The 113508-nt window shown below is 62.6% G+C and carries 105 protein-coding genes and 2 pseudogenes (2 of these 107 cut by a window edge); 39 read left to right on the forward strand and 68 right to left on the reverse strand.

Translation table 11 applies throughout. The features are described 5' to 3' along the window. Together AAFG13_RS24325 and recQ are read left to right on the forward strand one after the other, a co-directional pair. Positions 1 to 539, forward strand: partial view of a DUF2235 domain-containing protein gene (locus tag AAFG13_RS24325; RefSeq protein WP_342708463.1) — the 3' portion only. 682 nt of this gene lie to the left of the window's left edge; 539 of the gene's 1221 nt are visible here — the last part of the coding sequence; the start codon falls outside the window, past its left edge; the stop codon is at positions 537 to 539. A 244-nt stretch (positions 540 to 783) separates the two neighbouring features. Then, the gene (recQ, locus tag AAFG13_RS24330; protein ID WP_342708464.1) at positions 784 to 2652 is read left to right on the forward strand and encodes a DNA helicase RecQ; all 1869 of its coding nucleotides are present in this window, start codon (positions 784 to 786) and stop codon (positions 2650 to 2652) included. A gap of 7 nt (positions 2653 to 2659) precedes the next feature. Here recQ and AAFG13_RS24335 read toward each other — a convergent pair whose 3' ends face one another. Then, on the reverse strand, positions 2660 to 4366 hold the full coding sequence (locus tag AAFG13_RS24335; protein ID WP_342708466.1) for a DUF6880 family protein: 1707 nt from the start codon (positions 4364 to 4366) through the stop codon (positions 2660 to 2662). Positions 4367 to 4749: 383 nt separating this feature from the next. Here AAFG13_RS24335 and AAFG13_RS24340 point away from each other — a divergent pair, with 383 nt between their 5' ends. Together AAFG13_RS24340 and AAFG13_RS24345 are read left to right on the forward strand one after the other, a co-directional pair. Continuing rightward, positions 4750 to 6498 (forward strand): NAD(P)/FAD-dependent oxidoreductase, encoded by a 1749-nt coding sequence (locus tag AAFG13_RS24340; protein ID WP_342708467.1) that lies wholly within the window; start codon positions 4750 to 4752, stop codon positions 6496 to 6498. 83 nt (positions 6499 to 6581) lie between these two features. After that, positions 6582 to 7523, forward strand: a complete 942-nt coding sequence (locus AAFG13_RS24345; RefSeq protein ID WP_342708468.1) for a metallophosphoesterase — start codon at positions 6582 to 6584, stop codon at positions 7521 to 7523. A gap of 160 nt (positions 7524 to 7683) precedes the next feature. On the opposite strand, the gene AAFG13_RS24350 is transcribed toward AAFG13_RS24345, so the two are convergent. After that, the gene (locus AAFG13_RS24350) at positions 7684 to 8949 is read right to left on the reverse strand and encodes a trypsin-like peptidase domain-containing protein (RefSeq protein ID WP_342708469.1); all 1266 of its coding nucleotides are present in this window, start codon (positions 8947 to 8949) and stop codon (positions 7684 to 7686) included. Positions 8950 to 9226: 277 nt separating this feature from the next. Between AAFG13_RS24350 and AAFG13_RS24355 the strand changes: the two genes are divergently transcribed. Further along, positions 9227 to 9436, forward strand: a complete 210-nt coding sequence (locus tag AAFG13_RS24355; protein WP_342708470.1) for a hypothetical protein — start codon at positions 9227 to 9229, stop codon at positions 9434 to 9436. 125 nt (positions 9437 to 9561) lie between these two features. Here AAFG13_RS24355 and AAFG13_RS24360 read toward each other — a convergent pair whose 3' ends face one another. Continuing rightward, complete coding sequence (locus AAFG13_RS24360; protein ID WP_342708471.1) at positions 9562 to 10575, reverse strand: 1-aminocyclopropane-1-carboxylate deaminase; 1014 nt, start codon at positions 10573 to 10575, stop codon at positions 9562 to 9564. A gap of 161 nt (positions 10576 to 10736) precedes the next feature. Between AAFG13_RS24360 and AAFG13_RS24365 the strand changes: the two genes are divergently transcribed. Beyond that, the gene (locus AAFG13_RS24365) at positions 10737 to 11201 is read left to right on the forward strand and encodes an Lrp/AsnC family transcriptional regulator (RefSeq protein ID WP_342708472.1); all 465 of its coding nucleotides are present in this window, start codon (positions 10737 to 10739) and stop codon (positions 11199 to 11201) included. Positions 11202 to 11221: 20 nt separating this feature from the next. Here the strand turns inward: AAFG13_RS24365 and AAFG13_RS24370 are convergent, their stop codons facing one another. Beyond that, complete coding sequence (locus tag AAFG13_RS24370) at positions 11222 to 11464, reverse strand: hypothetical protein (RefSeq protein WP_092122334.1); 243 nt, start codon at positions 11462 to 11464, stop codon at positions 11222 to 11224. Between the two features lie 294 nt (positions 11465 to 11758). On the opposite strand from AAFG13_RS24370, the gene AAFG13_RS24375 reads away from it, so the two are divergent. Next, a complete protein-coding gene (locus tag AAFG13_RS24375) occupies positions 11759 to 11965 on the forward strand; it encodes a hypothetical protein (RefSeq protein WP_092122331.1) in 207 nt (68 codons plus the stop codon). 195 nt (positions 11966 to 12160) lie between these two features. Then, positions 12161 to 13294, forward strand: coding sequence for a LysM peptidoglycan-binding domain-containing protein (locus tag AAFG13_RS24380; RefSeq protein ID WP_342708473.1), 1134 nt, complete (start codon positions 12161 to 12163; stop codon positions 13292 to 13294). Between the two features lie 20 nt (positions 13295 to 13314). Here AAFG13_RS24380 and AAFG13_RS24385 read toward each other — a convergent pair whose 3' ends face one another. Further along, complete coding sequence (locus tag AAFG13_RS24385; protein WP_342708474.1) at positions 13315 to 13695, reverse strand: c-type cytochrome; 381 nt, start codon at positions 13693 to 13695, stop codon at positions 13315 to 13317. Positions 13696 to 13756: 61 nt separating this feature from the next. Between AAFG13_RS24385 and AAFG13_RS24390 the strand changes: the two genes are divergently transcribed. Then, complete coding sequence (locus AAFG13_RS24390; RefSeq protein ID WP_342713385.1) at positions 13757 to 14650, forward strand: NAD-dependent protein deacetylase; 894 nt, start codon at positions 13757 to 13759, stop codon at positions 14648 to 14650. A 23-nt stretch (positions 14651 to 14673) separates the two neighbouring features. Here AAFG13_RS24390 and AAFG13_RS24395 read toward each other — a convergent pair whose 3' ends face one another. The 8 genes from AAFG13_RS24395 to AAFG13_RS24430 all read right to left on the reverse strand — a co-directional run bounded on the left by AAFG13_RS24395 (position 14674) and on the right by AAFG13_RS24430 (position 20369). After that, complete coding sequence (locus AAFG13_RS24395) at positions 14674 to 14970, reverse strand: hypothetical protein (RefSeq protein ID WP_092122321.1); 297 nt, start codon at positions 14968 to 14970, stop codon at positions 14674 to 14676. Then, positions 14967 to 15245 (reverse strand): cell division topological specificity factor MinE, encoded by a 279-nt coding sequence (gene minE, locus AAFG13_RS24400; protein ID WP_171948207.1) that lies wholly within the window; start codon positions 15243 to 15245, stop codon positions 14967 to 14969. Before minE ends, AAFG13_RS24395 begins: the two co-directional genes overlap by 4 nt. Further along, positions 15245 to 16060, reverse strand: coding sequence for a septum site-determining protein MinD (gene minD, locus AAFG13_RS24405; protein WP_092122315.1), 816 nt, complete (start codon positions 16058 to 16060; stop codon positions 15245 to 15247). Before minD ends, minE begins: the two co-directional genes overlap by 1 nt. Positions 16061 to 16081: 21 nt before the next feature. Further along, positions 16082 to 16798, reverse strand: coding sequence for a septum site-determining protein MinC (gene minC, locus AAFG13_RS24410; protein ID WP_092122312.1), 717 nt, complete (start codon positions 16796 to 16798; stop codon positions 16082 to 16084). Between the two features lie 169 nt (positions 16799 to 16967). Further along, positions 16968 to 17216 (reverse strand): hypothetical protein, encoded by a 249-nt coding sequence (locus AAFG13_RS24415; protein WP_212316731.1) that lies wholly within the window; start codon positions 17214 to 17216, stop codon positions 16968 to 16970. A 47-nt stretch (positions 17217 to 17263) separates the two neighbouring features. Further along, complete coding sequence (locus AAFG13_RS24420; RefSeq protein WP_342708475.1) at positions 17264 to 17980, reverse strand: TetR/AcrR family transcriptional regulator; 717 nt, start codon at positions 17978 to 17980, stop codon at positions 17264 to 17266. A 199-nt stretch (positions 17981 to 18179) separates the two neighbouring features. Further along, the gene (gene pstS / locus AAFG13_RS24425) at positions 18180 to 19190 is read right to left on the reverse strand and encodes a phosphate ABC transporter substrate-binding protein PstS (RefSeq protein ID WP_342708476.1); all 1011 of its coding nucleotides are present in this window, start codon (positions 19188 to 19190) and stop codon (positions 18180 to 18182) included. A gap of 192 nt (positions 19191 to 19382) precedes the next feature. Then, positions 19383 to 20369 (reverse strand): tripartite tricarboxylate transporter substrate-binding protein, encoded by a 987-nt coding sequence (locus AAFG13_RS24430; protein ID WP_342708477.1) that lies wholly within the window; start codon positions 20367 to 20369, stop codon positions 19383 to 19385. A gap of 273 nt (positions 20370 to 20642) precedes the next feature. Between AAFG13_RS24430 and AAFG13_RS24435 the strand changes: the two genes are divergently transcribed. Further along, positions 20643 to 22301 carry an alkaline phosphatase family protein gene (locus tag AAFG13_RS24435; RefSeq protein WP_342708478.1) on the forward strand — a complete coding sequence of 553 codons (1659 nt, stop codon included), beginning with the start codon at positions 20643 to 20645 and terminating at the stop codon, positions 22299 to 22301. Positions 22302 to 22443: 142 nt separating this feature from the next. On the opposite strand, the gene AAFG13_RS24440 is transcribed toward AAFG13_RS24435, so the two are convergent. From AAFG13_RS24440 to AAFG13_RS24465, 6 genes are all read right to left on the reverse strand, one after another. Further along, positions 22444 to 24708, reverse strand: coding sequence for a fused MFS/spermidine synthase (locus AAFG13_RS24440; protein ID WP_342708479.1), 2265 nt, complete (start codon positions 24706 to 24708; stop codon positions 22444 to 22446). 129 nt (positions 24709 to 24837) lie between these two features. Continuing rightward, positions 24838 to 26085, reverse strand: coding sequence for an ABC transporter substrate-binding protein (locus AAFG13_RS24445; RefSeq protein ID WP_342708480.1), 1248 nt, complete (start codon positions 26083 to 26085; stop codon positions 24838 to 24840). 45 nt (positions 26086 to 26130) lie between these two features. Continuing rightward, on the reverse strand, positions 26131 to 27006 hold the full coding sequence (locus tag AAFG13_RS24450) for a VOC family protein (protein WP_342708481.1): 876 nt from the start codon (positions 27004 to 27006) through the stop codon (positions 26131 to 26133). Then, a complete protein-coding gene (locus AAFG13_RS24455) occupies positions 27003 to 28184 on the reverse strand; it encodes an FAD-dependent monooxygenase (protein ID WP_342708482.1) in 1182 nt (393 codons plus the stop codon). Before AAFG13_RS24455 ends, AAFG13_RS24450 begins: the two co-directional genes overlap by 4 nt. A 17-nt stretch (positions 28185 to 28201) precedes the next feature. Further along, positions 28202 to 29824, reverse strand: a complete 1623-nt coding sequence (locus AAFG13_RS24460; RefSeq protein ID WP_342708483.1) for an FAD-dependent monooxygenase — start codon at positions 29822 to 29824, stop codon at positions 28202 to 28204. Between the two features lie 190 nt (positions 29825 to 30014). Further along, positions 30015 to 30893 (reverse strand): fumarylacetoacetate hydrolase family protein, encoded by an 879-nt coding sequence (locus tag AAFG13_RS24465; RefSeq protein WP_342708484.1) that lies wholly within the window; start codon positions 30891 to 30893, stop codon positions 30015 to 30017. Between the two features lie 125 nt (positions 30894 to 31018). Here AAFG13_RS24465 and AAFG13_RS24470 point away from each other — a divergent pair, with 125 nt between their 5' ends. Then, the gene (locus tag AAFG13_RS24470) at positions 31019 to 31771 is read left to right on the forward strand and encodes an FCD domain-containing protein (protein ID WP_342708485.1); all 753 of its coding nucleotides are present in this window, start codon (positions 31019 to 31021) and stop codon (positions 31769 to 31771) included. Positions 31772 to 31805: 34 nt separating this feature from the next. On the opposite strand, the gene AAFG13_RS24475 is transcribed toward AAFG13_RS24470, so the two are convergent. The 3 genes from AAFG13_RS24475 to AAFG13_RS24485 form a co-directional block, all read right to left on the reverse strand. After that, complete coding sequence (locus AAFG13_RS24475) at positions 31806 to 32498, reverse strand: TetR/AcrR family transcriptional regulator (RefSeq protein ID WP_342708486.1); 693 nt, start codon at positions 32496 to 32498, stop codon at positions 31806 to 31808. A gap of 108 nt (positions 32499 to 32606) precedes the next feature. Next, positions 32607 to 33395, reverse strand: coding sequence for an enoyl-CoA hydratase/isomerase family protein (locus AAFG13_RS24480; protein ID WP_342708487.1), 789 nt, complete (start codon positions 33393 to 33395; stop codon positions 32607 to 32609). 24 nt (positions 33396 to 33419) lie between these two features. Continuing rightward, the gene (locus AAFG13_RS24485; protein WP_342708488.1) at positions 33420 to 35165 is read right to left on the reverse strand and encodes a CocE/NonD family hydrolase; all 1746 of its coding nucleotides are present in this window, start codon (positions 35163 to 35165) and stop codon (positions 33420 to 33422) included. 671 nt (positions 35166 to 35836) lie between these two features. Between AAFG13_RS24485 and upp the strand changes: the two genes are divergently transcribed. Next, complete coding sequence (gene upp, locus AAFG13_RS24490) at positions 35837 to 36472, forward strand: uracil phosphoribosyltransferase (protein ID WP_092122268.1); 636 nt, start codon at positions 35837 to 35839, stop codon at positions 36470 to 36472. 69 nt (positions 36473 to 36541) lie between these two features. On the opposite strand, the gene AAFG13_RS24495 is transcribed toward upp, so the two are convergent. Continuing rightward, complete coding sequence (locus AAFG13_RS24495) at positions 36542 to 37675, reverse strand: ring-opening amidohydrolase (protein WP_342708489.1); 1134 nt, start codon at positions 37673 to 37675, stop codon at positions 36542 to 36544. 360 nt (positions 37676 to 38035) lie between these two features. On the opposite strand from AAFG13_RS24495, the gene AAFG13_RS24500 reads away from it, so the two are divergent. From AAFG13_RS24500 to AAFG13_RS24520, 5 genes are all read left to right on the forward strand, one after another. Continuing rightward, on the forward strand, positions 38036 to 39070 hold the full coding sequence (locus tag AAFG13_RS24500) for an ABC transporter ATP-binding protein (protein ID WP_212316724.1): 1035 nt from the start codon (positions 38036 to 38038) through the stop codon (positions 39068 to 39070). A gap of 17 nt (positions 39071 to 39087) precedes the next feature. After that, a complete protein-coding gene (locus AAFG13_RS24505) occupies positions 39088 to 40380 on the forward strand; it encodes an extracellular solute-binding protein (RefSeq protein ID WP_212316722.1) in 1293 nt (430 codons plus the stop codon). A 66-nt stretch (positions 40381 to 40446) separates the two neighbouring features. After that, entirely contained in the window at positions 40447 to 41328 is an 882-nt protein-coding gene (locus tag AAFG13_RS24510) for an ABC transporter permease (protein WP_342708490.1), read from the forward strand. Position 41329: 1 nt separating this feature from the next. Continuing rightward, on the forward strand, positions 41330 to 42208 hold the full coding sequence (locus AAFG13_RS24515) for an ABC transporter permease (protein WP_212316720.1): 879 nt from the start codon (positions 41330 to 41332) through the stop codon (positions 42206 to 42208). A 183-nt stretch (positions 42209 to 42391) separates the two neighbouring features. After that, positions 42392 to 42892, forward strand: a complete 501-nt coding sequence (locus AAFG13_RS24520; RefSeq protein ID WP_212316718.1) for a nucleoside deaminase — start codon at positions 42392 to 42394, stop codon at positions 42890 to 42892. Between the two features lie 109 nt (positions 42893 to 43001). Here AAFG13_RS24520 and AAFG13_RS24525 read toward each other — a convergent pair whose 3' ends face one another. Then, positions 43002 to 44045 carry a hypothetical protein gene (locus AAFG13_RS24525; RefSeq protein WP_249132044.1) on the reverse strand — a complete coding sequence of 348 codons (1044 nt, stop codon included), beginning with the start codon at positions 44043 to 44045 and terminating at the stop codon, positions 43002 to 43004. Positions 44046 to 44639: 594 nt separating this feature from the next. On the opposite strand from AAFG13_RS24525, the gene AAFG13_RS24530 reads away from it, so the two are divergent. The 4 genes from AAFG13_RS24530 to AAFG13_RS24545 all read left to right on the forward strand — a co-directional run bounded on the left by AAFG13_RS24530 (position 44640) and on the right by AAFG13_RS24545 (position 49337). Continuing rightward, positions 44640 to 46211: an ABC transporter ATP-binding protein gene (locus tag AAFG13_RS24530; RefSeq protein WP_342713386.1), complete on the forward strand. Its 1572-nt coding sequence runs from the start codon at positions 44640 to 44642 to the stop codon at positions 46209 to 46211. Beyond that, positions 46195 to 47286 (forward strand): ABC transporter permease, encoded by a 1092-nt coding sequence (locus AAFG13_RS24535; protein ID WP_342708491.1) that lies wholly within the window; start codon positions 46195 to 46197, stop codon positions 47284 to 47286. The genes AAFG13_RS24530 and AAFG13_RS24535 overlap by 17 nt, the downstream gene beginning before the upstream one ends. Continuing rightward, positions 47273 to 48190: an ABC transporter permease gene (locus AAFG13_RS24540; RefSeq protein WP_212316714.1), complete on the forward strand. Its 918-nt coding sequence runs from the start codon at positions 47273 to 47275 to the stop codon at positions 48188 to 48190. Before AAFG13_RS24535 ends, AAFG13_RS24540 begins: the two co-directional genes overlap by 14 nt. A 70-nt stretch (positions 48191 to 48260) precedes the next feature. Then, the gene (locus AAFG13_RS24545; protein ID WP_212316713.1) at positions 48261 to 49337 is read left to right on the forward strand and encodes a BMP family ABC transporter substrate-binding protein; all 1077 of its coding nucleotides are present in this window, start codon (positions 48261 to 48263) and stop codon (positions 49335 to 49337) included. 55 nt (positions 49338 to 49392) lie between these two features. Here AAFG13_RS24545 and AAFG13_RS24550 read toward each other — a convergent pair whose 3' ends face one another. Further along, entirely contained in the window at positions 49393 to 50742 is a 1350-nt protein-coding gene (locus AAFG13_RS24550; RefSeq protein WP_212317238.1) for an 8-oxoguanine deaminase, read from the reverse strand. A gap of 132 nt (positions 50743 to 50874) precedes the next feature. On the opposite strand from AAFG13_RS24550, the gene AAFG13_RS24555 reads away from it, so the two are divergent. Both AAFG13_RS24555 and AAFG13_RS24560 read left to right on the forward strand, forming a co-directional pair. Beyond that, positions 50875 to 51696 carry an FAD binding domain-containing protein gene (locus tag AAFG13_RS24555; RefSeq protein WP_212316712.1) on the forward strand — a complete coding sequence of 274 codons (822 nt, stop codon included), beginning with the start codon at positions 50875 to 50877 and terminating at the stop codon, positions 51694 to 51696. Next, positions 51693 to 54413, forward strand: a complete 2721-nt coding sequence (locus AAFG13_RS24560; RefSeq protein WP_342708492.1) for a molybdopterin-dependent oxidoreductase — start codon at positions 51693 to 51695, stop codon at positions 54411 to 54413. Before AAFG13_RS24555 ends, AAFG13_RS24560 begins: the two co-directional genes overlap by 4 nt. Positions 54414 to 54561: 148 nt before the next feature. Here the strand turns inward: AAFG13_RS24560 and AAFG13_RS24565 are convergent, their stop codons facing one another. Further along, positions 54562 to 55593, reverse strand: a complete 1032-nt coding sequence (locus tag AAFG13_RS24565) for a hypothetical protein (RefSeq protein WP_342708493.1) — start codon at positions 55591 to 55593, stop codon at positions 54562 to 54564. 343 nt (positions 55594 to 55936) lie between these two features. Between AAFG13_RS24565 and AAFG13_RS24570 the strand changes: the two are divergent. After that, positions 55937 to 56086 (forward strand): annotated as a pseudogene (locus AAFG13_RS24570) (transposase); the annotation flags it as partial. A gap of 301 nt (positions 56087 to 56387) precedes the next feature. Here the strand turns inward: AAFG13_RS24570 and pucL are convergent. From pucL to AAFG13_RS24590, 4 genes are all read right to left on the reverse strand, one after another. Further along, complete coding sequence (gene pucL, locus AAFG13_RS24575; protein ID WP_342708494.1) at positions 56388 to 57230, reverse strand: factor-independent urate hydroxylase; 843 nt, start codon at positions 57228 to 57230, stop codon at positions 56388 to 56390. Between the two features lie 224 nt (positions 57231 to 57454). Next, the gene (gene uraD / locus AAFG13_RS24580; protein WP_212316708.1) at positions 57455 to 58336 is read right to left on the reverse strand and encodes a 2-oxo-4-hydroxy-4-carboxy-5-ureidoimidazoline decarboxylase; all 882 of its coding nucleotides are present in this window, start codon (positions 58334 to 58336) and stop codon (positions 57455 to 57457) included. Positions 58337 to 58425: 89 nt separating this feature from the next. Continuing rightward, complete coding sequence (locus AAFG13_RS24585) at positions 58426 to 58716, reverse strand: hypothetical protein (RefSeq protein ID WP_212316706.1); 291 nt, start codon at positions 58714 to 58716, stop codon at positions 58426 to 58428. Positions 58717 to 58993: 277 nt separating this feature from the next. Next, positions 58994 to 59410: a hypothetical protein gene (locus AAFG13_RS24590; protein WP_342708495.1), complete on the reverse strand. Its 417-nt coding sequence runs from the start codon at positions 59408 to 59410 to the stop codon at positions 58994 to 58996. Positions 59411 to 59526: 116 nt separating this feature from the next. On the opposite strand from AAFG13_RS24590, the gene AAFG13_RS24595 reads away from it, so the two are divergent. Beyond that, positions 59527 to 60447: a LysR family transcriptional regulator gene (locus AAFG13_RS24595; protein ID WP_342708496.1), complete on the forward strand. Its 921-nt coding sequence runs from the start codon at positions 59527 to 59529 to the stop codon at positions 60445 to 60447. 27 nt (positions 60448 to 60474) lie between these two features. On the opposite strand, the gene AAFG13_RS24600 is transcribed toward AAFG13_RS24595, so the two are convergent. The 12 genes from AAFG13_RS24600 to AAFG13_RS24655 form a co-directional block, all read right to left on the reverse strand. Next, positions 60475 to 61374 (reverse strand): alpha/beta fold hydrolase, encoded by a 900-nt coding sequence (locus AAFG13_RS24600; RefSeq protein WP_342708497.1) that lies wholly within the window; start codon positions 61372 to 61374, stop codon positions 60475 to 60477. Next, positions 61320 to 62117, reverse strand: a complete 798-nt coding sequence (locus tag AAFG13_RS24605; protein WP_212316697.1) for an SDR family oxidoreductase — start codon at positions 62115 to 62117, stop codon at positions 61320 to 61322. The genes AAFG13_RS24600 and AAFG13_RS24605 overlap by 55 nt, the downstream gene beginning before the upstream one ends. Next, entirely contained in the window at positions 62108 to 62425 is a 318-nt protein-coding gene (locus tag AAFG13_RS24610) for a hypothetical protein (protein ID WP_212316695.1), read from the reverse strand. Before AAFG13_RS24610 ends, AAFG13_RS24605 begins: the two co-directional genes overlap by 10 nt. After that, positions 62425 to 63021 (reverse strand): adenylate kinase, encoded by a 597-nt coding sequence (locus AAFG13_RS24615; protein WP_212316693.1) that lies wholly within the window; start codon positions 63019 to 63021, stop codon positions 62425 to 62427. The genes AAFG13_RS24610 and AAFG13_RS24615 overlap by 1 nt, the downstream gene beginning before the upstream one ends. Before the next feature lie 94 nt (positions 63022 to 63115). Then, a complete protein-coding gene (locus tag AAFG13_RS24620; RefSeq protein ID WP_212316691.1) occupies positions 63116 to 64447 on the reverse strand; it encodes an MFS transporter in 1332 nt (443 codons plus the stop codon). A 99-nt stretch (positions 64448 to 64546) separates the two neighbouring features. Continuing rightward, positions 64547 to 66100 (reverse strand): wax ester/triacylglycerol synthase family O-acyltransferase, encoded by a 1554-nt coding sequence (locus AAFG13_RS24625; protein WP_342708498.1) that lies wholly within the window; start codon positions 66098 to 66100, stop codon positions 64547 to 64549. Between the two features lie 136 nt (positions 66101 to 66236). Then, a complete protein-coding gene (locus AAFG13_RS24630) occupies positions 66237 to 67946 on the reverse strand; it encodes a long-chain fatty acid--CoA ligase (protein ID WP_212316687.1) in 1710 nt (569 codons plus the stop codon). 31 nt (positions 67947 to 67977) lie between these two features. Further along, positions 67978 to 68745, reverse strand: a complete 768-nt coding sequence (locus AAFG13_RS24635) for an SDR family oxidoreductase (RefSeq protein WP_342708499.1) — start codon at positions 68743 to 68745, stop codon at positions 67978 to 67980. 38 nt (positions 68746 to 68783) lie between these two features. Further along, entirely contained in the window at positions 68784 to 69212 is a 429-nt protein-coding gene (locus tag AAFG13_RS24640) for a phasin family protein (protein ID WP_342708500.1), read from the reverse strand. 60 nt (positions 69213 to 69272) lie between these two features. Continuing rightward, positions 69273 to 70082 carry an alpha/beta hydrolase gene (locus tag AAFG13_RS24645; protein WP_212316683.1) on the reverse strand — a complete coding sequence of 270 codons (810 nt, stop codon included), beginning with the start codon at positions 70080 to 70082 and terminating at the stop codon, positions 69273 to 69275. 181 nt (positions 70083 to 70263) lie between these two features. Then, positions 70264 to 71346 carry an AraC family transcriptional regulator gene (locus AAFG13_RS24650; protein WP_312011547.1) on the reverse strand — a complete coding sequence of 361 codons (1083 nt, stop codon included), beginning with the start codon at positions 71344 to 71346 and terminating at the stop codon, positions 70264 to 70266. 299 nt (positions 71347 to 71645) lie between these two features. Beyond that, complete coding sequence (locus AAFG13_RS24655) at positions 71646 to 72833, reverse strand: AraC family transcriptional regulator (RefSeq protein ID WP_249148723.1); 1188 nt, start codon at positions 72831 to 72833, stop codon at positions 71646 to 71648. Positions 72834 to 72981: 148 nt separating this feature from the next. Between AAFG13_RS24655 and AAFG13_RS24660 the strand changes: the two genes are divergently transcribed. The 3 genes from AAFG13_RS24660 (at position 72982) to AAFG13_RS24670 (ending at position 76045) form a co-directional block, all read left to right on the forward strand. Continuing rightward, positions 72982 to 73740 carry an acetoacetate decarboxylase gene (locus tag AAFG13_RS24660; RefSeq protein WP_212316681.1) on the forward strand — a complete coding sequence of 253 codons (759 nt, stop codon included), beginning with the start codon at positions 72982 to 72984 and terminating at the stop codon, positions 73738 to 73740. 21 nt (positions 73741 to 73761) lie between these two features. Next, positions 73762 to 74736 carry a 3-hydroxyacyl-CoA dehydrogenase NAD-binding domain-containing protein gene (locus AAFG13_RS24665; RefSeq protein ID WP_342708501.1) on the forward strand — a complete coding sequence of 325 codons (975 nt, stop codon included), beginning with the start codon at positions 73762 to 73764 and terminating at the stop codon, positions 74734 to 74736. 109 nt (positions 74737 to 74845) lie between these two features. Further along, positions 74846 to 76045, forward strand: coding sequence for a CoA transferase (locus AAFG13_RS24670; protein ID WP_342708502.1), 1200 nt, complete (start codon positions 74846 to 74848; stop codon positions 76043 to 76045). A 337-nt stretch (positions 76046 to 76382) separates the two neighbouring features. On the opposite strand, the gene AAFG13_RS24675 is transcribed toward AAFG13_RS24670, so the two are convergent. The 5 genes from AAFG13_RS24675 to AAFG13_RS24695 all read right to left on the reverse strand — a co-directional run bounded on the left by AAFG13_RS24675 (position 76383) and on the right by AAFG13_RS24695 (position 82389). Further along, complete coding sequence (locus tag AAFG13_RS24675; protein ID WP_207833846.1) at positions 76383 to 77456, reverse strand: AraC family transcriptional regulator; 1074 nt, start codon at positions 77454 to 77456, stop codon at positions 76383 to 76385. A 171-nt stretch (positions 77457 to 77627) separates the two neighbouring features. Next, entirely contained in the window at positions 77628 to 79028 is a 1401-nt protein-coding gene (locus AAFG13_RS24680; protein WP_342713387.1) for an L-serine ammonia-lyase, read from the reverse strand. Beyond that, positions 79025 to 80194: a M20 aminoacylase family protein gene (locus tag AAFG13_RS24685; RefSeq protein ID WP_342708503.1), complete on the reverse strand. Its 1170-nt coding sequence runs from the start codon at positions 80192 to 80194 to the stop codon at positions 79025 to 79027. The genes AAFG13_RS24680 and AAFG13_RS24685 overlap by 4 nt, the downstream gene beginning before the upstream one ends. A gap of 22 nt (positions 80195 to 80216) precedes the next feature. Continuing rightward, positions 80217 to 81566, reverse strand: coding sequence for a DUF3100 domain-containing protein (locus AAFG13_RS24690; RefSeq protein WP_342708504.1), 1350 nt, complete (start codon positions 81564 to 81566; stop codon positions 80217 to 80219). Between the two features lie 244 nt (positions 81567 to 81810). Then, positions 81811 to 82389 carry a GNAT family N-acetyltransferase gene (locus AAFG13_RS24695; RefSeq protein WP_249132039.1) on the reverse strand — a complete coding sequence of 193 codons (579 nt, stop codon included), beginning with the start codon at positions 82387 to 82389 and terminating at the stop codon, positions 81811 to 81813. A gap of 212 nt (positions 82390 to 82601) precedes the next feature. Between AAFG13_RS24695 and AAFG13_RS24700 the strand changes: the two genes are divergently transcribed. Together AAFG13_RS24700 and AAFG13_RS24705 are read left to right on the forward strand one after the other, a co-directional pair. Continuing rightward, entirely contained in the window at positions 82602 to 84209 is a 1608-nt protein-coding gene (locus AAFG13_RS24700) for an AMP-binding protein (RefSeq protein ID WP_342708505.1), read from the forward strand. Between the two features lie 180 nt (positions 84210 to 84389). After that, positions 84390 to 84584, forward strand: a complete 195-nt coding sequence (locus AAFG13_RS24705) for a hypothetical protein (protein ID WP_342708506.1) — start codon at positions 84390 to 84392, stop codon at positions 84582 to 84584. Positions 84585 to 84695: 111 nt separating this feature from the next. On the opposite strand, the gene AAFG13_RS24710 is transcribed toward AAFG13_RS24705, so the two are convergent. The 3 genes from AAFG13_RS24710 to AAFG13_RS24720 form a co-directional block, all read right to left on the reverse strand. After that, on the reverse strand, positions 84696 to 85610 hold the full coding sequence (locus AAFG13_RS24710) for a DUF5996 family protein (protein WP_342708507.1): 915 nt from the start codon (positions 85608 to 85610) through the stop codon (positions 84696 to 84698). 98 nt (positions 85611 to 85708) lie between these two features. Then, positions 85709 to 85918, reverse strand: coding sequence for a hypothetical protein (locus AAFG13_RS24715; protein WP_212316660.1), 210 nt, complete (start codon positions 85916 to 85918; stop codon positions 85709 to 85711). 276 nt (positions 85919 to 86194) lie between these two features. Continuing rightward, positions 86195 to 86386 (reverse strand): hypothetical protein, encoded by a 192-nt coding sequence (locus AAFG13_RS24720; RefSeq protein ID WP_212316658.1) that lies wholly within the window; start codon positions 86384 to 86386, stop codon positions 86195 to 86197. Between the two features lie 492 nt (positions 86387 to 86878). On the opposite strand from AAFG13_RS24720, the gene AAFG13_RS24725 reads away from it, so the two are divergent. Continuing rightward, complete coding sequence (locus AAFG13_RS24725; protein ID WP_342708508.1) at positions 86879 to 87742, forward strand: helix-turn-helix transcriptional regulator; 864 nt, start codon at positions 86879 to 86881, stop codon at positions 87740 to 87742. A 42-nt stretch (positions 87743 to 87784) separates the two neighbouring features. On the opposite strand, the gene AAFG13_RS24730 is transcribed toward AAFG13_RS24725, so the two are convergent. The 12 genes from AAFG13_RS24730 to AAFG13_RS24785 all read right to left on the reverse strand — a co-directional run bounded on the left by AAFG13_RS24730 (position 87785) and on the right by AAFG13_RS24785 (position 99087). Further along, positions 87785 to 89017, reverse strand: coding sequence for an ABC transporter substrate-binding protein (locus tag AAFG13_RS24730; protein WP_342708509.1), 1233 nt, complete (start codon positions 89015 to 89017; stop codon positions 87785 to 87787). Positions 89018 to 89113: 96 nt separating this feature from the next. Next, positions 89114 to 90985 (reverse strand): AMP-binding protein, encoded by a 1872-nt coding sequence (locus tag AAFG13_RS24735; RefSeq protein WP_342708510.1) that lies wholly within the window; start codon positions 90983 to 90985, stop codon positions 89114 to 89116. Position 90986: 1 nt separating this feature from the next. Next, entirely contained in the window at positions 90987 to 91766 is a 780-nt protein-coding gene (locus AAFG13_RS24740; RefSeq protein ID WP_212316650.1) for an enoyl-CoA hydratase-related protein, read from the reverse strand. 29 nt (positions 91767 to 91795) lie between these two features. Beyond that, a complete protein-coding gene (locus AAFG13_RS24745; RefSeq protein WP_212316648.1) occupies positions 91796 to 92926 on the reverse strand; it encodes an LLM class flavin-dependent oxidoreductase in 1131 nt (376 codons plus the stop codon). A 195-nt stretch (positions 92927 to 93121) separates the two neighbouring features. Then, positions 93122 to 93889 carry a creatininase family protein gene (locus tag AAFG13_RS24750; protein WP_342708511.1) on the reverse strand — a complete coding sequence of 256 codons (768 nt, stop codon included), beginning with the start codon at positions 93887 to 93889 and terminating at the stop codon, positions 93122 to 93124. Next, the gene (locus AAFG13_RS24755; protein WP_342708512.1) at positions 93890 to 94657 is read right to left on the reverse strand and encodes an enoyl-CoA hydratase/isomerase family protein; all 768 of its coding nucleotides are present in this window, start codon (positions 94655 to 94657) and stop codon (positions 93890 to 93892) included. Between the two features lie 165 nt (positions 94658 to 94822). Beyond that, a complete protein-coding gene (locus AAFG13_RS24760) occupies positions 94823 to 95542 on the reverse strand; it encodes an ABC transporter ATP-binding protein (RefSeq protein WP_212316642.1) in 720 nt (239 codons plus the stop codon). After that, a complete protein-coding gene (locus AAFG13_RS24765) occupies positions 95535 to 96260 on the reverse strand; it encodes an ABC transporter ATP-binding protein (protein WP_212316640.1) in 726 nt (241 codons plus the stop codon). Before AAFG13_RS24765 ends, AAFG13_RS24760 begins: the two co-directional genes overlap by 8 nt. Then, positions 96257 to 97288, reverse strand: a complete 1032-nt coding sequence (locus tag AAFG13_RS24770) for a branched-chain amino acid ABC transporter permease (protein WP_342708513.1) — start codon at positions 97286 to 97288, stop codon at positions 96257 to 96259. Before AAFG13_RS24770 ends, AAFG13_RS24765 begins: the two co-directional genes overlap by 4 nt. Continuing rightward, positions 97272 to 98141: a branched-chain amino acid ABC transporter permease gene (locus AAFG13_RS24775; protein WP_342708514.1), complete on the reverse strand. Its 870-nt coding sequence runs from the start codon at positions 98139 to 98141 to the stop codon at positions 97272 to 97274. The genes AAFG13_RS24770 and AAFG13_RS24775 overlap by 17 nt, the downstream gene beginning before the upstream one ends. Before the next feature lie 6 nt (positions 98142 to 98147). After that, a complete protein-coding gene (locus AAFG13_RS24780) occupies positions 98148 to 98636 on the reverse strand; it encodes a flavin reductase family protein (protein WP_212316637.1) in 489 nt (162 codons plus the stop codon). A 100-nt stretch (positions 98637 to 98736) separates the two neighbouring features. After that, positions 98737 to 99087: a VOC family protein gene (locus AAFG13_RS24785; RefSeq protein WP_212316635.1), complete on the reverse strand. Its 351-nt coding sequence runs from the start codon at positions 99085 to 99087 to the stop codon at positions 98737 to 98739. A gap of 417 nt (positions 99088 to 99504) precedes the next feature. On the opposite strand from AAFG13_RS24785, the gene AAFG13_RS24790 reads away from it, so the two are divergent. After that, entirely contained in the window at positions 99505 to 100131 is a 627-nt protein-coding gene (locus AAFG13_RS24790; RefSeq protein WP_212316633.1) for an Lrp/AsnC family transcriptional regulator, read from the forward strand. A 464-nt stretch (positions 100132 to 100595) separates the two neighbouring features. Here the strand turns inward: AAFG13_RS24790 and AAFG13_RS24795 are convergent. The 4 genes and pseudogenes from AAFG13_RS24795 to AAFG13_RS24810 form a co-directional block, all read right to left on the reverse strand. Then, positions 100596 to 100688, reverse strand: a pseudogene (locus tag AAFG13_RS24795) (hydroxyquinol 1,2-dioxygenase); the annotation flags it as partial. 96 nt (positions 100689 to 100784) lie between these two features. Next, on the reverse strand, positions 100785 to 102365 hold the full coding sequence (locus AAFG13_RS24800; protein WP_249132034.1) for a 4-hydroxyphenylacetate 3-hydroxylase N-terminal domain-containing protein: 1581 nt from the start codon (positions 102363 to 102365) through the stop codon (positions 100785 to 100787). 22 nt (positions 102366 to 102387) lie between these two features. Continuing rightward, positions 102388 to 102798, reverse strand: a complete 411-nt coding sequence (locus tag AAFG13_RS24805) for a nuclear transport factor 2 family protein (RefSeq protein ID WP_342708515.1) — start codon at positions 102796 to 102798, stop codon at positions 102388 to 102390. Beyond that, a complete protein-coding gene (locus tag AAFG13_RS24810; protein WP_212316629.1) occupies positions 102795 to 103355 on the reverse strand; it encodes a flavin reductase family protein in 561 nt (186 codons plus the stop codon). Before AAFG13_RS24810 ends, AAFG13_RS24805 begins: the two co-directional genes overlap by 4 nt. 298 nt (positions 103356 to 103653) lie before the next feature. On the opposite strand from AAFG13_RS24810, the gene AAFG13_RS24815 reads away from it, so the two are divergent. Continuing rightward, positions 103654 to 104568, forward strand: coding sequence for a LysR family transcriptional regulator (locus tag AAFG13_RS24815; RefSeq protein WP_212316627.1), 915 nt, complete (start codon positions 103654 to 103656; stop codon positions 104566 to 104568). A gap of 246 nt (positions 104569 to 104814) precedes the next feature. Continuing rightward, entirely contained in the window at positions 104815 to 105741 is a 927-nt protein-coding gene (locus AAFG13_RS24820) for a catalase (protein WP_342708516.1), read from the forward strand. Positions 105742 to 105761: 20 nt separating this feature from the next. Here AAFG13_RS24820 and AAFG13_RS24825 read toward each other — a convergent pair whose 3' ends face one another. Together AAFG13_RS24825 and AAFG13_RS24830 are read right to left on the reverse strand one after the other, a co-directional pair. Further along, positions 105762 to 106700, reverse strand: coding sequence for an AraC family transcriptional regulator (locus AAFG13_RS24825; RefSeq protein WP_212316623.1), 939 nt, complete (start codon positions 106698 to 106700; stop codon positions 105762 to 105764). 217 nt (positions 106701 to 106917) lie between these two features. Next, entirely contained in the window at positions 106918 to 107847 is a 930-nt protein-coding gene (locus AAFG13_RS24830; protein ID WP_212316621.1) for an AraC family transcriptional regulator, read from the reverse strand. Positions 107848 to 108285: 438 nt separating this feature from the next. Here AAFG13_RS24830 and AAFG13_RS24835 point away from each other — a divergent pair, with 438 nt between their 5' ends. The 5 genes from AAFG13_RS24835 to AAFG13_RS24855 all read left to right on the forward strand — a co-directional run. Then, on the forward strand, positions 108286 to 109254 hold the full coding sequence (locus tag AAFG13_RS24835) for an AraC family transcriptional regulator (RefSeq protein ID WP_212316620.1): 969 nt from the start codon (positions 108286 to 108288) through the stop codon (positions 109252 to 109254). A 50-nt stretch (positions 109255 to 109304) separates the two neighbouring features. Further along, positions 109305 to 110258 carry an AraC family transcriptional regulator gene (locus tag AAFG13_RS24840; RefSeq protein ID WP_342708517.1) on the forward strand — a complete coding sequence of 318 codons (954 nt, stop codon included), beginning with the start codon at positions 109305 to 109307 and terminating at the stop codon, positions 110256 to 110258. A gap of 508 nt (positions 110259 to 110766) precedes the next feature. After that, positions 110767 to 111969, forward strand: coding sequence for an NAD(P)/FAD-dependent oxidoreductase (locus AAFG13_RS24845; protein ID WP_212316618.1), 1203 nt, complete (start codon positions 110767 to 110769; stop codon positions 111967 to 111969). 108 nt (positions 111970 to 112077) lie between these two features. After that, positions 112078 to 113004 (forward strand): MBL fold metallo-hydrolase, encoded by a 927-nt coding sequence (locus AAFG13_RS24850; protein ID WP_342713388.1) that lies wholly within the window; start codon positions 112078 to 112080, stop codon positions 113002 to 113004. A 118-nt stretch (positions 113005 to 113122) separates the two neighbouring features. After that, positions 113123 to 113508 carry the 5' end (the start) of a patatin-like phospholipase family protein gene (locus tag AAFG13_RS24855; protein ID WP_342708518.1) on the forward strand. Its footprint extends 787 nt past the window's final position, so 386 of the gene's 1173 nt are visible here — the first part of the coding sequence; the start codon lies at positions 113123 to 113125; its stop codon lies beyond the right edge, outside the window.

Genomic DNA, 113508 nt, shown 5'->3' on the forward strand with positions numbered 1-113508 from the left:
AACCGCAGAAGTTCCGCTCCGATCCATTCAATCCGGCAACGGAGGTGGAGCAGGACATTCGCCAGGTCTGGTTCGCCGGCGTGCACTCCGACGTCGGCGGTGGCTATCCCGAGGACCAGAGCGGGCCGTCAAAGTTTCCGCTGATCTGGATGCTCGAGCAGGCCAGGTCCGCCGGGCTGCACATGGATCAGGCGCTGATCGATCATCTCGCCTGGGGGATGCCGCTGCCGCCGCACAAGTACGACTACGTGCCGCCGAGCGCGACGGCTCCGCTGCACAATTCGCTGACCGCCGCCTGGGAAATCCTGGAATGGATTCCGAAGAGCGACAAATGGAAGGAATGGCCGGAACGGAAGTCCTTCCTCGGCTTCTATCTGCCGCGCGGCGAGCCGCGGCCTATACCGGAGGGGGCGACCATCCACGCCTCGGTGCTGGAGCGCATGGACAAGGATCCGGCCTACCGGCCGATCAACCTGCCGAAGACCTACAAGGTCGAGCCAATGACGCCGCCACCGGCGCCGCCCGCTCCGGCGGCCTGACAACGTCAGAGTTTCCTATCCTGAGGCGCTTTTCTTTACGCGAAGCGGCATCCACTTCGCTCGAAAGCGCTTTGCGAATCGATCGGTATCCTTGATCCGCGTGCGGCTGAGCTCAGCCGACCGTATCGGCGCGCGCGATGGCCGGCTGCCATTGCCTCAATTGAGTTTATCGCAGGACGGTGTATTAACACGTTTCGTTCCGGAATCGTTCGATCCGGGAACCCGAATCGCCCTCTCAGGGATCATGACCGCCCAACCAGCCCTCGATCATGCATCCGCTTCGCCTCGCGACGCGCGGTCCGTGCTCAGTTCCGTATTCGGCCTGTCGGGCTTCCGCGGTGCGCAGGAGAAGATCGTCCGCCATGTCACCGATGGCGGCAATTGCCTGGTGCTGATGCCGACCGGCGGCGGCAAGTCGCTGTGCTACCAGCTGCCGTCGCTGCTGCGCGACGGTTGCGGCATCGTGGTGTCGCCCTTGATCGCGCTGATGCGTGACCAGGTCGCGGGCCTTTCCGAGGCCGGCGTCAACGCCGCGGTGCTGAACTCGACGCTGTCCTATCAGGAAGCCTCCGAGGTCGAGCGGCGGCTGCTCGCGGGCGATCTCGACCTGCTCTATGTTGCGCCGGAACGGCTGCTGACGCCACGCTGCCTCAATCTGCTGGGCCAGGCGCAGATCGCGCTGTTTGCGATCGACGAGGCGCATTGCGTCTCGCAATGGGGCCATGACTTCCGCCCGGAGTATATCGGCCTGTCCGCACTCGCCGAGCGCTTCCCCAAGGTGCCGCGCATCGCGCTGACGGCGACCGCGGACGCGCTGACGCGAAAGGAGATCGCCGAGCGGCTGTCACTCACCGACGCGCCGGAGTTTGTCGCAAGCTTCGACCGCCCCAACATCCGCTACGAGATCGTCGACAAGCAAAATGCGACCACGCAGCTGAAATCCTTCATCAAGGAGCGGCACGCCGGCGACGCCGGCGTGGTCTATTGCCTGTCGCGCGCCAAGGTCGAGGACGTCGCGGCGTCGCTGAGCGAGGCCGGCATTCCCGCGCTGCCCTATCACGCCGGGCTCGATGCCAGCGTGCGTGCCCGGCATCAGGATCGCTTCCTCAATGAGGACGGCATCGTGATCGTCGCCACGATCGCGTTCGGCATGGGCATCGACAAGCCCGACGTGCGCTTCGTCGCGCATCTCGATTTGCCGAAGAGCATCGAGGCCTACTACCAGGAGACCGGACGCGCCGGGCGCGACGGCAAGCCGTCGGCCGCGTGGATGGCCTATGGCCTCTCCGACATCGTGCAGCAGCGCCGCATGATCGACGAATCGACCGGCTCCGACGCCTTCAAGCGCGTCTCGATCGGCAAGCTCGACGCGCTGGTTGCGCTCGCCGAGACCGTGCATTGCCGGCGCCAGCGCCTGCTCGGCTATTTCGGCGAGACCCGCACGGACGAAAGCTGCGGCAATTGCGACAACTGCCTGACGCCGCCGCGTGTCCGCGACGGCAAGGTGCTCGCACAGAAGCTATTGTCCTGCGTCTATCGCACCGGGCAGCGGTTTGGCGCCATGCACCTGATCGACGTGCTGGTCGGGCGGCTGACCGAACGCGTCAAGCAGTTCAATCACGACCAATTGTCGGTGTTCGGCATCGGCCGCGAGCTCAACGAGAAGCAATGGCGCGCGGTGCTGCGCCAGCTGGTGGCGATGGGCCATCTGCGCGCCGATAGCGACGCCTTTGGCGCGCTGAAGCTGACCGACAGCGCCCGCGGTGTGCTGAAAGGCGAGACCGCGGTGATGCTGCGCGAGCAGCCGGAAGGCGCGCGCAATCGCGCGGTCCGCGGCAAGTCGCGCCGCGGCGAGCTCGCGCCCGCCGCCGACAGCCTCGGCGGGATCGCCAGCCCCGCGCTGCATGCGGCCCTGCGCGCCTGGCGTTCGGAGGTCGCGCGGCAGCGCGGCGTGCCGGCCTATGTGGTGCTGCACGATTCGACCATCGACGGCATCGCCGCGATGCGGCCGGATACGCTGGACGAACTGCGCAACGTCGCCGGGATCGGCGACAAGAAGCTCGAGCATTACGGCGACGAGCTGATCCGGATCGTGAAAGGGACGGAAGGCTGAACCAACCTCAAGATACCATCTTCGACGTCAACAGCTTGATAAAATTCCGCTTCGCCTTGTGGCGCGTCATGAGGTCAGCGAGGTAGGCCGAATGTTGGATGGCTCCGTCAAGCCGCCGCATCCGTTTGATCATAGCGTGAGCGTCGCTGTAGTTGCCCTGGCCACCTAGCCGAACCTTGCGTTCGACCAGCTGAGCATAGGCCTTCAACGCCTCGGCAGGAAGATCCGTTTCGCTCGCCCTGGCGAGTTCTTCCATCAGAATTTCGCGGCATCCGTGCTTGTCGGCAGCCGCCCACGCGTCTGCCAGCAGACCCTCCGCCATGAGCACTCGAACCAGAACCTCGGCTGCTCCGAACACACTCCATTCCGATTGCGAACCAGACTTCCCCGCTCGGACGCTCAGCGCGGCGATGGCCTTGTCGCGGACGAGGATCTGGGCGTTGCAATCGCCGGCGTCGGATTTCAATCGCAGGTACAGCTCGACGCTGGGTTCCCGACTGAACAGCTTCCAGAGCCGTTCGTTGGCGTCTTCATTTCGGCCGCTGCGCTGAAGCAGACCACAGGTAAAGAGAACCAGACGCTGGTCGGGCTCATCCTCGAATTTCCACAACCCCTCTTCAGCCCATTTCAGCGCTTCCTGTTCCCGTCCGTTGTCGAGACAGAGCTGAGCAATACCGAGATAGTCATACGCAGTCGACAGATCACTCGCCCGAATGGCGATGCCCGCATCGACATCACCGTCTCGTTCAGCAAAGCGCTCCATCATAGCCCGAAGCGCATATTCTCCGCCGGTCCGGATCTCGGTTCGCCTCCCTCGCCTGGATCTTATCTTTTGCCACGCTTCGGTCGCCAGCCTGCGATACTCGGCTAGCCCCGCCGTACCCAAGACATCAGCATGGGTCTCGCTCGCGCCAAAGAAGAAGTCCCAGTCGGAATTGACTTCGCGGGCAAACAGCACGCGCGCCAATTCGATGGAATCAGGCTTTGCCTGCTCGCAGGCGGCAAGATGAATTTCGCAGGCCCGCGCGTAGCAAGCTCCCCCGCCGCCATCGGAATCATCGACCTTGGTCAGCGCCTCGTCCATTCGTCCGAAGAAATGATCGAGCAGTTCGAGGACCAGCAACGCTCTCCCGCCTCCGAGCAGAACCGAAATGCGATCAAGTGCGCCATCAATGTGACGCACCCAGTCGCGCATGTCGCGATATTCGATGTAGCCGCGGACGCGGGTCGCGTCAGTGATGGCTCTCTTGAGTTGTGCGCTCAGCGTGGCATCGTCGGCCGAGTCGAGCGCGGCCGACAGCTCCAGCTCCTCAAGCAATTTGGGAGCGCGCTCAGCGAGTCCAATAATCATTTCGACAAGACGATCGATGCCCTTCGCGCGCAGATGATCACGGATCTTGCCAAGCCGGTTCGAGGCCTGTCCCAGTTCGTCCGGCTCCAGATTGTTGACGGTCAAGGCTACCGCGGTCAGATGCTTGCAGAAGCCCCGATCGGCGAAGGCCTGACAAGTGCAAGCGCCGGAAAAGATCTCGCCTTGGCCGGTCAGCTCACAGCGATAGATTTCAGTACCTGCTACCCGCGCAACCACGCGGGCCTCGTCGATCGTGATGATCTCCACCCGCCGATCCGCCTGATAAGCGCTGCCGCGAGCAAAGGTCTTGTCACCAGCGACCTCGCGCAACGCCGCGAGATCGAATCGGTCGGTCCGTAGCATAGCCTCAATATCGGAGGCGGATCGCTTTCGGGCTTGCGCCATATGGACGGCCCATTGCTCTCGAGAGGTTCGATAGCCCGGACTATATCCGACTGCGCCGACCCCGACGAGATTCGAGGGTCTCAAGATCACAGGGATTGACGACAGTCCCCTGTTCCGTCATCTGCCGCTCTTGCTGTTCGCGGCCTCGCGCGCAAGGTTCAGCGCCTCGCCTGAAGCAGCGCCCGGATACCGCAGCCCTCCGCCCAGCGGCATAGGAGCCATACCCGGCGCGGCAACCCATGTGCTTGCGGGCCGCGTCGCCCTCGCCCTAATCTTTTGCCCAACGCGTCCACCGAGGCGCGGACAAGTCATAACGACAAGAGATAGGGAAGAGACGGGCCATGGCTCAGGAGAGCACCGCGCGCAAAGCTGCGCGCCCTGCCGAAAGTGGAACGTTCGACGCCGTCGTGATCGGTGCAGGGTTCGCCGGCATGTACATGCTGCATCGGCTGCGCGGGCTCGGCTTCACCGCGCGGGTCTATGAGGCCGGCGGCGGCGTCGGCGGCACCTGGTACTGGAATCGCTATCCCGGCGCGCGCTGCGACGTCGAGAGCCTGCAATACTCCTTCTCGTTCTCCGAGGAACTCGATCAGGACTGGAGCTGGTCGGAGAAATATTCTCCGCAGCCCGAAATTCTCGCCTACGCCAACCACGTCGCCGACCGCTTCGACCTGCGCAGCCAGATCGTGTTCGACACCCGCGTCACCGCGGCGACGTTCGACGAGAAGGCAGGCAGCTGGTTGATCGAAACCGATCGCGGCGACAAGGTCACCGCCAAATTCTGCATCATGGCGGTGGGCTGCCTGTCGGCGCCGAACCGACCCGCTTTCCCTGGGATGGCGGATTTCCGCGGACCAATCTATCACACCGGCGAATGGCCGCATGAGGGTGTCGACTTCACCGGCCTGCGCGTCGGCGTCATCGGAACCGGATCGTCCGCGATCCAGTCGATCCCGATCATCGCGCAGCAGGCGTCCGAGCTCACTGTGTTCCAGCGTACCGCGACCTGGTCGGTGCCGGCATGGAACGAGCGCCTGTCGGCGGAGTATCTGAAGGAAGCCAAGGCGCATTATCCGGAGCTGCGCGCGAAAGCACGTGCGCGCCCGACCGGCTTCTACTTTCAGTTCAACGCCCAGCCCGCCTTGCAGGCAAGCGAGCACGAACGCGAGCGGCTGTATGAGGAAGCCTGGCAGCGCGGCGGCCTGCCCTTCCTCGGCGCGTTCGGCGACCTCCTGTTCGAGAAGGCCGCCAACGACACCATCGCCGATTTCGCGCGCGAGAAGATCCGCGGCATCGTCAAGGATCCCGCCACTGCCGAGCTGCTGTGCCCTCGAAACGTGTTCGGCTGCAAGCGGCTCTGTGTCGATACCAACTATTTCGAGACCTACAATCTGCCGCACGTGAAGCTGGTCGACGTGTCGAAGACACCGATCGAGCGCTTTACCACCGAGGGCATCGTGGTCGACGGCACCGAATACAAGTTCGATGCGATCGTCTCCGCCACCGGCTTTGCCGCCATGACGGGCTCGTTCGACAAGATCGCGATCACCGGCCGCGGCGGGCAGACGCTCGCCGAAAAATGGCAGGCCGGCCCGCGCGCCTATCTTGGCCTCGCCTCGGAGGGATTTCCGAACCTGTTCATGATCACCGGGCCCGGCAGCCCGTCGGTGCTCGCGAGCATGATCCAGGCGATCGAGCAGCATGTCGACTGGCTGGCGGACTGCATCAGCCACATGCGCGACATCGGCGCAGGCACGATCGAGGCGGTCCGCGACGATGAGGACGCCTGGGTCGCCCATGTCAACGACGTCTCCACGGTATCGCTGCGCTCGACCTGCAGCTCCTGGTATGTCGGCGCCAACATCCCGGGCCGTCCCCGCGTGTTCATGCCCTATATCGGCGGCTTCCCGATCTATGTGCAGAAATGCAATGAGGTGATGAATTCGGGCTATGACGGCTTCGTGCTGCAGGGTGCGCCCAAGGCCAACACGCCGCCGCAGATCCGCTTCACCGAGCGCTGGCAGGTGCCGCTCGACATCGAGGTGATCTCGCCGGCCGCGGTCGCCGCCAAGCGCGTCCCCATGGTCTGAGCTTCCGCGGTATCCCCGCCGGGATTGCGCATGATAGTGTCGCGCCGGGTTCGCGTTTCGCATCGCGGGCCGCACGGGGGACGATGGCCGACACGGCATTGCAGGGATTGGTCGAGCGGATCGGCGCGGATCACGTCGTGCGCCGACTTGGAATCGAGGCCGCGCATGAGAAGCAACTGTTCGGCCAAGGCACACTCGTGTTCAACGTCGAGAACTGGAAGCTGGCGCCATGGGTCGTCGAAACTGCGCTCAAGCTGGCCGGCCTCCATGGCCGCGCGCGGCGCAACGCCGACCGGGTCGAGGTAAGGCGCAACCTGGTGACGTCGACGCGCCTGCCGGCGGCGTTCGACGGCTTCACCATCCTTCATCTCAGCGATCTCCACGCCGACATCAGCCAGGGAGCGATGCGGCATCTGGCTGACATCGTCCGCTATGTCGCTTGCGACATCTGCGTCCTCACCGGCGATTATCGCGGCAAGACGTTTGGCCCGTTCGAAACCAGTCTCGCGCTGATGAAGGATCTCTGCGCACTGATCAAGCTGCCGCTCTACGGCATCCTCGGCAACCACGACAGCATCCGCATGACGCCGGCGCTGGAAGCGATGGGCATCAGGATGCTGTTCAACGAGCAGGAGCCGATCACGCGCGATGGCGCGACGATCCATCTCGCCGGCATCGACGATGCGCATTTCTATCGCACCGACGACATTGCAAAATCTGCCGCGGCGATCCCGCGCGATGCGTTCTCGATCCTGCTCGCGCATACGCCGGAATCCTATCGCGAGGCGGCAGCGGCCGGCTTCGACCTGATGCTGAGCGGCCATACCCATGGCGGCCAGCTCTGCCTGCCCGGCGGCATCGCGATCAAGCTGGAGGCGCGGCTGCCGCGCCGGATGGGCAGAGGCGCCTGGCGGTTCGGTGAACTTGCCGGCTACACATCGGCCGGCGCCGGCACCAGCCTTGCGCCGGTGCGGCTGAACTGCCCGGCCGAGATCACGGTGCATACGCTGCGCCGGCTCGGCTGATACCCGCCCGTACGTCGCAGGCGCGCACGGCCAAAATATCGAAAACAACCCCATGCAAAGTAGCCGGCGGCTGCCCGGACTTTCGCAGGGAATGACGTGTGGCCGATCGCCATATGCGATCGCCCTGCCGTAAGGATGGGGAGAGGGAGTAGCAGAGGTCTCAATTGCCCTTCTTCGCGCTCGCGCTCTGCTCGTTCACCGTGCAGGTGATCAACAGGGTGTAGCCGCGCGCATCCTTGGCGATATCGGACGTCTCCTTCTTGGTCCCGTCGCGCCATTCGGCGGTCCGGTACATCACCGCGCTGTTGTCAAGGAAGTCGCGCAGCGCGCCGGTCTTGATGGCGAAGTTGATGTTTTCCGGGATCGATCCCGTAGCCCGCGCCATCCTGACCGCGTCGAGCTTCGCGGCCACCACGCCGACCACGGCGCCGCCGAGATCGAACAGCGGCCCGCCGCTGTTGCCGGGCTGTACCGCGGCGCTGATCTGCAGATGACGCGTGTCGTTGAGGATGCCGCTCAGCGAAGAAACGATGCCCGTGGTCACGGTGAAATCGGATGTCAGCAGGCCATGATAGGGGTAGCCGATCGCCACGACTCCGTCGCCAACCCGAATCGAGTTCTGCCGGATGCTCGCGACATCCTTGAACGGGGACGGCGCCTGCAGCAGCGCGAGATCGTTGGTCTCGTCGTCGGACACTAACCGCAATTTGACAACCGCCGCACCGCTCAGATTGCCCGTGATCTCGCTGCAACCATCGACGACATGATGGTTGGTGACGACGTGACCGCTATCGCTGACGACGAAGCCGGTGCCGGTGCCTGATCTCGCCTGCTTCGCGGGCGGCGCGTTGGGTGCAGCAGCCTGTTGCGGCGGCGCGGCCGCAGGCTTTGTCGCGACCGCGAACTCGCCGGCGTTGGAGACGCCGTTCTTCTTCACCGAGACCACGCAGTTGAGCAGCGCCGGCAACAGCTGCGCGGTCTGATTGAGGTTGAACTGAAACAATTGCCCCTGCGCGAACGCCGTCATCTGGCGCGCCTTGCGGAACTGGTTGATCAGCGCCGAATTCACCGGCATCTCGACATTCACGAGCTTCTCGCCGAGCGGCATGCCGTAGACATTGAACGCAGGCTGGCCGTCGAAGGTCAGCGCAAGCGGAAAGGCTTCGCCCGGCGTCAAACGCCAACTGTCATGAGCCAAGCCCAGCCGCCAGCTGCCATTCGCGGCAACCGCCACCATGAAGAAGATGCCGCTCTGGTAGGTGCTCCCCGCCGAGCAATGCGTGAACGCACCGCTCTTGTCGTCGGTGAAGGCGCCGCCCTTCCAATTGCCGACCGTGATCGAGCCGTAGGGACCGCGGGCGCTCGATGGAGTTGCGGACGCAAACAGCCACGCGGCCACGACGGCCGCCCAGATCGCAACTCTCATGACATGCACTCCCCAGCCACAACCCCTTATAGGAGGCGGAGAAATTCATCCGCAAGTGGTGCGCGGCTTGGCCTTTGGTCCAGCGGCCACGCAATACCGCCGCGGATGAGGCGATCGCCACACCCTCAGGTTACAGATGACACGTTCCTATTTTGTTCCTGAAATGTCAACCCGGACATAGTCCAGCCGCCGCGCCAGGCGGACGCTATTGCGGCTCCCGAACCGAAGACTGCGCCGGCGGATTTGGATCGCTGAACCAGCAGCGGGATGCCAGCCCATGAACGCCGACACCGATCAGGAAAATGCCGGCATAGAGTTCGACCGCGTGGTTCAGCGCCAGCAGGCGGGCGCGCAACACGGCGCCGTGGCCCGGGTAAGCCCAAAACCAATGCCCCACCGCGGCGATGGCTCGGCCGGCTGCATTCATCATCCTCACGCGAAGGTCTCCCGACTCGCCCGGCACGACGAAAATACCGGGCGAAGCTGACGCGGACCTGACGCAGGACGGACGGGACCTGTAGCCCGGATGAAGCGAAGCGAAATCCGGGGCCTCGGTTGTCCCGGATTGCGCTTCGCTCCATCCGAGCTACGAAATGAGAAGCGTCGCCTGCCTCAGCCGTTCCTGAACGCGTAGGCGTAGCCGTTGAGCGCCGGCGCGCCGCCGAGATGGGCGTAGAGCACCTTCGACCCGGCCGGGAAGAAACCCTTCTGCACCAGATCGATCATGCCCTGCATCGATTTCCCCTCGTAGACAGGGTCGGTGATCATGCCCTCGAGCCGCGCACTGAGTCGGATCGCCTGCTTCGTCTCCTCCGACGGCACGCCGTAGGCGGGATAGGCGTAGTCCTCGATCAGCACGACATCATCCTCGACGATGTCGCGGCCGAGTTCGACCAACTTCGCGGTGTTCTGCGCGATCGACAGCACCTGTGCCTTGGTCTGCGCAGGCGTGAACGAACCATCGATGCCGATCACGTTGCGCGCGCGCCCGTCGGCGGCGAAGCCGACCAGCATGCCGGCATGGGTCGAGCCGGTCACCGTGCAGACGATGATGTAGTCGAACTTGACGCCGAGCTGACGCTCCTGCGCGCGCACCTCTTCGGCGAAGCCGACATAGCCGAGCCCACCATATTTGTGCACGGAAGCGCCGGCCGGGATCGCGTAGGGCTTGCCGCCCGCCGCCTTCACTTCCTCGATCGCCTGTTCCCAGCTCTGGCGGATGCCGATGTCAAAACCTTCGTCGACCAGGCGCACATCCGCGCCCATCACGCGCGAGAGCAGGATGTTGCCGACGCGGTCATAGACTGCGTCCTCATGCGGCACCCAGCTTTCCTGCACCAGCCGGCACTTCATGCCGATCTTGGCCGCGACCGCCGCTACCATGCGGGTGTGGTTGGATTGCACGCCGCCTATCGAGACCAGCGTGTCGGCGTTGGAGGCGATCGCGTCGGGGATGATATATTCGAGCTTGCGCAGCTTGTTGCCGCCGAAGGCGAGCCCGGAATTGCAATCCTCGCGCTTGGCATAGAGCTCCACCTTGCCGCCGAGATGCTTTGACAGCCGATCGAGCTTCTCGATGGCGGTCGGCCCGAAGGTGAGCGGGTAGCGTGCGAACTTCTCCAGCATACTGGCATCCTCTTTGGTGGTCTGGAACGGCGGCCAGAACTATCACTACAGCTGCGAAAGGTGCTCTCTAAGTCAGGCCACCCGATCGCCGAAGATTGCTGAATTTGCACTGGATGATATGTTTTCTCTCACATTACTGGCTAACAATGAGAGATTCTTCCATGTCCGCCCGACTCGATCGCATCGACGTCAAGATGTTGAGATTGCTGCAAAAGAACGGCCGGCTCAGCAACGCCGAGCTGGCCGACCAGGTCGGCGTCAGCCCCGCCACCTGCCATCGCCGGACCCAGGCGCTGTTCGACGAGGGCTTTCTCAGCGGCGTCCGCGCCATGGTCGCGCCGCGCAAGGTCGGCAAGGGCGCGCTGGTGATGGTCGGCGTCGTGCTCGACCGCTCGACGCCGGAGAGCTTTGCGAGCTTCGAGCAGGCGGTGGCGAAGCTGAAGTTCGTGCTCGACTGTCACCTCGTCGCCGGCGACTTCGATTATTTCCTCAAGATCCGCGTCGGCGACATGGAGGATTTCAACCGCATCCATGGCGACCAGCTGATCGCGCTGCCCGGTGTGCGGCAGACCCGCACCTTCTTCGTGATGAAGGAGGTGGTGGACAATGCGGAGCTGGAGTTCTGAGCTGCGGTTCCGCTCAGCACCTACTTCGAAGCTTTGGCGATCTTGTGCGCGAGGTGGCCGGTCTGATGATCTCTGCGGAGTTGGCTCAGCGAGGTCTCGTTCAACGCAGCCAGGACATCGCTCAGCTTCTCGGTTTCGGGATAACCCGCCGCGAAACTTGGCCCGTAAACCTTGCGCAAGGTGCGGAGCAGCGTGTTGCCGTGCTTGCCGCTGATTTCGCCATCCTTGTTGGGATGCCGGTGGTCGAGACCTGCCTTGCTCATGTTGCTCTCCCTTGTACCATTGGCTGGCAGCATCTGCCTGCGGAGATCAAATGGCAATTGAGGCCGCAAACGGCCGGGAACCCACCCAGCGCTCTCACCCATCCTTGGTCGAAGGCGAGTATTCGGTGGCTATTTGCGGCGAATTCGGTCAATGTAACCAACGTGCTCCTGCGGACTCCGGAGAGGCCTGACGCGGCTATCGAACAGCAAGCCGCGTCCATACGGGAAGCCACAGCTCCATTGCGTCACAGCACAGTCCTGCGTGAGAGCACCCCCAACTGCAGAGGTGGACAGATGTCATATGCCTACAAGCTGAATGAAGACGTTCACCACCGGGCCCAGGGGCCGCAAGGTCGCGCCGAGGCCGATGAGCCGGCGGTCTACACCATCATTCAACGCATGCCGATTGAGGCAGACGGGCGGCTTCGATACCGAATCAGGAGCAAGGCAGGCAATATCGAGCGCGTGGTGACGGAAGAGCAGCTGACGTACTCGCAATAGGCAATGCGCCGCCGGGGTTCTGAGCCAGACGCGATCCCCTACAGCTGCGGTGTCGGCCAGCCTGCCCGAGAGGAGTAGTCCTTTCATTCGACTTGATGGGCCGTGCAAATCGGCGCAGTCTCTTTCCGGACTCCCCACAGGGCTGCAGGGTCGCGCGCGTGGATGCGCGGGTCGATTCATCCGGGGATGACCGTCATGAACGTCACGGCGATGAGACTGGCCATACCGTTGCTGGCACTTGCGGCCGGCGGCACCGCTGCGTTCATCTTCGGCATCCACCAAACCCAGCAGATCCTGGGCGTAAACACGCGCTTGATGGCGACGGCGCCATCCGCGCCCACGCAAGACCAAGACAAGACTGCGCTGGCAAAGACGCAGACCGAGACCGCGGCGCTGGCCAACGCTTTGGCAGGACCGTCGCCAACACCGGGCGGCAACGCGGTGCCGGAGTTCGACGTCGTCAGCATCGAGCCGACCGGCGAGACCGTTGTCGCCGGCCGGGCGCTCCCTGGCGCGACGGTGGAATTGCTGCGCAATGGCGAGGTGCATGATCGCGCCGTGGCGGACAAGTCCGGCCAGTTCGTCATGGTGCCGCGCCCGCTTCCGCCGGGAAACTATGACCTCACCCTGCGCATCACGCATGACGGCAAGCAGGTGACCTCCAAGCAGAGCGTGGCAGTGGCGCTCGACGCTGCGGCCAGCGAGCGGCCGATGGTGGCGCTGATGGCGCCGGACAAGCCGATCCGCGTGCTGTCGCAACCTGCGGCGGCGACGCACGGGAAGGTGGCTGTCGAGGCCGTCGAGACCGAACCGGGCGGCAAGCTCCATGTCAGCGCTCAGGCAACTCCCGGCGCGAACGTCAGGCTCTATCTCAACGACAGTCTGATCACATCCGCGACTGCCGACGCAGCGGGGCACCTCTCGGTCACGATCAACAAGGGCGTAACGACCGGCGATTATCGGATCCGGCTTGACGACGTCGACCCCGGCTCCGGCAAGGTCCGCGCGCGTGCCGAAGTGCCGTTCAACGTTCCGGACACGACGACGACCGCATCGATCCCGGCGCCTGCGGCATCGTCCGGCCGTACGGATGGGACCACGCCGCAGGTTGCGGCGGCAACCACCGCCGCATTGAGCTCACCCTCCGCCGTGATCGTGCCGAAGATCACCACGACCACCGTGGCGCGCGGCGACAGCCTGTGGCGGATCAGCCAGCGCGCATTGGGTGCCGGCCAGCGCTACGCGGTGATCTATCGGGCCAACTCGCAGCAGATCCGTAATCCCAATTTGATCTATCCCGGCCAGGTCTTTGTGCTGCCGGCACGGTGAGGCCGGCATTCCGGCAACGCTCACTTGCCGGGGGATTTCAGGAAGGCGACGATCTTGGCGCGATCCTCCGCCGAGCGCACGCCGGTATACGGCTTCATGCCGTTGCCCGACACCACGGCTTCGGGATCCTCGATGAAGCGCAGCAGCGCGCTGTCATCCCAGACAATGTCGGATGATTTCATCGCCTCCGAGTAGGGAAAGTTCGCCACGGATCCGGCCTTGCGGCCGATGATGCCGTGCAGGTTCGGGCCGACACGATTGTCGCCCTCCTTGACGGTGTGGCAGGTGCGGCAAGAATTATTGAACGCCTGCTCGCCGGACACGCCCGCATTCTCGCCATGGGACGGCGACAAAAGCAGGGACATCAGGCCGCAAACGACGACGATGAATCCTGGCCGCATCGGTCTCTCCCTCGGCAATTGCGCTAAGCAAGACAGTTTGCAACATCCCGCCCCGGCCGCCATGCGGTCAACGCAGAGGCCACGCGAAGGGTCCTCATCTGGCAGGCCCCACATCTGGCGCAGGCATGCCCGCCACACTAGATGTGCTGCCATGCAGCACCCCGCCCTTGAGGATTTCGTCGCCGGCCACCAGCGCCTGTTTGTCCTGACCGGGGCCGGCTGCAGCACCAATTCCGGCATTCCCGACTATCGCGACAGCGACGGCAACTGGAAGCGGACGCGGCCGGTGACGATCCAGGCATTCCTGGGTGAGGCGGCGACGCGCCAGCGCTACTGGGCGCGCAGCATGGTCGGCTGGCGGCGGTTCGGCCGCGCGATGCCGAATGGTGCGCATCGCGCCCTGGCGAAGCTCGAACAACAAGGCCGCTGCGAGCTGCTGCTGACGCAAAATGTCGACCGCCTGCATCAGGCCGCGGGCAGCCAGCGCGTGATCGACCTGCACGGCCGGCTCGATGTGGTGCGCTGCCTCGGCTGCGGCGCGACGACGCCCCGCGAGCAGTTTCAGGGCGAGCTGGCGCGGCTGAATCCCGCCTGGCTCGCGCTCGATGCCGTCGATGCCCCTGACGGCGATGCCGATCTCGAGCAGGATTTTTCGTCGTTCGTGGTGCCGGCCTGCGAGGCCTGCGGCGGCGTGCTGAAACCCGACGTGGTGTTCTTCGGCGAGAACGTGCCGCGCGACACCGTTGCGTCGGCGCAGGCGCATCTCGAGCAGGCCGACGCTCTCCTGGTCGTCGGCTCCTCGCTGATGGTCTATTCCGGGTTTCGCTTCGTCCGGATGGCGGAGCAGCGCGGCTTGCCGATCGCCGCGGTCAATCTCGGCCGCACCCGCGCCGACGAGCTGCTCACGCTCAAGATCGAGGACCAGTGCGAGACGGCGCTGGCGTTTTTGCTATAGGCCAGCGCCGTTCGCCCGCGCTCTCACGCGCGATGGCGCTGCGACTTGGCCATCGGCATGTTGGCGTTCCAGTGCGTCCAGCTGACGCTGGCGAGGCTGCCGCGGTCCGTTGCCAACGGACGACGCGTGCGGCGCTCGTACTCGGCGATGCAGCGGCCTGATTCGCCGATCTTGCGCTGCAATTCGTCGATCGTCATCTGCGTCGCGCGGCCGCAATTGGCCTTGCCGAGCTGATCGACCTCGATCGCCTTCAATGCCGCGCGCAGCTTCTTCAGCTGCGCGCGCTGCCAGGCGATGTGACTGTTGCTGTCTGCTGTCATGTGGCCGCCACCATCTTTGATCGTTGCACGCCGTTGGGTACCTCGATGTCGACTTCGAGCATCGAAACGAACTTGCCCCGGTCCATCCGGACCACGACCTTGTCGGGATCGACATCGATATGCTTGGAGACCACACCCAGGATTTCCGAGCGGAGCATCTCCAGAAGGTCCGGCGTGCCGGTCCGGCCGCGCTCATGCGAAAGCAGGATCTGCAACCGCTCCCGCGCGACGGGCGCCGATGCAGAGCGGCCGCCGAACAGCCGCATTACGTTCATCATGCCGCCCTCCGTCGCAGCAGCCGGTCCATCAGCCCCTTGCGCTCGACCGGCACGGTCATCTCCACCGCTTCGCCCATCAGGCGCCGCACCGCGTCGGTATAGGCCCGCGCCGGCGCGCTGCTCGCAGCGTTCAGCGTGACCGGGCAGCCGACATTGGAGGCGCGCAACACGTCCTGGCTTTCCGGGACGATGCCGAGCAGCGGTGTGGCAAGGATTTCCAGGATATCGTCGATCGACAGCATCTCGCCGCGCGCGGCACGCGCGCTGTCGTAGCGGGTGACCAGCAGATGCTTCTCGACCCGCTCGCCACGCTCGGCGCGGGCGGTCTTGGAATCCAGCATGCCGATGATGCGGTCGGAATCGCGCACCGACGACACTTCCGGATTGGTGACGATGATCGCTTCGTCGGCGTAGCGCATCGCGAGCGTCGCGCCGCGTTCGATGCCGGCCGGGCTGTCGCACAGGATCCAGTCGAACTTGGTCTTGAGGTCGGCGATCACGCGCTTGACGCCCTCTTCGGTCAGCGCGTCCTTGTCGCGGGTCTGCGACGCCGGCAGCAGCCAGAGATTTTCCAGCCGCTTGTCGCGGATCAGCGCCTGCGGCAGCTTGGCGACGCCCTGCACCACATTGATGAGGTCGAACACGACCCGCCGCTCCGCGCCCATCACCAAATCGAGGTTACGCAGGCCGACGTCGAAATCGATGACGACGACGTTCTGGCCCATTTGCGCGAGCGCCGCGCCAAGCGCCGCGGTGGAGGTCGTCTTGCCGACCCCACCCTTCCCAGACGTCACGACCAATACCTTGGCCATTCTCTCTCTCCTTGTGGTCGATCAGTTCAAAGCTGTGATGCGCAGCATCTCGCCCTCGAGCCACGCCTGGGCGGGTCGGTTGCGCAAGCTGTCGGCGATTTCATCTGCGGTCTGGTAGTAGCCGTCGATGGCGAGCAGTTCGGCCTCGATCTTCTGGCAGAAGATCCGGGCCGCCGAATTGCCGTTGATGCCGGCCATCGCGCGGCCGCGCAGCGTGCCGTAGACATGGATCGAGCCGCCGGCGACGATCTCGGCGCCGGAGCCGACCGAGCCGAGCACGGTGACGTCGCCCTCGGCGAACACGATCGACTGGCCGGAACGCACCGGGCTTTCCAGCAGCAGCGACGGCAGCTTGGTCTTGTCCTTGTCTTTGTTCTTTTCCTGCGCCGGCGGCGTCTTCGGCTCGACATGGGTGATCGCGCAGGCGCGGCCGCCGGTCAGAAGCGGCGGCAGGTTGGCGCCGAGCTTGGATTCGTCGACGCCCTCGATGCCGAGAATGCGGATGTTGCGTTCAGCGAGGCTGCCGACCAGATGCGCGATCGCGGCCTGGCTGAGGTCGACCGCCGAAAGGTCGAGCACCACAGGCTTGCCGGCGAAGAAGCCCGGCGACTTTCCCAGCGTCGCGTCGATCTCGGCGAGCCAGGACACGACCGGCACGACGGGCGAGAAAACGAACGCAACATAGGAACGGCCGCGCATGCGGACCTGCTGACGTGCCACCTGTTGAGTTGCGTCCATCGCCTCTGACTCGGTTCTCTTGTCGAATGGTTAACAATCGGACCGCATGGTTAATCAAAGGTTAACGGAAGGAGGTGTTTTCACGGATTTGCGAGGACTGCTCCTCGGACAACCGCTGTTGGCTGCGACCTGTTGCCTGGACGCATGATTCTGGGACCGGCGGCGAGGATCAACGCCGCGACGGCGATCGCTCGGCCTGCACCGATGCATCGAACACCGCGCGGCATGACGGGCTGAGCTGCTCGACCTGCGCCGCCATGCAATCCCTGATCCGGCCGCGATCCGGAATGTAGGCGCCGCACAGGCGGACCGCGTCACCCATGCAGGCTTGACGCTGCATGGATTCGTTCAGTCCGGACTGGGCCATGGCGGGCGCGATGGTTGCACCGAGAAGCACGAGGGCAAGACGAAGTTTCATGGATCACTCTCTCACTGGCAGGTTGAAGTGTTGGTCGAGGCTGGATGTCACGACAGCGGCTTGCGGCCGTTGCCGGCTGCGGGTTCGGCGTCGGCTTGCGACGGCGGAAGATGCAGAAGCGTTGCGATCGTCGTATCGAGCAGCTGCGTCCGCGCTGTCTCGGGATCGATCTCGGGCGCAAACCGGCCGAGCAGCATCGGAAAGGCCGGCGGCTGGTTGAGCGCCGCGTTGAGCAACGCAAAGAACAGCGCCGGATGGCTGCTGCGGATGATGCCCGCCGCGATGCCGGCCTCGAAGAGCTCGCGCGCGCTCTCATAGGCCGGACGCAGCAGCTTTTCGGTCACCATTGCGGAGCGCTCCGGCGCTTCCGCACCGTGGCGAACCACGAAGTCCCTCACCTGCGGATGCGAGGCATAGAACGTGGCGACGCGGATGATGAGATCGCGCAGCCGGTCGGCCAGCGAACGGCGCGTGTCGGTGGCGATGGTGTGCACCTCGGCCATCACAGGCTCCGCAAGCGTCACGATGCGGTCGAGGCAGGCCTCCCATAGCGCGGCCTTGTTGCCGAAGTGGACGCGCACGAGATTCGGCGCGACGCCCGCTGCCGCGGCGACGCTACGCAGGTCGGCGCCGTCGAAACCGAGGCTCGCAAAGGCCTCGGTCGCCGCGATCAGCAGCGCCTGGCGGCCGTCGGGCATGTCCTTGCTGCGGCGTCCCTTGGGCCGGGAGGCCGGCAGCGCGGCGGCAGTCGTCGTTCCAATCATCGCTCACCAAATATGTTCAGACGAACATATAAATTGGTAAGTCCGCATTTCAAGTTCGAGGCACGATCTAAAAGCGCATAACATTCAGGTAGATAGATGAAATGCCGCGAATGTGAGCGTGGCGGTCAACCGCCGAAGAAAAAGCCGGCGTCAACCGACGCCGGCTTCATGCCATTGAGCGGATCCGAAAGTGGGCAGCTCAGCTCTTGACGTCAGCAGCCCAGGTCTTCTCGATCTGCTTCACGACGCTGTCCGGCATCGGGATGTAGTCGAGCTCTTCCGCGCTCTTGGCGCCCTTGTCAAAGGCGAACTTGAAGAACTTGAGCGCTTCCTTCGAGGCCGCCTTGTCGGTCGCGTCCTTGTGCAACAGGATGAACGTCGAAGCGACGATCGGCCAGGACTTGTCGCCCGGCTGGTCGGTCAGGATCAGGTAGTAGCCGGGCGCGTTGGTCCAGTCGGCGTTCGACGCCGCAGCCTGGAACGCTTCGTTGGTCGGCTGAATGGTCTTGCCCGCCTTGTTGATCAACGCGGTGTAGGTCAGCTTGTTCTGCTTGGCGTAGGCATACTCGACATAGCCGATCGAGTTCTTGGCCTGCGCGATATTGCCCGCAACGCCTTCGTTGCCCTTGGCGCCGACGCCGACCGGCCATTCGACCGCGGTGCCGGAACCGATCTTGCTCTTCCAATCCGGGCTGACCTTGCTCAGATAGTCGGTGAAGTTGAAAGTCGTTCCCGAACCGTCGGCGCGATGAACCACCGAGATCGCCTCGGATGGCAGCTTGGCCTTCGGATTGAGCTTCTTGATCGCGGCGTCATCCCACTTGGTGATCTTGCCGAGGAAAATGTTGGCAAGCGTCGGACCGTCGAGAACCAGATCGCCGGCCTTCACACCGTCGAGGTTCACCACCGGAACGATCGCCCCCATGATCATCGGCCACTGCGCAAGACCGTCCTTCTGCAACTGGTCGGACTTCAGCGGCGCGTCGGTGGCACCGAAGGTCACGGTGTTGGCTTCAATCTGCTTGATGCCGGCACCCGAACCGATCGACTGGTAGTTCACGCCACTGCCTGAATCCTTCTTGTAGGCGTCGGCCCATTTGGAGAGGACAGGGAAGATAAATGTCGAACCGGCACCGGTGATGTCGGCTGCGAAGCTCGGCGTCGCCATGACCACCAGACTTGCGGCCACGATTGTCTTGACGAATTTCATGTTGATCTCCGTGGAAACGCGAGAGGTCTCGCGCGCGCGATGCTCTCGTAAGCTGTCGCAACGTTTTTTCGGAGGCCCATGACGACGGGATGACAGTGGCCCCTGACCTTCGGCCTACGTCAAAAATTCGGAACCGCACGGGATACCGCCTGTCGCGGTTCCCTTGAGTTTGACGGAGCGTCGCGCTGGAAGTTATTCCGCCTTGATGTTGGCCGACTTGACGATCGGCCACCACTTCTCGACCTCGGCGGCTTGATGGTCGCGCAGCGCGGCGGGGCTCTGTCTATCCGGTGACGGGATCTCCTGCCCGAGTTCGGCGAAGCGTTGCCGGACGACGGGCTCGGCGAGCGCCGACGTCACCGCCTTCGACAGAACAGATACGATATCGGCCGGCGTGCCCTTCGGCGCCCAGATGCCGTGCCAATAGGCGATATAGAGACCCGGCAATCCGGCTTCGTCGACGGTCGGAATATCGGGTGCCGATGCGAGCCGCGACGACGCTGTCACCGCAAAGGCCTTCACGGTCCCGCTCTTCACCTGCGGCAGCGAGTTGGAGGCCTGATCGAACATGATGTCGATATGCCCGGCCATCAGATCGTTCAGCGCGGGACCGGCGCCGCGATACGGCACGAACGAGAAGCGGGTAGCCGTCAACTGCTGGAAGAACACGCCCGCGACATGCGCGCCCGAACCCGGGCCCGCGGTGCCGGCGGTCGCCTTGTCCCCGTTGGTCTTGAGCCAGGCGATCAGCTCTTTCAGATTCTGCGCCGGCAGATCGGGCCGGCCGATGATGAGCTGCGGTCCGCTCGCGATCAGTGCAATCGGCGCGAATTCGCGCACGTCATATTGCAGCTGATAGATCGCGCCGTTGAGGCAATGCGTGCCCCAGTGCCCGATCGTGATCGTGGTGCCGTCCGGCGCCGCGCGCGAGGCGCGCAGGCCCGCGACAGTGCCGGAGGCGCCCGTGACATTCTCGATGATGACAGGATGGCCGAGCGTATTGCGCATATATTCGGCGAGGATCCGCGCCAGCACGTCAGTCGGCCCACCGGCGGCGAACGGCACGATCATCGTGATGGGGCGCGCAAGCGTTTCCGCGCGCGTGCCGCGGCAAGCAAGCGGCAGCGTTGCCGCGCCGAGCGCGAGCTGCAGGAATGGCCGGCGAGACATGTTAGGCATGCGGTTCCCCCTCATGCTCTCATAGAGCCGGCAGTGTCGCGCGGTCCAGCGTAAGACGTCAGAGACGCGATGTCCGTGTTTGAACGGCAAAGCTTGCCGTTGCGCGGCGTCGCCCAAATTGGGCAAATCCCGCGCCCCCTGGATGCCGGTCAGCCCCAACCACGGTCATCGAACTCGCAAGAAAGCGTCATCCCACCGTCAATTGACCGCGACAAGTTGTCGCGGCCAGCGCAGGCGATTCCAAATTCACCGAAATCAAAGAGGGGCGAACTCATGAGTGGCTTTCGTGACTATCTCTTGTCAACTGCCGCGATCGCGGCAGCCATGCTGGCTTGCGGCGTCGCCGTCGCGCAAGCGGATGACGACAACGACCATTCGCAGCGACATGGCTACAAGCACGTCCTGCTGATCAGCGTCGACGGCATGCACGCCATCGATTTGAAGCGTTGGGTCGAAAGCCGCCCCGGCGGCAACTTCGCCCAGCTCACCGGAAAGGGCGTCGTTTATCCGAACGCTTTGACCACCGCGCCATCCGACAGCTTTCCCGGCATGCTCGCGCAGGTCACGGGCGCCACGCCGAAGGGCGGCGGCCTGTTCTATGACGACAGCTATGACCGCACCGAATATCCGGCCAAGGCCTTCTACACCAGCCAGGGTCTTGCGGACCCCGGTTGCGTCGGCCCGGCGGGAACCGAGCTCACCAACTTCGAAGCGCTCGACAAGACCTACAATTACTCCACCGGGCTGGTCGCCGATTACACCGCCGGCGGCACGCTGGGTCAGGTCTACACGCAGCTCGATCCGGATCACATGCAGCGCAAGCTGGTGAACGGCCAGTGCGTGCCGGTCTATCCCCACGAATACGTGCGCACCAACACGGTCTTCGAGGTGATCAAGGAGGCCGGCATGCGCACGGCCTGGTCCGACAAGCATCCTGCCTACGAGGACCTCGCGGGTCCGTCGGGCAAGGGCCTCGACGAGCTCTTCACGCCGGAGATCAACTCGCAGGACACGATCGACCCCGGCGCCCAGCCCGGCGACGACTACACCAAGAGCTTCACCGGCGTCCGCTCCTACGACTCGCTGAAAGTGAAGGCGGTGTTGAACTGGATCGACGGCTATGACGGCACGCGAACCCAGCGTCAGCCGGTGCCCGCGATCTTCGGCATGAACTTCCAGGCGGTCAGCGTCGGCCAGAAGCTCGCCAAGGCCGGCCACGCGGATGCCGACAAATCGCTTGTCGGCGGCTATGCCGACGGCAAGGCGACGCCCGGTAATGCGCTCACGCTGCAATTCCAGTTCGTGGACGATGCGCTCGGCAAGTTCGTCAACGAGCTCAAGACGCAAAATCTCTACGATTCGACGCTGATCATCGTCAGCGCCAAGCACGGCCAGTCACCGATCGACGTCAAGGACCGCGTGGCGATCTCCGACGCGCTGTACAGCAAGGCGCCCGGTTTCGGCACCAACGGCTTCGAGATCTGCGACGACGAGGCGCTCGTCTGGTTGTCGCCGGAGCTGCAGCAGGCGACCAATCCGGCGACCGACCATCCCTACTACGCAGATGCCAAGGCCTACATCCTCGCCCACGCCGCCGATCTGCATATCCAGAAGCTGCTCGACCGCGACGAACTGACCAGGCTCTACGAGGATCCGTTCCACAACAGCCGGGTGCCGGACTTCATCGCCGTCACCGATCATGGCGTCATCTGCACCGGCGGCAGCAAGCTCGCCGAGCATGGCGGCTTCTCCAACGACGATCGCAACGTGCTGCTGCTGCTCTCGTCGCCGCACATCAAGCACGCGCGGGTCGTCGAGGAGACGGCTTTCACCACCCAGATCGCGCCGACGATCCTTCGTGCACTCGACCTCAATCCGCGCAGCCTCCAGGCGGTTCGTGACGAGGGTGTCGAGGCCCTGAAGATAAAATAAAGCCGCAGAGGGGCATTCCCTCCAGCGGCACAACGCACCAAACGGCTTGCGCCGGCACACCGTGACCGGGCAAGCCGAGCGGCCGGGCCTTCCATATCGGCGCCCCTATCGCGGGGCGCCGATTCTATTTGCCATGAGCGCGTCAGGAGCCGAACTTCGCCCGCAGCATGGGGCCAAGGAGATTCGAGTAATCGTCCGTCCAGAGTGCGCTGGCCGGATCCGGCGACATGGCGGCCCAATGCCGAGCCGCCTCGCCGACATCGTCAGGCGCGCGCGCAAGCATCACCACCCGGGACGCCGTCCTTAGCGTGGTCATGACATCGCCGACCGGATGCCCTTCCTTGAAGAGTGCGATCAACCCCTGGGACTGCGCGATATTCGCCATGATCGGCGCGAGATCGAGATGGCGGTTGGAGATATGCACGAGAATGACCCCGTGCGGCGCCAGCTTCGACACATAGCCGGCGATCGCTTCACGCGTCAGCAGGTGGACCGGAATGCTGTCGGACGAGAAGGCGTCCAGGACGATCAGGTCGTAGCGATCAAGCGAGGCCTGCAGTGTGAGACGCGCATCGCCGAGCACGAGGCTGGCCTTCGGCGCGCAGCGCGACAGGAACGTGAAGAAGGTTGGATTGCTCGCGATCCGGATCACCTCGGGATCGATCTCGAAGAACGTCCAATTCTCTGCGCCGCGACGGAGACAGGCGAGTGTGCCGGTACCGAGGCCGACGACCGCAACCCGTCCGAAGCCACTCCGGGCGCTGCGTGCCGCCGCAACCCCTTCAGCCAGCGGGCTGCCCGGATAGTAGTAGCTTTGAGGCTGGGGCGCTCCGGAGACTGGCGTGCTGTCGTCGTTCCGCAACCGCTCTGCGCCATGCATCGTGTTGCCGTGGAACAGCAGCCGCGCGCGGCCATCCGCGAGGTCGACCACGGTATGGACCCCGAAGAAGCTGCGCGCGGTCTCGATCGGGGCCATGCCCGGACGCCAGAACGTCGTCAGCATCAGGCCGGTGACCGCCAACCCGGCAAATGACACCGGCCGCTGGCGCAAAAATATCATGCCGGCCGCCAGCAGGACCAGCAAGGCCCGGAACGGCAGCTCGAAGGAGGCCGGAAGCTGCAACTGGGTCACGTACCAGACCATGGCAAGCGCGATCGCCACCGCCAGCCATGGCAACGCCTTGATCAGCGCCTGGCGCGCGCCGCCTGCGAACATGCCGGGCAGTGCCAGCAATGCGAGCGCGATCAGGATCGGATATTCGTAGTTGCCGGAAAAGATCTGCGGCGCCAGCAGGCCCGCGAAGGCGCCGCCGAGCACACCGCCGAACGAGGTGCACAGGAAGAACTCGGTCAAGCGTTGCGGGTGCGGACGCCGGGCATAGAGCTCGCCATGACAGAGCAGCGCCAACAGCGTGAACACGACGAGGTGGAGCACGATCGTCGTGAGCCAGAACACCTTGGCGCCGACCAGACTGATCGCAAGGGGGGCCACGGCGAACGGAACGAGACGCACCACGGTCGCGTGGCTGATCCACGGCCGGTCGCGGAACACGACAACGAAGCTGAACAGATAGAGCGCCAGCGGAATAACCCACAGAAAGGGCGCTGCCGCGACGTCGGTTGTCAGATACGCGGTCACCGCGATGACCAGCCCGGACGGAATGGCCGCAAGCGCGATCCACTGCAGCCTGTCGGCCACGCTGACGACCGATGTCTCCGGCGTCGGCGTCACCTTCACGGCACCGTTGCCTCGTCCGAGCACGACGGCAACCGCCGCGACGAGCAGCGCGAGGACCGCAAAGCCGAACGACCAGATGCTCGCCTGCATGTTCAGCGCCAGCAGTGGCTCGACAACGACAGGATAGGCAAACAGGGCCGCGAACGAGCCAAGATTCGATGCGGCATAGAGCACATAGGGATTGTCGGCATCGCGATGGCCGCTTCCGGCGAACCAGCTCTGCAACAAGGGCGCGCTCGCCGACAACGCAAAGAACGGCAGGCCGATTGACGCAGCGAACAGTCCGAACAACCAGAGCGCGGTTCCATCGGCGGGTGGCGCACCCCAATTGGGCGCGATCGCAATCGGCAAGGTCATGGCCGTGACGGCGAGCAGGAGCAGGTGGACGAGGCCTGCGCGCTGCGTCCCGAACAACCGGCCGAGCAGATGTGCATAGGCATAGCCGGCGAGCAGGACGGCCTGGAAGAACACCATCGCCACCGACCAGACCGAGGGCGCGCCGCCAAGCTTCGGCAGCACCATTTTCGCGAACATCGGCTGAATCAGGAACAGCAGCAGCGCGGATACGAACACCGTCGCCACGCTGAGGAACGGCAGCAGGCGCGTATCATCGGCAGAACGCGATACCTCCGGAAGCGTGCGATCCGGCGCGTTCTCAAAAAGTGACATTCGTTGGCCCTTGCAATCTTTGCTTGCAAGGTAGTTAGCCGCGCCTAAGCAAGGGTTAATCACAGTTCAGGGAGCGCGTATCGGCGACGGAGAAACAGTTTTGCCTATCGAACCTCCGCCGGTGCCCCGTCACCTCTTGTCCGGCGTCCCTTCAACACCGGAGCCAAATCGCACCCAGTTCTGCCCATCGAACTTCTGTAATTGCATTCGCTCGATCGGGTAGTGGTCGCTTGGCGATGTCGTCAACACAATATCCGGAAGCAGCATGTCGAGGTGAACCCCGTTCAAGGCCTCGGCCTGCCGCATGACGTTGGCGCGCGTCAGGTCATCCCCGCATTGCTTGAGCACGTCAACCAGCGCCTGCGCGGCGTTGTATCCATAGACCACGTAAGAATTGTCTCGATCCTCGCCCGGCATGTGCTCGGCCATGAAATCGGAGAATCTCTTCAAGCCGGGGTCGTCCTTCCAGGCCGCATCCGCGGGGTCCTTGCTGTAACTTGCGGTGATGATGTCCCTGGCGTTCTCGAGGCCGGCGGGCTTCAGCACGGCGCTGATCGACTGCGAGTTTCCATGCAGAATCTGCACGGGCTTCCAGCCGATCTCTGCCGCTTTCTTGATGGCCTGGGCCGCAAATTTCGCGGAGGCAAAATTGACGAAGATGCTGGCGCCGGAGAATTTCAGTTTCACAAGCTCGGAATCGATCGTCGGTGCGCTCGTCTCATAGGTGACCTCGGCGACGATGTTGCCCGCTGCTTCGCCGAGACCGTCTTTCAAGCCCTTGATGTTGTCCCGTCCGAAGTCGTCATTGGACGACAGCACGGCAATCTTTCCGTTGGGATGGTTCTCGCGCAGGTACTTTCCGTAGATGCGTGTTTCGCTCTGGTAGCTCGGCTGGAAGCCCATCGACCACGGATATGCCTTGTGATCGCCGAACACGGTTGCGCCCGCCGCGATAAACAGCTGCGGCACCTTCCTGGCGTTGACATATTTGATGACCGACATGGTGGTCGGCGTACCGAGTTGATTGAAGAGCAGCAGCACCTCGTCGCTCTCGATCAACTTGCGGGTCTGCTCGACGGTCTTCGGCGGACTATAGGCATCATCATAGGAGATGAACTCGATCTTGCGGCCGTTAACCCCGCCCTGATCGTTGATCATCTTGAAGTAGGCGGCTTCGGTTCTGGCGATGATGCCATTCGAGGACAGCGGCCCACTGTAGGGAGCCGTGTTGCCGATCTTGATCGCCGTGTCGGATACGCCGGTATCGTAGCGCTTCTCCTCGTGAGCCGAGCCCGGCGCTGCAACGGCGAGGCCGGTCAGGATCGTCAGCGCGACACCCAAACAAGCGGATCTCGCCTCGCGCGCGTGCCGTGGCATCTCTTTCCTCGCGGTTTTGATATTCGATCGGCAATCGGCCAGGCGCTACGCCGTCTTCAAGTCGAACTCGAAGCGGGTTCCCCACGTCGTGAGCTGATCGATCGTCCACACGCGAGGACGTTGGGGAAATGCATCGTGCCACGGTCGCGGCTCGAAAATATTGAGCTCTGGAACGAGCACGTCCATGTCGGAGTAGAGCTCGATCAGAAAGCGGCTGGGGTCGTAGTGATAGGAGGCGAGGTTGTGGCCCGCGGTGTGCCGCGACGGGCCCCAGAGCATCTGATGACCTGTCGTCGCGAGAAAATCCGCGGCATCGTGATGCGCGGCGCGGCTGCGCAGCTCGAAGGCGAGATGGTGAACACGCGCCTCCGGTGCCGCGATGATATTGAGCACGTGATGATCGTGATTGCAGGTCAGGAACGTGGCTATGCCCTCGAACCAATCGGTCGCACGAAACCCGATCGCCGAACAGAATTTGATGAGCTTGTCCGCCTCCGGCGCCATCAGGGCGACATGTCCGAGGCGCGTCGGAACGACACCCGAGGTGCGGAAGCCCGGGCCGGGCATAGCCATCTCCGGCACGAGGTGCAGTGTGTGCCCGGCGACGACGACCTCCACCAGTTCCGGAACGCCCGGCCGCGCGTCGCTCTTTCTTTCCGCGGAAAGTCCGAGATCGCGCAGTGAGTGAATCGTCTCGTCGACCGCTTCTTGACCGATCCTCAGGCCGAGAGCGGTGAGGCGTTTATCGGACGCCGGCTTGATGGTGATGTTGTGGTGATCGACACCGAGGCTGAAATAGGTGCGGCCGTCGGAACCGCGCTCGGTCGGAGTTGCGCCGATCACTTGATCATAATAGGCGATCTCCTGTTCTGCGGCGGGCGTATCGAGATCGACATAGGCGATTTGGAAAGCGCGGGTCATGGTTTTTCCTCCAGCGTCGCCGCGACGGCTTCTGCGTCGTAGCCATAAAGTCGGTTCATTGCCTCGGGGCTGCCACGCACGCCGCGCGTGGCGAGGACGTGATCCCGCTCGATCTGTTGCGGTCCATCCGGCATGTGGAAGCTTGTGGAATTGGCGCGGGATCGCTCCTGCACCTCGGTCGCACGCGGCTTGCGCAATGCGACGTAAGCCCGAAACGCAGACGGAATGTCGAAGGCTGTGTGATTCAGGCAGGCCGCCAGGGCCGCGCCGTCCTCGATGGCCTGTGCGGCGCCTTGTGCCATGAACGGCAGCATGGGATGACAGGCGTCCCCGAGCAGCGCGATCCGCCCTTGCGTCCATTCCGGAAATGGATTGCGGTCGAACAACGCCCACTTGTACGTCTCGTCGACCGCGTTGAGGATCGTCGCAAGCTGCGGATGCCACCCTTCATAAATCTTGACGGCATCCGAGATCGAACCGCGGTCGGACCACTGCTCCCGCGTCCAGGTCGCCGCTTCGCTCACCGCCACAAAATTCAGAAAGCGGCCGGCGGCGACGAAGTAATGGACGAAGTGTCCGCCCGGCCCCACCCAGTTCGTGACGTCGAGCGGCAGGTCGAGATGCGCGACGCGCTCCAAAGGCGCGAGCCCGCGATACGCGATCTGCCCCGAGAACCTCGGCTTCTCCTCGCCGAACAGACACTCACGAACCCTGGAGTGGATGCCGTCGGCCCCGATCAGGAGATCGCCGCGCGCGGACGTACCATCCTCGAAATGCGCGGTCACGCCGCTGTCGTCTTGCTCGACATCGACCAGACGGCGTCCGAGCTTGATCTCCCTGGGACCGAACGCGTCGGCCAGGAGGGCGATGAGGTCCGCCCGGTGAAAATGGTAATAGGGCGAACCATAACGGTGCTCGAGGACGTCGCCCAATTCCTCGCGCCCCAGCACACGGCCGTCCTGCCAGCGACGAAACACCACCGCGGCGGGGCGCACGGCGGCGCGCGCCATGGCATCGCCAAGCCCGTAGCGGCGAAGCAACCGGGAGGCGTTGGGGCTGATCTGGATGCCGGCGCCGACCTCGCGTTGCGCCATCGTCTGCTCGAACAGGGAAACGTCGAGACCAGCCCGGCGCAGCGCAATGGCAGCGGCCGTGCCCCCGATGCCGGCGCCGATCACGAGGGCACGCAGCGACTTCACCGCTCACCTCCCCAGCCGAGAGCCGTCGCGAGGATCGCGTCAGCATTGGGTGCCTTGCCGCCCGTTCCACGCCACGCGATGTGATGGTCGGGGCGCACCAGCAGCAGGTCCCGGCCATAGACGCCCTTCAGATCGGGCTCGTCGAGTTGCAGGATCGACAGCGGGATCCGCCGTCGCGCCGCAGCGTCGACGAAGGGTGACAGTTCGGCGCCGCGGAAATCGATCAGCGTGAAATGCTGACCCAGCCGATCGTAGAGCGCCGTCTCATCCTTGAGATACGTGCTGGGCAGGCGGGCACCGGGCGTGGTCGTCGGCTTGTAGACGACCGGATCGAACGGAAACGGAGCGGCCTTCGCGTCGGCGACGATCGGCGATCCTTCATAGACAAAGCCGTGCTCGATCCCGAAACATTCGTTCTCTGCGTTGCCGAGCCTGGCAAGCTCTGCACCGACTTCGGCGCGGCGCACGGGATTTTCGCTGTTGTCGCCTTGCAGCAAGTTTCCATAGGCTTCGGCAATCTGCATTCGCACTTGCATATGGCGGCCGGACGCGTCGCGATTTCGTGCGGCGACGGGGCGCCGCTCAACTTCGTAAGAGGCGAGCAGGCCAGGCCCGCCGAAACCTTGCAGCGTCGCAGCCAGTTTCCAGCCGAGGTCGATGGCGTCGCCGACCCCGGAGTTCATCCCATAGCCGCCGGTCGGGATGAACTGATGCGCGGAGTCGCCGGCGAGGAGGACGCGTCCCTTGCCATAGGATTCGGCGACAAGGAGATGAGGCGTCCAGGCATTGGCGACCAGGATCTCGAAAGCAAACGGCCGGCCGGCATAGGCCTCGACCAGCGCGCGTGGATCGAGCTTGCTCGCATCCTGCCCGGGCAGCACGGGAACATGCACGGTCCAGATATCATCATCGTTCTGGGCGATCATGGTTCCAAGCGGCGATTGGTAGTGCCAGGCGACGCCCCAGCGCTGCAACAGGTCGCGCTCCGTCGATCGGAAGTGAATCATGTAGAGCTCGCCGACGCGCGACTGCCCCTCCAGCGCGATATCCAGTCCCGCGCGGACGCGGCTGGAGCCGCCGTCGCAACCGATCAGATACTGACAGCTGACCTGCTCTTGCGCGCCACTTCCCTGCTCCCGCAGCACAGCGACGACGCCATCGTCTTTTGCTTCAAAGCTTTCAAAGGCGACGCCGAACCGCACGTCGACTTCCGAACGGGCGTCGATGGCCTGCTTCAGGACAGGTTCGATCTCGACCTGTGAAACGCGCATCGGCGGTTCGAGCGGCTGGGTGCCGTCGTTCCTGGTTCGGCCGTGCTTTCGAAACTCACTCGGGCTCATGTATCGGAAACGATGCAGCTCATATCCCGCGAGGCTCGTGATCCAGGAGACGTCGAAGGGATGATCTTCCGCTACCGCGACCTTTCGCAACGCGTCCGACAGGCCGAACCGGCGGAACAGCTCCATGCTGCGGCTGTTGGTGATATCCATCTTCGGGTGGCGGGTCGTCGTCGCATTCCGCTCGACCAGCATGGAGCGAATGCCGAAACGGGCCAGGACGTTCGCAAGCGTCATCCCGACGGGACCGCCCCCTGCAATCAAAACCGGAACCGATTTCATTGTTTCCTCCCATAAGGACCGGCGGCGGATTTTATGTTGTTGCCGCTCGCGCGCCACGTCAGATCAAGATCTGGCCTGATCGACTCCCTCAACTCCGGGCACTGTGCGCATCGACCTCGGCCAGGCTTTCATCCTCCTGGCGATCGATACGACGTCCGTTCGCAACCGCGCGCAGCGACGTCGACGAAGGTCAGGCAGCTGCACGTACCGCATCATCGCTCTCCTGCACGATCGGATTGCGAAGTACGCCCAATCCCTCGATCTCGATCTCGCAGACGTCGCCGGGCTTCATGTAGAGCGGCGGCTTACGTGCAGCGCCGACGCCGGACGGCGTGCCGGTCACGATCAGATCGCCCGGATACAACGTTATACCCTCGCTGATCAGCGCGACCAGCGTTGCGACATCGAAGATGAGGTCGGAGGTCGATGTCTTCTGCATCACCGTGCCGTTCAAGCGCGTCTCGAGCGTCAGGCCGCGGGCGCCGGGCGGAAGTTCGTCGGCCGTCACCAGCGCAGGTCCGAACGCTCCGGTGCCGTCGAAGTTCTTGCCCATGGTCCATTGCGGCGTCCGGAACTGATAATCCCGGATCGTGCCGTCATTGAAGATCGAATAGCCGGCGACATGATCGAGCGCCGCGGACTGCGGGATATGGCGACCGCCGTGCCCGATGACTGCGACAAGCTCGCCTTCATAGTCGAGCGCTGCCGAAACCTTCGGCCGCACGATCGGCGCACCGTGCCCGATCAGGCTCGACGAGAACCGGCCGAACAGCGTGGGGTAGTCGGGCTGCTGGATGCTGCTTTCGGCGGTGTGGTCCGCGTAGTTCAGTCCAACACAGATGATCTTGCCGGGTGAGGACAGCGGAGGAAGGAAGGTCACGGCTTCCGGATCGAGCGGCTCGCCCTTGAGAAGCGCCGCTGCGAGATCCTTCAGCCCGTCATGCCCGCCGGCGAGGGCGCGCTCGAGCCGGCCGTGCGCTGCGCCATCATCAAGTCCCCGATATCGGCCGGCCGGATCGGCCACGGCGAGGCCGCGCTTCGCGTTTCTTTCGTAAGCGATGAACCGCATGGGGTGTTTCCTCCGTGTTCGTCTCCTCTAGCACATAAAATGCATATTACAAATAAAAATGCATTATTTTAGAATCGTGCATATTTTTGATGACTCGGATCACCCCTTTTGTTATGGCTAAGCCCATGGAATCACCGACGAGTCTGACCCACGGGGCCTATGCGAAGCTTCGCGCCCAATTGCTGGCCTGCCGCTTCGCGCCCGGAGAAAAGCTGAAAATCGACGATCTGTGCCGCCGCTTCGAGGTCGGGTCGAGCGCCGTGCGCGAGGCTCTGTCGCGCCTCGCATCAGAGGGTTTTGTGGTCAGCGAACCACAACGCGGTTTCCGCGTGGCGCCGTTGTCCGTCGATGCGCTGAGCGACCTCACAAATGTTCGATGCAGCATCGAGGAACTATGCCTTCGCGGCGCGATCGAGAAAGGCGGGATCGAGTGGCAGTCACAGGTGGTCGCTGCGCTGCATCGCCTGTCGCACACGCCGGTATGGGCAGATAAGGCCGCGCGACGCTACAGCGAAGAGTATTCGAGGGCGCACGAGATTTTTCATGAAGCGCTCGCGTCGGGATGCGGCAGCCCCTGGCTGCTCCACTTGCGCGCGACGCTTTACAACCACTCCGAACGCTACCGCGCGTTTTCCGGTCCCTTGTCCAAGGTGGACAGAGACCTCGACAGGGAACATCGGGAGATTGCAGAGGCCACTCTGGCGCGGGACAGCGAACGCGCCGTCACGCTGATGAACCAGCACCTGCAAATGACCACGAAGGTCATCCTCGATTCCGTATTGGCCGGGCGCGAGCCGGCTCCGGAATCTGCAAGGGCGAAACCAGGCGAGGCTTATCTGCCTGAAAGCCTGCCTCGCAAACGCGGCGCGCCCGCCTGACGCAGGCAGCATTTCGAACCGTTTCGGCGCAGCGTCATGGCTGCCTTCGACGCCGACCATCGTTGGGCTCCTTGCCGAAGACCATCTCGTCGACAAGCCGCCAATAGGCGGCAACAACCTTCGGGTCACCGGATGACAGTCCGCTGGTCACCTGCATTTCGGGACCGAATTCCGAAAGCGTGGCGGTGAGGCTCACCATCATGTAGTGAAACAGGATCGGGTCCGCGGCGGGAAGCAGACCCTGCTTCTGAGCCTCGGTGATCTGGGGCAATAGCCGGCCCAGAAGCGGAGCCAGGACCGCTTCTGCCACCCATTTCAGCCGCGGATTGTTGGTCAGGGTCTCCTGACGCATGAACCGATGAAACTCGGGAAATGCGACGGTGTAGCGGAACAGGGTCGTGTATTCCTGGCGCAGCCGCGCCAACGGCGACGGATCGATCCCCGCCTCCACCGTTCTATCCCATTCGGCACGGATCTGCGTGAAGGCGTGCTCGGCGGCCGCGCGCCACAGAATGTCCTTGCTTCGATAGTGATAGGTGATCAGCGGGTGTTGCAGGCCAAGCCGGTCGGCGATGGCGCGAATGCTGGCGCCGTCGAATCCTCGCTCGGCAAACTCCGCAATGGCGGCATCGAGGATCGCGGTGCGCGTTTCAATCGAGCGCTGTTGTTCGGCCCTCTTGCGCGGCCGCTCCCGGCGTCCGGCTGCCGGCCCCGTTTTCTTCGCCATTTGGTCTTCGAGTATCATGGTTCCAGACCGGCCGCCAAGCGGCGTGTCGAATGGCTTTCGCGCCGCACGAATCCCTCGGTCGCTTCCGCGCGCTCATCCTGCGCCGGCCTATTTTCCTTCGAAGACAAGTGTCGGCGGCTCGATATCCTTCTCGAAGGCTTCAGCGGTGTTGACAAAACCGCGCTGGGCGTCCGCGCCGTTGTAGAGCTCCACCGCGACGTCGAGCATCACGAGATCGGCCGCAGCCGCCCCTCCGCTCGACCACGCCTTGAGCAGGGTGCGCGTCGCAGCATATGACCTGGTCGGCCCGGTCGCGAGCTGGCGGGCCAATGCCGTCGCCGTCGCCGACAGATCGTGCTCGGCCACCACATGCGTCGCAATTCCGAGCGCTCCGGCTTCACGTCCGGAAATCGGCTCGCCAAGCATCGCAAATCGCGATGCGCGCGCCCGACCGGCGCGCTCCGCGATCCGCTGCAAGGCACCTGCGATCGGCAGCATCGCGGTCGTGACCTCGACGCAGCGGAAGGTGGCGTTCTCGGCCGCGACCAGAAAATCGCACGCCAGCGCCAGTTCGAAGCCGCCACCGAAGGCAATCCCCCGCACGACGGCAACCGTCGGGATCTTCAGCATCTCGATCGCACGATAGGAGACGTTGACGTCCGCGACGAATGTTCGGAACCAGTTGATGTCCTTGCCCGGCCACTCCCGCACCTCACCGCCGAAACTGAAGTGCGGCCCCTCGGCGCGAACCACCAGCACACGAATGTCGCTTTCGCTGGCCTGGTGCACGGCGGTGCGCAGGGCCTCGGCGAAGCGCAGGTCCAGTCGATTGAATGGCGGATTGGCCAGGACGATATTTCCGATGGCGCCGTCTCGTTCAAAGCGGATCGTCTTCATGGTCACGTTCCCTTCTATGAGATGTCAGGCCGGACGCCGGTCAGCGGACGAGGGAATGATCGGCAGCAGCAGATGGGACGGCCGCTCCGCGTCGCGGTAGATTTTGTGAGTGACGGTCCTGCTGCTGCAGACGTGGTACGGGATGTACTCGACGTTGGTCATGGCTCCCGTCCCGGTCGGAACATCCATGGACGTGATGTCGAGGCAGATGCGGTGACCCGCCTTGAACTGGTTCGCAGTCGCGAGGATCTGGATCTGATACTCGACCACCTCACCCGGCCTGACCGGCGCGATCGCATCCTGCGTCAGCTTGTGGAACGGCTCCCACGGCTTGGAACGCTTTTCGTCGAGCGCGCGATAGGATGCCTTCAGCCACCCCCGCGTCAGCTCGCGCTCGGGTAACGTCGACGGGACATCCCGCTCGCCTTCGCGCGCGGTCCGAACCGAAACGTCGGGGCCGACATCCTTGAGCACGACGATCCAGTTGGTGTCGTCCTGGTCGATCGCCGCGTGGAGCGTCAGTGTGATCGGGCCGGCGACGGTGACGTCATGCGGCAACGGCTCGGTCATGTAGCGCAACCGCTCGATCTTGGTCGTGCGCGTGACGGGCATCTGCGTGAAGACGTCAGGCTCCCGTGCCGAAGCTCCGACCTCGGAGGCCGGCCGTGGCGGCTCGGTCGACAGCGTCTCCCAATGCGAGAGATAGTATTTGGTCCACTGCGTCTCCGGCAGCGGCCAGTTGGTTCCGGTTCGCCACTCGTTGGCCCCCATCAGCCAATAGCGCACCGGCGGCTCCTTCATGATGCCGGTGTCATGCCCCTTCAGCCAGTAGTCATACCATCGGATGATCTCGTCGTGATATTGATGGAACGGCCGCTCGAGATGGGCCGGTCCGGTGAACAGCAGCTTCTTGGGTGCATCGACGTTCTGGAAGTAATGCTGCGCCCCGAGCCAGTGCAGCTTGTAGGTGTAAGCGTAGGCGCCCGAGCCGGTATAGAATGGAATCTTGATCTTCTTGAAGACCTCCTCGGCGCGCTCGACGGTGCCGTCGATCTCCCACGGGTGGGTCATCATGAGATACATGACGAACGTCCGCTGCCCTTTCTGGGTGAGGATGTTGTAGAGGTTGATGTACTGCTTGAAGTCCGGATTCTGCATCGCCCGGCGCCAGAGCGCTTCTTCCGCGGCGGGCAGCTCGGCGGGACGGTCACGAGACTCGTGGACCGTGCTGAAGACATCGAGCAAATACGGGAAGCTGTGCAGCACGCCGCCCGGATTGAAGTCGCGGAATCCGAACATGCCGCCATACGCGCTGCACGCGTCATAGGGGAAGATCGCCTTGAGCGCAGGATGTCCCTGGGCTGCGGCACGCCACTGTTCGCCGGCATAGCCGGAGATGCCGACCATCCCGACCTTGCCGTTCGACCAAGACTGCTGCGTGATCCACTCGATCAGGTCGTAGTGATCGGTGTCCTCATGGCCATAGTGCCCTTCCGACTTGGCTGAGCCGCGCGGCTGCGCGATCACATGGACGTAGCCATTGGCGATGAAGCGCCTGGTATCGCCGGCCTCGATCGGACCGAACCAGAGCGGCGCATGCGCCGGCTGCGGCGGCAGGATGTCCGCGATGTCGGGTCCCTGGATGTCCTTGTTGTGCAGCGCCGACGCGTACAGCACCGGGTACTTGCCGGTCGCATCCGGGCGGTAGACGTCGACCGCCAGCCGGGTGCCGTCCCGCATCACGACGCTGATGTCCCGCTCCTCGATCATCGTTTCTCCCCGGCGTTTCCGCGACGCTTTCCGTCGAATTCGACCATCACAAGCGGAGAGGCAGGCCTCTCCCTCTGGCCGCACCAACCATCGCACTCTACTTTACGATCGTAAAGTATAATTTTGACGCCGTGGGGACGTCAAATGGAACGGTGTGTCCTGCAGGTGGAACAATTGACGTCGGCAAACGCCGACCGATCCGTGCAGGAGGCCGCCAGCGCATTCGCGCAGCGGCGATAGGGAAAGCGCCTTCACGCGTTCGGGCATCATGGGAAGTTCGCGCAACGGGCGCCCGGTCACGTGAGCGGTTCGGCGGCGGCGTCACCGGTGATCTCAGCGAGAACACCAATCGCTGGCCTCATCCGCGGCGACAAGCTCGCGTTCGGCTGCTTAACCTCCGACACCGGACTTTCGATAGCCTGGTAGACTTCGCGCAGTAAGCATTGGTTTCGACGAGCAGATTCCCTATCCTCCGAATGGGCCATGATCGTGTTCCGCAAAACACGAACAACGAGTCAAGCGATGAAGGAGCCGGGTGGATCGCCCTGAAGAATGGCCCTTCCGCCCAATGAATGAGGCCGCGCTCGACAGTCAGAAGAAGCGGGGCACGCTACTTGCACACGCGACGACTTGGACGAACTCGCACGCGCCCCCTTTGTTGAGAAAGCGATATCATGACCAAGAACGTGAACCTCGTCAGCCATCCCCTCGTCCAGCACAAGCTCTCGCTGATGCGCGACAAGGATCGTTCCACCAAGGGGTTTCGCGAGCTACTGAACGAGATCGGAATGCTGCTCTGTTATGAGGTCACCCGGGATCTGCCCCTGGAGATGGTCGACATCGATACGCCACTCGCTGCAATGAGGACGCCCAAAATTGCGGGCAAGAAACTCACATTCGCTCCGATCTTGCGGGCGGGTGTCGGGTTTCTCGACGGAATGTTGGCGCTCGTCCCATCAGCACGCGTCGCGCACATCGGCCTTTACCGGAATCCGGAAACACTTCAAGCCGTGGAGTACTTCTTCAAGGCGCCGCAGGATGTTTCGGAGCGCATCGTGATCTTGCTGGATCCAATGCTTGCTACGGGAAATTCCGCCAGCGCGGCGGCCCGCCTGCTCAAATCGCGAGGCGCGCAAGACATTCGGTTCGTCTGCCTGCTCGCAGCCCCCGAAGGAATTGCCCGATTCCAGGACGAGTGTCCGGACGTTCCGATCTGGACCGCTGCCATCGACGAAAGACTGAATGATCACGGGTATATCGTGCCAGGCTTGGGCGATGCAGGAGACAGAATGTTCGGCACCAGGTGAGCCGACGGCAGCGCGTTCGTGCTGAAGCGTGAACAGATGCCGTTTGTAACGGCACACGACGCCCGATGCTCAGTCGGACCCGTTTGCCAACAGTCGAGCGATGACGGCAACCGGCCCGCCACCTGGGGGTCCCTGATGTTCGGCTCCGCCGGAAACATACACCGCGCTGGTCCCCGACAAGCCGCTGATCAATCCGCCGACGGCAGCGCGAGCGTGCCGGGTTGAGCTGATGTCAGTATCCTCAAGCATGATGTGACGAAATCCGCGGATGCTCCCGTTCGGCGCGGCTTCCGCCTTGGCAAAGATATTGACGAGCTGCCGCGACGCCGGCGGCGGCCTGGAGGCGTCGTCGATGTGCAGCCCCACGCTTTTCAACGCATCGATCACCGCTGCCGAATCAATGGCGTCGTTCATCACGGCGTGTCCGATCTCGAATGGAGCCGCCGACGACGTCGTATTGCCGAGCACGATGACCACGTTGTGCATCAGTTCGATGCCCGCCGACGTGGAGGCGACCGACGAAAACAGATCGAACCGCCGGAGAACGTGTTCGTCGTCAATCTCGCTTTCAACCTCGCCAAGCGCGACGGCCACGCCCAGCGCTGACGCGCCACGGGAATACGCCATCGAACCGTAAGCGCTGTTGGTCACGGTCTCATGCCCCCGCGCCACCGCTGCCTCGATGCGATCGCTGGTCAGAAGCGGGCACTTGATCTGCACAAAATGAACGTCTTGCGGATCGACGATCCCAGCGTCGGCCATGGCGGCAGCCACTGCCCCGGCGGTTTCCCTGATCTGCACATCGCGACCGATCTCCTCGGGCAGGAAATCCCGCGTCTGTGCCATCCCGATGCTAAGGCGTTTCCCGGAGATACCTGAATCGTGATTGGCGGCACCGTCGCGCGTAAACACGGTGATATGTGGACTGAGCACACCTTCCGTCCCACCCGACATCACGAACGCAATCCGCTGCTCAACGCGATGCGGCGGCAGATCCAGATAAGGCGCCAGGGCCGCACGGAGAGCTGAAACGGCGAACTCACGCGTGAAATCGTTGACGCCACCATTGCCCTCAGTCTTCCCCAAGATCGCGACGATCGACTTTGGATCGATCTTGCCTTGCTCGATCAGGCTCAGCAGGCCGGAGACATCACCGGGGCCCTTGGTGGAAATACGAACGACGTCGACCGATTTTGTACGCATGCTCTTTCCCCGGACATCTTCGGGCTCGCGAAAAGATATGGCAAGCCAAAGCGTCTCCCGGCGCCTGCGGGCACGGCACCGGTTTTGATCGCATCGAGATGGCTTTGGCAAAGGGATCGACCTTCAACATCGCCTCGATCGCCTACGTCCGGAACTCAAGCCTCACAGACGGCGTGCCTGGCAACTGACCTCCGATCTCGGTCGAAGCGGCGCGGTCGACCTCGTCGGCCGGCGGAATCTGCCCAATTTTTGTCCGGCCTGTCGCAAGATTTGGCACATCTGTTGCATCGAATTCCGGGTCGCGTGCCGGAGCGGCAATGTCGTTCAAGATCCCTGGCAAGCCTACGCGGAATGGTGCGGATGACGACGACGGCGGCGCTCGAACTCGTGCAGTTGACCAAGATGTACGGCGGCGTCACCGCCGTTGACGCCATCAACCTCAAGATTCCCCCCGGCTCCTATTGCTGCCTGCTCGGGCCGTCCGGCTGCGGCAAGACATCGACGCTGCGCATGGTGGCCGGCCACGAATCGGTCACTTCAGGCGACATCCTGGTCGGGCCGAAGAATGTAACCGGCCTGCCCCCTGCCGATCGAAGTACGGCGATGATGTTCCAGTCTTACGCCCTGTTCCCTCATCTCTCGGTCATCGACAACGTTGCGTTCGCCTTGAAGATGAAAGGCGTCGCCAAGGCTGCACGCCATGCCGAGGCCAACAAGTTGCTGGAGCTCGTCGACATGCAGCCCTATGCGGCAAGGCTGCCAGGCCAGCTTTCCGGAGGCCAGCAGCAGCGAGTCGCACTCGCGCGCGCGCTGATCACCTCTCCTCAAATCCTGCTCCTCGACGAACCGCTGTCGGCGCTCGATCCGTTCTTGCGGCTGCGGATGAGAGCCGAGTTGAAGAAGCTGCAGCGCGAGCTCGGGCTTACCTTCATCCATGTGACGCATGGTCAGGACGAGGCGATGGCTCTGGCCGATATCGTGGTTCTCATGAACGCGGGCCGGATCGAGCAGCAGGGTTCGCCGCGTGAAATCTTCAACCACCCTCGAACCGAATTCACGGCGAAATTCATCGGCGGCCACAATGTCCTTGCTGTGGGTCCCGAGACCTTCGCCGTTCGGGTTGACCGGCTGATGCTGAAGCGACCGAGCGAAGCTGTCGCTGGTCCATCCGTTGCAGGCACCATCAGCGAGGTCGAATACCAGGGGACCTATGTCCGCGTTGTCATTGCCGTCGAGGGTGGCTCCGAGATCTCGGCCCAGGTCACGGAAACCCAATTCGACGTGGCCAACTACGCTGTCGGTGAACGTGTTCTCGCCACATGGGACCCGACGCAGGCCAGCCTTCTCAAAATCACGAGTTCTGTAATCGCCCGATCGCCTGAAAGGGCGGCGTGACACCCAAGGAGACAATCATGAGCAAATCCTCGAAATTCGATCGTCGCGTTAGCCGTCGCACCATGCTGAAGGGCGCGGCCGGAGCGGTCGGCCTTGCCGCGGGTTCGGGCGCAATTACTGGATTTCCCTACGTCCATTCGGCAGATCCGAAGGTTCTGCGTTATCTCGGAACGGCGGTGAACGAAGGTGACGAGATCTCGAAGAAGTGTCTGGAAGATACCGGAATCAAGATCGAATACATCACGGCAACCACCGACGACGTCACCAAACGCGTGATCACCCAGCCGAACTCGTTTGATGTGCTGGATACCGAGTATTTCTCGCTGAGGAAGCTGGTCCCGTCGGGCAACATTTTTGCGCTGGACGCCAGGAAGATCAAGGAATTCGACAACATCACCCCGGTGTTCACCAAGGGTCAGCTGCCGAACGGCAAGAAGATCGGTGATCAGGGCACCGCGCCGTGGAAGGTGCTTTATCTCGAGGGTGCAAACTCCAAGACGTTCTCAAAAACGCCGACCGAATTCGTGACGCTGATCCCGACGGTCTACAATGCCGATACGCTCGGCATCCGGCCGGATCTGATCAAGCGGCCTATTTCATCGTGGACCGAATTGCTCAATCCCGAATTCAAGGGCAAGGCCTCGATTCTCAACATTCCGTCGATCGGAATCATGGATGCTGCGATGGTGGTCGAAGCCAGCGGTCAGCACACCTATGCCGACAAGGGCAACATGACGAAGGCCGAGATTGATCTCACCATGAAGATCATGACGGAAGCCAAGAAGGCCGGCCAGTTCCGCGCGTTCTGGAAGGATTTCAACGAATCCGTCAACCTGATGGCCTCGGGTGAAACCGTCATCCAGTCGATGTGGTCGCCCGCGGTCACCAAGGTGCGCTCGATGGGGATCGCCTGCACGTTCCAGCCGCTCAAGGAAGGCTATCGCTCGTGGGCGTCGGGGTTCTGCGTATCGAAGGCGGTTACGGGGCCAAAGCTCGATTGGGCCTATGAATTCGTGAACTGGTACTTGTCGGGTTGGGCCGGCGCCTATCTCAACCGCCAGGGTTACTATTCGGCTGTGCTGTCCACTGCGAAGGCCAACATGACGGCGGACGAGTGGGGATACTGGATGGAAGGCAAGGCCGCCGTCAGCGACATCAAGGCACCCGACGGCACGATTCTCGAGAAGGCCGGCACCAAGCGCGACGGGGGATCCTACGAAGACCGCATGGGCGCGGTCGCCTGCTGGAACGCCGTTATGGACGAGAACGATTACATGGTGCGCAAGTGGAATGAATTCATCGCCGCCTGATGCAATCCAAAGGAGGACAAGGCGTTTGACAAGTCCTGCTGCGCCATCACCGCGATTCACCGTTCGATGATGCAAGACCGCAAGACCTTCGTTGCCTGGCTCCAGGCTGCACCGATGATGCTCGTTTTCTCGGTGTTCTTCCTCTTGCCGCTGCTTCTTGTGACGATTGTCAGCGCCTGGGACTACAACGAATATGAAATGATCCCGGCCTTTAGCCTGCGTGGCTACGGCGACACGTTCGAGGGATGCATCGCCGATCTGCCCAACCTCTGCACCATCTTGAAGACCTATCTGAAGACGTTGAAATTGTGCCTGCTGACCTGGAGCCTGACCCTTCTGATCGGCTTCACCGTCGCCTACTTTCTCGCGTTCCACGTCCGGTCCAAAACCTGGCAGATCGTACTTACCTTGCTTTGCACCATCCCGTTCTGGACGTCGAACGTGATCCGCATGATCGCATGGATTCCGCTGCTTGGCCGGAACGGCTTGGTCAACCGGGGGCTCGAGGGCGTGGGACTGATCCGGCAACCGCTGGAGTGGCTCTTGTTCTCGGAGTTCTCCGTCGTACTTGCCCTCGTTCACCTCTTCACATTCTTCATGGTGGTGCCGATCTTCAACTCGATGATTCGCATCGACAAGCGTTTGATCGAAGCCGCCTATGACGCCGGCGCCACCGGATGGCAGACCCTGGTCAACGTCGTTATTCCGCTGGCAAAACCCGGAATCGTCATTGGTTCGATCTTCGTGATCACGATCGTAATGGGCGATTTTGTCACGATAGGCGTGATGGGCGGCCAGCAGATTGCATCTGCAGGCAAGATCATCGAGACGCGCCTGAATGCGCTGCAATTCCCGGCCGCCGCGGCCAATGCGGTCATCCTGCTCGGCATCACGATCCTGATCATTTCGGCGCTGACCCGAATCGTCGATGTTCGCAAGGAGCTGTGAGATGAACGAGAAGCGATCGCGATCCTTCTATCTTCTCGCCGCATTCTTCACCGCTTACGTCCTGTTTTTATACGGACCGATGTTCGCGATCTACATCCTGTCGTTTCAGGGGCCGGATGGCGGCCTGACATTCCCCATGAATGGTGTGTCCCTGGTGTGGTTCGGCAAGGTGTTCTCCGGCTCAGGCATCGTCGACATCGCTGCGGCTTTCAGGCGATCGCTTCAGCTCGGCCTCGTCGTCATGGTGCTTACGGTCGTCCTCTCGGTTTCGGCAGGCCTGGCCTTCCGCAGATCGTTCCGCGGCGCGACCTTGCTATTCTATGTGGCCATTGCCAGCCTGATCATGCCATCGATCATTACCTCGCTCGGCATCGCCCTGGAATTCCGGCTGCTTGACGACTTCATCATCAAGAGCGGCGCCGCGGATTGGACAACGGCAATGGGGCTTTTTACATCGGGCCTCGGTGCGCATCTGACCTGGACCTTGCCATTCGGTCTCCTGATCATGTTTGCGATCTTCAACAGGTTCGATAGCCGGCTTGAAGAAGCGGCACGCGACCTGGGCGCCACGCCGTGGCAGACATTTCGGCATGTTGTGCTGCCGATCATATTGCCATCGGTCGTCGGTATCGGCCTGTTTGGGTTCACCTTGTCCTGGGACGAGCTCGCGCGCTCGAGCCAGACCATCGGCCCTGTCAATACACTGCCCCTCGACCTGCAGGGCCTGACGACCACCGTCACGAAGCCAGATATCTATGCGCTCGGAACATTGACGAGCGCCGTTTCCTTTCTCGTGATCTTTCTGGCGCTGGTTGTCATTCTTGTGCTTCAGGCCCGGCAGAGACGTCATGGATCGGACGCGGGCAAGGGGCTGGTGTAAAATCCTCACACGCATCCGGATCGTCGAATGGCATCGCCGCCTTGACCGGGAGAGAATGGCCGGGCCAGCGACGCCATTGCAGCCGTGAGAGCCGAGATTGCCGTCATCACGATTTCGGGCAAGGAAGACGCCGGCTGACAATTCGCAGCCGCCGCTTGGATGTGAATGGCGAGGAGATCGTTGATGAGCGACGCGAACAACTCGAACCACCTGCTCGACGACGAGAGCTTTCTGCGGCACTCGTTCGCGGTTGCGCGCCGCGCGATCGGCAATGGCAATCATCCCTTCGGCGCCGTTCTCGTGAATCGCGAAGGCAGCGTCCTGCTCGAGGCCGAGAACGGCTTCATGCCGTCGCGCGACGGCACGGCCCACGCCGAGCGACTGCTGTCGACCCTGGCATGCACGACGTTGTCCGCGGAGGTCCTCGCGACTGCGACGCTGTATTCATCCGCCGAGCCGTGCGCCATGTGTGCCGGCGCGATCTACTGGGCCGGCATCGGCCGCGTCGTCTACGGACTGGGCGAACACCGCTTGCGCGAGCTGACCGGCAATCACCCCGATAATCCGACGCTCGATCTGCCCTGTCGCAATGTGTTCGATAGCGGTCAACGCACAACCGAGGTCGTCGGCCCGTTGCTTGAAGACGAGGCCGCGGTCGTGCACGAGGGCATCTGGACCCGATAGTCGCGCAGCGACCCTGCCGGCCGGAATCCCGCCGTGCAGGAACGTGAAAAGTGGCGCCGCGGTGTGTCGCGGCGCCACCAGGAGCCACCCGTGGAACGGATCGGGTGGATCAGAACTTCACAGAGATACCGGAGTAGAGCGATTCTTCGGTACAGGAATGGTTGCTGACGCCTGGGGCTACGTTACAGACAACACTCTTGGCGTGATCGAGGCCGAACTTGTTCTGCCAGTAGCGATAGGCCACCCAGACGTCCACGAAATGTGAATACTTCGGACCCCAGAGCGCCTTGCTCGCGTCGAAGGTCAGACGGATCGGTTCGGAGTTGAGCTCGACCGCCGTGCTGACGTTGGTGACCGGATTGAACGCCATCGGTTCGTTCTCGGTGCCCTTCTTGCCGTACCAGCCTGCGCGACCACTGATCGAGAAGTACTGCATGTTCTCGGGCAGGAAGCCGAGATCCATGTAGTAGTTCACTTCGACGGCCCAGGTCGGGTTGAACTTGGTATTGCCATCGCTGATGCAGCTCACGCCGGGCACACCCGGGCCGAACAGACCGCACTGGTCGAACGCGTTGTGATTGGAGAACTCGTAGTACATCAACGGCGACACGTTGATGTAACCCTTGTACGGAAGATTGAATTCGAACTGGAGGCCGGCGACGACGTCACGCTTGGCGGGCGCCAGGAAGTTGTTTTCCGTGTTGGCGTCCATGCCGATTTCGAACGAGATGTTGTTCAGCGGCCCCATGCTGAACGCCTTCGTGTTGAAGATCTGATTCCAGCCGAAGGTCGAGCGGAACAGGCCGTAGATCTCGGTCGCGCCGGCGCAGGTTGCCGGAGCTCCCGTGATGGTCACGCCGACATTCGAGCACGGTGACGCCGGGTCGTTATGATCCGACTTGTACATCGAGATCGTGAAGAAGTTCTGGCCATAGGCCCAGATATCGAAATGCGTGAACGAGTAGACCTGTTTGGCGGTCTTTCCGTTGATGCTGCCGTCGGGGCGGACGGAGAATACGCCCGGATCAGTGCCGGAGAAGATGTAGGAGTAGGTCACGCGGTCGTCGATGACCAGGAAGAATGGCAGATCAGCCGCCGGCTTGGGTGCCTTGACTGGCAGATCTGCGGCGCTTGCAAGGTTAGCGACCGGCATCAACCCCAATGATAGTGCCGCGGCCGACAAGGTTCGGCGGATGTTGAACATTGTGAAAGACCCCCAGGAGTGAACGCGACGAATTCGTGCTGATGCAGGAGCGTGGCGCAGCTTCGGGGCGAACGGGAAGCCCGAAGTTTCTCCACGCGCTGACGCGTGTTTGATCAGCAACCTCCGCGAGATCAGTTTGGTTGGGCCGGTCCTGTAGCGGTTGACGGCCGCAAAATTCGCTTCGACAGAATTCTGGATTTTTCGAATTATGCCCATCATTGCTAGACTTCCGCGACATTTGCGCACAGCGCGGGGACGTACCGCCGGGACGCGGGAAATCCGCTGGAATCCAGCAGCGACACGCTGCTCAACTTTGCGTCATCGTTGACCGCTCCACTTTCGAATTGGATCGACAGTCACATTTCTGCAACAACTTCCACGGACGTGGAAGCAAGGCCGATTGACCGTCGACCCCGCAAATTTACGGAGCGATTCAACCGTGCCGAAGCCTTGAGCAAGCACTGGCGCTTTTTCCCTACTTACGCGTGCGTGAAAACTGGCCCACTATTGCGGCTCCTCTCTCCACGCATGCGATATCCCGGGATGCCAGACACGACATCTGCCGCGCAGCACACAGGTGCCACGCCGCTTCTGCAGACGGTCGGCTTGACCAAGCGCTACGGTTCGTTTCTCGCCAACGACAAGATCGATCTCGATATTCGGCCGCAAGAGATCCATGCGTTGCTCGGCGAGAACGGCGCCGGAAAATCCACCCTGGTCAAGACGATCTACGGCCTGATCCAGCCGAGCGAGGGCGAGATCCGCTGGCAGGGCAGGACGATCGTGCTGTCTGGGCCATCGGATGCGCGCGCACATGGAATCGGCATGGTGTTCCAGCATTTCTCGCTGTTCGACAATCTGACGGTCGCCGAGAATGTTGCGCTCGGCCTCGACGGCAAGGAGCCGTTCAAGGACATGTCGGCGCGCCTCGAGCAGGTGTCGCGTACATACGGACTTCCACTCGATCCGAAGCGGGAGGTCTGGCAGCTTTCGGTTGGCGAGCGGCAGCGTATCGAGATCGTGCGCGCGCTGATGCAGAATCCACAGTTCCTGATCCTCGACGAGCCGACAGCCGTACTGACACCTCAGGAGGCCGATCAGCTCTTCATCGTGCTCAACCGCCTCAAGGCCGAAGGCCGCGCGATTCTCTACATCAGCCACAAGCTGGACGAGGTGAAGCGGCTCTGCGACACCGCAACGATCCTGCGCGGCGGACGCAAGGTCGAGACCTGCAATCCCAGGGCTGAGACCGCGGCGTCACTTGCGCGCATGATGGTCGGCGGCGAGATCATGGAAGTGAAGGCTGCGGCGAGCCGCCAGATCACCGTGCCTCGCCTGCTGGTCAACGATCTCAACCTCGCACCCGACGATCCGCACGGCATACGGCTCGAGCACATCTCGTTCGAGCTCCGCGGTGGTGAAATTCTAGGCATCGCCGGTGTTGCCGGTAACGGACAGGACGAACTGTTCGCAGCCCTTTCCGGCGAGCGGCTGGCGAAGGACCCGGGCACGATCGTGATCGACGGACACGCGGCCGGTCACCTGTCAATCACCAGGCGCCGCAAGCTGGGTGCGGCCTTCATCCCGGAGGAACGGCTCGGCCACGGCACGGCGCCGCGCATGCGGCTCTCGGAAAACGCCCTCCTGACCGGCCACGCCATCGGCAATATGGTGCTTCATGGCTTCGTGAACACGGCCGCAACCCTGAAGACCGTCGACCGCACCACCGAGACTTTCGACGTGCGCAAGGCCAAGCGCGACCCGGAAGCGGCGAGCCTGTCGGGCGGCAACCTGCAAAAATTCATCGTCGGCCGCGAAATCCTGCGCGATCCCGTCGTGCTGATCGTGAACCAGCCGACCTGGGGCGTCGACGCGGGTGCGGCCGCCGTGATCCGGCAGGCCCTGCTCGATCTTGCCGCAGGCGGCGCCGCGGTGCTGGTGACGAGCCAGGATCTCGATGAACTTGCCGAAATCACCGACCGCATCGCCGTGATGTTCCATGGCCGCTTGTCGGTCCCCGTGCCAACCGCCGAAGCCAGCCGCGAGACGCTTGGCCTGCTGATGGGCGGCAGCAGCATCGAAGCTCCGGAGACACCTCATGCAACTCGTGCTTGAGAAGCGCGCCGAGCGTTCGGCCACGATCGCGCTCATCTCGCCGCTGATCGCAATCGGGCTGACGATCGCCACCTTGTGCATCGTGTTCGCAGTGCTCGGCAAGAATCCGATTGCCGCGCTCGCCGTCTACTTCATCGACCCTCTGACCGACGGCTACTCCCTGCAGGAAATCGCGGTCAAGGCAACGCCGCTGGTCATGATCGCGATCGGCCTGTCGTTGTGCTATCTCGCCAACGCCTGGAATATCGGTGCCGAAGGCCAATTCCTGATCGGCGCGGTGGCCGGGAGTTGGCTCGCGGTGAAGACCCAGGGCACCGATGCCGGCCACTGGGTGTTGCCGGGGATGCTCGTGCTCGGCGCGGCCGCGGGCGCGCTCTACGCACTGATTCCGGCGATCTGCAAGGTGCGGTTCGGCGCCAGCGAGATCCTGACCTCGCTGATGCTGGTCTATGTCGCCGACCTCCTGCTGGACTATCTCGTGCGCGGTCCCTGGCGTGATCCGCAAGGCTTCAACTTTCCGACCACGGCCGAGTTCGATCCGGTGGCGACCGTGCCGACGCTGATCGAAGGCGGTCGGCTGCATCTTGGCTCGATCATCGCTCTGCTCGTGGTGGCCGCCGGCGCGGTGCTGCTCGGCAGGACCATCAAGGGCTTCGAGATCCGGGTCGTCGGCGCCGCGCCGCGGGCAGCGCGGTTCGGCGGGTTCAACGCCAATCAGCTGGTGCTGCTGACCTTTGCAATCTCCGGCGCGCTGGCCGGGCTCGCCGGCATCATCGAGGTGGCTGGCCCGGTCGGCCATCTGCAGCCGGGCATTTCGCCGGGTTATGGCTTCACTGCGATCATCGTCGCCTTCCTCGGGCGACTGAACCCAATTGGAATATTAATTGCAGGATTGTTCCTCGCATTGACCTTTATCGGCGGCGAGCAGGCCCAGATCGCGATGAAAATCCCGTTGGACGTCACCAAGGTGTTCCAGGGCATTCTGCTGTTCTACGTGCTCGCCTGCGATTCCCTGATCCTCTACCGCTTTCGGCTTATTTCCTCATCGCCAAAGGTGCAAAGTGGGGCTCATTGAGGCCATCATCCTGTCGGTGCTGGCGGCTTCCACGCCGCTGTTGCTCGCAGCCACCGGCGAACTCGTGACCGAGCGCTCGGGTGTGCTCAACCTCGGCGTCGAAGGCATGATGATCGTCGGCGCCGCCTGCGGCTTCGGCGGCGCGTGGCTCTCCGGTTCGATCATCGTCGGCGCGCTCTGCGGCATGGTCGCCGGCATCCTGATGTCGCTGATCTTTGCGCTGATGGCGCTCGGGCTCGCGGTCAACCAGGTCGCGACGGGCCTCGCGCTGACCATCCTCGGAATCGGATTGTCCGGCCTGATCGGCGCCGGCTTCGTCGGCGAACGCATCACGCCGGCGCCGCATCTCCACATTCCGGGCCTCAGCGACATTCCGCTGGCGGGGCGAATCCTGTTTGGAGAAGACGGATTTGTCTATCTCTCGATCGCCCTGGTGGTCGGCGTCTGGTGGTTCCTGTATCGGACGCGGGCCGGGCTGATCTTGCGCGCCTGCGGCGACAACCACGTCTCCGCCCATGCGTTGGGCTATCCGGTGCTCCGGATCCGGCTCTATGCAGTGATGTTCGGCGGCGCCTGCGCCGGGCTTGCCGGCGCCTATCTGCCGCTCGCCTACACACCCTTCTTCATTCCCGGCATGACGGCAGGCCGCGGCTGGATCGCGCTGGCCTTGACGGTTTTCGCGAGCTGGCGGCCGGCCCGGCTGGTCGTCGGAGCCTACCTGTTTGGCGCCGTCACCATTCTTCAGCTCCACGCGCAAGGCGCCGGCATCGGAATTCCATCGCAGTTCATGTCGTCGCTGCCCTATCTCGCGACCATCATCGTTCTGGTTCTGCTCTCTCGCGCGCGCACCGGCGGCTCGACGGCGCCCGCTGCGCTCGGAACCGTATTCGTGCCGGACCGCTAGCTTGATGTCGGTACGTGCCGCGATGGGGCGCCCACGTTCCGAACTATGGTTTCCCCGTTTGGAGATTGAGATGAAGAGAACATTATTTGCGGCGGCAGCGATTCTCCTGGCCGGCTGCATCAACAGTGGCGCCTGGGCCGCCGACAAGCTGAAGGTCGGCTTTATCTATCTCGGACCGGTCGGCGACCTCGGCTGGACCTATCAGCACGAACTGGCGCGCCAGGCTCTTGTGAAGGAACTTGGCGACAAGATCGAAACGACATTCCTCGAGAACGTGCCGGAAGGACCGGACGCCGAACGTGCGATCGAACAGCTCGTGCGTGCCGGCAACAAACTGATCTTCACCACATCCTTCGGCTACATGGATCCGACGCTGAAGGTCGCGAAGAAATATCCCAATGTGCACTTCGAACATTGCTCGGGATACAAGCGCGACAAGAACATGTCGACCTATTCGGCGCGCTGGTACCAGGGCCGCTACATTCAGGGTCAGATCGCGGCCAAGATGTCGAAGGCCGGCGTGCTCGGCTACATCGGCTCGTTCCCGATTCCGGAGGTCGTGTCGGGTATCAACGCGACGATGCTGGGCGCCCAGACCATCAACCCGAACATCAAGGTCAAGATCATCTGGGTGAACTCCTGGTTCGATCCCGGCAAGGAAGCCGACGCCGCCAAGGCCCTGCTCGACCAGGGCGCCGATATGATCATGCAGCACACCGACAGCCCGGCTGCAATGCAGGTATCAAGCGAACGCGGCAAGCTCGCATTCGGCCAGGACTCTGAAATGATCAAGTTCGGTCCCAAGGCGCAGCTGACCTCGATCCTCGACACCTGGGCGCCCTACTACATTGAGCGCGTCAAGGCCGAGCTCGCCGGCACCTGGAAATCCGAAGACACCTGGGGCGGCCTCGAAAGCAAGATGTTCGAGATGGCTCCCTACACCAACATGCCCGACGACGTGAAGAAGATGGCGGAGGACACTCAGGCCGCTATCGCCTCCGGCAAGCTGCATCCATTCAAGTGCCCCGTCGTCACGCAGGACGGCAAGGACGTCGAATGCAAGGGCGGCGATCACCTCGAGGACACTCAGATCCTGGGCATGAATTTCTACGTCAAAGGGATCGACGACAAGCTCCCCGGGAAATAGACCCGATCACGATCAGGCTCGGGCTCGGGTGATCCGGCCCGAGTCTCCTTGCGCGCTATCCCGCGTGCATTGCGTTCGCCGCTGCGCTGTGACGTCGGATGAGGTCCGGGACATCGAGCCCGGGAATGGCTCCGTCGATCACGACCCACCTCCCTCCGACCATCACCCGATCAGCACGATGTGCGCCGCAAAGCACCAACGCGGCAAGTGGGTCGCCAGAGCCGGAGAAGCGTAGCTCATCAAGCTTGAACAGCGCGAGATCAGCCGCCTTGCCGACGGCGATCTCGCCCAGTTCCGGACGGCCGACGCAGGCGGCCGAGCCCCTGGTCGCCCATCGCAACGCATCCTTGTGGCTGACCTTCGTGACGCCGTAACGGGCGCGCTGCAGCAGGAACGCGGCGCGGACTTCCTGCATCAGGTTGGATCCGTCGTTCGACGCCGAGCCGTCGACACCCAGCCCGATCACCACGCCGGCCTCCTCCATCTCGCAGACCGGACAGCAACCGGACGCCAGGAGCTGGTTGCTGCAGGCGCAATGGCTGATGGTCGTTCCGGCCCCGGCCAGCCGTTTCATCTCCTGTGCATCGAAGAAGATGCCGTGAGCCAGCCAGGTCCGGGCATTCAGCCATCCGCACTGCTCGAGGTAATCGAGCGGGCGACAGCCATATATCTGCTGGCAAAACCTGTTCTCGTCCTCGGTCTCGGCAAGATGCGTGTGCAGCCGGACATCCAGCCTATCGGCGAGATCGGCAGTCGCACGCATCAACGACGTCGTCACCGAAAACGGCGAGCACGGCGCCAGGGCGATTTGCACCATCGCGTCCTCGCCGCGCTCATGATGCTTCGATACCAGCCGTGCGCTGTCGGCAAGGATCGCATCCTCGTCCTGCACCACACTGTCTGGCGGCAATCCACCGTCACGCTGCGAGAGGTTCATCGAGCCGCGCGTGAGCAGCACACGGACACCCAGCCGCCTAGCCACCGCGACCTCGATGTCGATCCCCTCCTCGAGCCCCGCCGGAAACACGTAGTGGTGATCGGTGGTCGTGGTGCAACCGGACAGCAGCAGCTCGGACATCGCAACGCTGACGCCGAGTTCGAGTGATTCCGGCGTGAGTCGTGCCCACACCGGATACAGCGCCTGCAGCCAGGGAAACAGCTCGCGATCCATCGCAGCCGGCAGCGCCCGCGTCAGCGTCTGATAGAAATGATGGTGGGTATTGATCAGCCCGGGCAGCACGACATGAGCGCTCGCGTCGTAGACCGCAACATTCGCCGTCGTCGGCTGATGCCCGGCGCCCACGCACTCGACGATCTTGCCGCCATGGACCACAACGCCGCGTTCGGCTCCGTTGGCCAGAATCGACAGGGGATCCTTGATCCAGATTGCCTGCATTTGATCCATCATTTTCGTCTCCCGAGGCGGCGAACGCCATTCCTGACCTGCAAGGACCGTCCCACGTCCAGCGAGACTTGGCGTTGCTCTTGCAGGACTTCATAGTCAATGATGCATCTCGTTGAAAGCGCTGGCGTATCCATGGACTTGAACACCATCACCGAGGTTGTCCATCCGCTCTCGCGGGCGCAACTGCCCGTTTGGACGGCAGGCGATGCCTGGCTCGCGGGCGGGACCTGGCTGTTCTCGGAACCTCAGGTACATCTCACCCGCCTGGTCGATCTCGCTGAGCTGAATTGGCCGGCGCTTACGATTGGTGACACGCATCTGAGCATTGCGGCGACCTGTACGGTCGCGCAGCTCGATGCCTTGGCCTGCCCGCCGGACTGGATGGCCGCACCGCTGATCAACCAGTGCTGCCGTGCTTTTCTCGCTTCGTTCAAGATCTGGAAGACCGCGACCGTCGGCGGCAACATCTGCATGTCGCTCCCGGCGGGACCGATGATTTCGCTGACCTCGGCGCTCGATGGCGTGTGCACGATCTGGCCAGCCCGCGGCGGCGAGCGAACCATCCCGGTCATGGACTTCGTGACCGGCGATCATGCAAACGTGCTGGCCCCCGGTGACCTGCTGCGGCAAATCGATATCCCGATCGCAGCCCTGAAGCGGCGCTCGGCATTCCGCCAGATTTCGCTGACGCCGGTCGGCCGCTCAGCCGCGCTGCTGATCGGCAGCGTCGACAACAACGGCAGCTTCACACTGACCGTCACCGCCTCGACGGTGCGGCCGGTGCAATTGTCGTTTCCTGCCATGCCTCGTGCCGACCAACTCCGCGACACGATCCAGCGGCGCATTGCGGATGGCCTCTACCACGCCGACGTCCACGGCAGGCCGCTGTGGCGCAAGCACATGACGTTGCGGCTTGCCGAGGAAATCTGCGACGAATTGCAGGCGCACCCATGACGTTCGAGATCAACGGCAAGACGTTCTCGACCCACCCGCGTGCCGGACAATGCCTGCGTACGTTCCTGCGCGAGCTCGGCCATTTCGGCGTCAAGAAGGGTTGCGACGCCGGCGACTGCGGCGCCTGCACGGTGCTGCTCGACGGCGAGCCGGTCCATAGCTGTCTGATCCCGGCATTCCGCGCTGACGGCCATGCGATAACCACCATCGAGGGTCTTGCCGGCGTCACCGGCATGCATCTGCTGCAGCAGGCGTTTCTCGATGCGCAGGGATTTCAGTGCGGCTTCTGCACTGCCGGCATGATCCTGACCTGTGCCTCGCTGAACCAGGCACAACGGCAGGACCTCGACGCGGCGTTGAAGGGCAATATCTGCCGCTGCACCGGCTATCGTTCGATCCAGGACGCGCTCGACGGCAAGATCAACATAGAGGATGCCACGGCCGGCACGGCCTTTGGCCGCAGCCTGCCCGCCCCCGCGGGCCCCCTGATCGTGCACGGTGCAGCGCCCTACACCTTCGACACGACGATCGACGGCCTGCTGCACATCAAGCTGCTGCGTTCTCCTCACGCCCACGCGAGAATAGTCGCGATCGACAAGACGGATGCGCTGAAGGCCGCCGGCGTCCACGCGGTGCTGACGCATGAGGACGCGCCCGATTGCCTGTTCTCGACCGCGCGCCACGAGCGCGACTGGATGGATCCCGATGACACCAGGGTGCTCGACACGACCGTCCGCTTCATCGGTCAGAAGGTCGCAGCTGTCGTGGCGGACAGCGAAGCCGCCGCGGAAAATGCCTGCCGGCTGATCAAGGTCGCGTATGAGATCCTTCCCGCCGTGTTCGATCCCGCCGAATCTATCGCCGCAGGCGCTCCGGCCATTCATGCCGACAAGACGACCGCGCATCGCGTCGCCAATGCCGCGCGCAACATTGTCGCCGAAACGCATGGCGAATTTGGCGACGTCACCTGCGGATTCGCCGAGGCGGCTGTCACCTATGAGGGGACCTTCACCACCCAGCGCGTCCAGCACGCCGCACTGGAGACCCATGGCGGGCTGGCATGGCTTGACTCCTCGGGCGTGCTCAACGTCCGTTCCAGCACGCAGGTCCCATTCCTGACCCGCCGCACGCTGGCCAGCCTCTTCAAGCTGCCGACCGACAAGGTCCGGGTGTTCTGCGAGCGCGTCGGCGGCGGCTTCGGCGGCAAGCAGGAGATGCTCGTCGAGGACATCCTGGCGCTCGCCGCGCTCCGCACGGGGCGGCCGGTCAAGCTCGAACTCACACGCGAAGAGCAATTCACGGCGACCTCGACGCGGCATCCAATGCGGGTGACAGTCAAGGCGGGGGCCGACAAGGACGGCAATCTGACAGCCCTGCAGCTCGATGTGCTCTCGAACACGGGTGCCTATGGCAATCACGCAGGTCCTGTGCTCTTCCACGCGGTCAGCGAATCCATCAGCGTCTACAACTGCCCGAACAAGAAGGTTGATGCGATTGCCTGCTACACGAACACGCTGCCGGCCGGCGCCTTCCGCGGCTATGGTCTGCCGCAGACGCTGATCGCCGTCGAGGCGGCCATCGACGAACTCGCCAAGCAGCTCGGCATCTCGCCGTTCGATATGCGCCGTCGCAATGTCGTCAGGCCAGGCGACCCGATGCTCGCGCCACCCGGCTCCCAATATCACGACGTGACGTACGGCTCCTACGGCCTCGACCAGTGTCTCGACCTGGTCGAGCGCGCGATGTCAGCGGGAACCCCCACACCGCAGCTCTCCGCCGACTGGCTGGTCGGCGACGGCATCGCGCTGACCATGATCGATACCGTACCACCCGCCGGCCACCTCGCGGATTGCAAGATCAGGCTCTGCGACGACGGGCATTTCGAGCTGACCGTCGGCACCGCGGAATTCGGGAACGGCACCAGCACGGTGCATCGCCAGATCGCGGCCACCGCGCTCGCCACTTCGGTCGATCGTATCCGCCTGAGACAATCCGACACCGCGCATGGCGGCCACGACACCGGCGCCTATGGCAGCGCGGGGATTTTCGTGGCCGGAAGCGCGACTCAGGCAGCGGCCGAGAATCTGGCGGGCGACCTGAAGGCGCTGGCCTGCCGTCTGGCTGGAGGTGATCCTGGCACCTGCGTGCTCGAGGCCGATCACGCGGTCTGCGGCAGGCAGCGACTGCCCTATATCGAGCTTGCGCGCTCGGCGCGCGGCAGCGGCCAGGTCCTGCAAGCCAGCGGTACGTCGGAGGGAACGCCGCGTTCGGTCGCATTCAACGTGCAGGGGTTCCGTGTCGCAGTGAACAAGGGTACCGGCGCGCTGAAGATCCTGAGGAGCGTGCAGGCCGCCGATGCCGGCCGTGTCGCCAACCCGATGCAGTGCCGCGGTCAGGTCGAGGGCGGCGTGGCGCAATCGCTGGGCGCGGCACTCTTTGAGGAGTTGGTGATCGACAGCGGCGGCCGCGTGATCAATCCGAGTTTCCGGGACTATCACTTGCCAGCTTTCGCAGACGTGCCGCGCACCGACGTCTATTTTGCCGACAGCTCCGACAGCGTCGGCCCGATGGGAGCGAAATCGATGAGCGAGAGCCCCTACAACCCCGTCGCCGCCGCGCTCGGCAACGCCATCGCCGACGCCACCGGCATCCGCTTTACCGACGTTCCCTTCAAGCCTGACCGGCTGTTTCCGGAGTTGCTGAAGAAATTCGGCTAGGCCGTGCACCTATGAACGCCGCGCGGCGTGACCGGTGACTACGTCGCTTTCCCCATATAGCGACCAGGTTAGTGCGGCAGCGCAATATGTCGCGATGGCCAAAAGCGGTAAGTTGGAAACAAATAGCCGCCCGGAAATGCAGCCTCGTTTATGGCGAACCGGCTGCGACCAGCTTGCGCCGCGCCGCGACGAGGTCAATGAGCCTGGACCTGTTTTTCTTGTACGCCTTGTCGAGCTCCCGAGCGTGGCCGAGCAACACCCATGGCGCCACTCTCCCCAAGTGCTCCATGACCTCAGCAGTTTGCGCCTTCCGGACAGAAGCCCGCATCTTCTGGTTGGAGAAGTAAAGCATCAGCGAATGCGAGCGGCTGGTCGGTATCACGCCGTACATCAGTGTCGTAGTCGTCATGCTATAGGTATAGAGCATGTCCGACAGCGGCATCAGTCGGAACCTGAACCAGCCCCTTTGCAACACGTGCGTGTCAGTAATCCGCACGTGGCCGCGAAGCTTCAAGGCAGATCTGGCTGTCACAATGTCGTGCTCCAGTCCCGCGCTGAGCATTTCCAACGCATTGGCGGACTGCCTGCAGACCGCACGCAAATCGGGATGCGATGATGGCTCGTTAAATCGCGATAGTGCTCGCCCGCCGATCAACGCAACGAGCGCCAATGGTACCGCAATCAAGATCAGCACGGCCGCAACGGCCGCGGAGGTGTATTTCTCCGTGTCGAGCATGACAGGGAGGAACGCCGCGCTGGCATCGCCACTCCGCTTAACGAGGCGACTGATCCGGTCGATTGTCTCAATGTCGGCGGCAAGCAGACCGCCGCTCAGCGCTCTCGCGTCGAGAACGCGATCCGGAGCCGCCTTGATCAAGAGCAAGCGATCCCCGAACTGAGCAACAGAGAATATCGCGTGGTCATATTTGTGCCGGGAGTAGACGCCGGTCGAAACGACTTTATCGGCCTGCAGCGCGACCCAGTTACGCGACAGTTGCGGAAGGCTCGTCACCGCGCGCACTTGGTCTTGCGACATCGCGACGACGCCTCTGGCGTAGTTGCCGAGAAACTGTACGTTTTCCAGCACCATGACAGCCGCAAACGCGAACAGCAGAAGGCATGCGCCGAGCTGACGCAAGCTCGTGTTGCGTATCTGGCGCTCGACCCATGTCATGCTCATACCTCTGCTTCCGGTCGGACCCGCCTAGAGTTCGGGCGTTTGTCTGCCTGGTCCTTCGAGGCAAGCACCCTGGGAATGTCGTGCGAATGCAATTTCCGATCGTTCGGGAAGCGCGCCAGCCTCAGCGGCGAAGCAAGCGACAAATCCGTCCACAGCCGCAGCGACGATCAATCTTCAGCGTATAGTCTTACTTCAGGACTGCTGCCGGAGGCTGCAGCGCAGGTGATTAAAGCGACTTTAACGGCCGGGACCTGGCTTGGCGTCGGTCACGTTTCGATTGCTCAAACTCATAAAATTTGAGCTTTGGTCTTCCCCGCTTGTGCACTACGGCCCTGCAAGTGGACTGCGCAATCGGGTCGAACGGTTCTTCAACAAGACCAATCAATGTCGTCGAATAGCGACGCGCTACGACAGGCTCGCCGCCAACTACCTTGCCTTCATTCAGCTTGCGTCAATCAGGCTCTGGCTGCGCCCTAATGAGCCCGCAGCCTAATTTAGAGCGTTTCCGATCGAAGTGGCTGCCGGTTCGCGTGAAGAAAACGCGTCAAAGCCAGAATCTAGAGCTCCGTTCCGATTCCATCGGAACGGAAATAGCTCCGGTGCGGGCGAGGAGGGTACACGATTTCGGAATATTGGAAGAATATTCCTGAGTTGCCCGACGTGTCAAGTTGCCTCGTCGAACGCCGGCAGCCGCCAGCTACTTTGCATGGGGTTGTTTTCGATATTTTGGCAGCGCGCCTGCTGCGGGGTGGCCGCCGTCGACGCGGCTCGCAACGCGGGGCAGGAGCACAGGCCTACTTCCGCCCCACCGTACACTCGATCTGTCCATGAGGCTCGTCGGTGGGCAGGAAGACGTCGTTGTTGTTATCCAGCCCGAAGGCAGAGAGATTGATCGGGATGAAGTGCATGTTTGGGCAGGCCATGCTGATCTCGGATATCTCAGGGACCGCGGCAAGCGCCGCCTCGCCCATACGGTAAAGACTGTCCTGCACGCTCCTGCTGTAGGTCGTCGAGAAGACCCTTAGCATGGTGTCAAGGATCTTCGCGTTCGTCGCCGGATAGTTCGCGGGCTTTGCGGACCATGCCCACGACGCGACCATGCTGGTCGCGCAGATGCGATCCGCGGTCTCCGGGATCGTGGTGTAGCGATCCTTGAGGTAGTTCTCCCAGCCCGACTGGGTCGACTTCAGAAATGCGAACCCATCGACGCCCGAACTCAGCGTCGAGGAGCCATCGCGCGTCATCGTGGCCTCGACCGTCGGGCGGCCGTTGGCATCGAGCACGAAACTGTGCGGATGTGGCTTGCCGTCGAAACTCAGCCGGCTCCATTTGGTCTCGTGCGAGGTAATCGCGACGGATGAAATCTGCTGATAGGTGTCGAGATATTTTCTCGCCAGGACCTGGCAGAATTCCTCGGCAGAGAGACCGGTGTTCTCGCGAGCGACCACATTGACGATGTTCTTGATGGTGTCGGTCGAGACCGTCATGATATTGTCGGCATGGGTATAGGTGCGCGCGAACTCGCCTTCGACCATCGCCTTGATATTGAGCTGACTGACCTCCTGCCGCTCTCCATCACGGTGAATCCGCATCACGCGGACCCGGCCCTTGCCATATCGGTTCTTGATCAGCAGCACGTCAAAGCCTCCAGCTATGGCCCCCGGGGCTGGCATGGCCCGCCGCCCGTCGTGGCCAGTATTGAGCAACGTTTGTGCCATCGGCAAGCTCGCGCCACGCACCGCGTCATGGATAGACCAGGTTCGATCACCGGAAGTGGCACCCACGGCATGGCCTCGCTGCCGGAATCTTCACCATCCCTGCCACACCTTTCAGCAGTCATCAGCGGGTTGCGATTCCGTACCTAACTTCCGCGATAGGTCGCGTAGCTCCATGGCGTCACGAGCAGCGGCACATGGAGATGGCCTTCGGGTTCGCTGACGGAAAAGCGCAGGGGTATCCGGTCAAGGAACGGTGGATCAGACAATGGCACGCCGCGCCTGGCGAAATAATCGCCGACGCTGAACAGCAGCTCGTACGTCCCGGCCGGAACGGGACGGCCGCCAATCAAGGGCTGGTCCGTCCGTCCGTCGGCGTTGGTCAAAGCGCGCGTCACCACGCGGCTCGTGCCCAGCCCCGCGAGTTCGATCAGCTCGACCGCAACCCCGGCAGCGGGCTTGCCGCTGTGGGTATCCAGCACGTGGGTCGAGAGACGCCCGTGAACGGCAAGCCGGTCGTCAGCCATCACGATCTGGTCGAGCCTCAGGGCCGCGATGCGACAGATCTCCTCCACCGAGGTCTGCATTTCGACCGCGATGTCATTCGGCAGGCGCCGCTCGAAATCACGTAGAATGGAATCCTTGGTGTGGCGGCGCACGCAGACGATGTAAGGAAATCCGAACTTGGCGCGGTAGGCATTGTTGACGCGCTGAAACGCATCGTATTCCGCACCCGACAGCCGATCGAGCCCCGCGCTATTTTGCTCGGCAAAGGAATCATCGGTGAGACCCGCTGCACGCTGCGTCTTGTCAGCGAGGTCGGGATGCATCTTGATCAGTGCCAGTCGCAGTTCGGACGGTGCCTGCTCGACCGCCGCCTTCATCGCCATGAACAATTGAGCGATCCCGGCATACGGCCGCTTCATCGCAACCTGTTCGGCAACCCACGGCGAATGCTCGAAGACATTGGCGAGAGCCGCGACAAAGTCATCTCGGCTCGCATTGTTGAGATCGATCAACGTCGTCATGAATTCGTCCGCTGGTCCATTCGATGGATGGCTCTTCGACATGCGGCGCGCAGGGTCATTCCGCGCGATGCACCGCACGCTGCAATGCACTAGTCTCCCTGTTTCCGCCGGTCGTAGGACAAACCGAATAATCCGGTGCGCTGCGTTTCCGGTTCGGGCGGCGGCGCAGCTTCCTTGGACTCGACCGCTGGCGCTGCAGCGACCGGCACGTCCTGGCATTTCATCGAATAGACCAGCTCGCCTTTCGCAGTCCGGCCGATCGGGGCGCAAATGTCTGCTGGTACGGCCGCAGCTTTCGGAACGGCTTTGGGCGCCGTTCGCGTCTCGGCCGCCGCTGGCGAAGCGGCCAACAGCATGACTAACAAGATTTTCGTCTTCATCGGCTGTGTGTTCTCGGATGGTTTGCGCGCGTGCGATTGGAGTCTGCCAACGATAGACCCTGCCAAAAGTTTAGTCGCGCCCAATTATTTTGCGCACCACTTCGTGATCGCCGTCGGGCTAAGCAACGTTGTTGCAAGCACTATTTGCGGAAAACCAGGCCGAGCGATTCCTCCGGCCAGGAGCCCAAGGGAGAACCCAATGAAGAAAAACACTCGCGTTGTTTACGTCGTGACGGCCGGTCTGCTGCTCGGATCGACCTTGCAAAGCGCCACGGCCTCAGAGCGCCACCGCAAGCCACAGGTTGCACCGGTTCAGCAATCGCAGTCCCGTCCGACCGACGCCTATGCGGCTTGGCAGCAACCCAGGGTAAACAGCCCCGTTTCCTCTTATTACACCGGGGGCTATTCGGCTCCGGCCGGACACTAGTCCAACTCCAGACTCTGGCTCGCCAAGACAACTTCGGCCTGATGCCTGCCCGTCCGGCCGAAGTCGCGCCCGCAACGGCTCGCTGCGCGAGCCGATCATCGCCGGCGCCATCTGCCGGCCGACCAGACCGCCGACGGCGAGCAGCGCCAGCAGGTACGGCAGCATGATCAGCAAGGCATTCGGAATGCCGATGCCGAACGCCGACAGCTGGAATTGCAGCGCGGTGGCTGCGCCGAACAGGGAGCATGCCGTGATGCGCGACCGCATCGCGAACCCAACTCCCGATGCCTGGCCGTTATCGCGCCCCCACCCCGACGTGCTTGCATAAATGGCCGCACGATTGAATATTCGCTGCACTGTTTGCAACGATCAGGACCATGCCGATGAGCGCCAAGCTGGAGCCGCGTCGACTGCACCATTTCATGGAGGTGCTCAATAGCGGCTCCGTGCGCGGCGCCGCCGGTGCGCTTGGCATGGATGCCTCGGCGGTCAGCCGGGCACTCGGCCTGCTCGAGAAGGAGTATGGCGCGCGCCTGCTCGAACGGCGAGGCCGCGGCGTTGCGCCGACCGACGCCGGCCAGCTGCTGGCCGCCTACCTGCATCGCCAGCAGGGCGAACGACAGGCGCTGCTCGCGCAGATGGACAGCATCCGCAAGGTCGAGTCGGGTCATATCGATCTCGTGACGGGCGAAGGTTATGTCGACTGGCTGGCCAGGAGCTGCCTGTGCCGCTTCATGCAAACCCACCCGAAGATCACGATCAGCCTCGACATCGGGAGCACCGACGAGATCGTGCAGCAAGTCGTGGGAGAACGCGCACATATCGGTGTCCTGTTCAATCCGCCTCGCGACGATCGACCGCGCTCGCATCATTCGCAGCCGCATCCGATCAGGGCCGTAGTGCCGCACGGGCATCCGCTGACCCAGCTCGGTCGGCCGCTCAAGCTCGCCGACCTCGCACCCTACCCGGGAGCCGCAATGCATCCGAATTTCGGCCTGCGCCAGCATGTCCAGGCCGCTGAGATCAGCGAAGGCGTCCGCCTCAATTTCGCGTTTACGACTGCCTCGTTCGATGCGCTCGCCCATTACGTGACCGCCGGACTTGGCTATGCGTTGGCATCGCGCCTTGCGATGACGGAGGCCGACGCCGCCAAGGTGGTGGCGCTGCCGATGAAGAACGCGCTGCTGCATCGTGGCCGCACCCATGTGGTGTCGCGTCAGGGACGTACGTTGCCGCCCGCCGCGATGCAGCTGCTGCGGATGATGGTCGGCGAGATGCGAACACCGGGAAGCAGTGCGCGGTAGACTGAGACAGGCCGCGCCTTTGCGGCCTCAATCGCGACGCGCCGCTGCCGGAAACCAGATCGCGACCTGCGGAGGCGGACGAAACGGCTTCCAGCTGCCCGTCGGCTGGGCGAGGCGATCGGCAATCACCCACAGCGCCGGCGCGTGAAAGCCAAGCCCGATATGCGTCGTGTTCACTTCGACGTTTTCGCGCTCCTCACCCTCCTGCTCCAGGCAGGCGCGCCACGCCACCACACCATCGGTGCGGGTATAGATCGATGTTGTCGGCACCGGAATCGGTTGCGCGAGGCGACTGATCCGCTCGGCGGTCGGCGGCTCATATTTCTGGCCGGTCAGCAGCCGCCAGATCGCGCGGACATTGCTCGCACCCGGAGCCGCGAACGGACTGCCGAGCGTGATGACCATCCGCACCGCCGCGGGGATCTGCCGCGCAACCTCGCGCGCGATGATGCCGCCGCGGCTCCAGCCGACCAGGCTGACCTTCGAGCCGCCCTGCTTTTCGAGTTCGATGACCCGAGCCACCACGGCGGAGAGGTCCGCGTCCGGCGCGCGCACATTGCGGCCGCGGCCCCATCCATGAACCTGATAACCGAGGAACTCGAGAAACGAGCGTATCGCCAATGTCGACCGGTCATCGGCGCCCAACCCGGGCAGAACCATGACCGGATGCCGCTGTCCCCGCGGCGCAGTCGCCAGAAGCGGCGCCGCCACGGCAAGCAGCGCCGGGATGTCGAGAATGCCGCGCCCTTCCGCGGCAAGCAGCGCGAGCGAGGGTGGTTCGACGGTCTGCTCGTCACGTCCCATGAGTAACGTCCCTTGTTGATGCTCAAGAACAGCCCCGCAACCGTGCATCGCCTGGCGAGCACGAGACGTCAGTTCGGCGGCGCGGCCTTTCCGAACACCCCGCCGATGGCCCGCAACAGCCAACTCGGCTGGTACTTGATCCATTGGACCGCCAGCTCGTTGGCAAGTCCTGCGACATGCACCGGCTTTCCCGCCATGCAGGCGCGGTAGCCCTCCTGTGCGACGGTCTTCGCATCCATGATCATCATGCTCGGCATATTTCCGAGATTGGTGCCGTGGACCATCCCGGTGTCCGTCACGCCGGGACACAACGTCGTCAGCGTGATCTTGCTGCCGCTCAATTCCTGGGACAATGCCTCGCCGAACGACAGCACATAGGCCTTTGACGCGGCGTAGACCGCAAGGTTTGGCACCGGCATGAACGCCGCGACTGACGCAACATTCAGGATCCGTCCACTGTTGCCCTCGAGCATCGGCGCGAGGAAGAGACGAGTCAGTGCCGTCATGGCGACGACATTGACCTGCAGCAGCCGCAACTGGTCATCGAGGCCGATTGCGGCGACGCGTCCTTCGAGCAGAAGGCCGGCATTGTTCACCAAGAGGTCGACCCGGACGCCGGCATCCTTCAGCGAATCGTACACCGCCTGCGGCGCCGCCGGTTCGCTCAGATCGGCGGCAACGATGGTCACCTTGGTGCCATGATCGGCCTTGAGCTCGCGGGCAAGCTCCTGCAGCTTGTCGCGGCTGCGCGCCAATAGCACGAGGCTGAAGCGATTGGCCGCGAGCACGCGTGCGAGCTCGAGCCCAATGCCGCCCGATGCGCCGGTCACCAGCGCGCATTGACCTTCATTTCCGCTCACCGACATGAGGCGCCTCCCTTCGCTGCCAGAACGGTTCTGCGCAATCCACGGACGGCGCGCGCAACAAGCCGCCGCCGCGCCAGACGACGTTCGTCGCGCCGCGCCAGCTCGGCAGGCGTGCCGGCGCACTTCCGGTCGGCAGCATGTGTGCGGGAGAACCGTTCGATCGCGCGCAGCAACGCCTGGGCCTGCTCGAATTGACCGGCCGTTTCCTTCACCTCGCCAAGCGATTTGCGCAACGGCTCCAGCACCTCGATCCGGTCGACATGGCCCGACAGCCGGGCCTGCGGATCGCGATTTTGCGTCGCCGGCATCACGTCACCGAACGATCTTGGCCGATCGCCCTGACGACGTCGAGGGCGACGGCCTCGACCGGCTGCAGTCCGTCGACGGTTCTGAGGATGTTCCGCGATCGATAGTAGTCGACCAGCGGCGCGGTCTGCTCGTTGTAGGCGTCGATACGCAGCTTGAGCGTTTCGTGATTGTCGTCGGCGCGCACCGCGCCGCCCTGCTCTCGCGCTTCACGGGCCCGCGCCTCGATCCGGTCCAGCAACACCGCCTCGTCGGCCTGGAGCTCAACGACATGGTCGATCGCAAGACCTTCGGTATCGAGCAGATCATCGAATCTGACCGCCTGCGCCATCGTCCGCGGGAAGCCGTCGAGCACAAAGCCACGCTCGGCATCCGCTTGCGAGATGCGTTCGATCACCGCGGCGATCACGAGCTGATCCGGAACCAGCCCACCACTCACCATGATATCCCTGACCTTCCGTCCGATGCCGGTGTCCGCGTCGACCGCAGCACGCAGCATGTCGCCTGTCGAAAGGTGCGGTATGTCGTACGCCTCGACCAGGCGCCTCGCCTGCGTTCCCTTGCCCGCACCAGGCGGCCCCAGCAGAACGATCCTCATCGCATGTGTCCCGATATTCGCTTGATCACCGGCAGCTTTCCGACGGACCGTCGGGCGACCCGGCTCCGTACGGGCCGGGCCGCTCGAATTGTCCTCACGCCATCGCCAGCCGCGCACTGGGAGCAGGCCGCATCGACAGCAGCAACAGCAATCCCGACAACACGTAGAGCGCCATCACGAAGTACATGCTGTAGATGTTGTCGCCGGTGCCTCGCACGATCAGTCCATTGATCGAAGGGCTGATCGCCGGGCCGAGGTTGCCGAGACTGCTGATCAGCGCAAGCCCTCCGGCGGCGGCGCCGGTGGAAAGATATTCGCTGGTCAGCGCGAAGAACAGCGGCGTTGCCGACGCAATTCCGATCACCGCAAAGGACAGCGCAAGGATTGATCCGACGAGGTTGCCTTGCAGCATCGTGGTGATGAACAGGCCGAAAGCGGCGATCGCGACGCAGGCGGCATAGTGCCAGCGACGCTCGTGCCACTTGTCGGAGTGACGGCCGATCAGGATCATGCCAATGACGCCGGCGGCATTCGGGATCGCGGCATAGACGCCGACAAGGAACAGATCCTTGACACCCCAACTCTGGATCAGGGTCGGCATCCAGAACACCATCGTGTAGGTCGCGCCGAGCAGGAGCAGATAGACGAACGATAGCACGTAGACCTTGGGATCCTTCAGCATCTGCCCGAACGTTCCCGAGGGCTCGCTCTCGATGTCCTTCTCATCGTGCTGGAAGGTGTCTTCGAGCAGGGCTTTCTCGTCCTTCGAGAGCCACGCGGCCTGCGCGGGCTTGTCCTCGAGCAAGACGTAAACCAGGATGCCAAGAATCAACGCCGGCAGACCCTGGACGAGGAACAGCCACTGCCAGCCATGAAGGCCGCCGGCACCGTCGAGGTACTTCAGGATCGAGCCGCACAGCGGACCGGCGATCACAGACACGATCGTCGTCGCCGACATGAAGGTGGCGATCACCTGCCCGCGCCGCGCCGACGGATACCAATAGGTGAAGTACAGGATCACGCCGGGAAAGAAGCCGGCTTCGAACACACCGAGCAGGAACCGGACGAGATAGAACTGGAACGGTGTCGACACAAACATCATGGCGGCGGCCGCGAGCCCCCACAGCACCATGATGCGCAGCAGGGTCTTGCGCGCGCCGATCCGCTCCAGGAGCAGGTTGCTCGGCACCTCGAACAGGAAATATCCGATGAAGAAGATGCCTGCGCCGAGACCGTAGACCGCATCGTCGAATGGCAGCGTCTGCTTCATCTGCAGCTGCGCGTAGCCGATATTGATGCGGTCGAGATAGGCGATCATATAGGCGATCAACAAAAGCGGAATCAGGCGCCAATCGATCTTCGAGAACAGGGATTTGTGCGCCGGACTTTCCAGTACCGACAGAGATCCCTTTGCGGGTGGGTGCATCCTGGTGTCCTCCAAATGTTCTTTTGATTCCGACGCCGAGCGGGAGACCGCGGTGGCGTCCCCAGTTCCGGCGGTGTGACGCGTTGACGCCCCGGGCGCCTAGCTGGCCCGGCTCGCCTTGTCGTTTGCGGCAGCGGGCGGCACCTCGTCGGTCTGGATGACCGTCACCGACGCCGCGGCCGCCGATGCCGCCTTCGGTTGAGCCGTAGCCTGCGTCGTCAACTCGACAATCTCGGCCTCGACCGGCGGCAGGGCTTCGATCGCGCGCAAGGCCGCCCGGAGATGCTCGATCATCTCGTAGGACTCGTCCTGCGTGAGGACACGCCGGCATGCGGTCAGACCGAACTCAAGCAGGCCCGCATAGCTGTGCACCGTGATGTTCAGCGCGCTGCCGTGATAGGGGATCGAGACCGGGAAATAATGCACCATCCGTGCGCCGGCCATGTAGAGATTCTGCCCGGGTCCCGGCACATTGGAGATCAGCACGTTGCCCGCTGCCGGCATGCGGCTGGCGAGGTTGGAGCGCCCAAGCAGCGAGGCGAGCCCGGTCATCAGCCACGGCGAACCCGTGATCGGCACATCGACACCGAGCACCGGCCTGAGTTCGCGCACGACCGCCTTCGCCGCCTCGGATGACGCATGGATCGCCTTAAAGCGGGTCGGCAGGTCATCGATATCGGTCGCCAGGTCGACGCGTACCGCCGAAACCTGGTTGTTCATCGCCTTGTCGCCTTCGGCACGCAGGCTAACCGGCACCATCGCGATCAGGGCCTCCTTGGGCAGCAGGCCACGCTCGGCGAGGAAGCGTTGCAGCGCGATGCTGCACATCGCCATGACGATGGTGTTGACGGTGCCGCCGACACGCCTGCCCAGAACCTTGATGTCGGCAAGCGGCAACGACATCGTGCTGTAGGAGCGCTGATTGGTGATGGAGTCGTTGAACACCGTCTTCGGGGCCAACCCGAGGCTGAGCGAACGCTCCCCCTTTTGCGACCGCTGGCTGGCCACCACGCTCGCGGCCGTGCCGAGCGCCTTGGCCGCCGTCGGCAGGAGCTCCGCGAGCTTGCGATATTGCTGGGCCGCGTTGTTGGCCGCCGCCTGCAATAGCTCGGTCACGCCGAGCTGGTATTGCACGGCGGCGCGCTTGCGCCGTGGCGGCGGCACCTCGCGCATCTTGGGCGAGACGTCATAGAGCACCTTGGCGAGTTCGACACCGGCCTTGCCGTCGACGCCGCTGTGATGCGCCTTGGTGTAGAACGCGACCTGGCCGTTCTCGAGGCCATCGATGACATACATCTCCCACAGCGGACGGCTGCGGTCGAGCAGCGAGGCGTGCAACCGCGCAACGAGTTGCTCGAGCTGCGCCATGGTGCCCGGCCGCCGCAAGGTGACGGTCCGCACATGATAATCGAGCTCGATGTCATCATCCTCGATCCAGACCGGCTCTGCGAGCTGGAACGGCATCTGCGCCAGCTTGCGGTTCAGCAATCCCGAGAGATGGAGACGCTTGCCGAGCATCTCCTTGACATCCTCGTAGTAGTCGCCCTGATAGCCCTCGGGGAGATCGAAGATCATCAGGCTGCCGACATGCATCGGCGTCTCCGGCGTTTCGAGATGCAGGAACGACGCATCCATGCTGCTGAGTTGATCCATTCTTCCCTCCCATGACGTTGTGACGGCGACCGCCGTCTTGATGACCGTACGCCGATATCTCGCGCGTCACGGTCATTGCATTGCGGTCGGGCTTGATACCTCTCCGCCGCTGCCGATCCGGTTCGCGCAGGCGCTCTCAGGCCCGCGCCCGGGCCGCGCGCTCTTCCTCGTCGTACAGCTCCTTCTTCGAAAGCTTGCCGACCGCGGTCTTCGGCAGTTCGGCGCGAATATCGAGCGCCTGCACCATCTCGTGCTTGCCGAGCTTGTCCTTCAGGAACGCCTGCAGCTCCTCGAGCTTGAACGGCTTGGCATCCGCCTTCAGCTTGATGAACGCCTTCGGCGACTGGCCGCGATACTCGTCGCGGATGCCGATCACGGCGACCTCCTCGACCGCCGGATATTTGTAGATCGCCTCTTCGAGGACACGCGGATACACGTTGAATCCGCTGCACAGGAGCATGTCCTTGGTGCGGTCCACGATGAAGATGAAGCCATCCTCATCCATGTAGCCAACGTCGCCCGTGCGCAGGTAGCCGTCTGCGGTCGTCACCTCGGCAGTGGCGTCCGGCTTGTTCCAGTAGCCCTTCATGACATTCGGGCCCTTGATGCAGATCTCGCCGCGCTCGCCGAGCGGAACGTATCCGCTGCTGTCGTCGACGTTGAGGAACTTGATGACGATGCCGGGCATCGGCATGCCGCAGGAGCCGGCCTTGCGCATGGCGCCATGCTGCGCCGGCGTGTAGGTGCCGCTCGGCGAGGTCTCGGTCATGCCCCAGCCTTCACTCAAATTGCAGCCCGTGATCGAGGCGAATTGCTGCGCCACCTCGAGCGGCAACGGCGCGCCGCCGGATCCGCAGTATTTCAACGCGCGTAGGCTGTGCTTCGGCGTCTCCGGATGGTTGATCAGCGCGGTGAACATGGTCGGGACCCCGCAGAACACGCTGACCGACTTCGTCGAGATTTCCTCGAGTGCCGCTTTCGGATCGAAACGGACGTGCTGGATGATCTCCGCGCCCATCAAGACGCCGAACAGTACATTCACGGAAAGCGCGTAGATGTGGAACGGTGGCAAGACGGCCAGGAAGCGCTCTTGCCCATCGACCAGCACCGGCGGCGAGCCGGCCGTGGTCGCCCGGTACTGCTGGCACGCGCTGGTCAGGTTGGCGTGGGTGAGCATCGCCCCCTTGGGCAACCCTGTCGTGCCGCCGGTGTATTGCAGCACGGCGATCGTCTCGCGCGGATCATCGATCGGATAGGCCCGGTAGGCTCCATCATTATGGGTCAGCTGGCCGAAGCTGATGTGATGGTCATCCCAGGCGACTTCGCTCAGCTGCTTGGCCGCCTTCATCTCGTTGACGACGGTGTCGGGGTCGGCCGTGATCTCGCCAAGCGAGCCGACCACCAGCTTCTTCAATCTCGTCTTGCCCAGCATCGCCGCCATCTGCGGATAGAGCGAAACCATGTCGAGCGTGATCAGGATATCGGTCTTGCTGTCCTCGATCTTGTGTTCGAGCACCATGGCGGCGTCAAGCGGCGAGTAATTGACCGCCGTGCCGCCTGCCTTGAGGATGCCGAAAAACGAGATGATGTAGTGCGGCGTGTTGGGCAGATAGAGACCGACATGAACGCCCGGCTTCACGCCGAGGAGCTGCAGGCCCTTGGCCACGCGATCGGTGAGCCGCCCGAGCTCGGCATAGCTGATCCGCTTGCCCATGAAATCGATCGCGGGACGATCCGGCCATTTGGCGACGGCATCGCCCAATATCTTCTGCACGGGTCCGGCAGCGATCTCGATGTCCCAGCGCACGCCGTCGGGATAGGATCGGATCCAGGGCATGTCGTTCATGAGATCTCTCTCCCTTCTATGGTCTCTCGGATCAGACGGCGGTCACGCCGCCGTCGACCGCAATGGTCTGGCCGGTGATGAATGCACAGGCATCGGAGGCGAGGAGCGCGGCGACGCCCTTGAGGTCTTCGGGGCCGCCCTCGCGATTCATCGGCGCCATATGCGCGGTCGCGCTCTGGTCGAGCTGCGCGGTCATCTTGGTCGGGAAATAACCCGGCGCGATCGCGTTGACGTTGATGCCGAGCGGCGCCCATTCATTGGCGAGCGTGCGGGTCAGGTTGACGACCGCGCCTTTGCTCGTGTTGTAGGCCAGCGTCGGCGTGCCTTCCGGATAGCAGCCGGTGAGGCCCTGGATCGACGCGATGTTGATCACCTTGCCGCTCCGCCGCGGCACCATGCAGCGGCGGCCGACCTCCTGGGTGGCGATGAAGATCGCGGTTACATTCAGGTTGATCACCTTGTTCCAGCCGTCGAGCGTATGCTCGATCGTGGCGGCACCCCAGGAAGTCCCGGCATTGTTGACGAGGATGTCGATCGGGCCCAGCGCGGCCACGACCTGCTCGATCATCGGCGCGATTGTCTCCAGCCTGCCCATGTCGCAAACCACCGGAAGCGCCTCGATGCCAAGCCCTTTGAGGTGAGCAGCTGCGGCATCAAGCTCATCCCGCTTGCGCGCCGTGATCGCGACCTTGGCGCCGAGTTCGCCCAACACCTCGGCGATCTGAAGACCGAGACCTCGCGATCCGCCCGTGACGAGCGCGACGCGACCCGTCAAGTCCTGCAACTTGGCCAGACTCATGGCTTTCCCCCGATGGTTGGCGCCTCACACGCGCAGCACTACTTCGGCTGCAACAGCTTCTGAAGGTTCGTAAGGTTCTCCTGCATGACCATCCAGGCGTTGTTGCGCGCCTGCGCCTCCAGCTGCGACAGCTCGCGGAAATCCGCGACCGCCTTCTCGACCTGCTGCCTGGCGGTCTCCGTCTGCTTCGTCATGGCTTCACCGCTTGCGAAGCCCTTCATCGCCGCCTGCCACTGCGCGAGCGTCTCCTGCAGGATCTCGTTGCGCCGGCTGACCAGCGCCTGGATGCCTTCGTAGGCCTGCCGGTTCGCCTCCACCAACGCTTCCATGTCCTTGCGCTGCCACTCGACCAACGCGGCCATATCGAACCCGGGCAGCGCGAACTTCTCGGCCATTTTCTTCAGATCCCCGAGCCACGGCATCGCGCCCGTGCCACCTGCGTCGGATTGCCTGTCATCGGTCCCCATCGACGTCCTCCTTCTGGTGTTTGGCTAGCGGCGGCGAAACGCCGACCCGTGGGCTGCGCGTCAGGCCGTCGGCCAGCGCGACCGAAACAGGGCGACGCTGTCATCGGCCCGATCCGGATCGGGGTAGACCATGCCGCGGAGACCGCTGCGGTCGAATGGCGACCATTCTTCCTCCCCGAGCGCGAGGCGGTCCGCGATCGCATAGAGCGCGGCCGGATTGTGTCCGAGCCCGCAATGACTGCCTTCGACCTCGATGTTCTGCGTCCGGTCGGCATGCTGCTCGCGGCAACCCCACCACGAGACGATGCCGTCGGTGCGTGAGTAGATCGCCGTGCTCGGTACCGGCGGCGGCAACTTCATCATGTCCCTGTCGGGCCAGTCATCGACCTGGCGCTCGCTCAGGATCTCGTAGAGACGCCAGGCATTGCTTGCCTTCGGCTCGTTGGCGAACGGGCTGCCGAGCGTGATCACCTGGCGGACCAGATCGGGTGCGCGCCGTGCAATCTCGCGGGCAAAGACGCCGCCAAGGCTCCAGCCGATCAGGCTGACCTTGCGCTTGTATCGCTCGGCGAGCTCGGCCAGCCTTGCGTCCATGGCGGCCTCGACACCGGGACGCGGTCCGCGATTGGGTCCAAGCTTCCAGCCATGTACCGCGTAGCCTTGCGCCTTCAGGTAGGCGCGCAACGGTCGCGTCGAGATATCGCTGGCCGAGAGCCCCGGCAATACGAGGACCGGATGTCCGTCGCCGCGCGGCGCGCGGCGAAGCAGCGGGTAGCTTGCGAAGAACGCCTGCAGCTCCCATATCCCACGCACCTCGAGCGCGAGCAGCAATTGCGACGGCGGCGCAGAGCGGTCGACGACCGTTTTCATGTCAGAATGTCCCCTCCCGGATCACGCAGCGCGTCCCGCACGACCCGACATTGTATGATGGCTGCCTCGCTTCGCGACCGGCTCCGTGCGGACCCGGTCGCGCAACCGCGCATCCTCTTGGTCTCAAAACGCTATCGAGCAGGTCAGACCCGTAAAAGGTGCAATTGGCCCGCTTGACCGGTTAGTTTGGGACATCCGCCAATAAATCTTGCGCCCCTGCTACCATGCGCGATGCCCGGCGATCTCGAAAGTCCGAAGGGCTCTTGCCGGTCCAGCGGACAAAAGCGTGGCGGAAGTTGGCCGCGTCGCTGTAGTCGAGCCGCGCGGCGATCTCGTCATTGGTCATTTGCGTGTTGCGCAGATAGCCGACGGCGAGCTGCATACGGACCTCGGAGACGATCTGCCGGTAGGTTTTCCGCTGCAGCTGTAGCCTGCGGCGGAACGTCCGCGGATGAATCGCAAGCTCCGCCGCCATTGTCTCGATGCTCGGGAAGCGGCCGGGATGCTCGACGAGCCGTCGCCGGATGTCGGCGGCGAGGCCATCGTCCCGCGCGACATGATCGAAAAGCTGATCATAGAATCGGCCTGCCATCGCCCTGGTCATCTCGTCGGGGCAGACCGCCGGACGGTCGATCCAGGCTGCGTCGAATTCCAGCGCGTTCTTGCACTGATCGAACTCGACCGGACACTGGAAGATGCGATCGTAGGTCCCGGCATGCGGCGGCGGCGCATAGGCCGCGCTCAGCTTCGAGAAACGGAACGAGCCGCCATAGACGTCACGGCTCAGCGTCTGATAGGTCGCAAAGGCGAATTCAAGCGCGAACCGATAGACGTCATCGGCCGGATCGCGTGAGAGCAGAGGCTCGAGCAGACAGCTCACCGTATCGTCCTTGCGGGCAAGGTCGATGTCGGCGACCGTTCCGAGGATGCGACCATATTTGGCCGCGAAGTCGATGACTTCGGCTCGGGTCCGGCTGCTCAACATGGCATAGCCATACATGCCGTAAGCCATGACATGCATTCGTTCTCCGGCGCGAAACGCGACCGACGGATCCCGCGACAGCCGCATCGCATTGCGAAAGACCGTCGCGACCTGCCGATAGGAGACGCGTACCGACGAATCCCTCAGGTCGGCACTCGTCAAATTGGTCCCGCCGAGCGCGCGTGACGCGGAGATCCCGTCCTCGGCCAGGACGTCCACCACCGCAGCGATTCGCTGCGGCGAATAGAGACACTGCAGGAGATTTGGTGACGGGTGATACACGAGCTTCCTCGTCCGCCTTGCGCGCCCGTTTCCGGTCCCGCAATCCGGGAGGGTAGTAAGCCGGACCAGGCAACGGAAGGTTCGATTGGTCGCGTTTGGGGGTGAGTTCCGGACAAGACCGGCCAAAAGAAAGACCGCCGAGGGAGGGCGGTCCAGGTTGGGAGAACGCGATCGCGATCGCGAGCGCAACCACGGCGCCGAGCTTACGCACGCTTCGGCTGCGCAAAAGGTTCGATTGAACCAATTTGCCGGTGAACTACGGACAGAGCCGGCGAAGCGCCGCTTGGATATCTCGGGGTCTAAAGACCCTCGTCGCCCCGGAACTCGGATGGATTCCTGCCGGTCCAGCGCGAAAAGGCGTGACGGAAGTTGGCCGCGTCGCTGTAGCCGAGGCGGCTCGCGATCTCCTCATTGGTCATGCGCGTCTTGCGCAGATACTCGATCGCGAGCCGCATGCGCACCTCCGCAAGCAGGCCGCGATATGAGGTTCCCTCCGCCTCGAGCCTGCGCCGCAGCGCGCGGGGATAGATGTCGAGCTGCTCGGCGATCGCCTCGATACTTGGATAACTGCCGGGCTGCTCGATCAGTATCCGGCGGATATCGGCAGCAACGCCGCCGGCGCGGTTCACCTCGCCGAGGATCTCCTCGCACATCTCCCGCGCCATGGCGTGGGTACGCGGATTTGCCAGCGCCCGCGGGCCGTCATTGCGTACGTATTCGTATCCACAATGATGCTGATTGAACAGCACCGGGCATCCGAAAAGATCACGATACGCCGCTGTGGATGGCGGCGGTGCATAGTCGAGCAGCACGCGCGAGAACCCGAAGCCCTGACCGGAGCGGTCGCGAATGGTCGTCAGATGCGCGGCCAGTGCGAACTCCACCGCGAAGCGATGCACACTCTCGGTCGGATTCGGCCAGTGCATGGGCTGGAATGTCGCCACCACCGTCTCACCATCATAAGAGAGGCCGAAATCGCAGAACGGGCCCACCACGCGGATGTATCGCGCTGCGAAGTCGCGGGCCTCCGCATGCGTTGCACTGCTCAGCAGCGCGTATCCGTACATGCCATAGGCGGTAACATGCATTCGCGCTCCGGAGCGCAGCGCGATGGCGGGGTCCCTTGCCAGCCGCAGCGCATTGCGGATCACCGTGTCGAGCTGCCGATAGGATATTCGCGTCGTGTGGGACTCGAGCTGGCCGATCACAAGCCCGGTGCCATCGAGAACCTCAGATGGATCAATGCCCTGCTCGCGAAGCTCGGCCGCGATGGCCGCGATCGAATGCGGCGGGAATATTCGCTGCGCGAAGCTGGGCAGCATTCGGCTCGGCGATTGGCTTGCGTGCGAATCTTGCCTAGTCATTCCGATCGCATGTCCCTCGCATTCCGCGCGTTTCCGCTCCACGATTGATCTACCGCTCCAAACGTAAGCCCGATCACGCAGGCGACGCAATGATCGGGTACCCGCGCGCTGCACGCGCCGCATTCCGCGTCCGGAAGTCACCCGGTCGGCGGTCCAATCGCACCTTTCTCCGCCTCGCGAGATCGCTAGGCTCACGATGCCTTGCTCGACAACCGGCACCCAGCCGGAGGGCCCACACGGACCGCGGCAAGCGCGATCAAGGGAGGAGCGGATGCGACGGGAGGACATTCTCAAGCAGCTGACGACGCCAATCGGCGCCCCGGCATTTCCCCGCGGACCGTTTCGCTTCACCAACCGCGAATACCTCAACATCCTGTATCGCACCGACATCGAGGCGTTGCGCGCTGTCGTTCCCGAGCCGCTGGAGATCGACGATCCGCTGGTCCGCTGGGAGATCATGCGGATGCCCGACACCTCCGGTCTCGGCGACTACACCGAATGCGGCCAGGCCGTCCAGGTGCGCTTTGGCGACGAAAAGGGTGAGTACCTGCACGCGATGTACCTCGATAGCCTGCCGGCGCTGGCGTCCGGCCGCGAAATCAGCGGCTATCCCAAGGTGATCGGCAAGCCAAAGCTCTATGTCGATTCCGATACACTGGTCGGCACAATGGATTATGGCAGCCTGCGCGTGGCCACTGCGACGATGGGTTACAAGCACCGCGCGCTGGACCTCGAAAAGGCAAAGGCCGAGATCTGCGTACCGACCTTCATGCTGAAGATCCTGTGGACCTATGACAGTCCGAAGCCGGCGGGCGAGCCGCGCATCTGCGAGCTGCTGCGCTCCGAGATCACCGACATCACCGTCAAGGGCGCCTGGACCGGCCCGGCCCGGCTGGAGCTGTTCGCCCACGCGTTAGCCCCGATGGCCGATTTTCCGGTGCGCAAGATCGTCGCGTGCAGCCACATTATGACCGACTTGACGCTGTCCCGCGCCAAGCGCTGCCACAACTATCTCGATCAGCCGCGGTAAGCGGACACGTCGGAGCAAGCCATGCCATCATCCGCAGATCCCGCCGCGGCGCTCAACCGCTATCGCAATGTGTGCGTCATCGGGGCCGGAATCATCGGCTCCTCCTGGGCAGCGCTGTTTCTCGCGCACGGGCTCAATGTCGTGATCAACGATCCGCAGCCCGGCATCGAGGCCACAACCAAGGACGCCCTGATCAAGATCGCGCCGACACTGCTGAAGCTCGGCCTGCCGCACGAGGGGTTGGAGCGCAACCTGCGCTTCGAGCCGGATCTCGCGCGCGCGGTCGCCGGCGCCGACCTCGTTCAGGAGAACGGCCCGGAGAAAACCGAATGGAAACAGCAGCTCTGGGCACGGATCGAGGCAGCGGTGCCGAGGCATGCGTTGCTGCTGTCCTCGAGCTCGGCGCGGCCGGCCACCGAGCAGGCGCGGGAGATGAAGGATGCCAGCCGGCTGCTCGTCGGCCATCCCTTCAATCCGCCGCATCTGATCCCGCTGGTCGAGGTCGTTCCCGGCGAGCAAACCGATCCGCAGGCGACCGCCGACGCCGTGGCGTTCTACGAGGCGCTCGGCAAGGTACCGCGCGTGCTCAAAAAGGAGATTCAGGGCTTTGTCGCCAACCGGCTGCAGCGCGCGATCATGCGCGAGGCCTGCTATCTCGTGCAGGAAGGCGTCGTGACGGTCGACGAGCTGGACGACATCGTCACCAGCTCGATCGGGTTGCGCTGGGCCGTGAACGGGCCGTTCAGCTCGTTCCACATGGGCGGCGGACCGAAGGGACTCGAATCGTTCTTCCAGCACCTCGGCAAGAACATGGCCGCGTCGTTCAAGATGATTCCGCAGGTCGATCTCGACGATGCGCTACAGCGCAGGATCATCGATCAGGCTGCGGCATCGTTCGGCCGGACACCGATCCCGCGGATGGAACGCGAACGCGACGACACGCAGGTGGCGCTGTTGCACGTGCTGGCGGCACGCAACGGCAGGGATCGCACGTAGTCGGCTCGCCCTCAAGGCTGCGCGCGCTCGCAGACACAGGCGGTCGCCATCTTTCGGAATCCAGACGCGCCTGGGGTGATCCTCGGGCATCAAGCGGAGACGGACGCTCATGAGCATCTTCGAGGGATTGAAGGTCATCGACTGCGGCAGTTTCATCGCCGCGCCAACCGCCGCGACACTGCTGGGAGACTTCGGCGCCGACGTGATCAAGATCGAACCGCCCGGCGCAGGCGACGCGTTCCGTCAGGTCCCGAAGCTGCCGGGCATGCCGAGATCCGACCAACCATATGGCTGGCTGCTCGACAACCGCAACAAGCGCGGCCTTGCGCTCGATCTATCGAAGCCCGAAGGCCAGGCGGTGCTGCATCGCCTGGCCTCCACCGCGGATGTGTTCATCACCAATTATCCGCTCGCCGTCCGCAGGAAGCTGGCGATCAGCTACGAGCGGCTTGCCGCGGCGAATGATCGGCTGATCTACGCATCCTTCACCGGCTATGGCGAAACCGGCGACGAGGCGGGAAAGCCGGGCTTCGATGTCACTGCCTACTGGGCGCGTTCAGGCCTGATGGACATGGTGCGAAGCGACGCCAGCACGCCGCCGGCGCGGGCGCTCGCCGGCATGGGCGATCACCCGTCGGGCGTTTCGCTGTTCGCGGCCGTAGCGGTGGCGCTGTATCAGCGCGAGCGGACCGGCCGCGGCACCCAGGTCGGCTCCTCGCTGCTCGCCAACGGCGTCTGGTCGAACGGCATCATGGCGCAGGCGGCGCTGTGCGGGGCGACGTTCACGCCGCGGCCACCGCGCGAGAATCTGTTCAATGCGCTCGGCTGCTACTACCGCTGCCGCGACGGCCGCTGGCTGCTGCTCGCGATCGTCAATGAACAGCGCGACTTTCCGACCGTGGCGAAATGCCTGGGCCTCGACAACCTGCTCACTGATCCGCGCTTTGCCAAGCAGGCCGATCGCTTCGCCCGTTCCGCGGAACTGATCGCTCTGTTCGACGCGGCATTCGCGACGCGGGACCGGGACGAATGGCGGGCGTGCCTCGATGAAGCCGGTATCGTCTTCGAATGCGTTGCCGAGATGAGCGACCTGTGCGCCGACCGGCAAATGCTGGCAGCCGGCGTGCTGGTGCCGTTCGAGAACGACGAGATGCTGACCATCGACAGCCCGTTCTTCGTCGACGGTGCGACCAAGGTGAAGCCGCGCAAGGCGCCCGCGGTCGGCGAGCACAGCACACAGATCTTGCGCGAGGCCGGCTACGATGACGCAGCCATCGCCGGGATGCGCGAAAGCAAGATCCTGGCATGATACGCTGACCACGAGACGACGCCTGCCGCCTTCATCGCGCGCACGAGAAAGGCCGCGCCCTCGGGTGAGGAGCGCGGCCAGTCTCGAGGCGCCCGAACCGGGGGGCACCACAGCGGCGATGCGGCGCAGCTGAGGTTCGGAGGACGCCCCCGAGCAGAAACGATCAGCGCCCGACGTGTCCCCTACTCCTTGATCAGCCATCGCGCTTACTGTCGAAGGCCAATCTATGCATGGAGTTCGACCGCGAGGAGGTTCGACGAGGCCGGTTCGGAGGTGACTTATGGACGGCGCGGCGTAACGAACGGCCGGACGCGGCAACGTCCTACCCGCACGGCCTTCACATCGGCGAAGAGACCCGGAAGTCGGATGGGCTCTTTCCGGTCCAGCGGATGAAGGCATGCCGGAAGTTGGCGGCGTCGCTATAGCCCAGCCGGTTCGCGATCTCCTCGTTGGTCATCGCGGTCTTGCGCAGATATTCGATCGCAAGCCGCGTCCGCACCTCCGCGAGCAGCTCACGATATGATGTATCTTCCGCTTCGAGCTTCCGCCGCAGCGCGCGAGGATGCATCGAAAGCCTCTCGGCAATCGCCTCGATGTTCGGATACCTGCCGGGCTGCTCGATCAGCACCCGCCTGACATCGGCAGCGATCCCGCCCGCATGATTGACCTCGGACAACACCTGCTCGCACATCTCGCGCGCCATTCCGTGGGTGCGAGAATCCGCCAACGCCACCGGCCCGTCGGCCTGCGACAGCTGGTACCTGTACTCGTTGCCGCGCTGGCGAAACAAGACCGGGCAGTCAAAGATCACCTGGTAGGCGCGGGCATGCGCCGGTTCGCCATAGGCGAGGGAAATCTGCGAGAAGCGGAATGACTCGCCCGCCAGGTCCTTCATCGTTGTCAAATGCGACGAAAGGGCGAACTCGGCCGCAAAGCGATGCACGTCCTGCGTCGGATTCGGCCAATGCAACGGCTCGAACGCACAGACGACCGCCGCACCGTCATACGAGTATTTCGCATCGCACAGCGGGCCAACGACCCGAAGGTATCGATTGGCGAAGGCGCGCGCATCGTCATAGGTCGCGCTGCTCAGCAACGCATATCCGTACATTCCGTGCGCCGTCACCCGCATGCGCTGTCCGGCATGGAGTGCAACGGTCGGTTCGTTCGACAGCCGCAATGCATTGCGAACCACGATGTCGATCTGCCGGTACGAGATACGCGTCGTGTGAGCTTCGAGCTGATCCTCGGTCAAGCCGGTGCCCGCCAGCGCCACGGACGATCGGACCTGTTGCCTGCCGAGCTCGGCGATGATGGCAGCAATCAACTGCGCCGAATACACATGCTGGTCGAAATCCGGCGGCAATTGACATTCCGGCACGGCGTCTCGCAGACGCCTTCCAGCGCTCATGGTCGTATTCCTCCCTAGGCTTGGAGTCTTGCTTAAATCGAAATCATTCGCAATGCTGGCGGCAGCTGGCCGGCTACCCCTATCCCCAGCAACGGGCAGCGCGCAGCGGATCGTATCCAGCGATGCCGAATTCGGTCGCGATGTATTTCGTCGGCGCCGCCGTGCTTCTGGTCAGCATTCCACGACGTTCACCGCGAGCCCGCCCAGCGACGTCTCCTTGTATTTGGATTTCATGTCTTCGCCGGTCTGCAGCATCGTCTTGATGACGGCATCAAGCGAGACATAGTGCTTGCCGTCGCCACGCAGCGCCATTCGGGCGGCGTTGATGGCCTTGACCGCCCCCATCGCATTGCGCTCGATGCAAGGGATTTGCACCAAACCACCGACCGGATCGCAAGTGAGACCGAGATTGTGCTCCATCCCGATCTCGGCGGCGTTCTCGACCTGGGCCGGCGCACCGCCGAGCACGGCCGTCAGCCCGCCTGCGGCCATCGAGCAGGCGACGCCGACCTCGCCCTGACACCCGACTTCCGCGCCGGAGATCGAGGCATTCGCCTTGTAAAGCATGCCGATCGCAGCCGCCGTGAGCAGGAAGGTAACGACGCCGTCGTCGGTCGCGCCCGGACAGAACTTGACGTAGTAATGCAGCACCGCCGGGATCACGCCGGCGGCGCCGTTGGTCGGCGCGGTCACGATCCGTCCGCGCGCTGCGTTCTCCTCGTTCACCGCCATCGCGAAGGCGTTGACCCAATCCATCGCCGCCAGCGGATCGACGCTCTCGGTGTCGCTGTTGCGGGCTGACAGTTCGCGATAGAGAGCCGGCGCGCGACGCCGAATGTTCAGCGGCCCAGGCAGCGGTTCAGCCGCGCTAGCATTGTCGATCCCGAAGCCGCGGTCGACGCATTGCTTCATCGTCTCCCAGATCTTCAGGAGGCCGGAACGGACGTCAGCGTCGGTGCGATGCACGCACTCATTGGCCAGCACCATGTCGGCGATCGAGCGCCCGCTCGACTGCGCGCGTTCGACCAGCTCGGCGCCGGTGCCGAACGGATACGGCCAAACCGGAAGCTCGCCGCCTGCGCCGCCAGCCAAGTCGCCCAAGCCGCGCTCGATCACGAACCCGCCGCCGATCGAGAAGTAATAGCGCTCCGCCAGCAGACTGCCGTCGGCCGTGAACGCCACAAGACGAATCCCGTTGGGGTGTTCCGGCAGCGCGCTGTCGGGCTGGAAGATGATATCGCGCCCGCGCCGGAACGGGACCGGGTGAACATTGAGCAGCCGCAACTCGCCGGACCGCCGGATATCCGCAAGCTGCGGCGCCACCTGGGCCGGATCGACCGTATCGGGCTTTTCGCCGAGCAGGCCGAGGATCACGCCGAGATCGGTCGCATGCCCGCGCCCGGTCGCGCCCAGCGAGCCATAGAGGTCGGCGCGGACCTGCGCTGTCCTGGAAAGAAGGCCATCGCGCTCGAGCGCGCGGACGAATTGTCCGGCCGCGCGCATCGGCCCCACCGTATGCGAACTCGAGGGGCCGATACCGATCTTGAATATGTCGAAGACCGAAAGCATCAGGCAGCAGGCAGTTGTTGCTTCACCAACTCGACCCAATAGGCGGCGCCGAGCGGCAGGATGGCGTCATTGAAATCGTAGTATGGATTGTGCAACGGCGGATCATTGGCGGTCTCGCCCGCACCGATGCAGATGTAAGCTCCCGGGCGCTCTTGCAGCATGAAGGCGAAATCCTCCGATCCCATCGCCGGCTTGATGTCGGTTTGCACCTGTTCGACGCCGACGAGGTTTGCGGCTGCCGACGCCGCGGCATCGGTTTCCGCGGGCGTGTTGATCACCCCCGGATAACCCCGCATGTAGCCCAGATCGATCTTTGCGCCATGGGTTTGCGCCACGCCGGCGCAGACCTGCTTCATGGCGGCCTCGACCTGATCCTGTATCTCGGCGTCCAGCGTTCTCACCGTGCCACGTAGTGTAACGGTTTCGGGCACCACGTTCCAGGTGTCGCCGCCATGGATCTGGGTGACGCTCACGACAGCGGCGTCCATTGCGCCGATGCGGCGGCTCACGATGCCCTGTAGAGCGGAGACGAGATCGGCCGACACCAGGATCGAGTCGATGCCCTTCTCCGGCGTCGCGGCATGACAACCGCTCCCGGTCACGACGATCTCGAAGGTATCGAGGAAGGCCGTCGCGATGCCGGTCCGGATCGCGAATTTTCCGCGCGGGATATTCGGAATGTTATGCATCCCGTAGACCGCGTCGGCGGGAAACATCTTGAACAACCCCTCCTCGACCATTTTCTTGCCGCCGCCTTCATTCTCCTCGGCGGGCTGGAAAACGAAATGGACGGTGCCGCGGAACGGCCGGTGACGGGCGAGCTGCACGGCAGCTCCGAGCAGCATTGTGGTGTGGCCATCATGGCCACAGCCGTGCATCTTGTCGGCGCGGGTTGACTTGTGGACGCGGTCCCCGAGTTCCTGGAGATCAAGCGCGTCCATGTCGGCGCGCAGCGCGATCGTCGGGCCTTCGCCATTCTTCAGCGTTCCGACCACGCCGGTTCCGCCGAGGCCGCGATGGACCGGGATCTGCATCTCCATCAGCGCATCGGCCACGAGCTGGGCGGTGCGGTGCTCCTGGAACGCGGTTTCCGGGTTGGCATGGATATCATGACGCCAATCCAGCATCCGGGCACAGATATCATCGGCGATTCCAAACTTCTTTGACATGCGTTGGTCCACCTGTCCTTGGCTAGCGATGGAAGAATTCGGCGATCAATGTCGCACCGAGGAACGTGCCCGCGGCCGCCGTCAGCGAGACCACCACGATACGCCAGCTCAGCTTCCTGAAGATCGGAAGATCCTTGGCGACCGAGAAGCCGGCGAGCGTCAGCACGGGGGTCGTGAAAGCCAGGAAGTTCAGCTTGTCGACCGAGCCGATCATCGCGTTGGAGAACGGCAGCAGGCCGGGAATACCGAGCACGGTGGTGACCGCGACCAGGATCAGGATGTGCGGCACTTTCGACAGCAGACGGGCAAGGACGTCCACCAGCAGCACCACCGCGAGCACGACCAGGAGGCCTGCGCCCGATTCCAGCAGCGGAACCTTGTAGGTGAGCGAATTGCCGATCAGGACGCCGCCCGCGACGGTGATCCAGGCGAGCAGCGAGTCGGAGAAGCCGAACGTTGCGTGCTTTGTCTCGCCGGCGCTGGCGATCGAGGGCCCGAGGTTTCCCGACGAGAAGTTCGAGAACCGGCCGAGCACGGGCTCCAGCCTGTCATACAGCCAGGAGCACACCGGCAGCGAGAAGAACAAGGCGAAATAGAAGCCGAGAACGGCGGTCATCAGGTTCGCCGCCGAGGCGATCGCAATCAGCTCCTTCGCCATCTCGGGTGGATTGTGGCCGTTGATGGTGCCGATCGCGGCCGCCATCATGCTGCCCGAGCCGACGCCAGCGCCCATCGCGAGCGACCGCGGATCGAAGATGTGCAAACTGGCGACAAAGCCGGCCAATAGCGCGATGAACAGCGCACCAAGCACGGTGCCGGTGATGTACTCGGCCAGCACGCCGCGCCCTTCGGCGGAGTTCATGCCGTATTTCTCGCCGATGATCACCATGTTGCCTTCACGGCCGATCGAGAAGGTCGCGCCGACCGCTTCGCGCTTAACCCCGAGCAAGAGCGCAATCGGCAGGCCGAGGACGAGCGTGCCGAAGGTGTGCCCGAGCTCCTGGAAGATCAACGCCCAGCCGGCCTTTTGCACCTCCGGCAGCGCGCCGCCGACCGTGAATGCCATCTTGATCACGAAGAGCAGCAGGCCTGCGTTGAGCAATTGTCCCGCATAGGTCTGCAGGCCGGGCCCGATCCGCGCGGCGGCAGGCAGATAACGCGCTGAGAGGCCCCATGCGGCCGCAATCAGCAGCGCCCACACCATCGGTTGAAGCAGCACCTTGCCCGGTCCGATCTGGAACTGGACGATCCCGACCGTCTCGGCGACGGCAACGATGATCAGAACGGCAACGAACAGCGTGAGCTTGCCGGTGCTTGCGGGATTGACCGCCGGGGCGGCCAGGTCTGCGGAAGGCGAAGAGGTCGACGTCATGATGCTGGACACCTCCAGAAAATGATTGCGAGGCAATGCGGTGAACGGTGAACCAACTTGCGCGCGCAGCATCGGGGAGAAAGCATCTTGCATCAATGATCGTGCCGTCCCGTTTCTGTTGCATTTTTTGCAACACTGGCGGGCCGAAGATCCAGCCCGCGAAAGCCGGCATGACCGCGACGTTACCGTTATCGATGCGAACGGCGCGAGGACGGCGAAGCCATTCCTCGGCTAGTCCCCCATGCTAGTCGATCGCTCCGGACGAGCCGCCCGGTTCGAGCTTCTGCACATCCGCCACGCTGACGCCAAGCACCACGATGTCGTGCGTCTTGCCCTGAAGGTCTTTCACCTGGTCGCGCAACAGAGCTTCGGCGCGGAAGCCGAGTGCTTCGAAAATCGCGATCGCGCGGGTCTGGTCGGACGTCATCTGCACTGTCAGGCGTTCCAGGCCCATCGACAGCGCGAGGTCAAACGCCTCATTGGAAAGAGCCCGTCCGATGCCGGTGCCGCGCACATGCGAGGCGATCACGGTCCTGATCTCGCCGACATGGGCCGACCACGACATGGGGTCCCGCACGATCGTGCCGCACCCCACAACGATGTCGTCCTTGACCACCAGCAGGCTGACGATCGAGCCGCGCTCGATCTCCTTGATCCATGCCGAGAGCACCTTCGGCTCACGGATATTCCGCGGAAGGAACAGCATGTCGTGCACGGCAAGCGCGTTGGCAAACTTCAGGACGGCGGCCTCGTCGGCAGGCCCCATCAACCGAAACTCGACGTCCCCGCTCTCGAAGTTGACGCGACGCGGATAGGATCGCATCTTGGTGTTCCTCATGCAGATCGTTCACTCAATCCGAAATCCAGACTTCGCCACAACCACCTTGTGGGGATCGTAGCGCTTTTTCTGCCTGTCCTGCGCGCAGGAGCCGGATCAGGCAAGCCGGGTGTACCGATGTCCTAATATAACTCCCGAAACGGCCCGTTTGCACCTTTCCGTCTCGATATGAGCACATAAGCCTGGCGACAATGATCATGAGCGCTTCCAACGACAACCTCGAACGACCGCTGCACGAAATACTGCGAAGCCATGCCCGTGAGCGGCCGGAGAAACCGGCCTGCATCTGGTATGGCCGCGCCATCACGTTCCTCGAGCTCGACCGCGCGAGTGATGCATTCGCGGCGCGCCTGCAACAGCTCGGCGTCGCCAAAGGCGAGCCGGTCGCATTGTTCATGAACAACTGCCCGCAATATCTGATGGCGCAATACGGCATCCAGAAGATCGGCGCCATTGCCTCGCCCTGCGGGGCGCTGAACAAGGAGCACGAGCTCGCCTACCAGCTCGACGATCTCGGCGCGCGCGTGATCGTCGCGGCTGAACCGCTATTGCCGATCGTAGGTCAGGTCCGCGACAAGACGAAGCTCGAGCATGTCTTCGTGGTCCGCTACCCGGACCTGCTGCCCGAGCGGCCACCGATCGGCGTTCCGGATGAACTGCTCGCATCCGGCTCCGAGCCGGCGGATACGGCCGGCGAAATTGAGGACTTCCTCTCCGTCGCTGCAAGCGGCGCGGCGCCCCGCGATGTCGCGATCGACATGAACGATACGGCGCTGATGATCTACACGTCGGGCAGCACGGGCCGGCCCAAGGGAGCGATGCTGTCCTATCGCAACGTTATTTTCAAGACGGCCGCGACCGTGAACTGCAACGGGATCGGCAGCGATGACGTGCTGCTCTCGATCGCGCCGCTGTATCACATCGCCGGCATGGTGATGGGCGTGAATGCACCGGTCTACGCCGGCGCGACGTCCGTGCTGCTGTACCGGTTCGATCCGCTCGTGACGGCAGAGGCGATCGACCGCTATCAGGTAAGCTGGTGGTACAGCGTGGCGCCGATGAACGTCGCGATCACGCAGCTCTCGAACATTTCCGACTTCGAATTGAGGAGCCTCCGCGTCAATCCCGTGACCAGTTTCGGTATCGACTGGACCGAAGCGCTTGCCAGGCAGTGGCAGGCCGTCGCGTCGAACTGCGAGAGCTTCGAGGCGGCGTATGGGCTGACCGAGACCCACACGGTCGACACCTTCATGCCGCGCAACGCAATACGCTGGGGTACCCACGGCAGGCCGGTGCCCGGCAACGAGATCCGGATCGTCGATCCCGACTCCGGCGCAGACCAGCCAGCCGGCGTCCCGGGCGAAATCGTGATCCGCGGCCCGGGCGTATTCAAGGGCTACCGCAATCGTCCTGATGCGACCGCGGAGGCGCTGCGCGATGGCTGGCTGCACACCGGCGACATGGGCCGCCTCGATGCCGAGGGCTATCTGACCTTCATGGGACGCTTCAAGGAGATGATCAAGGTCTCCGGCTACAGCGTCTTCCCGGAAGAGGTCGAATCGATTCTGAACAAGCACCCCGACGTGGCGGCGTCAGCCGTGATCGGCGCGCCCGACGCAACCAAGGGCGAGGTGGTCAAGGCCTTCATCGTGCTGGCCCCGCGTGCCGAACTGGACACCGCCCAGCTCGTGGCATGGGCGCGCCAGAACATGGCGCCTTACAAGGTACCGCGCGATGTCAGCTTCGTTACCGAGTTGCCGCGCTCACCGGCCGGCAAGCTGTTGCGGCGGTTGCTCAAGGACTGACGCTGCAGCGAGTTTGCCCCGACCGGCCGACGGCGCCAGCCAGAAATCCCGATCGGCCATGTCCCAAAATCACTCCCAATTTGGTCCGACAGCACCTTTTCGGGAATCGATGTCCATTGGACATGTCAATTTTTGGATCCCCGGCGATTCATCGATAAAGAGCAGATTGCAGCCTGCGACATGTTCAGTCACGACAACGAATGCTCGAGCATCAAGTACCAGCGACGCATGAAACGAATGATCGAAGCGCTCACAGGAGAACTGACGCTGCAAGGCATTATCGGTCAGGGGACCACCACGGATCTGCGGGTGGACATCGTCAGCCTGGCCGAAACCGCACTCATGGCGTGCGACTTCGATAAGGCCGCGGACTGATGCGGCCACCTGAACAGAAAAACCTACCAATTGAGCTACTGCCGAAGTCTGGCGTTTCGCCTCCAACACGCCGTCGTGATACACAAGCGGTTGTGAGTGCAAGGTCGCGTGTCACTCCGGCCGGCCGCCACCCAACAGCCCGGACTCCCACCCTGCAGCGGTTGCGCCAGCGTGATAGGTGGATTCGAGGAAGCTCAACAGGTCTCGTTCGGGATCACCGGACTGGCGAAGGTCATCGTAGTCGAGGAGGAACTCGCCCATGCCGGCGTCCCAGCGGGCGGCGGCCGGAGCGACCTTGGCGTTCTCGATGCCTTTCGGCTGCGGGTACGTGAAGGAATAGAACGCGGGCCTTGGATAGGAGGCATCGCCCGACCACCACCCCATCTCGATCAACTCCGCATTCATCGCATTGCGCCTGATGAAGCCGATATCTTGCGCGGGTGTGACGGGCTTGCCGTTGTAGAACACCACGCGAATGTCCAACGTCCCCCACATCAGGCCGATGGGTTGCGTCTTGCCCGTGAACCGGCCCTGAAAGATCTGGAGAACGCGTTGCGTGCTGAGGAGGATGCGCCACCACGCGTTGACCAGGTCGCGATCGTACGGGCGCTGCTCCTTGTCCTCGTTGAAGGGGATCGGACGGGGTCGTTCCTGCGGCAATAGAGTGATTGAAGCGTCAATGCCGGCGCCACGCAGCTGACCGAGCAGAGCCTCGACGAGCGCGGCAACGGATGTTGGCCCCAGCGGCAATTGTCCCGATCCGCCCGAACTCGTGAGCCACTGCAGCTCGTGCGAGATGAAGTCTGCGCGGACCTCGTAAGCGCCGCTCGCACAACGGATCGGGCCGGTGGTCAGCCCTCTCGCGCTGAGCCACAACGGCACCTCGGCCCATTGCGCTTGAAACGGTTCGGCCAGCTTGAGCTTGCCGACCGCCTGCAACGCCATGTGGAGAAGATTTCGCGTGGGCTCGAAGGCCGGGCTGGAAAGCGCCGGCCAGAAATCGGAAGTGCGGCTGCCAGCAGTCATGGCGTGTCCTCACACACGGCAGTTGGACGGCCCGGCAGCTGGCTCGATTCAGCGAAACCTACGCTGCCATGCAGCCTGCTCCAATGCGCTGTTTCCAGTTACCGGTTCGCATCAAGGTTATCGCTTATAACCTTGTCGATCACCCCTTCATTGTGCTGGATGAACTCGTCCCGCGACATGCCGGAGGCCTGCCACAAGGCCTGAAGGCCGGCGTCCCTGTGCAGCCATTCGTTTCGGGTCTGATGGTCGATCTTATGCCGCCGCGCATCCTGTGATCCGTGGGAGGCTTTGTCATGATCCTTGGACATTGAGGTTCCTCCTATGTCGCTATCAATGACATTCAACATCGCGCTCTGCCGGATTGTTCGAATGAACAGGTGTTTCCGATCCGCCAAAGCATCGAAAGTCCTGATGGCAAAGAATGCGCCAACTCGGGCACAGAAACAATGTCAATGGCTTGGTAGCGAGACGCATGGCGACGACGGACATTTTGGACATTTTGTCCGCGCCGTCGAGGACAGGCTGTCCATCGGCGATGCATGCACGCGCTCGGCATCTCCGGCGCGGATGAATTTTTCCCGAGCCTAATCGGCCTCGTCGAGAGGCGGCCGGGGCGCCTGAAAGCCGTGCGCATCCGCGAACCGAAGCGCCTCGACGATCATCGTCTTCATGGCCTCGGGTCCATCATCGTGAGTGATCTCATACTCCAGGAGGAAAGAGGCAAATGCATCCTCGTCGATCTTTTCGAGCGCGTCAGCGAGTTCATTCATCGTCATACGGCACCTCCTGGACCCCAGTCCCACTCGGATACGCCAGTTCAGTATATGCTGATGGCAACTATCATGAGAAGGTCGAGGCGTTGCGCGATCGAAGGGGATCTCGCGCCAACTTGCCTGGATCAGATGTTCCGCCTATTTCAGCAAATTGTCGCGCGGCTCGATGGGTGCGGGAAGATCCCGCTCTCCTAGCAGGAATAGAATCTCGCGGATCGTTGAGAGAGCCTCGGTCCAGTAGGCTCGCGCGTTGTTGCACGGCCAGAGCGAGCGCAATTGACGCGCGTTAATCCGGTAGCGGCAGAGCGGCGTTGACGCTGCCGTTCGCGCTTGCCGGCGTCAGGCGACCCGCATTCAGCCTGCCGCGGCATTTTCTCTCGACCGCCCTACTTTCCCGTGACGATCATGTGTCCGAGGGCTATCCTCTGAAGGAATCCTCCGCCGGCCTCACAGCCGCCCAACAGACCGGAACTGCGGTCTTCACGCGAGAATTCCATGCAGAAGTCACCCGCTGTTGAAACGAATGACGGCTTTGCCCGAATGAATTTGCCGGACCTTCGGATCAATTACGATCCGATCGATCCGGACCAGTTCGACCGACCGATTATCTCTCTCTGCATCGAGACAGGCCAGGGGAACGATGAGCTCCCACTTCATTCGCACAAGAAGGGGCAATTGGTGGTCGCCTCTCATGGATCGGTCATGTGTCGTGCACCAGGAGGACTATGGATCGTTCCGCCGCAGGGTGCGGTATGGATACCCGCCGGCGTTCTGCACAGCAACTGCATGTCAGGTTCCAGAAAGGTCTACGTCGTCTTCATCGATCCGCAGGCGAGCATGCTTCCGACGACCTGCTGCACATTCACGATATCGTCGCTCGTCCGCGAGTTAATTCATCGATTGTCGGTATTTCCGCCCCTGTATCCGATCGAGGGGCCGACAAGTCGACTTGGGCGCGTATTGCTCGACGAACTGGTGCAGATGTCCACCGAGCAGCTCTACCTGCCGATCTCCGCTGATAGCCGGCTCCAGCATCTGGCCACATCCCTTCTCAATGATCCTGCCGATCGGAGCACGGTCGAGGAACTGGCTGCACGATACGCGATGAGCGAGCGCACATTCGCCCGTCTGGTATTCAAGGAAACCGGGATGACGTTCGGGCGCTGGCGACAGCGGCTTCACATCCTGGTCGCGTTGCAGCGACTATCGGACGGATATTCCGTACAAGCCGTATCACTCGATCTGGGCTACGAGACGCCCAGCGCTTTCATCACCATGTTCAAGAAGGCAATGGGCAAGAGCCCTCGTCGCTTCCTCGCCGAGCGATCCAGCTTCGTCGGCCGCGAACCGGTCGAATAAGCAGCTTGCGACTTCGTATCCTGAGCCGCGGCCGGCAATGCTCTATCTCGAATTGAACGGCACCAGCGGGTACTGGAGGGTTGCCTCGGCCACGGCTTGCGGCGCCACCACGCGCGGCCTGCCGTTCTGCCCCTGCAGCAGAGTCACGTCGCCCCCCATGTTTTGACCGCTGGCATCGAACTTGATCCTGCCGCTGGACATCAGGATCGGCGTCATATCGGTTGCCTTGAGCGCGGCATGGATAGCGGCCGATTCAGAAGAGCCGGCGCGGCTCACGGCGTCCGCAACGATCTGCACGGCCTCGAACGCGCATCCTGAATTTGCGTCAAGCCAGTCGTTTGGATAGTCGGACGCAAACCGCTTGAGGATCGCTGCGGCGTCGGGAGCCTTCGGGTTGTACCATAGTGTCGACAGTATCGCGCCGTCACCGTATTTGCCCAATGCGTCGTAGTATGCCTTGTCTTGGACTCCGTTCGAGTTCGGCGAGAAGATCAATCTGGGATTCCATCCCTGCTTGACGCATTCCCGGATGATCATGATGGCATCGTTGACGCGCGTCACCGATACCAGCGCGTCGGCGCCCGAGGCTTTCGCCTTCGCCACCTCAACCGAAAGATCCCTCGCCTTCTCGTCGTACGGGATGTACTGGGCAATCTCCAGAGGGACATCGACCTCCTTCCAGGCCTGATCGATGCTGGCCGCCGTCGATTGCCCCATCGTGTTGTTGAGATGCATGATGGCTGCACTCGTCGGCACATCCTTGAGCGACGACAACAGCGACTTCAGTTCGATCAGCGACTTCCTGACGACCGTCAGCGACGTCGGATAGTAACGAAAGACCTGGGTGAAACCCTGCGAAGTCACCTGGGTCGCACTCGCGATATGCACCACCATCGGGACCTTTGCGGCTTCCGCGGCCTGCAGCGCGGATATGGTTGCGCCGGAGTCCCAGGCTCCGATGAGCACCGTGCAGCCCTGCCGGATCAGGTTCTCGGCCGCAATTCGCCCGTTCTCCGGCCTGCTCTGGGTATCGGCATGGATGATTTCCATGTCTATTCCAAACTTCTCCTTGGCGAACTTCGCACCGGCATCGATCCCGCGCACACAGGCCTGGCCGGGAAATGCCAAAACGCCGCTGCTCGGATTGATCGCGCCTACCCGCACGTTGCCGGGAGCGTTTGCCTTCGCCGGCCACGATACGAGCCCGGCGGCGGCGCCAACGCTGCTGCCGAGCAGCGCACGGCGCGTCAGACCACTTTCGTTGCGATTCATCATGTGACGTTCTCCCTCAGTCGGCTGCATGAATATTGAGGCGATCCAATCGAAAAGCTCGATGACTGGCGACGCAAGCGGCAGATGCGTCCGCTCAGATCACCTTCTCATCTCGGCCTTGACCAGATCGTCTTCACTTTCGTCGTAAAGCGTATCGATCAACGAGCGATATCTCTCGATGATCTGCCTCCGGCGCTTCTTCCTGGTCGGAGTCATCACGCCATTCTCGGGAGACAGCTCTTCCGGCAAGATCCGGAAGGCCTTGATCTGTTCGGCCCTGGCCAATCTGCTGTTGGCCTTGCCGATCTCGCCTTCGATCATCCGGACGACGATTTCGGAATTTGCCAGATCCGCGTACTGCGCGATCCGAATATCCCGCGATCGGGCCCACTCCATCGTCGCGATCGCGTCGACTTCGATCAGCGCGGTGAGATACTTCTTTCCTTCTCCGATCACCGCGGCTTCGGAAATGAACGGACTGTGCCGGATTTCATTCTCGATCTGCGTCGGGCTGATGGATTTGCCGTTGGACGTGTTGATGATCTCTTTTTTGCGATCGACCAGCTTGAAGAGGCCTGTCGGGCCGATATCCACGATGTCTCCGGTGTAAAGCCAACCATCGCGCAGCGCCGATTTCGTTTCCTCCGGCTTGTTCCAGTAGCCGACGAAGAGCCCTGGCCCCCGGACAATCATCTCCCCGTCCTCGAGAACCGCCGTCTCCCAGGCCGCATCATGCACGGGCACACCAACGGTGCCGGCTTCCGGCCATTCCGCCATCTGGACCAGATTGGCGCCGACCAGCTCAGTCTGGCCGTAGCATTCCTTCAGTTGCAATCCCCATAGCTGCCAGAGCGACATCAGTTCGGAAGGCATCGCCGCCGAAGATGTGTAGGTGATCGCGAGCTCCTCGAACCCGACTTCAGCAAGCAGCGGACGGAATATCTGGTCCTGGCACACGGCGAACAGCGCCGATATCAGGGGATCCGGCGCGCCTCCAGCCTGGCGGTCGTCGAGCGCCTTGCGCGCGATCGTCATCGCAAACTGATAGTCCTGCTTCTGCTTCGCCGATCCGGAATGGACCTTGCTGAGGATCTGGGTGGCAAACCGCTGATAGAAGCGGGGCGGCGCCATGAAATACGTCGGCTTCACATCCTTGATGGTCTGGGCGAACTCCATGCTGGTCTCGCCGAAATGCGGCACCATCCGGGCGAGCAACGGCAACGTCGTTGCCTGCGCGCGCGCAACCGTATGCGACATCGGCAGATGCACGACGACGCGGTGCGCGTCGGAACGCATCCTCGGGCTGAACGTCGTCACGCTGTGCGCGCCGGCGAGCAGCGACAAATGGGTCAGCATCGCGCCCTTCGGAAAGCCGGTGGTGCCGGATGTGTATCCGATGCTGACCAGGTCGCTCGCCTTGGCTTGCGCGACCTGCTCGCGAAGGAATCCATCGGCGTCGACCGAGATCCCTTCGCAAAAGGCGCTGAGCGACACGACGTTCGCCGCCGCATCGATCCCATTCCATTCCGGATCGAGCACGATGATCTTCCGCACCTCTTCGGCCTGGCCGGACGCCAGGACGATGCCAAGCTGAAGCTCGCTGCCGACAAAGATGAAGGAGGCGCCGGAATCACTCAGGTAGTAACCAACTTCCTCCGGCGACGAGGTAAAATACACGCCGACCATGACACCGCCGGCGCAGATCGTCGCCATGTCGGCGAGCAGCCATTCCTGGGATACATCCCCCATGATGGCTGCGCGATCACCGCGCGCGAATCCGGCTTGCTGCAGAGCGGCCGCCAGATTCGCCACCTGACCCGAATACTGCCGCCAGGTCGCGGCGATCCATGCGCCGCGACGCTTTTGCTTGTAGGCGACCGTCTCGGGCCGCTCCGCCCGTCGCGCGTTCAGAAGCTGCGGAATGGTCACGTCGACGAGTTGAGCGCCCGAGGTGATGGATTCGACGTCCATCTCACCGCTCCGCGAACCGCTTCCGCTTCTCGGCGAAAGCGGCGACGGCCTCGCGGCGCTCGGGCAGCGCGAACGTCAGCATCTCCAGCGCGGCCGAGGTGTCGAGCACCAGATGCGCATACTGCTTGATGATCTTGTTGACGCTGTACTTCGTCCAGATGATCGACTCCCGAGGGCCGCTTGCAAGCATCTCGCCGTATTCGATCGCCGCGTCCTTGACGTCCCTGCCCGAAATGACCTCGTTGATCATGCCCATGGCGGCGGCCTTCTCGGCGGAGATGAACTCTCCCGTCATCAGGTAGTGCTTGGCGCGTACCGGCCCCATCAGCAGCGGCCAGATCACCGCACCGCCATCACCCGCAACCACGCCCGCCGTCACATGCGTATCGGCAAATCGCGCGGTCGGACTCGCGAAGATGACATCGCAAAACAGCGCAAGTGTCGCCCCGAGCCCGACGGCAACGCCGTTGACGGCTGCCACGATCGGTACCTCGACCTCGAGCATGTTGCGGATCAGGTGACGTCCGCTCCTTGTCGGCGACGGCAGCGGCCCCTTGTCGAGCGACTTCTGATCACCGCCGGAACAGAAGCCGCGCCCCGCGCCGGTCAGCACGATCGCGCGGACGTCCTTGTCATGGTCAAGGTCGACGAACACCCGCTCCAGCTCCTCGTGCATATCCCAGTTGATGGCGTTCAGGATTTCGGGCCGGTTCATCGTCACAACGGCAACGCCGCTGGAGCGCTTCTCGACGAGCAGGTACTTGCAGCTGTGCTGTGACATCGCTGGTTCCGTTCCGTTTCTCTGTGAATTCACTTTTGAGGCCGCATGGCCCGGATTTGCGCGAGAATGTCTTCCGTGGGCCGCACGACGTTGTTCTTGTCGTTGAAGTGCGGAATGATGTAGCGGCCGCACATTTCGATCGCTTCCATGATCTTCTCGTGGCTGACCGAGTCGAGATGCAGCAGCACTTCGTCGATGCCCAGCTCCTGGAACTTCTCGATCTGGCGAATAACGGTGTCGGGACTCCCGCAAACCGTTGTCGCTGAATGGTTGAGCAGATAGTCCCAGTCTCTTCCGGCGCGCTCCATGGCCGGAACGCTCTCGCTCATATACGCATAGTCATCCGCGAGCTTCGCCAGGCGGGGATACGCGTCGGTCGAGATCCTCGCGTAGTGCATCAGCGGCTCGGCGTAGTCGTCCTTCGCCTTCTGATCCGTCGGACCAATGCCGAAGAACAGCGGAAGGCCGACGCGCGGACGCTCGAGCGGACCCTGCTCGTCGCGCTTCCAGGCGCGTCGATAGGTATCGAGAAGCCTTCGCTGGACGTCCCACCCCTGGTAAATCGAAGCGCTCATCACGGCGAGGCCCTCGGATCCCGCCCAGGCGTGACTCCGCTCGCTCGTCGCGGCGATGCCGATGACCGGATGCGGCTTCTGCAGGGGCTTTGGCACGAGCATCCGCGGCGGAATCTGGTAGTACTTCCCCTCGAAGGTGAAGATATCCTCGCGCATCGATTTCTTCAGAAGCGCGATCCCCTCTTCCATCTGGGCAAGCGTTTCGCTGGGATCGACGTTGAAGGCACGCATTGCGATGGTCGTGTTGGCGCGGCCGGCGTAGAACTCCATGCGGCCATGCGACAGAATATCGGTGACGGCCAGCCGCTCCGCCGAGCGCAAGGCATGATTGATCTTCTGCGGCATCAGGGTCACCGCAGACCTCAGCTTCACGCGCGACGTCACCGCGGCGAGATAGCCGTAGACCACTTCCGGAGCGGAGCTCGAGATGCCGCCAAGCGCGACGTGCTGCTCGGACAGCGCGACGCAGTCGAACCCCATCTTTTCCGCGAGGCGCACCTCGTCAACCAGTTCGTGCAGTCGTCGCGCATAGCTCTGCCCGACCTGGGTTTCCTGCTCCGACCAGAACCCGAACGAAAGTGCCATCTTCTAAAGTCCCCTGGGAAATTCGAGATGGCAGAGGATTTCATAGGCACGGCAACATTTTCGTCCGAATGCTGGTGGTGGCCCCGCAGCTTTCCAAATTTTGTGCTGCAGGCAGGCGGATCACTTCCTGTCCGCAATCAACACCACCGCTGGCAGTTTCCCGCGCCAGGCGGCGCGTAAGAGGCCGGCGTCGCCTCATCTGGCAAACGAGGTCGCCAGTAGATCCGCGATCGCCTCGAGGCATTGCGCACCGATCTCGACGGTCGATCCGTGCGGATCGCCAATGATCCCGTTGTGCGTGATCGACTTGATCCCATTCTTCCACATGGACTGAAGCTGCTGTTCAGACAGCGCGCCCAGGTACCCCACCTCGAACCGGTCCAGCCGCACGCTATCGGGGCGGAGCCACATCATGAGCGACGTCTCCGCGATATCGGCGTGCCCGCCGACTGCGTTGGGGTCACCGCCGGCGTCTCCGACCGCGCTTCGCCACCTGTCGACCCAGGCGATTGCGTCGCAGAACGCATCGATCTCAACGTCGGACGCAACCGCACGCCTCAACCGAGGAAGCATGTCGCGCAGGACGGGAAAGTTTCCGATGTGCCCGGAGAACAGCAGGATCCGCTTGAAGCCGTGCTGGGCAAGACTCGTGCAGTAATCGAGGCAGATCGATTCGAAGGTTTCCGGTCGAAGCGAGACCGTACCGGGGAAAACAAGATGGTGGGCCGAACAGCCGACCTTGATCGTCGGGGCTATCAGAGCCGGGCCGAGATGCTGCGCCAGTCTTGCCGCGAGCGCCTCCGCGTGATCGGCATCCATACACAGCGGAAGGTGCGGCCCATGCTGCTCGACAGCGCCGCACGGTATCAAGGCCGTCGAATATCCTTGCGCCAGGGCAGCCGACACCTCCTCGAAGCTCATCAGCTCCAGGCGGATTTCTTCAAGGGGTGGCAGTACGGCCATTCAAGCCTTCTTTGAATTCTTCGACAGGAAACGGGCGCGCGCGTCTGCCGAGCTATCCCCGGTCAAATAGGCGCCGAGATCCTCGATCGTCATCGCCTCAAGCGAAGCGTCATCCATTTGTCCCGTCAAGTTCAACGAGCGCTTGATCGCGGCGAATAGTTTCGGTTCCTTCCCGCGAAGATGCCTGCATACCTCCAGGGCACGACCCGTCACATCAGCGGTGGTTGTGACCTCGCTGATCGCTCCGATTTCGAGCGCCTTCCGGGCGTCGACCAAGTCGCCCCGGTAAAGCAATGCCTGTGCTTCCCGAAGCCCCAGTTTCCGCACAGCTTGCCGCATTCCCTTGGCCGCTGGTAGGAGACCGTGGTTTATCTCGGGAAACCCGATCATGCAGGCATGATCTGCGACGACGTAATCGGCGTGAAGCAGGAGTTCCAGGGCGCCTCCGACCGCATAGCCACGGACGGCGCAGACGAGCGGGCCCGGATATCGCTCCATCTCGCACAAGAGCGCGTGGAAGTCCCGCATGCGGGGTCTGGAAATCTCGATGCCGGCGACTTCCTTGATATCGCCACCCGCACTGAAGAAGCGATCACCTCCGCCGGTCAAGACGATACCTGGCGGTGACGCTTCAGCGGACACCGCACGAATCGTGTCCAGCAAACGCTTGACCAGTCCGTTGTTCAAGGCATTGGCCGGCGGCCGGTTCAAGGTCATCGTAACCATGTCGAGGTCGCGCTCGACGCGAAGGGTGCCGTCGTTCTGCATAGGGTCAACCTATGCGACGCACCCCGGAATCGGTTGCCATACAACGCATCCGCATCAGCGAGCGTCGACACAAATCGCTACCGCAGCGCTGGATCGCAGCATTTTCTGCTTCATACGCTCCGTGCTCCTCGCCGGCCGGACCAATGCCGCAGCCGCGAAACGCCACTACATTCCAAGATAAGCGCGCTGAATCTCGGAATTGCTCAGCAGTTCGTCGCTCGGTCCGTGCAGCACGATCGAGCCGTTCTCGAGGACGTAGCCGCGATTGCTCAACGCAAGGGATTTCGCGACGTTCTGCTCGATCAGCAACACCGTGATCCCTTGCTCGTGCAGCGATTTCACTACGCCAAACATCACGTCCGTCAAGGCCGGCGACAGCCCGATGGACGGCTCGTCGAACATGACGATTTCAGGCTTCGACATGATCGCGCGCCCGATGGCCAGCATCTGCTGCTCGCCACCGGATAGCGTCCCGGCCAATTGCCGCCTGCGCTCTCGAAGCCGCTCAAACAATTGATAGACGCGTTCAAGCGCTTCAAGTCGGCCGGCTTTCGCACGCTTCAGGGAACCACCCAGGAGCAGATTTTCCTCGACGGAAAGGCTCCCGAAAATCTGCCGGCCTTCGGCGACCTGCGCAATGCCGCGTTCGCAGACCTCCCATGGCGGCATCCCGGTGATATCGACGCCATTCATTTTCACGACGCCGCTCGAAGATGGCACGATGCCCGAGATCGATCTGATCAGCGAGGTCTTTCCCGCACCGTTCGCACCGACGACGCAGATCAGCTCGCCCTTGCGGATCTGCAAGGAAACACCGTTCAGCGCGTTCGATCCGTCATACGCAACGGAAAGGCCGTCGATCGATAAGAGCGCCTCGTCAGGCATGGAAGCCCGCCCCCAGATAGCTCTCGAGGACCATCGGATCTGCGACCACCTCTTCAGGACGTCCTTCGGCGATCTTGGCGCCGTGATGAAGGACGACGACACGCGACGCGACCTCCATCACGATCCGCATGACGTGCTCGACGAGCAGGATCGTCAGTCCGCCCTCAGCAAGTTTCCGCAGCACGCGGACAACACCCGCGGCTTCGGTGGGGCGGAGGCCCGCCATGACCTCGTCCAGCAGCAGTAGCCTAGGTCGCGTGGATAGCGCCTTGGCGGTTTCCAGCATTTTCCGATCCGGCAGCGTCAGCTGGTCCGTCCGCGCATTGGCCTTGCCGGCAAGTCCAACACTTTCAAGGGACTCGTATGCCGTCGACCTGGCTTCGCTGACGTTCCTGGTCCAGCTGAAGGCGCCGACCATTGCGTTCTCGAGCACCGACATGTCGCGCATCGGCCGTACGATCTGGAATGTCCGCGCGATGCCCATCCTGCAAACAAGTTCAGGCGGTGCATTCTCGATCGGATGTCCCTCGAAGACCACCTGCCCACTGGTCGGCCGCATGGCGCCCGCAACGAGATTGAAGCATGTCGTTTTTCCGGCCCCGTTCGGCCCGATCAGTGCGGTGATACGTCCGGCTTCCAACGCGAAGCTGACATCGTTCACGGCGACCAATCCGCCGAACGATTTGGAGAGATTCTTCACCTCGAGCAAGGCAGTCATTCCTCGGCCTTCCTCGGTTGCGGCAGCCACAGCCGGGACGGCAGCTGGACTGTCTTGCAGATCCGCACGATCGCCGGCCAGATGCCGTCGGGCAGGAACCAGACGACCAGCACCAGCACGACACCGTACGCGATACTGTTCAGTCCCGGGATCCGAAGACTGTCGCCGAGAGCGCTCATCAGATGGTTCAGGGGAATAGCTGCGAGCGACCCGACCAGCGGACCAAACGTCGTGCCCAACCCGCCGACCACGGGCCCTATCAGGACGTCGACGGAGAGCCCCATGCCCATGATCGAATCCGGGAATATCGATCCCTGCACCAGCGCCAGAATTCCACCACCCGCGGCCGCGGTCGCCGCCGAGATCGCAATCACAAGGATCTTGTGCCGGAATGCGCGGACACCGAGAGAGCGCGCGGCCTGTTCATCGTCCCTCATCGCTCGCCAGACATATCCGAAGTACGATCGCGATATCATTTCGGTTCCAACGATCCCCAATGCCGCCAGAGCAAGAGCCATGAAGTAGTAGAAGCGCGCGTCTCCCCGGAGCATCGAGATGTCGATTGCGCCCGTCGGCGCGGGAAAGAACAGCCCCTGCATGGCGCCAACAAACTCCCAGCCACCGAACATGATCCGGGCGAATTCGGCAGCGGCAATCGTCAGCAGGGCGAAATAGATTCCACGCACTTCAAACCGGAAGCTCAACCACGCCAGCACCGCGCCGGCAGACCCGGCAATGACCATTCCGAGCAAAAGGCCTATCCACGGAGAGACGCCGTACTTGACGTCGAGGACGGCCACCGAATAGGCGCCCAGACCGACAAAGAGGGCATGACCGATCGACAGTTGCCCGCCTATCCCCAGCATCAAATTCCAGGATTGCCCAAGGAACGTGAACAGCAGCACGATCGTCAGCAACGAGATGAGGTACGGGCTTGCCAGCGCGCCGACCAAGGCAAGGACAACAAGGACCGATCCCCCGGCGAGCCACCGCTTCACTTCGGTCCCGCCATCAAATCTCTTTTGCACCAAAAAACCCTCTCGGACGGAAAATCAGGACGAGGATCAGGAGCGCATATGGAAGCGCCGTCTTCATCGACGGAGCGAACATCAACGCAGCAATCGCTTCGGCGACGCCAATCATCAGGCCACCCAGCAGCGCACCACTGAAACTACCGAGACCACCGACGATGACTGTCATGAAAGCCAGCAGGGTAAAGTCGACCGCGAGATATGGCTGGGCGTCGAACAAGGGAGATATCAATGCGCCGGCAACGCCCGCGCAGGCCGCTCCGATACCAAACGTCACCGCATAGATCCGAGGAATGTTCAGCCCGACGACAAGGCCGCCCAAGCGGTTGTCCGCGGCCGCCCGCAAGGACCGGCCGAACGATGAAAACTTCAGATACGCCCCCAGCAGCGTGATGAGCAGGCCTGCGGTTGCCGCCGCCTGAAGTCGCGCCATATCCAGCGTCACGAAGCCGAGCGACACGGTGTGAAACGAGAGCTGGGATGCGGTCGGGCGCGGATCCGGCCCGAATGCCACCAGCAGGGCGCCGCTGAAGAGCAGCGACAGACCGATGAAGACGATGAATTGATAGTGATGCGGCCGGTTGACGAACCGTTTGACGAGCAGGGCCTCCAGAAAATATCCAAAAATGAACATCACGACCGCTGCGATCGCTGCCGCGACGATGATCGGCACGTCCCAAAGGCGGACGGCCCAATAGCCGATGTAGACGCCGAACACGACCATCTCACCGTGTGCGAAGTTGACGACGCGCATGACGCCAAAAATGATCGTCAGGCCGAGCGCTACGAGCCCGTAGACGAGACCGAGCAGAATGCCGCTCGCGAGAACATTGAGCCAGAGTGACAGCATCGGTGGTTACTGGCGCTTGGGCACGGTGAATTCACCCTTCACATAGACAAGGGGTTCGCGATCGGCGTTTGTCGCCTGCGCGACCACCTCGCCGACGAAGATCGTATGACTGCCGGCATCGTGCGAACCGGACACTCGGCAATCAAAGCTGCAGATCGCCTCGACGAGACTCGGCGCCCCCGTCGCGAGCTCGCGCCACAAGCCTTCGCTGAACCGTATGTCGCCCTTGCTGCCGTCCTGCCCTGCGAATTTCTGCGCCAACGCAGCGTGATCCGCCGTGAGGATGTTCCAGCAGAATGATCCGCTCTGCTTGATCGTATCATGGGCGCCGGCCGACTTGTTGACGCAGACCAGCACGCTCGATGGCTCTGTCGACACCGAGCAACCGGCCGTCAGTGTCAAACCGTGCCTGCACGGCCGCGCGCCTGTCGTGACGATCGACACGGCGCCCGGGACGTTGCGCATGGCGCTGCGGAATTCCGTGCTGCTGAACATCGGGATTTCTTGACCGGGCATGGGCGACACTCGGAAGTTCATCATGATGGATTGCTCCGATACATAGAGACCAAGCTGTCCAGAGGGCTGATTCGCCCGCCTATCTGGGTGCGGCTTGAAAGAGCTGGATCGTATTGTTTTCCGGGTCCCTGAAATCAGCGACCCGGCCGTGCGCGCCCATGTCACGAACCTCGCCAAGCGCCTGCGCGCCCTGCGCCTGCGCGCGCTTCAGAGCCCCCTCCAGATCATCCACCTCGAACACGAGGACGGCATTCCGAGACGGCACGGAGACGGATTCGGCCGGGCTTGCGATGCAAAGGGCGGCTTTCTCGCCTGCGAATTGAATCCACTTTCCGCCGTCAGCGAAGCGGATCGGCAATCCGAGCGCCTCGTAAAACCCGGCCAGCGCTTCGGGCTTCGCGGCGGTGAGGTAAGCCTGCTTGAGCTTCATGTGTCACTCCCGATTCCGAGCGCCCCGTCGATCTGCGATTTCTCCGCAGACTTCGGCTGTCCTGCGATCGTGGCGCAGCGGCCCCGGCATGAATGCTCAAACAGTTCACCTCCCGCATGATCAATCGGCATCTTATGCTGCCGCATCCGGCCTTTGACGTCATTCCTCAGCGGCCGCGGGTCGGCGATCGCGTGCTCCGGATACCCGAAGCCGACCACGACGTCCCTGCCAACTCTGCGGCGCCGGATAGGCGGCCAGCCCGAAGGAGATTGACCGTTTTTCGATATAAGTCGTCATTTCGTCGAAATTCTACAACCGCGGCTGCGGTTAGCATTCGTGTCATCGAGATGTCACCACGCGGGATAACGCGCGGCACCGGGCCTCGATACAACGACCATTCGCCCATGGGAGAACGACATGACAACGACGGCTCTCGACAGGATCGACATCAAGATTTTGAATGAGCTCCAGCAGAACGCCAGTCTGACCAATGTCGAGCTTGCTTCCCGCGTCAACCTTTCGCCGTCGCCGTGCCTTGTCCGAGTTCGTACGCTCGAGAAGCTCGGCGTGATCGATCGACGGATCGCCGTACTCGATCCGGCAGTCCTCGGCATCGGCGTCACCGCCTTCATCCAGGTTAAGCTTGAGAAGCAGGTTCAGCTATCGCTCGAGAACTTCACGCGCTCAATCGATCGCCTGAGCCAGGTGATGGAGTGTTACCTAATGACGGGAGACAGCGATTACCTGCTCCGCGTGATGGTGTCTGACATCGCGGCTCTCGAAGACCTCATCGTAAACAAGCTCTCGCGCATAGCCGGCGTGACCAGCATCCGTTCAAATCTGGCATTGAAGCGGATTTCTCACAAGACGGTGCTTCCGATCGACTCGAACCAGCCCGTTCAGATCAAGTCGTCTCATTCAAGCTCCCGACGCATCGATCGATCGGCCGAGCCGCAATACGACGCTAGGCCTCAGCCGAGGTTTGACGGCAGCATGAGCATCGAGACTTCGCGCGCGCTTGATCACAATACGGCCGGTCTCTAGCGGCCGATGTGCCCTCGAAGGATGGCCACGACGCCATGCTGACCACCCGCCGGATCCCGACACCTCGTCAACAATGCCAGAGTCCGCCGCCTGGCCATTTTCGCGGGTCGTAGGAAATCGCGCGAGATCGTAATCTGGCGTGCAAAATCGAGCGGTGGCGGAGAGAGAGAAGCTAGAGCCAAACTTGCTCACCAGCCGCACATCGTGACGCCATAGCCATCTAATTGATTTCAAATCAGAAATCAGACTGGTCCGCTTACATCGTTTCTGTGAACGGCCTCGGAGCCGTCTGCCCGAGGCCGCGCAATTCGGCGAGCCTCAGGGGATCCCTGCCGGCGGCTATCCTGGGCGATGTTCGTATCGCCTGCGGCATTAAGACTGTTTGACACCAAAGTCGTAGTGCAAATGAGAGAAAGGGGAGTCGCGGAAAACGCCATCGGGCGCGACTCCGGCCGGCATCAGCACAAACTCGCAACCAGGCTATCCTTGACGCCGAATACCACGTCGGAATCGAGATATTCGTCGCCCTCTGCGAATACGTGCGTCACCAGCGTTTGAAGTGCGGCGATGTCGCGCCCTGAAAGTCCACGAGTGGGATCGCGAATGTCCGATGGACAATCGCGACCCCTTTCTGTTGCCGATCTAGCCTGCTGTTATTCGGCCGCGGTGCTCATGTAGCGCTTCTGGACGTCCTGCGCCTTGGCGTAGTCGGGCTGGAAGCGAACGTTGGCATAGTGCGAACTCTTCTGCTCCTCCTGGGCTCGCTTGCCGAGCTCCGCCGTATCGCCAAAACCGAGAACTTGGCGAGCTAGCTCTGTTAACGGGCCGTCGACCTGATATTCCGTGCGCTGCATCGTCAGCAGATTGATCAGATAGAGCGGCGTCCCGTTGAACTTCTCGAACATCTCGTGCCGGTTTCCCCATTCGGTCAGGAATCGCTCGCTGATCTGACGGAAGATCTTGATACGGTCGTGGGCACTTATCTCGGCGCCGCGTAACGCTTCGGCGAGTTTCGGGCCGATGTAGGGATCCTCGAGCTCCCGCTTCGACGGCTGGATGACGACTCCGCGGCCGCAGAAATCGATGAGCATGTTGACCATCTTGTTCTGGTTCTCAAGATAGTAGGCTCGGCCGAAGTCAATGTAGATGTTGTTCGGCTTGAACAGACCGCCAGGAGTAGCGAAGCCTGTCTCCTCGGCCGCAATCATGAATGCGCGGCACGTCTCGCGGAAGCGAATGAGTTCGGCCAGCTGAGCTTGGACGACGGGATTGTTGCTGGTGCCCAGAGACTGGGTGAGAAGCAGCGCAAGACCGACCATCAGTTCGGCGTGGACGCAATGTCGGATTTGGGTCTCGAGGTGTACCCAGTCAAACTGGCGTTGCGGATACCACTTGGCATGTTCCGGATTGCCAACATGTTGGACGCAATCCCACGGAATAACGGCATCGTCGAAGTAGACCATCGCATCCAGCTCGTCGCCGATCGTGGCCAGGGGGCGGTCATACGGGTCGGCATCTGGCTGAGCGTTGGACTTGCGCGCGACGACTGAGATCCCCTTCGTCGCGATCGGGATCAACGCGTAAACGGTCTGCTCCGGAGTCTGGCCAGGACGCCACAGGTTCCCGATCAGGAGATGATTGACGAACGGGACAGACGTGCCGATTGCCTTCCACCCCCGAACGAGAATGCCGTCGTCGCGCTCCTCGATAATTTTGAGCATTGGCGTCTCGGCCATTGCATTGTCGCGACCGCGGTCGAATTGCACGTCGAGGAACATCGGGGAAATGGCAAAGTCCTTCGATGTCACCTCTTCCCACTGACGCTGGATATTGCCGGAGAGATCTCGCTTCTTTCCAGAGAACCGCGAATTGTCCGACCAGGGCTTCTGGTCGTCAACCTGGGTAAACATAACGACGTTCATTCCGGCCGGCGGCCGCGTGAAGATCCCACCCTTGAAGTGACGGCACAGAAAATCGCAGTACTCGCGACGCTTGATAACGTCCTCCTTGGACCGAGGAAGGAACCAATGCATGGACTGCCGATTGCCCGCATCGTCGGCGAACGTCGCGATATCTTGATATTTTGGATCAAGATGAAGATCGTAGTACTCGGCGATCGCGTTGGCGTAGCCCTTGGTCATCGGATGGGACGTTACGTCCTCAATCAATTCGCCTCCAACGTACACGCGCCGCCCGTCGCGAAGCGACGCAAGATATTCAGCACCGGATCTCATTGTCAGTCCTCCTTGGGGGTTGTCAGGAAAGTTGTCGCTGAAGCGTTGCAGCGTCCCAGTAGTCTTCGCTGCAGCGTATCAAGCCGCCCTCGATCTTGACGAGTTGGACACCTCGCAGGGAAATGGCCTTGGCCAGCTGAATGCTGTCTTTGCGCGGCGCTGTCGCGTGCATGGTATAGAAGGTCGCGACTGCCCCATCTTCCCCACCAACCATCGCCTTTACTTCCCAGCGAACATCGGGCAGCCACGAAAACAGCTTCTGCATTCCGGACACGATTTCGTCGACCCCGCGCTTCGTGCGCATTTGAGACACTTCATCGTGCGTCGCGTCATCGCGATACAATTCACGGATCGTATCGGGATCATGATTGTCGTAAGCAGCGTAGAGCTTCTTTGCGATCCCGATCGGGGTTAGTTCGACCGACAACCTCATGCTCGCGCCTCCAAATCGATACCGTGCATGTAGCGACCATGCCCGTAGAGCAATGGCGGGCGAGGGCCCGGAGCATCGATGCTCTCGATTGCAGCGATCGCAACGAGATGGCTGCCGACGATCAATTGCTCGACCGTCCGGCATGTGAAAACCACCGACGCATCTCGCACCTTAGGTATCCCGTTCGCTCCCAACACTCTCTCTGCCGGCAAGACATGTTCATCGACGTACTTGTCGCCATTCGGACGCGAACAAACCTCCGAAAGATGACGTTGGTCCTGACTGAGAAGATTGACGGCGAACCGCCCGAAATCGCGAACGTCCGCTGCAGTAACGGTCTTGCTGTTCAGACAGACCAGAATCGTGGGGGGATCCATGCAGATCGAGGTGAACGAATTAATCGTCATTCCCCATGGTCTACCGTCGTGCCAGGTAGTTACGACACTCACACTTCCGACAAAGTGACGCATCGCCGCCCGAAACGCATTCGCGTCCACTTCGGTTTGCGAAGACGAACATCTGGCGGCTATTCCTCCGACTTTTTTCGCTCTCTTCATCGCGCGCCTCGTTGCGACAATTCTTCTGTCGAAGAGGCTAGGTGGCGTCGGCGTCAAAATCTAATCGATATTTGAAATCCCAACTATCCGTGGCATGGATCACTCGGCTGCTGCGATGCAGCGACAGGATCGGATGCCCGCAAACGCGTCAATCGATGAACGAATAAGCGGACGCTGCACACATAGCCCTTCAGCTCGGGTGAATGCCGCTCCGCCAGGTCGCGATCGTCGGCTTCGCATTTGCGTGGTGCGTTATCGTTCAGTTTGCTAGGCTCGCCCCTTTCATTGGGGGACTGCGATGAACCTGCGAAACATCGATCTGAATCTCCTTGTGATCCTTGATGCTCTCCTCACCGAACGAAACGTCAGTCGAGCCGGGGAACGTATCGGGCTCAGTCAATCGGCGATGAGCGCCGCACTCGCTCGGCTTCGCGACATCTTCGGTGATCCGTTGCTCGTGCGCGCCGGCCGGGATTTGGTCCTGACGCGAAATGCAGAAGAGCTGATCGTTCCGCTAAAAGACGCGCTGAATAGGATCGAACAGACTCTGCTGCGGCGTCCGAGTTTCGATCCCGCAAGTGATGCCAGAACATTTTCTATTAGCGCATCCGATTATGCGGGATTGGTCCTTTTGACTCCGCTCGTCCGAATGATTGCAAACGAGGCTCCGAATGTGACCATACATCTGCTGCCCCGAGCGCGAGACGCCGCGCGCGTTTTGCAGACCAATCAGGCCGACATCGTTATCGAGCCCACCGAACTGTTCGGTTCAAGTGATTACCCGAGCTGCGCGCTGCTGAGCGATCGCTGGCTTTGCGCCGTCGATGCCGATCACCCTGATATCGCCGGTGATGTGCTTACCGAGGAACAATTTCTTCAATTGCCCCACCTCGTTTACGGGATCGGCACTGATAGGCAACTGAACCTCGCCGACCAGCACCTTGCAAACGCGGGCATAGCCCGCCGCATCCAGGTGACGGTTGAAAGCTTTCTGCTCAATCCGTTTCTAATTCAGGGGACTCGATTGGTGAGTCTCGTCCTGGAGCGGGCCGCCAAGAAGCTAGCCGCGACATTGAAGATTAGATTGCTCGCGCCTCCGCACGCCCTCCCGGATATTCATGAGGCCATGTACTGGCACCCCCGCCATACTACCGACCCAGGACATAAGTGGCTGCGCGAAAAGCTTTCATCCGTGGCCAAAGAAATGAGCTGAACCTGAAACATCCAGAAGTTTCGCGACACCCCGTGGGCGGACGGCGGCGACGGCGGCGATTGTGCGCCTGCGCCAAGCAGGCGCCCCAGCCTACGAATTTACCTATTCATACGGACAATTCTTGAATTATTGCCGAGACTTATCCATTAGCAGCAATCGCTCTGCAATCAGGTCAATCGCTCGGGGGCGACGGCACGTTCGGCCAGGTAGACCTTTACGATTACCGGCTTTCGAACCAAGGTCGCCATGTCCGAGTTCCCGAAGGGCGCTCCTTCGCCCGCCTCGATTGTTGACGCGCTGAAAGCGGTGGCTGGCGATCCGCCAAAAGCGCGCGCCAGCTTTGCCAAAGGCCAATGCGTCCACGGCACCTACATTCCGTCAAATCAGGCGGAAGAAATTACTAGATCGCGAAGCTTCACAAGACCATCACGCGTGTTGGCGCGCTTCTCGGTGGGCGACGGCGATCCCAATGTGGCGGATAGCGAAAATCTCGTGCCGCGCGGCTTCAGCTTCAGACTCGGCAACAGCAACCATCGCTCAGACATCCTTGCACAAGACTGTCCCGTTCATTATGCACGGACGCTTGAGCAGATGATAGCGTTCCTCGAGGTACGCGTTCCGGGCCCCGATGGAAAGCTGGATTCGGAAAAAATCCGAGCGTTCTCTGCTGCTAATCCCGAAACACTGCATCAAGTCAACTACATCGCCGCGCGGCCGCCGCCGGCGAGCTTTGCCAGCACGACCTATTGGGGTGTGCATTGCTTTCCTGCCACCAATGCGATGGACGAGACACGGTTCATCAAATTCAAGATCGCGCCGGTCGGCGGCGAAGTGGCGCTGACCGAATCGCCCGCGAACACGAGGTCAATTGACTTCCTGCACACCGAACTCAAACGGCGTGTCAAGAAAGGCAATATGCGCTTCAGCGTAATGGCGCTGCTTGACCGGCCCAATGACCCTATCATGGACCTGACTGTTCGATGGCCCGATGAGGATAATCGCGAGGCAGTGCGCCTTGGTACGATAGTGATCACCGGCATCGAGCCAAACGAAGCTTGCGATGGCTCCATGTTCGATCCAGCAAAACTTGCCGAAGGCATTGGCCACCCGCACGACGAGATCTTTGCTGCGCGGGCCGTGGCCTACGCCATCTCGCTGAAGATGCGCCGCTGATCGGACGCGCTGCCGCGCATTTACCCAGAATCACGCATCCCTTCGGACAGGCCGAGCTTTTCGCGGCGCCATACTCCCGGGCTGATCCCGACCGTGGCCGTAAACACCCGCGTGAAGTGACTCTGGTTGGCAAAGCCGGCCGATATCGCAATCTCGGCCAAGGGCAACTCGCGCACCGTCATCAGCTGCTTTGCGGCCTTCACGCGCTGGCGAAGCAGCCACTGATGCGGCGGCAAGCCGGCGGAGCTACGAAAAGCCCGTGAAAAATAGCTCACCGAAAGGTCGAACTCAGCTGCAATTTGTTGTAGCGAAAGTTCTCCGCCCAGATCGGCATCCAGCCTTTCGCAGGCCCGTTTCAACTGCCAAGGCGCGAGACCGCCGTGGACCGACTTAGTGACGCGCATTCTGCCATAGGTCTGCGCGACGTGCGCCGTAAGTGCGAGCATCGTGTAATCGATGAAGAGCCGGCTGGTCTCGGTCGGCCGGCGTAGCGCTGGCAGGAGCGCCCCACCGATATGACGGACGACTGCGTCGTCATGGCCGACGCCAAGCTGACAAGGCAGCTGACCAACGCGCGGTGCACGGAATTGCTCGGCGATGCCGTCGAGCGCTGAGCGCGGAAGATAGAAATGGAGAGAGTGGAACGGCTTGTTGATAACGAAGCGCAGATCCGTCTTCATGTCATACAGATACGTTGCGCCCGCTCGGATATCGGCCTTGGTAACACATTTGCCGTGTGCCCAGAGCTCGCAGCTCGGGTAGTCGTTAAGTTTCAGGCTAACAACAAAGGAGTCCTCAAGGGGCATCGCGCCGGAAAGGCTTCGCGCGGGGGCATCATCGCGGGTCTCAGTGACGGCGATTTCGGTGTTGCGCAGCGAACGCGTAATCAACGAGGACGGTTGCTGCTCAAGGCGACAGAACTGCTTGGCATTCTCGCCGTAGAAACCCCTCTCTGTCATGTGGCCGGTCTCATCGCTGGTAGCTGGGCCAGGCGGTTCTCGCTCGCCTGCGGGCTGCGTTCATTACCCTATTACGCGAAAGACATCGATCAACGATGCTGACCTAGCGCCTACGGGCCACTCATCACACGACGTCAGGCAAGCAGAGATTGAAGCCGGGTTCAGGCAAAACACAGCCGTTCTGGAACACAACCCGCAATTCTCGCATTGGCCGGCATCACGTATCCCCTCCGGACATGCCGAGCTTTTCGCGGCGCCACACGCCCGGGCTGATCCCGAGCGTGGCCGTAAACACCCGCGTAAAGTGACTTTGGTTGGCAAAGCCGGCAGATATCGCGATCTCGGCCAATGGCAACTCACGCACTGTCATCAACTGCTTCGCAGCCTTCAGGCGCTGGCGAAGCAGCCATTGATGAGGCGGCAGACCGGTGGAACCGCGAAAGGCACGTGAGAAATGGCCGACCGAAAGGCCAAATTCAGCCGCGATCTGTTGCAGCGAAAGTTTACCGCCCAGATCGGAATCTAGCCTTTCACAAGCTCGCCTTACCTGCCAAGGCGCGAGGCTGCCACGAGCCGACCTGGTGACGCGCTGCAGTCCACCATAGGCCTGTGCGATATGCGCGCCGAACGCGAGCATCATGTGATCAATGAAAAGTTGGTTCGCTTCGTCCGGTCGACGCAGCGCTTGCAGCAGCGACGCCCCGACATGGCGCATCACGTCGTCGTCATGACCAGTACCAAATTGACAGGCAAGATCATCGGCGTGTGGCGCGCCCGCTTCTTCAGCAACACGATCGAGCGCCGAACGTGGCAGATAAAACTGGATTGAATGGAACGGCTTGTCGATCACATAGCGAGGATCTTGCCTGAGATCATACAGCCACGTCGTACCGGCCTTGACATCCGCCTTCGTGACACACTTACCGTGCTTCCAGAGTTCGCACTCCGGATAGTCGTGAAGTTTCAGGCTGACGATATAAGCCTCGTCTGCCATCGACCCCGAGAGACCTGGCACAGGATTGTCATTCTGCGTTTCGCTGGCGGCAAGATCAATTCCGCGCGTTGAGCGGGTTACCAGCGAGCTTGGCACGTCTTTCAGGTGCAGGTACTGCCTGACCCTCTGTCCGAAGGTGCCTGCCTGGGTCATGGATGTCGGTTCTCATCGCAAGGGGTCGGGGCGAGCGGTTCTTCAATCGCCGCGCCCGCAATTATCAGGGATCGGCACGCTGCGGTCTAGATTTGGAGCGACACGAACGGCCATTATGACCGCTTTACGACGCGACATTTTCCGCAGGGATTTCAACACTCACGGCGCGATCGAGGACAAAACCTATCAGCGAGGCTGACCTAAAGTCTACGGCCACCGATCACAAGGACGTTAAGCAAGCGAAGCCTCAAGCAGAATTTGGCAAAACACCTCCGTTTTAGGAAAGAAACCGTAGTTCTCCGCGCCTAGAACGCGCAGCGAACGCTCGCAGCATTCACCGGCATCTCCTACGAGCAGACACAAGGCGGCGACTTCGCGTGAGCACGTGGAGTCGAGCCGGTAGCGCGTGCGCATGGCCTCCGATACGAGCAAAAGCCAATGAGCCACCCGATCCAACACGATGCCCCAGAGTACTCACCAGCCTCGTCCGAGCTACATCAACGAGAGTCGCTCAGCCACGAGTATCGCGCCGCCGATGCGGAAATGGCGCGCGTGCTCGGGACGACACCATTCCGCATGGCTTTGGATTCTTCTGGCGCTGGGATTGCGCATTGGAAGCACGACCCGTTGCACGACGTCGTCGAACCTATGAGCCACCATGTCATCATGGCCTATAACGGCTTGACACAGCGCGTGGAGCGGCAGTCAGGAAAATCGGTCGAGATTGGAACGTTCCGTCGCGGCGCTGTGATCATCATTCCGGAAGGATCGAGCTCGCGATGGGACATTCCGAAACCCGTCGATGTCGTTCAACTCTATCTTCCTCACGCAACACTCAAGCGCGTTGCCGAAGAAGTTGCCACAGGCACACCGAACGATCTCCTGGAGCGAACGGGACATCCGGATCCCGTCACTTCCCGATTACTCTTGGGCGCGGCGGGTGTGCTGGACGGCCATGGTGCTCTCGAGGGCCATGGGGCTCTGGATCGGCTATTCAGGCATCAATTGACGGACCTGTTGGCCCTGCGGCTTTTGGCTACACATACCGGATCGAAAACCAAATTGCAGGCGACCATCGGCGGACTTTCGCCGAAGGTCCTGGCTCGCGCCATCGAGCGCCTGCGCTCGGAGAGCGATGAGGATGTCTCCCTCGATGCGCTTGCGTCAGATGCGGGCATATCCCGCTTCCACTTTTGCCGCGCCTTCAAAGAAAGCACCGGGCTTTCCCCTCATGCTTGGCTGCGGCAGCACCGTCTCGAGCGGGCGATGAATATCCTTCGGGGTACTGACGAATCGATCGCTTTGGTGGCGGCGGAGCTCGGCTATGCCTCGCAGACAGCCTTCGCCGCAGCCTTTAGACGCCTGACCGGCGAGACGCCCGCCGATTGGCGGCGTCACGTGCGCTAATACAATCGCTTGAGAGCAACGAAGTGTCTTCTGACCCCGAGGACCGCTCCATGAACACTCCGGTCGTGCACGATCATTTGCAGGCATCTCAACCTCGTCCGTCCGGCGCAGGATCGAACAATTTGCCCGTCAGCGATCTGCATCCTGCCGACGCGGAGATGGCGCGTGTACTGAAGACATCGCCACTCCAAATAGCTTCCGACCCTTCCAATGGCTCCATCGCGCATTGGAAGCATGGAGCCCTGCACGACGTGGTTGAGCCCATGGCCGACCACGTTATCATGACCTACCCAACGGGCGTTCAGCGCCTCGAGCGACGGTCCGGAAAATCGGTTGCTGTTGGGACGGCGCGATCGGGTGTAGTGACGATCATTCCGGCGGGTTCGCGAGCCAGATGGGATATTCCTGGCTTTGTGGATGTCATCCAACTCTATCTCCCTCATGCAACACTCGAACGCGTTGCTCGCGAAGCCGAAGTTCCTGCGCCCGGCGATCTCCGGGAGCGCACGGGACATCCAGACGCCCTCACATCCTCGTTGCTGATAAGCGCTGCGGATTTGCTGGAGGGCAATGCGGCAATAGACGCGCTGTTGAGACAGCAACTGACCGACACTGTGGCGACGCGTATTCTCGCTGAGCACGCCGACGCGTCAACCGCATTCGGGCCGATCACTGGGGGACTTTCTCCACATGCACTGCGACGGGCGATCGAGCGCTTGGGTTCGGACAGTGATGCTGACGTCTCTCTTGCGGCTCTCGCCACCGACGCCGGCCTGTCTCGTTTTCATTTTTGTCGCGCCTTCAAGGAAAGCACGGGGCTTTCGCCCCATGCTTGGCTACGTCAACAGCGGCTCGAGCGGGCGATGAACTTGCTCCGCGATACCGACGCGGCTATCGCGGCGGTGGCCGCGGAACTGGGCTATGCTTCTCAAACGGCCTTCACCGCAGCGTTCAGGAATCTGACCGGAGAAACACCGAGCGATTGGCGACGACGCATGCGCTAACCGCAATCTCTCTTCAAAGACGTCAATCTCGCTGGCGCGGTTGCAGGTTTGATCCGCTAGATAAACAGGGTGCCCACGATCCATTAGACGGAGACGGACAATGATCTGGAAGCGCTTCGTGAGCCTCCCCTCTTTCGAACCACGACGAAGGATCGTCGCGACCACAATCGTGTACGGACTTTCACTGGCAGTTCGCTTCACATCAGCAACCGGTGATGAGGTGGAAATTCCGCCGCAGTCACTGCAGCACCCCAATCCAGGGATGTCCATCGTGACAAGGGACAGCGCCCAACTCCCCTACGCTGAATGGATTCCGAGCACCCCTCGGCCAATCTTGCTGCGCAGCGAATATCCGCGGCGAACACCGCCGGTCGCAGGCTGTCTCTCGCCCTAGACTACCGATTTCGTCTCACGTCTTCGCGCCATCATTGTCTGCAGAACGCTTGCCGCAAAAGCGGCGACGATGGCGCGCGCATGCCCGGAAGAACCGAACCACAGGAGTAGTCACATGAGACTCGTCATCATCGGCGCCGGCTTCGCCGGCATGTATGCCGCACTTTCCGCCGCCCGCCTGCGCGATATCCACGGCGTTTCGTCCGATACGTTTGAGATCGTGCTGGTCGCGCCGGAGCCCGCACTCGTGATTCGTCCGCGGCTCTATGAATCGAAGCCAGAGACCCTGACAGCGCCGCTCTCGGATGTGCTGAACGCCATCGACGTCACCTATATGCGGGGCAGCGCGGGGACGGTCGCCACGAAGTCCCGCACCGTAACCATTGCGACCGCAACGGGCACTAATGAGCTCTCCTACGACCGTCTGGTCGTGGCCACCGGCAGCCGGCTGTTCCGACCGGACATTCCCGGCCTTTCCGCGCACGGTTTCAGCGTTGATCAGCTCGACGATGCCATTGCGCTCGACAAGCATCTGCATGGCCTGGCAGGCCGGCCGGCAAGCAGCGGACGCGATACCGTGGTCGTTGCCGGCGGCGGTTTCACCGGCATCGAGGCTGCTACCGAGATGCCGGCGCGACTACGTGCGATCCTCGGCAAGGATGCCAAGCCGCGCATCATCATCGTCGAAAGGAACGCCGCGGTCGCACCGAACATGGGCTCGGATTCTCGTCCGGTCATTGAGGACGCACTGCGCAAGCTGGGGATCGAAACGCGGGTCGCTACCGGCGTCGCATCGCTCGACGAAGGCGGTGTCACGCTGTCCGACGGTGAGCGCATTGAAGCGGCGACCGTGGTTTGGGCGGCGGGCATCCGTGCCGCTCCGCTAGCCGCGGAGATTCCGGGCGAGCGTGACAGGTTCGGCCGACTGCTGGTCGATCGTGACTTGCGCGTTCCGGGGGTGGCTGGCGTCTTTGCCACCGGCGACGCCGCACGTGCGGCATGCGACGATGCCGGCAACTACGCACTGATGTCGTGCCAGCATGCGACCCGCATGGGCGCCTTTGCCGGCCACAACGCCGCCGCCGAGCTGCTGGGCAAGCCGACCAAACCTTATCACCAGAAAGTCTACGTCACCTGTCTCGACCTTGGCGAGGCTGGCGCGCTGTTCACGCGCGGATGGGAGCGCAAGCTCGAAATCGTCGGCGATGACGCCAAGAAGACCAAGCGCGAGATCAACACCGTCTGGATCTATCCGCCGAAAGCCGATCGCGCTGCAGCTCTCGCTTCAGCAGATCCGGAACAGGTAGTGAATCTCTAGTTGCCTCAAGCGAAGACGGCCGCGCTCCTCGACGTGCGCGGTCTGCTCAAGCACCACCCGACGTGAAACTTCACCACGAAGCAGGAGACCACAATGACTGTGAAACAGATGACCAAACCCGTCCCAGGCAACCCCTCACATTCTGGCACGACTGAGCCTGAAGAACTGGTGCCGTCGCGTTACGCACTGAAGGTCGGCGAGATCGAGGTACTCGTCGTCAGCGATGGGGTGCTCCCACTCCCGGCCACGATGCTGGCACATAACGTCGCCTCATCGGTTCGAAATGCCTGGCTGGATGATATGTTCCTGCCGTCAGACGCTTTCGACTGGGCGCTCAATGCGGTCGTCGTGCGCAGCGGCGGCAAGACCATCCTCATCGACGCCGGCCTCGGATCCGACCCGAATCTGCACCTGCCACGGGCCGGTCAGTTGATCCGGCGCCTTGAGGCCATGGGCATCGATCTCACGTCCGTGACCGACGTGGTGCTGACCCACATGCACATGGACCATATCGGCGGCTTGCTTGCCGACGGCATCAAGGAGCGGCTGCGTCCGGACTTGCAGATCCACGTGGCGGCCGCTGAGGTTAGGTTCTGGGAGGCGCCCGATTTCTCCCGCACCGCCATGCCGCAGGGATTCCCGGACGCGCTTCGCGCCACTGCCAGGCGCTTCGCGCAGGAATACCGCGACCAGCTCCGGCAATTCGACAACGAGCACGAGGTGGCGCCAGGAGTTGTGGTGTCTCGTACGGGCGGCCACACACCCGGTCACAGCGTGGTTCGCGTGGCCTCCGGCGGAGAGCGGCTGATGTTCGCCGGCGACGCCGTGTTTTCGGTCGGGTTCGACCACCCCGACTGGCACAACGGTTTCGAGCACGACCCCGAGGAAGCGACGCGGGTTCGCGTCCAACTGCTACGGGAGCTTGCCAAGACCGGCGAATTGCTGGTGGCCACTCACATGCCGTTCCCGTCCATAGGCCGGGTCGCAGTCGATGGCGACGCCTTCCGCTTCGTGCCGGCCTTCTGGGACTACTGATCGCTGCTCGGCTTGCAGCGAAACGAGGGCGCGAACGTCGCTGCGAAGACGCGTTCGCGCCCCGGCAAACAGGTCACGGAAGCGGCGGTTGATGCATTGGCTGCAACGGAGTTTGAACATGCTGAACGTGATGCGCGAGCGGACTAGCCAAGTACAGCAGACGAAGCCGCTGCCATACGACGTCGTCGCTCTGGTGCTGCAGGGCGGCGGCGCTCTGGGCGCCTACCAGGCCGGGGTCTATGAAGGCCTCCATGAGGCCGGGATCCGGCCCAATTGGCTGGCTGGCATTTCGATCGGAGCGCTCAATGCCGCGATCATCGCAGGCGCCCCAGAAGCCGAACGAGTAACACGACTACGCGAGTTCTGGGAAACCATCTGCGCCTGCCCGGTAGAATGGCCCGCCGGCGAAGGGCTCGGCGACGCCCTGCCGTTTGCTTTCGATTTCCGCTCGATCCACAACGCGTTTGCAGCGATGAGGGCCTTGTTTCAAGGCCAACCCGGCTT

The sequence above is a fragment of the Bradyrhizobium sp. B124 genome, from assembly GCF_038967635.1.
In the GTDB taxonomy this organism is placed as follows: Bacteria; Pseudomonadota; Alphaproteobacteria; order Rhizobiales; family Xanthobacteraceae; genus Bradyrhizobium.

Bases quoted from the DNA above. Each gene is read 5' to 3' on its own strand.
- recQ (WP_342708464.1), top strand. From the start codon at position 784: ATGACCGCCCAACCAGCCCTCGATCATGCATCCGCTTCGCCTCGCGAC.
- AAFG13_RS24335 (WP_342708466.1), bottom strand. From the start codon at position 4,366: ATGCTACGGACCGACCGATTCGATCTCGCGGCGTTGCGCGAGGTCGCT.
- AAFG13_RS24340 (WP_342708467.1), top strand. From the start codon at position 4,750: ATGGCTCAGGAGAGCACCGCGCGCAAAGCTGCGCGCCCTGCCGAAAGT.
- AAFG13_RS24345 (WP_342708468.1), top strand. From the start codon at position 6,582: ATGGCCGACACGGCATTGCAGGGATTGGTCGAGCGGATCGGCGCGGAT.
- AAFG13_RS24350 (WP_342708469.1), bottom strand. From the start codon at position 8,949: ATGAGAGTTGCGATCTGGGCGGCCGTCGTGGCCGCGTGGCTGTTTGCG.
- AAFG13_RS24355 (WP_342708470.1), top strand. From the start codon at position 9,227: ATGAACGCCGACACCGATCAGGAAAATGCCGGCATAGAGTTCGACCGC.
- AAFG13_RS24360 (WP_342708471.1), bottom strand. From the start codon at position 10,575: ATGCTGGAGAAGTTCGCACGCTACCCGCTCACCTTCGGGCCGACCGCC.
- AAFG13_RS24365 (WP_342708472.1), top strand. From the start codon at position 10,737: ATGTCCGCCCGACTCGATCGCATCGACGTCAAGATGTTGAGATTGCTG.
- AAFG13_RS24370 (WP_092122334.1), bottom strand. From the start codon at position 11,464: ATGAGCAAGGCAGGTCTCGACCACCGGCATCCCAACAAGGATGGCGAA.
- AAFG13_RS24375 (WP_092122331.1), top strand. From the start codon at position 11,759: ATGTCATATGCCTACAAGCTGAATGAAGACGTTCACCACCGGGCCCAG.
- AAFG13_RS24380 (WP_342708473.1), top strand. From the start codon at position 12,161: ATGAACGTCACGGCGATGAGACTGGCCATACCGTTGCTGGCACTTGCG.
- AAFG13_RS24385 (WP_342708474.1), bottom strand. From the start codon at position 13,695: ATGCGGCCAGGATTCATCGTCGTCGTTTGCGGCCTGATGTCCCTGCTT.
- AAFG13_RS24390 (WP_342713385.1), top strand. From the start codon at position 13,757: ATGCGGTCAACGCAGAGGCCACGCGAAGGGTCCTCATCTGGCAGGCCC.
- AAFG13_RS24395 (WP_092122321.1), bottom strand. From the start codon at position 14,970: ATGACAGCAGACAGCAACAGTCACATCGCCTGGCAGCGCGCGCAGCTG.
- minE (WP_171948207.1), bottom strand. From the start codon at position 15,245: ATGAACGTAATGCGGCTGTTCGGCGGCCGCTCTGCATCGGCGCCCGTC.
- minD (WP_092122315.1), bottom strand. From the start codon at position 16,060: ATGGCCAAGGTATTGGTCGTGACGTCTGGGAAGGGTGGGGTCGGCAAG.
- minC (WP_092122312.1), bottom strand. From the start codon at position 16,798: ATGGACGCAACTCAACAGGTGGCACGTCAGCAGGTCCGCATGCGCGGC.
- AAFG13_RS24415 (WP_212316731.1), bottom strand. From the start codon at position 17,216: ATGAAACTTCGTCTTGCCCTCGTGCTTCTCGGTGCAACCATCGCGCCC.
- AAFG13_RS24420 (WP_342708475.1), bottom strand. From the start codon at position 17,980: ATGATTGGAACGACGACTGCCGCCGCGCTGCCGGCCTCCCGGCCCAAG.
- pstS (WP_342708476.1), bottom strand. From the start codon at position 19,190: ATGAAATTCGTCAAGACAATCGTGGCCGCAAGTCTGGTGGTCATGGCG.
- AAFG13_RS24430 (WP_342708477.1), bottom strand. From the start codon at position 20,369: ATGCCTAACATGTCTCGCCGGCCATTCCTGCAGCTCGCGCTCGGCGCG.
- AAFG13_RS24435 (WP_342708478.1), top strand. From the start codon at position 20,643: ATGAGTGGCTTTCGTGACTATCTCTTGTCAACTGCCGCGATCGCGGCA.
- AAFG13_RS24440 (WP_342708479.1), bottom strand. From the start codon at position 24,708: ATGTCACTTTTTGAGAACGCGCCGGATCGCACGCTTCCGGAGGTATCG.
- AAFG13_RS24445 (WP_342708480.1), bottom strand. From the start codon at position 26,085: ATGCCACGGCACGCGCGCGAGGCGAGATCCGCTTGTTTGGGTGTCGCG.
- AAFG13_RS24450 (WP_342708481.1), bottom strand. From the start codon at position 27,006: ATGACCCGCGCTTTCCAAATCGCCTATGTCGATCTCGATACGCCCGCC.
- AAFG13_RS24460 (WP_342708483.1), bottom strand. From the start codon at position 29,824: ATGAAATCGGTTCCGGTTTTGATTGCAGGGGGCGGTCCCGTCGGGATG.
- AAFG13_RS24465 (WP_342708484.1), bottom strand. From the start codon at position 30,893: ATGCGGTTCATCGCTTACGAAAGAAACGCGAAGCGCGGCCTCGCCGTG.
- AAFG13_RS24470 (WP_342708485.1), top strand. From the start codon at position 31,019: ATGGAATCACCGACGAGTCTGACCCACGGGGCCTATGCGAAGCTTCGC.
- AAFG13_RS24475 (WP_342708486.1), bottom strand. From the start codon at position 32,498: ATGGCGAAGAAAACGGGGCCGGCAGCCGGACGCCGGGAGCGGCCGCGC.
- AAFG13_RS24480 (WP_342708487.1), bottom strand. From the start codon at position 33,395: ATGAAGACGATCCGCTTTGAACGAGACGGCGCCATCGGAAATATCGTC.
- AAFG13_RS24485 (WP_342708488.1), bottom strand. From the start codon at position 35,165: ATGATCGAGGAGCGGGACATCAGCGTCGTGATGCGGGACGGCACCCGG.
- AAFG13_RS24495 (WP_342708489.1), bottom strand. From the start codon at position 37,675: ATGCGTACAAAATCGGTCGACGTCGTTCGTATTTCCACCAAGGGCCCC.
- AAFG13_RS24500 (WP_212316724.1), top strand. From the start codon at position 38,036: ATGACGACGACGGCGGCGCTCGAACTCGTGCAGTTGACCAAGATGTAC.
- AAFG13_RS24505 (WP_212316722.1), top strand. From the start codon at position 39,088: ATGAGCAAATCCTCGAAATTCGATCGTCGCGTTAGCCGTCGCACCATG.
- AAFG13_RS24510 (WP_342708490.1), top strand. From the start codon at position 40,447: ATGATGCAAGACCGCAAGACCTTCGTTGCCTGGCTCCAGGCTGCACCG.
- AAFG13_RS24515 (WP_212316720.1), top strand. From the start codon at position 41,330: ATGAACGAGAAGCGATCGCGATCCTTCTATCTTCTCGCCGCATTCTTC.
- AAFG13_RS24520 (WP_212316718.1), top strand. From the start codon at position 42,392: ATGAGCGACGCGAACAACTCGAACCACCTGCTCGACGACGAGAGCTTT.
- AAFG13_RS24525 (WP_249132044.1), bottom strand. From the start codon at position 44,045: ATGCCGGTCGCTAACCTTGCAAGCGCCGCAGATCTGCCAGTCAAGGCA.
- AAFG13_RS24530 (WP_342713386.1), top strand. From the start codon at position 44,640: ATGCCAGACACGACATCTGCCGCGCAGCACACAGGTGCCACGCCGCTT.
- AAFG13_RS24535 (WP_342708491.1), top strand. From the start codon at position 46,195: ATGCAACTCGTGCTTGAGAAGCGCGCCGAGCGTTCGGCCACGATCGCG.
- AAFG13_RS24545 (WP_212316713.1), top strand. From the start codon at position 48,261: ATGAAGAGAACATTATTTGCGGCGGCAGCGATTCTCCTGGCCGGCTGC.
- AAFG13_RS24550 (WP_212317238.1), bottom strand. From the start codon at position 50,742: ATGGATCAAATGCAGGCAATCTGGATCAAGGATCCCCTGTCGATTCTG.
- AAFG13_RS24555 (WP_212316712.1), top strand. From the start codon at position 50,875: ATGGACTTGAACACCATCACCGAGGTTGTCCATCCGCTCTCGCGGGCG.
- AAFG13_RS24560 (WP_342708492.1), top strand. From the start codon at position 51,693: ATGACGTTCGAGATCAACGGCAAGACGTTCTCGACCCACCCGCGTGCC.
- AAFG13_RS24565 (WP_342708493.1), bottom strand. From the start codon at position 55,593: ATGAGCATGACATGGGTCGAGCGCCAGATACGCAACACGAGCTTGCGT.
- uraD (WP_212316708.1), bottom strand. From the start codon at position 58,336: ATGACGACGTTGATCGATCTCAACAATGCGAGCCGAGATGACTTTGTC.
- AAFG13_RS24585 (WP_212316706.1), bottom strand. From the start codon at position 58,716: ATGAAGACGAAAATCTTGTTAGTCATGCTGTTGGCCGCTTCGCCAGCG.
- AAFG13_RS24590 (WP_342708495.1), bottom strand. From the start codon at position 59,410: ATGCGGTCGCGCATCACGGCATGCTCCCTGTTCGGCGCAGCCACCGCG.
- AAFG13_RS24595 (WP_342708496.1), top strand. From the start codon at position 59,527: ATGAGCGCCAAGCTGGAGCCGCGTCGACTGCACCATTTCATGGAGGTG.
- AAFG13_RS24605 (WP_212316697.1), bottom strand. From the start codon at position 62,117: ATGTCGGTGAGCGGAAATGAAGGTCAATGCGCGCTGGTGACCGGCGCA.
- AAFG13_RS24610 (WP_212316695.1), bottom strand. From the start codon at position 62,425: ATGCCGGCGACGCAAAATCGCGATCCGCAGGCCCGGCTGTCGGGCCAT.
- AAFG13_RS24615 (WP_212316693.1), bottom strand. From the start codon at position 63,021: ATGAGGATCGTTCTGCTGGGGCCGCCTGGTGCGGGCAAGGGAACGCAG.
- AAFG13_RS24620 (WP_212316691.1), bottom strand. From the start codon at position 64,447: ATGCACCCACCCGCAAAGGGATCTCTGTCGGTACTGGAAAGTCCGGCG.
- AAFG13_RS24625 (WP_342708498.1), bottom strand. From the start codon at position 66,100: ATGGATCAACTCAGCAGCATGGATGCGTCGTTCCTGCATCTCGAAACG.
- AAFG13_RS24630 (WP_212316687.1), bottom strand. From the start codon at position 67,946: ATGAACGACATGCCCTGGATCCGATCCTATCCCGACGGCGTGCGCTGG.
- AAFG13_RS24635 (WP_342708499.1), bottom strand. From the start codon at position 68,745: ATGAGTCTGGCCAAGTTGCAGGACTTGACGGGTCGCGTCGCGCTCGTC.
- AAFG13_RS24640 (WP_342708500.1), bottom strand. From the start codon at position 69,212: ATGGGGACCGATGACAGGCAATCCGACGCAGGTGGCACGGGCGCGATG.
- AAFG13_RS24645 (WP_212316683.1), bottom strand. From the start codon at position 70,082: ATGAAAACGGTCGTCGACCGCTCTGCGCCGCCGTCGCAATTGCTGCTC.
- AAFG13_RS24655 (WP_249148723.1), bottom strand. From the start codon at position 72,833: ATGCGGCGCGTGCAGCGCGCGGGTACCCGATCATTGCGTCGCCTGCGT.
- AAFG13_RS24660 (WP_212316681.1), top strand. From the start codon at position 72,982: ATGCGACGGGAGGACATTCTCAAGCAGCTGACGACGCCAATCGGCGCC.
- AAFG13_RS24665 (WP_342708501.1), top strand. From the start codon at position 73,762: ATGCCATCATCCGCAGATCCCGCCGCGGCGCTCAACCGCTATCGCAAT.
- AAFG13_RS24670 (WP_342708502.1), top strand. From the start codon at position 74,846: ATGAGCATCTTCGAGGGATTGAAGGTCATCGACTGCGGCAGTTTCATC.
- AAFG13_RS24675 (WP_207833846.1), bottom strand. From the start codon at position 77,456: ATGAGCGCTGGAAGGCGTCTGCGAGACGCCGTGCCGGAATGTCAATTG.
- AAFG13_RS24685 (WP_342708503.1), bottom strand. From the start codon at position 80,194: ATGTCAAAGAAGTTTGGAATCGCCGATGATATCTGTGCCCGGATGCTG.
- AAFG13_RS24690 (WP_342708504.1), bottom strand. From the start codon at position 81,566: ATGACGTCGACCTCTTCGCCTTCCGCAGACCTGGCCGCCCCGGCGGTC.
- AAFG13_RS24695 (WP_249132039.1), bottom strand. From the start codon at position 82,389: ATGCGATCCTATCCGCGTCGCGTCAACTTCGAGAGCGGGGACGTCGAG.
- AAFG13_RS24700 (WP_342708505.1), top strand. From the start codon at position 82,602: ATGAGCGCTTCCAACGACAACCTCGAACGACCGCTGCACGAAATACTG.
- AAFG13_RS24705 (WP_342708506.1), top strand. From the start codon at position 84,390: ATGTTCAGTCACGACAACGAATGCTCGAGCATCAAGTACCAGCGACGC.
- AAFG13_RS24710 (WP_342708507.1), bottom strand. From the start codon at position 85,610: ATGACTGCTGGCAGCCGCACTTCCGATTTCTGGCCGGCGCTTTCCAGC.
- AAFG13_RS24715 (WP_212316660.1), bottom strand. From the start codon at position 85,918: ATGTCCAAGGATCATGACAAAGCCTCCCACGGATCACAGGATGCGCGG.
- AAFG13_RS24720 (WP_212316658.1), bottom strand. From the start codon at position 86,386: ATGACGATGAATGAACTCGCTGACGCGCTCGAAAAGATCGACGAGGAT.
- AAFG13_RS24725 (WP_342708508.1), top strand. From the start codon at position 86,879: ATGCAGAAGTCACCCGCTGTTGAAACGAATGACGGCTTTGCCCGAATG.
- AAFG13_RS24730 (WP_342708509.1), bottom strand. From the start codon at position 89,017: ATGATGAATCGCAACGAAAGTGGTCTGACGCGCCGTGCGCTGCTCGGC.
- AAFG13_RS24735 (WP_342708510.1), bottom strand. From the start codon at position 90,985: ATGGACGTCGAATCCATCACCTCGGGCGCTCAACTCGTCGACGTGACC.
- AAFG13_RS24740 (WP_212316650.1), bottom strand. From the start codon at position 91,766: ATGTCACAGCACAGCTGCAAGTACCTGCTCGTCGAGAAGCGCTCCAGC.
- AAFG13_RS24745 (WP_212316648.1), bottom strand. From the start codon at position 92,926: ATGGCACTTTCGTTCGGGTTCTGGTCGGAGCAGGAAACCCAGGTCGGG.
- AAFG13_RS24750 (WP_342708511.1), bottom strand. From the start codon at position 93,889: ATGGCCGTACTGCCACCCCTTGAAGAAATCCGCCTGGAGCTGATGAGC.
- AAFG13_RS24755 (WP_342708512.1), bottom strand. From the start codon at position 94,657: ATGCAGAACGACGGCACCCTTCGCGTCGAGCGCGACCTCGACATGGTT.
- AAFG13_RS24760 (WP_212316642.1), bottom strand. From the start codon at position 95,542: ATGCCTGACGAGGCGCTCTTATCGATCGACGGCCTTTCCGTTGCGTAT.
- AAFG13_RS24765 (WP_212316640.1), bottom strand. From the start codon at position 96,260: ATGACTGCCTTGCTCGAGGTGAAGAATCTCTCCAAATCGTTCGGCGGA.
- AAFG13_RS24775 (WP_342708514.1), bottom strand. From the start codon at position 98,141: ATGCTGTCACTCTGGCTCAATGTTCTCGCGAGCGGCATTCTGCTCGGT.
- AAFG13_RS24780 (WP_212316637.1), bottom strand. From the start codon at position 98,636: ATGTTCAGCAGCACGGAATTCCGCAGCGCCATGCGCAACGTCCCGGGC.
- AAFG13_RS24785 (WP_212316635.1), bottom strand. From the start codon at position 99,087: ATGAAGCTCAAGCAGGCTTACCTCACCGCCGCGAAGCCCGAAGCGCTG.
- AAFG13_RS24790 (WP_212316633.1), top strand. From the start codon at position 99,505: ATGACAACGACGGCTCTCGACAGGATCGACATCAAGATTTTGAATGAG.
- AAFG13_RS24800 (WP_249132034.1), bottom strand. From the start codon at position 102,365: ATGAGATCCGGTGCTGAATATCTTGCGTCGCTTCGCGACGGGCGGCGC.
- AAFG13_RS24805 (WP_342708515.1), bottom strand. From the start codon at position 102,798: ATGAGGTTGTCGGTCGAACTAACCCCGATCGGGATCGCAAAGAAGCTC.
- AAFG13_RS24810 (WP_212316629.1), bottom strand. From the start codon at position 103,355: ATGAAGAGAGCGAAAAAAGTCGGAGGAATAGCCGCCAGATGTTCGTCT.
- AAFG13_RS24815 (WP_212316627.1), top strand. From the start codon at position 103,654: ATGAACCTGCGAAACATCGATCTGAATCTCCTTGTGATCCTTGATGCT.
- AAFG13_RS24820 (WP_342708516.1), top strand. From the start codon at position 104,815: ATGTCCGAGTTCCCGAAGGGCGCTCCTTCGCCCGCCTCGATTGTTGAC.
- AAFG13_RS24825 (WP_212316623.1), bottom strand. From the start codon at position 106,700: ATGACAGAGAGGGGTTTCTACGGCGAGAATGCCAAGCAGTTCTGTCGC.
- AAFG13_RS24830 (WP_212316621.1), bottom strand. From the start codon at position 107,847: ATGACCCAGGCAGGCACCTTCGGACAGAGGGTCAGGCAGTACCTGCAC.
- AAFG13_RS24835 (WP_212316620.1), top strand. From the start codon at position 108,286: ATGAGCCACCCGATCCAACACGATGCCCCAGAGTACTCACCAGCCTCG.
- AAFG13_RS24840 (WP_342708517.1), top strand. From the start codon at position 109,305: ATGAACACTCCGGTCGTGCACGATCATTTGCAGGCATCTCAACCTCGT.
- AAFG13_RS24845 (WP_212316618.1), top strand. From the start codon at position 110,767: ATGAGACTCGTCATCATCGGCGCCGGCTTCGCCGGCATGTATGCCGCA.
- AAFG13_RS24850 (WP_342713388.1), top strand. From the start codon at position 112,078: ATGACCAAACCCGTCCCAGGCAACCCCTCACATTCTGGCACGACTGAG.